The organism is Aquimarina rubra (genome assembly GCF_042684305.1).
Taxonomy (GTDB): domain Bacteria; phylum Bacteroidota; class Bacteroidia; order Flavobacteriales; family Flavobacteriaceae; genus Aquimarina; species Aquimarina rubra.
The window spans coordinates 446,598-561,940 of the sequence record NZ_JBHULE010000019.1 but is presented as its reverse complement, the minus strand read 5'-3'; the positions used below and the strand labels follow the sequence as shown (position 1 = coordinate 561,940).

Below are 115,343 nucleotides of genomic sequence, written 5' to 3'. Positions count from 1 at the left end.
TATCCCTCTTCAGGATAGTAAGTATTTCAGGTTTTACAAAGATAAAAGGTGTAAATTTTTGGATGTATTGATGTGTATGTTTTGTATGTATTTCTAACTTTTTTTTGGATGTAATTTTCTTTTTCTATACCAAAATATAACAAGAAATGATAGCATCAATCCTACGAATCCAATTACCCAATATAAAGTATAATTTGTACTAAACTGAACCGGGGCAACATCACCCAATAGATAAAATCCACCCCAATAAAACGGATGTGTGCGGTTCATGTTTGCGTTATGTAAGTATTGTAATTTAGCCTGTTGCAAGGCTTCGGCTTTATTCATGCCATCTTTTATGTTGGTATAAAAGTTCTTCATTAACTCTGGGGTGGTCTGATCCGATACTTCCCAACTGCTCAATAGTAAACTTTTGGTGCCTGCGTATTGAAACGCAGTTCCTAAACTCATAATGCCTTCTCCTTTGGCAATTTTACCGGTTCCTGTATTACAGGCACTAAGTACTGTCAATTCTGCGGGAATATCTAATGCAAACAATTCGTGACTATACAACATATTATCCTCTATCGAATCATTGTTTTTGGTAAAAAGTAGTTTAGAATTCTCAGGCCTTTCGTTATCTACTTCACCGTGTAATGCCAGATGCAGAATATTATACTGACTGGCATTCTTTTTAAAATTAGTTTCTACAGCTTCAGACCCATAAAAGTAATTTCCATCTATAATATTGGCAATGGCTTTGATTTCTTTTCGGGTTCCCGGTAAATCATTTTCGTACTCAGTAAGCGCAGATAGACTTATAGCTTTCGAATTTTGAAAATCTGAATTCCCTGAAAATGAAAATGCTAAACATTCCTTTTGCATTTGCGAAAAATCGAAAAGACTCTTCTTTCTATTTGAAAATAGCAGATTTGCTGAACTGGCATACGAAATTGCATACTCTTTCAACATATAGGATAATTCCTTGGGGTTGTTTGATATATCTTCTTGGCTTAGTAATAAATCAAAATTGAGATACCATAAGGTACCATCAGGCACAATAATTAATTCTTTGCCAACTAATTCTTCTTTTATGGGTGCAATAAGATCGCGGTAAAGATGATTTGCTATTGTTTTATAGTCTTGAGTATGCTTGTCTTTGATGGATTGTCTGAATTGTGTAATTTTTGCTGTTAACGTTGGAAGATGGAGTTCTTTTATCGCAATTTCTTGTTTGGTAATAGTAATAGCATAGGTGATATCATCTGAGATGAAAAACTCTAATAAAGAGGAGTCATCTTTAAGCATTTTTTGAATTTTGTCAACTAAAATAATAGCCTTCTCATATTTTAGCTGATGATATTTAGGGTAATTCTTTTTCAATACTTTTGCTATGGAGTCTTCTATACTTTTTAGCCGTGATAGCTTGCTTTCGTATGCTGTGATTTTTGAATGATTTATAGTTGCATTTGACCTTTCTTCGATGATTCTGGATTGATAGAAAGAACGATTAATTTTTTGAATTCTTTCTAATTCTAATAATTCAACGGTAGGTCCTGCAAAGTCTTTTGTTTTGGATTCGTTGATTAAATCTTTAAGCATGTTGGCCTTGCTTTTTTCGATGTAATAAATCACTTTTTCCAATGTTGGTTTTGTGACTACTTTTCTATAGTGTAATAATTGGGTCTTTATTGCATCAGCATAAATTTCTCTTGCTTTTTCAGCAAACATCAGCTTTTCCTGATAATCGTGATAAGATTTTCTAATGTATTCAATTAGTATATCCGCTTGCTCATATATTTTTAAACTATTACTTAAATCTTCATCATTTTTAAATTTGATATAACTAGCCTGTAATGTTTTAGCTTTTCCGTGAAGAACCTTTAAAAGTAATTTGGAGTCATAATATTGACTTGGGTCAAAGTCGTTTATAGTATTGCTGGGATATTGAGCTTTTTTGTTTGCCATTACGGCTTTGTCAAAATAGGAAATTGCTCTTACAAATTCTTTCTTTTCATTGTAAACTGTTGCAATGCTATAGTAGAAGTCTGAAGTTAGCAAATGGGACTTGCCACGAGTAGTTTGAAATATATTCAGGCCTTTTTCGTAGTATTGTAAAGCATCGTCATATTTCTTTTTTTTAGTATAAATATTTGCTATTCGTAAGTTTAGATTCACAATTTTTGGATGATCCTCATCTAAAACTTCCATATATCCTGAGAGCGCTTTCTCGTAATACTTTAATGAAGTATCATATTCTTTTTTGTCATGATATAAATCTGCAATGTCAAAATTAAGATTTGCCACTTTTAAATTGTTTTCTCCATAAGCATTGAGATATATCTTTAAGCTTTTTTCGTAGTAGGATAACGCTTTTTCATACTCCTTTTGATCGGTATATAAATCTCCAATGTTTTTATAACTTTTGCCATTTTCAAGGTAGTATTTGCCAAATAATGTTGTTCCTATTCTTATACTTTTATTGTAGTACTCGATTGCCTTATTGTTTTCTCCACTTTTGGTAAAAACATTTCCCATGTTGTCGTATATAAACGCAATCATGTCCTTTTTTTTGCAATATTGGAATATAATCAAAGATTTCTCATAATTGTCGAGGGCCAAATCATATCGTAGTAAGTTTTGATAAGTCAATCCGATATTTAGGAAACCGTAACCTGCATAAAAATGATATAATCCATATCTTTTTGTGGCTAACTTTAAAAATGTTTTAAAATAATCAAGAGCGATTTCATGTTCTCCTAAGTTGTTATAGATAAGCCCTATTCGATCGTAATAAATTATAATTTTTTCGTGATGTTGACCCAGTATTTTGGACTCTATATCTAATGCTTTTTTAAAGTAAACTACAGAACTTTCGAGTTTGTTTTCTGATAACAAGGACTCAGCCTTTTTTAGATATTGGGAAGCTATAACAGTATCCTGAATTTTTTGTGCAGAGATGCTACAAAATGGAAGGATGAGGATAAAGAAACAAAAAATCTTAATATCAAAAAGATATTCAAGTGGCTTCATAAGTTGTCATAGGATTTCACCTGTTGTTTGTTTTAGCTTTTTTCACTATCTATATCAAAACACATAGTAATATGTATTTCTTTATAGCAAAGAACGTAAAAATGTTACTTTTACAGTGTAAAATAAAATTCATAATAAAGGTAACAGATTACTATGTTACGACATTAATCTATGAGTAACAATGAAGAAAGAAGAATTTTAGAAGGGATTGCAGCTGGAAATACTCAGGTTATTAAAGCTTTCTATAAAAAAAACTATAACTATATAAAGGGTTTTGTCCTTCAAAATTCTGGTGATGATACAGATGCAGAAGATGTTTTTCAGGATGCTTTGATAGTGATTTATGAGAAATTGAAATCGGGTTCTCTCGATATGAATAAGAATGTTTCGATACGAACATATCTTTATGCAGTATGCAAAAATTTATGGAGAAGTCGATTACGAAAGAAGAAAAGATTGATCGTAGATAGTGAAATAATAGAGGCAGATGAGGGATTTGAAATGTCTATTGCCGAAGAAATAGAGAATAAAGAGCGTGAACATTTGTATCGCAAATATTTCCTTACGTTAAGTAATACCTGTAAGGATTTATTAAATCTCGTTTTTAAAGGGAATAGTATGAAGGATATTGCCGCTATTACTGGGTATTCTGAAGGGTATACGCGTAAAAAGAAATTTGAGTGCAAAAAAGCATTACTGGAAAGAATAGAAAAGGATCCCATATATAAAGAACTAAAAATGATCTCTGAAAAAGAAAAATAAGTATGGAAAGAACTCAGGAATTGTTTGAAAAAATAGAAAGGTATCTGGTTAAGACATTATCAGGAGATGAACTCATAGCATTTGAAAATGAAATGATCTCAGATCCTGAACTTGCTCTTGAGGTTGATAAACACCGCAAGTTGCATCAGGTATTAAATAATACTGATACCCTTCATTTTAAAGAAAAATTACAAAAAATTACTGAAGAGGTAAAACAGGAAGAATCTATTGATCAATCAACCTCCTATTTTTCGTATTTGAAAGTTGCTGCTTTCATTGTTATTCTTCTTGGAGTTGGGACCTTGCTGTGGAACAATTTTAGTGGATCAACGGATTATTCAGATTTATATAGTTCCTATTATGAACCATATCCGGCAGAAGATATCACAAGAGGCGATCATACAAATGAACTTCATCTAATAAAGAAAAACTATGCTGAAGGTAATTATGAAAAGGTGATTTCTGGACTAAATAAAACTACTTCTAGTTCTTTACCCGATCAGCTTAGATTATATCTTGGGAATAGTTATCTTAATCTTGGTAAGGAACAAGAGGCATTAAAACAGTTTGAAACCATAACAGATACCAGTAATTATTTCGAAGATGCAAGTTGGTATAAAGCACTTACATATCTTAAGTTAGGAGAAATTAAAAAATCTTGGGAACTCCTTAAAGTAATCATTCAATACGATGGAATCTACAAAGAAAAAGCAATTCAATTGATAGATAAGTTTAAGGAATTGTAACCAGCTCAGTTGGGTAAAGCGATTTCTGTAGTATTCATAGCGCTATATAATTCATATTTTTATCTTTGCCGCATCTAATTGAATTATACTAAAATGGCTATAAATTTTATAGAAGAACTACGCTGGAGAGGAATGCTACATGATGCTATGCCTGGTACAGAAGAATACCTGATGGAACAAATGAGAGCAGCATATGTAGGTTTTGATCCTACGGCAGATTCATTACATATAGGAAATCTTGTACCGATTATGTTACTGGCGCATTATCAGCGAGCAGGACATAAACCTTTTGCCTTAGTTGGAGGTGCTACCGGAATGATCGGAGACCCATCTGGTAAACCTTCTGAACGTAACCTTCTTGATGAAAAAACATTAAGACATAACCAGGAAGCGATAAAATCTCAATTAGCACAGTTTTTGGATTTTGAAAGCGAAGCTGCAAATGCAGCAGTTTTAGTGAATAATTATGATTGGATGAAAGATTTTTCATTCCTTGATTTTATAAGAGACGTAGGTAAACATATTACCGTAAACTATATGATGGCGAAGGATTCTGTAAAGAATAGAATTTCATCGGAGTCTTCTGATGGAATGTCTTTTACAGAATTTACGTATCAATTGGTACAAGGATATGATTTCTTACACCTGTATCGAGAGCATAACTGCACACTGCAGATGGGAGGTAGTGATCAATGGGGTAATATTACCACAGGAACTGAATTGATCAGACGAATCGGAGGAGGAAAAGGATATGCATTAACCTGCCCATTAATCACAAAATCTGATGGATCTAAATTTGGTAAATCTGAAGGAGGAAATGTTTGGCTGGATGCTAAAAGAACTTCTCCCTATAAATTCTACCAATATTGGTTAAATACAAGCGATGAAGATGCAGAGAAGTATATTAAGATTTTTACATTTCTAACTAAAGAAGAAATAGAAGGTTTGGTTGCTGCACACACTGAAGCTCCTCATCAGAGAATTCTTCAGAAAAAATTGGCCGATGAAATTACCATTATGGTGCACTCTGAGGAAGATCTGGAGAATGCAATTAAAGCATCAAATATATTATTTGGAAAATCTACTTCTGAAGATTTAAAAGCATTAGATGAAGCAACATTTTTAGATGTTTTTGAGGGTGTGCCTCAAGCAGAAATTTCTAAAGACCTTATTAATGATGGTTTAGATATTATTGGAGCATTAGCAGAGCATACAGGTTTCTTAAAGTCAAATGGAGAGGCACGTAGAGCACTAAAGGAGAATTCTATATCTGTAAATAAAGAAAAAGTAAAAGAAGGATACGCTATTAGTGCAGATGATTTGATTAATGGTCAGTTTGTTTTATTACAAAGAGGAAAGAAAAACTATTTTGTAATCAGAGCGGTTTAGAATAAGAATAGTTGTACTATACTTTTTAAAATTTAATTAAATAAAAAACAAAGCCTGCAAGAATCTCTTCTTAGCAGGCTTTGTCAACTAACCAATCAATTATTGAAAAAAACTTAACGTTCTATATGTTTATCGATGTACTCGATTATTTTTTTGTTTTTATTTTTTGCCAATTCACATCGGCTTTATTTTTTAATGCTGTAGCTCCTTCTTCATTCCATTTAGTCAGCGTATTGATTCCCCAAGAGTTATAGAATAAATATAACTTACCGTCTCTTATTTCAAATGTTTCAGGATCAATATCAACTTTTTCTGCTTTAGCTCCAATCGCATAAGCACAGTAACCACCATATTGAGGTACAAACTTTTCTGGATTGCTTTTAAACTTTTCCAGATTTGCCTGACTTGCAAATTTGTATTTTGCATTGTCGTGAGTTGCAGTAAATTTACTTTCTCCTTTAATAGCTTTATTATTAAAGTATTCAGTTACGTCATATCCTTCAGCTACAAATCCTTTTTTTAAATTATAATCAATTTGCTGTGCGCTTAAGGAAAATGACACTCCTAAAAACAGTATGACAAAGAATCTTTTCATTTTAAGTTGTTGTTTTGTTGTTACATCCATTCAGTCGTGAGAAAAAACAGAACATTACAATTTTAACATAATAATATGTTTTCAAAACACAATTACATTTTTAAATACGGTGTTTAAAACGGAAAGTTGCAAAAAATTTAATTTATAGTAACATCAGATTACATCCTCTAATATCACTATGGTCAAACCTACCAAGTATCTCAAAACTACCATCGGTATAGATTTTTCCTAAATCTTGGGTGGCAATAAATGAGCAGGAATTTATATTAGCCAGATCTATAATATTAATACCGCCTGTTTTACCTGTGCTCATAGATGTCAGAGCATCTTCGGGGTCACGAGTGCTGACTTTCATCCAGGGAGGGGAATGAAAAACACCATCACCTTTAGAGTAAGCTTGGGACAATAATTCTGTCATCCCATACTCACTATGAATTTTAGAGACACCAAAACCTTTTTTCAGAACTTGATGTAATTCCTCGCGGATCATTTCTTTTCTTCGGCCTTTCATTCCGCCGGTTTCCATAACAACTAAATTATCATTTGGCTGTATATGATGATTTTCAACAAGATCTAATAATGCAAAAGAAACACCTATAAGAAGTATCTTTTTACCTTGTAAGGAAAGCTGTTTTAGCGTGCTAACCAGTTTTTCGGTTTCGTCTAGGTAAAATCCACTTTCGGCTTGTTGACTTTCTTTAATGAGTGCATCTGCCATATACACTAAAGAGGAGCCTTCACGCTCCAGATAGGACGGTAAAAGCGCTAAAATGGTATACTCTTTTATATCTCCATAAAAAAGCTCAAACCCTTTTCGGAAACTAGTTTCATAAATACTCAAATTAGTTACATAATGTTTACTGGTAGTACTGCCGGTTGTTCCACTACTGGTAAAAATTTGTTGAACATTAAAAGCTGAACTAACTATTTTTTCTTGTTTAAAAAATTCAATGGGTAAAAACGGAATGTCATCAGTGGTTTTTACTGAACTTTTGGTAATTCCCAAAAGATTACAAAACCGTTGGTAAATTCTACAATTAATGTATTGGTGTTGAAAAACTCTTAATGCAGCTTTTTCAAAATCCTGATCATTTTGAATTGTAAAAATAGTCTCAGCCAGCATACGAGTCGAAAAGGGATTTTGTTTGAAACAAAGGTATAAAAAAACACTCTGCGATAAGAGAGTGTTTGTTATATAATAAATACCGAGATAGTTTTATATGACCAACATAACCATTATTAGATTGTTGGTTAAAGAAAAACCCTGGTTGTTATTTCCTAATTAATTTTTTTGTAAAAGCTTCTTCTCCTATTTTGATTCTAAGAACATAGACTCCAGGAGGTAAAGCAGAAATATTAAGTTGTTCTTGGGTAGTAAGTACCTTAAAAAGTACTGTTTTCCCTAAAACATTAAATACTCTGCAAGTCATAGACTTACCTGATTTAGATGTAATATTAAGGATGTCACCAGAAACAGGATTTGGAAAAACCTGAACTTCTTCTTTTTGATCAATAGTATTAAAGGACGATTGCGCCTGCACTCCAGTAGAAAAGGAGAGGACAAAAACACCGATAAGTATGAGTAATAAGTAGATTTTTTTCATAAATACTTTATTTTGGGACTATAAAAGTACAATATTTTATTAAAAATTGAGTTAGGAACTCTTTTTTTTAATGTTAAATCTGAACAAATTATCAATTTGATACAAAAGCTATGGGTTTACCGTATTAAAAACAGGTTTAATTATTTATTTTGTGTTTTCCCTAAAAAATTCGATATTTGTCTCATTATGAAGTTATAAGAATTATGCACATCTCTTTGGAAATATCGGCTTCGGTATTGTTTAGCTAAGAAAACCTTTCTTAGTTCTGTCCAATTTATTCCTTTTTTTTAATCATAATTCTTTCACTTATGACATCTAATAAGCTTACACTTTCTAAACTATTTTCTTACTTTAAGATAGCTATTACAGGTAAGGAGCAACAATTTACATCTGGTAGCATCCGCAAAGCAGTATTCATGCTTGCAGTTCCTATGATCCTAGAAATGATGATGGAATCTATTTTTGCATTAGTAGATGCATATTGGGTTTCCAGTCTCGGTCCAAATGCCATAGCTACCGTAGGATTGACAGAATCAGTCATTACTTTGATATATGCCATCGCGATTGGTCTCAGTATGGGAGTTACCGCAATAGTAGCACGCAGAGTTGGAGAAAAGGATATGGTAGGAGCTTCTCATGCGGCAGTGCAGTCTATATTATTAGGAATTTCGGTTTCCATAATTATAAGTGTGATCGGAATACTGTTTCCAAAGGAAATTTTAACTCTTATGGGAGCAGAACCTGATTTAATAGCAGAGGGATATGGATATACACAAGTGCTTTTGGGAGGAAACATAACAATTATGTTGCTTTTTTTAATCAATGCCGTTTTTAGAGGTGCAGGAGATGCTTCTGTTGCTATGAAAGTATTAATCGTTTCTAACCTTTTGAATATCATTTTAGACCCACTTTTTATTTTTGGTTTTGGACCTATTCCGGGTTTTGGAGTCCAAGGTGCTGCTATTGCAACTACTATAGGAAGAGGGAGCGCTGTGGTATTCCAAATGGCGATTCTTTTCTTTGGATGGAGTAAAATTAAGGTAACCTTTAAAGATATCGTTTTACGTTCTAAGGTGATGATTAACTTAATCAAAGTATCTCTTGGAGGCATAGGTCAGTTTATTATCGGAACCTCTAGTTGGGTGTTTTTAATGCGAATTATGGCAGAATTTGGTAGTGAAGTATTAGCTGGATATACAATAGCTATTCGAGTACTAATGTTTACGCTTATGCCATCCTGGGGAATGAGTAATGCAGCTGCAACACTTGTTGGTCAAAATCTGGGAGCTGGCGAACCGAATCGTGCAGAACAATCTGTATGGAAAACCGGAAAATACAATGCGTATTTTATGCTTTTTGTATCTGTATTTTACCTGGTGTTTGCAGAGGTAATAATCAAAATCTTTAGCTCAGAGCCAGAAGTTGTTAAATATGGGGCATTAAGTCTTCGTGTAATTGCTGCTGGATATGTATTCTATGCATATGGCATGGTGATTATTCAGTCTTTTAACGGAGCGGGAGATACTAAAACTCCTACCATTATCAACTTTTTCTGTTTTTGGGTGTTTCAGTTACCGTTTGCATATCTGGCGGCAATTGTTTTTGATTGGGGTGCTATGGGAGTATTTTTAGCAATTACTTTTGCCGAAGTTTTAATTGCAGTTATAGCCATTATGTGGTTTAGAAAAGGGAATTGGAAGTCTGTGAAAGTTTGATCATATAAAAAAGCACCTTGATGGTGAACAAGGTGCTTTTCTGTTTATTGTTGGCTGAATTTTTAAGACGTATTAGTTACGTGTCCAACCAGAATTCCAAGAGTTGTAATCTGCACCAGTTCCATTACCTACACCAGAGATTACATCACTTTCTTCAAAAGTAGCTCCAGTATCATTTTTAAGGTTTAGTGTGATATCATCAAAAGTAATATCAGTAATAGAAGTTTCATCATTTAAAACACCGTTTCCAGTTTCGGTATCATCAAGGTCAAAACCTTCTGCAAAACCTTCCAAAAGAACATTGGTAAATATAGCTCTTGTTCCTGCACGTAATCGGATCGCTTCATTCTCATTAGAAGAACCAAGTCCATTGATAGTAAGGTTTGTAACTGTAGGTGCGGACCAAAATACAGGATTAGAGTTGTTTCCTATATCGGTGTTAAAACCATCACCTTCTATTCCTTTATCGTGAGATTGTCTGTGCTCGATGTATACATTTGTTAATGTTCCTGTAAATCCTTCAGTCCAGTCTACAGAGTCATCCTGAGCACCAACAACAGATATAAATGAAGCGTTCACAGTTCCTCCAAAAAACTCTACTCCATCATCTGCTCCTTCAAAAGCCTGAATAAACTCGATAGTAGTTCCATTTCCTACTGCATAAAATGAAAATCCATTGTTTTCTGAAGCTGCGTCTGCCGCTCCTCCAGAATATTCGATACGAACATATCTAAGGATACCAGAGTTATCATCTGCTATACTACCACCATAGGGTAATCCTCCGATTTCAGAAGTAGAAGTTGCATCACCTCCAACTACAGAGTTTATTGGTGCTCTACCTAATATGATTAGACCTCCCCAGTCTCCAGGATTTGGAGTTGAAGTAGCAGATGTAAATACAATAGGATTAGAAGAAGTTCCTTCAGCATTGATAGTTCCTCCTTGTAATACAGCAATATATACATCAGATCCAGTAGCAGCTCTTACTACTACACCTGGCTCTACAGTAAGGGTGATACCGTCGGGTACTATAAGCGCGCTATTAAGAGAATATTCTGTTCCTAATTCTAGTGTAAGGTCTTCTGTTAAAGTTCCACCTATCACTTCGCCAGTAGGATCTATAGGAGAACCGTTACCGTCGATATTAATAGTAATGTCTGCTGTGTCATCACTTGCACAGGATGCAAAAAGCAATGCAAAGACAAGGGTTTTTAAAAGAAATATATTTGCTTTCATGGGTTTTTATTTTGATTAATTTTGTTTTTTAAAATGAGTTAAAATGTATATTTAAATTGTAATCCAATATTTACTCCTCTCTTATAACTCGAAAGAGCAAACTCGTCTATTGGATTGATTTCATTATTTGTATTTCTAGTGAATGGAATGCCAAAAGTGGTAAGCACGTCTTCTGATATCGTAGCATTTTCACGTACTCTTTCGATCGTTGGATTCAATAAGTTTTTAACACTAAGGTTGATTTCAAAATTCTCTCGTACTTTATTCTTCCAAACGAAGTCTAGAGTTGGCACTCCTTTTTCTACGATATTTCCTAATTGTCCTGCTCCCAATGCGTCGATTCGATCGGAAAAATAGGAGAATACAAGGTTTGCTACTGGTTTATAATCTCCAAAAGTTGGTGTATAGCTTACATCGGCATTGATCAAAAATGGTGATGCACCTTGTAGTTGGTCAGAATCTCTGTTAAAATTGGTATTGAAGGTTCCTGAAACAGTTTTTAAATCCTGTTTTGTAGAGGTATAAGTAATGTTTACACCTGCAGAAAGAAGACTTTCTTCTTCAGTATTTAACAACAATGCTTTTCGAGCTTCTAATTCAATACCAAAAACCTCTGCTTTGTCTCCTGTTCTAAAGAAACGCTGCGTTCCTGTTGCGTCGTTGGCAGATACCAAGTTTACAGGATCGTTAATCTGTTTTGCAAAAGCGGCAATAGAAAATATCTGACCTTTTTCAAAGAACCATTCGTATTTTAAATCCAAATTGATAATAGAAGAGAATGCCGGGTCATTTAATAAGTCTGGATTACCTCCTATACGATCAGTTACATTTTCATATACAAATGGAGCTACTTCTTTAAACTCTGGGTTAGAAACAGTTCTACTTACAGAAAAACGTAAGTTTTGATCTTCGTTTAATGCGTATTTTATATTTAAACTAGGTAGTAAAAAAGTTTCTGTTGCCTCATTGCGCCCAGGGTTGTTGAACGCAAGGTTGATCACATTATATTCAATACTTTGATTGAAAGATTCTACACGTAGTCCGGGAACAAATGTCCACTTCTCTCCATATTTATAGATTGCATTCGCATATAAGGCGTGAATATCTAGGTTGCCGGTATAAGTATTTTCTGGAAGTCCTGGAAGGTTTGTATTTCCTAATCCATTTGAAGGATCTAGTGGGTTTATAACTACTGTATTATAAGTAACACCTAAATTATCAATATTAAAAATGGAATTGAAATCATTAACATTAGTAACTTCTGTTCTTGGTTCAATAATACTTAATCCAAAACGTTGGTTATCAAAATCACGTTGCTTTATACGTCCATTATACCCGAAATTAAAGGATAGATTTTCTTTATGCTCGTAGGATACATTTATACGCCCATTCCATTCTTGATCTTCAATATTTTGGAAGTAACGTTGATTATCAAAATCTACATTACGAAAAAGAACTGGGTTCGTACTTGGGTCGTTGTCTAAGGCTAGATCAAACTGTTCTAAAGCAATTCGTTTTCTGTCTGGTTGACGAGCAAGAACACTGTTAAAGCCAATCCCGTAATCTACTTTTATCTTCTCATTAATGTTACTAACTCCAGATAATTGATTCACATAAATCATATCCTGTTCGAATTGTACATTTTGCGTAAAAAAACCAAAATCATCAATGTCTGCAATAGTGTTTCTGTTAAATCCATTTCCATCAATTCCAAAACGGCCTATTTCATCTTTCGCATCATTAATAAACAAGGAGGTAAACTTTATTCTATGATCTCCATTGATACGATATACAATATTGGTCATTGCAGTAGTGGTGCGGTTGTATTCAAAAATTTCAGTATCTCTAAATATTTGATTTTCTGCTGCTGTAACATTTGCTGCTTCGCCTCTTAGATATTCATAACTACTTCCAAAAGAAGCCGTTCCAAAGATGCTTAGTTTTGATTCTTCACCAATGTCCCAAGATTTTCCTGCTGTAATCGATCCTGAAAGTCCAACGGGTCCCTCTGATGAGATAGGGTCAATACCGTGAGATAAAACAACAGCAAATGGATCGTTTCTATATCTATTATAAAATCCAAAGAATCCAGTCCCCTCACTTTTTAAGAACTTTTGTCCAATAGAGGCACTATTTATAGTATTTCCTAGATCTACATCTATATATGCTTTTCCAACGTGTTCTTTTGCTTTAATGTCTACATTACCTGCTGCAAAATCACCGTAAAAATTAGCAGCATATGTTTTGCTTACACCAATATTCTCAATAACATCAGAAGAGAATAGACCAAGATCTATATTTTTCTTATCTACGTTATTTGCTGGTAGGGATAAACCGTTGAACGTGGTGTTTAAGTATCTATCTCCAAGACCTCTAACATACACATTACCTCCACCTTCTTGTTTTGAGATCCCAGAAATTTTAGTAACAGCAGCGGCGGCATTACTCACACCTTTGTTGGAAAGCTCCTGAGCTCCAATACTTTGTTTCTGAACTACAGCACCTTTTTGATCTAAAAGTAGTGCTTGCACACTTTCTTTTTTTCTACTAGTTGTTTTAATAACAACTTCATCTAAGGCCGCTGCACTAGCACCAATTGATGCATTAACTGTGGTGGTTTCATTGGCTTTTACAATAACCTCTTTATCTAAGGTTTCATAACCAACAAAACTAAATTCTACTGTATAGGTTCCCGGCTCTAGGTTTTCAATACTATATAATCCATCAAAATCAGTAGTTGTCCCTTTGCTAGTCCCTTTAATTAAGACGTTAGCAAAAGGTAAAGGTTGATTATTTGCTTCTTTGTCAAGCAAAGTACCAGCTATGGAGCCAGTTTCCTGCGCACTCACTATTCCAATAACAAATAGTGCACAGAGAATTACAATTTTTCTCATAACGTATTCTAAATTCGGTGCAAATAACGATAGCTATTGTTACTTGTGCGTTACTGAAAAATTAAATAAGAGTGATTATAATGTTATGTAATTGTTATCCGACACTGTCAAAATAAGAGGTTTACACGAAAAATCTACTTAATAAATTTTATATAAAGTATTGTAGAACAAGTGCTTTAATAGATTTTTTTGATAGTTACCTAATTGTTAAGGAAGAGAGTAAGACAGAGGTAAGTTTTAGATAGAAGGATTTAGTAATGCATGAACAAACATTAGTTTTTTTTAGTTTATTACTTTTTTAAAGCAAAAAAAGCGCTCAGAAATTTCTGAACGCTTCATATTAAATTATTTTGGCAAATTTAATTATCGTTATAATTAACAACCACGTCACTTTTGTTAGACCACGTTGTTACAGATGCAATCGTATTGTCAGAATAGTTTACTTCAGATAGTTTTTCATTTTCCCAAAAAAACCACTTACCTGTTTTCACACCATTCTGGTATTGTCCCATGGCGATTTTTTTACCGGTCATATCATATGACTTCCATTCTCCGTGAAGTTTTCCTTCCTTATTGTAAAATCCTTGTTGACGAATCTCACCATTTTCATAAAAGTAAGTTCCTTTGATTATATCTCCCTGTTTTTCAAAAGTAGGTTTAACATCCTGAGCCATCATTACTCCTGAAAAAAGAATCGCTAATGTTAACAGTAAATTTTTCATAATATATCTTTTATTGGGGGTTCTTAATGTTTGCATTACAAATGTAACATTAATTTTACTTTTAAGCAACATTTACGTAACATTAAATTAACATTGAGTATATAAAATACTGAAAATCAAATTTTTGTAATGTTATGATTTATTTTTTATGCTACCATTAGATACTCTTGATATAAAATTTCAGCTAATATTACTAGAATTTTCAGCCGAATTGATATTGGCAGAATGCTCTAAGTACAAATACCAAAAATGCTACTCAGCAAAGGCGTCTGATCAATAACTTTGAGAAAATGCTGTGGTTTCGAGGCTGTAAAGAAATTTTAAGGTTTCCTTAGCATCAGTTGATTTTCAAAAATTGTAAAATCGTAGCTAACTACTAGGCTTTTATAATTTCGAGAATACCTAAAGTTCAATTCGGGTGGGAAAGGATAAAAAAGATAACATTTCAATAACATACGACTAGATTTTTAATAACATTTTTGTGGTTTATAAGATTGTGAGAAAAATATGAACGACATTTATATTTTGATGATCGTGGCTTTAGCGATTTTGGCTATAGCAGATCTAGTTGTTGGGGTGAGTAATGATGCTGTTAATTTTTTAAATTCAGCGATTGGTTCTAAAGCGATTTCGTTTAGAACTATAATGATCGTCGCAAGTATAGGAATAGCTGCAGGAGCTATTTTTTCAAGTGGTTTGATGGAGGTGGCTCGTAAAGGTATTTTTGTTCCCGGAGAGTTTTATTTTGATGAGATCATGATCATTTTTATGGCGGTTATGATCACAGATATATTACTGCTGGATTTTTTCAATACTTTAGGTATGCCTACTTCTACCACGGTATCCATCGTATTTGAACTATTAGGTGCAGCAGTATGTGTTGCGCTAATTAAAATTGCTGCAGATGCTGATCTTTCTTTTGCAGATTTAGGTAATTATATAAATACAAAAAAAGCTGGCGAAATAATAGCCGGAATATTATTATCTGTAGTTGTTGCATTTTCTATAGGAGCAATGGTTCAATATGTATCCAGATTATTACTGTCTTTTAATTTTGAAAAAAAAGCAAAATGGGTAGGTGCGCTTTTTGGAGGAATCGCCTTAACCGCAATATTATATTTTATTTTTATAAAGGGAATCAAAGGAACAAACTATGCTAAAGAGATAGTAGATGTATTAACTAATGATACTGGGCTTGGTTTTTTGGAATGGGCCAATTTACATTTCGAAAGTTCTTATGAAACAATTAAAGAATTGGCAGCTGCTAAGAAAGATCTGTTTAAGATTGATGCAGAAGCAGGTACTATTTCTACTACTTTAAGAGGTTTTCTGGAAACTAATGTTTTAGCAATTGTTATAGCTGGTTTTGGATTCTTATCCCTGCTTTCTTACGGATTTATGACAATCCTAAAAACTAATATTTATAAGCTTATTATAATTGTAGGAACTTTTGCTTTGGCTTTGGCTTTTGCAGGAAACGATTTGGTAAATTTTATTGGTGTTCCTATCGCTGCATATAAATCGTATCTGGATTGGAGTGCATCGGGAATCCCTGCTAATGAGTTTTTGATGTCTTCACTTAGTGGTAAAGCTGAGACACCTACGCTTATATTACTATTTGCAGGTCTTATTATGGTATTAACGCTTTGGTTTTCTTCAAAAGCCAGAAACGTAGTTAAAACTTCTATTGATTTATCTCGCCAGGGAGATGGAGATGAAAAGTTTCGCCCAAATTTTTTGTCCAGAGGTGTGGTAAGAGGAACAGTTTTTATTTCTGAAGTTTTATCTTCCGTTACTCCAGCACCTTTTAGGAAGTTTTCTGAAAAACAGTTTGAAGAAATTCCTAAGTCTGCTACTACTAGAAAAGAAGATCTTCCGGCATTTGATATGGTACGGGCTGCAGTTAATTTAATGGTTGCTGGTGTATTAATTTCCATTGCAACATCTATGAAGCTACCTTTGTCTACTACCTATGTAACTTTTATGGTTGCAATGGGTACTTCATTAGCCGATAGAGCATGGGGAACAGAGAGTGCTGTTTATCGTGTAGCGGGTGTGTTAAATGTGATTGGAGGGTGGTTTTTTACGGCAATCAGTGCATTCTTGGCAGCAGCATTGATAGCATTCCTGATTAATTTTAATCAACCTATTATGACCGGTGTGTTGCTGCTCGTAGCCATAATCCTGTTGGCTAGAAATACAATTAGATATCGCAATAAGACCAAAGCGCATAAGGCAGAAGATAGTCTTAAGAAATCTGAAAGCAGTTCCATACAAGGAGTGATCGAGGAAAGTGCAGATAATATCAAGTCTTTTGTAAACCGAGGGAATAAAATTTATGGAAATACCATTGATAGTTTGGCAAAATATGATCTGGCTTCGCTGAAAAAGAGCAGAAAAGGAATTGCTAAATTAGAAACAGAAGTAGAAGAGTTAAGAGATAGTATTTTCTATTTTATTAAAAACCTTGATGAATCAAGTGTAGGAGCCAGTAGTTTTTACATTTCCATCTTAGGACATCTGGAGGATATCACTCAGTCTCTGGAGTATATTTCTAAAAATAGTCATAAGCACGTTAATAATAACCATAAGAAATTACGATTCAATCAAATCAAAGATCTTAAAGAGATTGAAGACCAATTGCAGGAATTTTTCGCTAGTATTAAAGATATTTTTGACAAAAGAGAGTTCGGAAGTCTTAATGGTATCATAGAAGAAAAGCAGGAATTGTTTACTTTAGTAAATGATAAAATTAATAAGCAAGTAGAGCGAACAAGAACAGAAGAAAGTAGTCCTAAAAATACAACACTTTATTTTGGACTATTAACGGAGACGAAAGATCTCATAACAGCTACTATGAATTTGTTAACTACGTATAGAGATCATCAGGATTAACTATTGCGATCATTTTATAACGTTAACTTAATGTTATGTCTATGAAATCTTTATGTTAGTTTATAGTTTCTAAGTTGAATGTTTATCAATACTTCATTTTAACCTAGTATATTTACGAATAGCGATGTAATTAAAACGAAATGAATAAAAAAGATATTACAATTTTACTAGTAGACGATGAGCCGGATATTTTGGAAATTGTTGGTTACAACCTAACAGCAGAAGGTTACAATGTCTTAACAGCAGAAAATGGAGTGGAGGCTGTTAAAACTGCCAAAAAGAAAAAACCAAATTTGATCATTTTGGATGTAATGATGCCTGAGATGGACGGTATCGAAGCATGCGAACAAATCCGTAAAATACCAGATTTACAAAATACAATTATCACCTTTTTAACTGCTCGTGGAGAAGATTACTCACAAGTAGCAGGATTTGATGCTGGTGCTGATGATTATATCACTAAGCCGATTCGCCCTAAAGTACTGGTTAGTAAAGTAAAAGCATTGCTTCGTAGATTAAAAGAAGATGATTCTTCTAACAATGTAGTAAAGATAGGAGACCTTATTATTAATAGGGATGAGTATAAAATTGTAAAGGATAAAAAAGAAATTATATTACCAAGGAAAGAATTTGAATTATTATCTTTATTAGCCTCAAAACCCGGAAAAGTATTCAAAAGAGAGGATATTCTGGATAAAGTATGGGGTAATGAGGTCATAGTAGGGGGTCGCACCATTGATGTACATATCCGAAAATTGAGAGAAAAATTAGGAGATAGTAGTTTTAAAACAATAAAAGGGGTTGGCTATAAGTTTGTTATATAATGGCAGAAAATTTTAAGAGATCGTATAGGTTTGCTTACCTATCATCTTCATATATAACTTTAGTATTAACGCTCTTAGTGAGCGTTTTTTTATATATCCAAGATCAATTCAATTTCTGGTTTACAGGAATTTTTATTGTGTTGTGCTATGCAGTATGTTTTATCATTATTCAGTATCGAGTTCAAAAATTTATTTACCGTAGAGTAAGAAAAATCTATGATGATATCGAAATGCTGGATGTTGAGACCTTAGGCGAAAGTCCGGTCACAACAGATATGAAAACGCTGATCAAAGAAGTCGAAAAATTTGCTCAGAAACGAAAAACTGAAATAGAAACTTTAAAAATTAGAGAAGATTATCGTAAAGAGTTTATGGGTAATGTTTCTCATGAGCTAAAGACACCATTATTTACGGTACAAGGATATATACTAACCCTGTTGGATGGCGCTATGAATGATCCTGCAATTCTAGAGAAATATCTTAATCGTGCCAATAAGGGAGTAGAACGCCTAATATATATAGTGAAGGATCTGGATATGATTACCAAACTAGAAGTGGGTGATCTAAACCTTAATTATACTAATTTTGATATTATAGAGCTTGTTCAAAGCGTTTTCGATTTATTCGAAATGAAAGCGTCTAAAAAGAATATTGCTTTGACTTTTGATATGAATTACCAGGAGCCTATTATGGTGCACGCTGATAAGGAGAGAATTCAGCAGGTATTATCCAATCTTGTAGTGAACTCTATAAAGTATGGAAAAGAAGATGGTACAACAGAAGTTAGTATAGAGAATTTAATCCGAAATAAGGTTATAGTCAGAGTTACGGATAATGGCGAAGGAATAGCAGAAGCACATATTCCCAGGTTATTTGAGCGCTTTTATAGAGTAGATAAAAGTGGATCTCGTAAAGAAGGAGGTTCAGGGCTTGGATTAGCTATTGTGAAGCATATCATTGAAGCACATCACGAACGCATCTATGTAGAAAGCGATTATCGAATTGGCAGTGAATTTTCATTTACTCTGGAAAAAGTGAAAAAGTTCCCCGTAGTCGATATCGGTACTAAAACCGCTTAATCCTTTGTAAGCATTTAGATCGTATAGTTTTTTCAGTGTAAATTCTTGTTGTTTACAACTCGGAACCAACTTATTGATCTTAAGGCGCTCTGCCAGATATTCTTGTTCGAATTGTCCGGGAGTTGGTATAAAAAATGCTTTTTTCTTCAGTTTGGCCAGATCCATCACGGTAGTATACCCTGACCTAGAGATGATCATATGACTACTATTAATGGTGTTTTGTAGAGCTATACCGGTCAAATAATTATATACGGTTATATTATTTTTACTATAGGTTTTTTGCTTTTCCTCAATGACACCTCTTACAAACGCTATTTTTTTATCACTGCGTTCAAACTCTTGAAAAAGCTTTTTTTCTAACATCGTACGTTGTGGTTCCGGTCCGGATAGCAATACTAAGATATCATACTTTTTTGGTAAATTTTGATAATTAAATCGACTAATAGGACCCAAATAGGTTACAGGAATGTTGCTACGCTTAGGATGACCCAGCTCACCACTTAGATTAGGATCATCAGCCATATCAGGAACCCAGCAGACATCAAATTTTTTAATGTATTTGTTACGAAATTTAGTGTTAATTGACGTGGTTCTTCCGCTTAGAAACGTAAGCTGATGTGTAATAAATACAGAAGGAACATTTTTGTGTCTCACTCCCATTCTATTATCGGATATAATTCCGTGGAAGTCATTAGATTCGACAATACGCTTTATTGCTTTTTTTTCGGCAGTAATTGCATGAGCTATTTTAGAGCTATTTAGTAACATTTTTAGTTTAAAATTACTTCCTTTTTTAGCATATTCTACATTATATGCAGGTAGTATCTCTGTTTTCAAATCAGGAAATTCCTTTTTTAATAGGGCCAGTGCAGCTCCATCTGATGCGATCACAGGTTCAAAATCTTCGTCAATCAAGGCATTTATGATTGGAATACACCGAGTCGCGTGACCCAAACCCCAATTAAGCGGTGCTACAAGTACTTTTTTACTCAAAATTTGTCATTTATGTATGTTAATTACTCAAGAAGCATATTGTCTTATTTTAAAATTAATAGTATTCTTCTAAGTATATATTTCCTTAATTTTACCAAAAAATTATATTAAGGTTAGATAATATTGATCCCTATAGTTATTCAGAAAGTTGCTGTTGAGTTAATTGATATATGTAACAGAAATTTGATTTTAGAGTCAAACAAGTATAGAAGCATAAAAACCCGTGGGAAGTAAGAATAAATTAAAACGTTTTAACGAGAATAAAACCTTTGAGAATGTAGTGGAGCCTACAAGAGAAGAGGTACTAAACAATTCATTAGGTTTCAAAGGAAAATGGAGAGAAAAATTCTTCAAAAATCAAAACCCAATTGTGTTAGAATTAGGATGCGGTAAGGGCGAATATACAGTAGGATTAGCAGAAAAGTATCCTGATAAGAATTTTATAGGGATAGATATCAAGGGAGCTCGTTTCTGGCGTGGTGCTAAGACTGCTATAGAGAAAGAAATGAACAATGTAGGTTTTATTCGAACTCAGATAGAATTAGTAGATCATATATTTGATACTAACGAAATTGATGAGATATGGATTACATTTCCGGATCCACAGATCAAATACAAGCGAACAAAGCATAGAATGACCAACCATGAGTTCTTACAACGGTATAAAAAAATTCTGAAACCTGATGGAGTTATGCACCTGAAAACAGATAGTGAGTTCATGCATGGGTATACACTAGGATTGTTGCACGGAGAAGGTCATGAAGTATTATACGCTAATCATAATGTATACCATCAGGAAGGTTCACCAGAGGTAGTGACATCAATTCAAACTTTCTATGAGAAACAATATCTGGAAAAAAATAAACCCATAACTTACATTCAGTTTAAAATTACCTAATTGCGTCATCGATTTGGAAACTACTAAACTTCTTCTTGTTACCTTTTTTGCAGCCTTGGTCGGAGTAATACCTCCTGGCTTAATTAATATGACCGTAGCAAAAACGTGTCTTGAAAGAGGAAAGAAAAATGGTGTTTTAGTCGCAATAGGAGCTTCTATAGTTGTTTGTATCCAGGCATTATTTGCTATTTTACTAGCTAAGTATATCTTTTTTAACCCTTATGTAAAAAATATGCTCCTAAGAACCGGAGCTGTGATATTTTTTCTAATGGCGATTTACTTTTTTGTAAAAGCAAAACAGAGGAGAACCAAAATAAAGGTGTATAAACATGCAGGATCTCGTAGTTTGTTTAAAGGAGTGATGATGTCCACCATCAATGTGTTGCCGATACCTTATTTTTGTACGATAGCCGCTGCTATGAGCGTAAGTGGTAAAATAGAATATGATGCATTAAGAATTGTTTTGTTTGGAGTTGCTGCAGGAACCGGGACTTTTGTAACCTTATATTTTTATGTTTTATCCTTTCTTAAGATCGAAAAAAAGACGGCATCAATTACCAAATATTCTAACTATTTTATGGGGATATTGATGTTGATTTTAGTAATGCTGACTTTAGCTAGAATAATTTATACTTGGGATGAAGGATAAGAATACAAATGAAAATTTCTTTGATCGCGTGTATGAAGTAGCACGGCTAATTCCGTACGGTAGAATTACTTCGTATGGAGCAATTGCAAAATATCTAGGGGCAGCAAAGAGCGCTCGAATGGTTGGTTGGGCTATGAATGCTTCCGGTAAGCAAGAAGATGTACCTGCTCACCGTGTGGTAAATAGGAAAGGAATCCTAACCGGAAAACACCATTTTGATGGAACAAATTTAATGCAGCAATTACTAGAAAATGAAGGGGTTAAAGTAGTTGATAATCAAATCCAGCATTTCGAGAAACTGTTCTGGGATCCGATGAAGGAATTATGATTTTATGATATTTCCTAGCTTTTGCAAAATTTGTAAAATTATCACATTAGCAATACCGATACCACTATAAATCATTTCAATTTATTGGTTTTATAATCTTAACTATTCAACCTATCTTTGCATTTAGAATCATTCTAGATTGATTGGTTTTTAGAAAAAGAAATAATACGCATGAAGTTAGAAAAATCAGATATATTAAAAGCGTTAGAGACGATCACCGTTGCCGGCGAAGGTAAAAATATGGTAGAGAGTGGTGCTGTGAAAAATATAATCACATTTGGAGATGAAGTGATTGTTGATTTAGAGTTGCCTACGCCTGCATTACACATCAAAAAAAGAGCAGAAGTTGATGTCATGAAAGCTATTCACGAGAAAGTATATGAAAAGGCTAAAATAAAAGTGAATATCAAAGTAGAAGCTCCTGCCGCTAAACAACCGGCAAATAATGTAATTAAAGGAAAACCAATTCCCGGAATTAAAAACATTATTGCTGTTGCTTCTGGTAAAGGTGGAGTCGGCAAATCTACTGTAACTTCTAATTTAGCAGTAACTTTGGCTAAAATGGGCTTTAGTGTTGGATTATTAGATGCAGATATCTATGGCCCTTCTGCACCAATCATGTTTGATGTAGAAAGAGAGAGACCATTATCCGTTAAAGTAGGAGATAAATCAAAAATGAAACCTATAGAGAATTACGGAGTGAAGATATTATCTATTGGATTTTTTACCCAACCGAACCAGGCAGTAGTTTGGAGAGGACCTATGGCTGCCAAAGCACTGAATCAGATGATTTTTGATGCTGCTTGGGGAGAATTGGATTTTTTACTTTTGGATTTACCACCGGGTACAGGAGATATTCACTTATCGATTATGCAGTCTTTACCAATCACGGGAGCTGTGGTAGTGAGTACACCTCAAAATGTGGCATTGGCCGATGCAAGAAAAGGAGTTGCGATGTTTCAGCAGGACAGTATCAGTGTTCCGGTGTTGGGAATTGTAGAAAATATGGCATATTTTACTCCAGAAGAGCTTCCTAACAATAAATATTATATCTTTGGAAAAGAGGGCGCTAAACACCTTGCAGAAGATATTGATGTGCCATTTTTAGGAGAAATACCTTTGGTACAGAGTATTCGTGAAGCGGGAGATGTAGGTAGACCGGCAGCGTTGCAAACTGCTACTCCTATAGAAAAAGCCTTTGAAGAATTAACCAGGAATGTGGTACAGGAAGTAGTGAATAGAAATGAAAGTTTACCACCTACCGAAGCGATTAAAATAACAACAATGGCAGGATGTTCTGCTGTAAAAAAATAGAAAATGACTTCTGAAGAATTAAGAGTTAATGTAGAAAAAGCACTAGATGAAATTCGCCCTTTTTTAGAAAGTGACGGAGGTAATATTTCTTTAGTGGGTATTGAAGATGATAAAAGAGTTAAGGTTCAGCTTGAAGGAGCTTGTGTAGGTTGCAGTGTAAACCAAATGACACTAAAATCAGGAGTAGAGATGACCATTAAAAAATATGCACCTCAAATTGAAGAGGTAGTAAATATCGAATAGCATTATTGCTGTTTGTATTATAATCATATGCTCAAGAAGATTGTTTTTCTTGAGCATATGTTTTTTTAGATCTAATTTAAGAATAGATTCATATGAAAAAGTTTATTTGTACACCGATTTTTGGCTTTGCATTAATTTTTTTATTTACTGATTGTAAATCAAAAACGGAAGAAAGAGTTGATATTACAAATAAGCTATTGGAGAACAATAAACATTTAGAAGTTAAAAAAACAAATAAAAACACTACGTATACAGGTCTTATAACAAACTCTAATTATGGAACAAGTCATCATTATAGTTATAAACTTACAGTAAATAACGGAGATGTAAATTGGAACGGAGGTACAGCAGAACCAAAACATCTTCTTTTTTGTAAGGACTCAATTTACATTCATTATCTCAAAGAAAAATACATTCCGATAAATGCTAAAGATTCCATAGAAAATAAAGTTGAAAAAGGGGGTTATTATGAGGTTCAGGATGTATTTGAAGTCTATGTAGATAAACGTTATTTTTTTAAATTCTTTGGAGATGACTATTGGTTAGAGATCTCGTCAGAAAGATATAATCTTCAAAAAGAATCCTGTACTGAATATAGCATCCCAAATGACAATGAGTTATCAATATCTAATACTATAATAGATTAATAACTATTTGGTTTTTTTAGACCAAATAAAGGATGTAACACTGGAATCTTTAAGATAATACAGTGATATATAATCCAACTTCCTCCAAACGTACCTATCACCAATATCATAAATTTTGGCAAGAATCCCCATTCAAGATTCATAATGTAATATCCGATGGTTATAGTGATCGTTTGATGTAAAATATAAAACGGATAGACTGCTCTATTACAATAAGCAAGCAGATTACTTTTTGTATTTAAAAATTTAGCTCCATATCCTAAAATAACCAAAATCCAAGACCATAAATTGGCAACCTTAACCAATGCTTCAGTGCAATGAATGAGAAGACTATCTTTACCTTGTATCCATATGAAAAGCTGAATAGAGAAAGCAATAATTCCGATCAGCAGTGCTTTAGACTTTATACGATTCAGGCTTTTCCAAAAGGCTTCTCCGGAAGAGATCAGTATAAAACCAAAAAGGAAGAATGCCAAAGAGTTAATAAAATTGAACCAATCATTAATTAAGTCGTGTGTAATATCAAAGAAGGGTTCAATCGCGACCTCAAAAAGATATAGTGGTATTATAAATAAATACAATCCATAAGGCTTTTGAATTTGTCGTCGCATCCAATTTGTAAATCCCGGAGCATTTCTTTTAATTTTTATAAATAAAGGAGAAAGAATTATAGAAAATACTAACAGATATGGTAAAAACCAGAGGTGATGCCAACTGATATTTCCTTCGGGATATACTCCGATAAATGCTTCTGTAGTGAAATACTCAACATAAGATCCACTGAATTGATTATTAGCCAATCTTTCAAAATAAATCTGTGGAGGCACAATCAATAACATCCCAAATAATAATGGGATTAATAACCTTTTAATTCTTTCCCAATTAAATTGCCGGATATTTCTATACGACAATGCATAAAAGGTTCCCATACCCGAAATAACAAATAAAATTGGTAAGCGCCATTGATTTAGAAATAACATAGGCCAGCGGATCCAATCATAGGTTATATTGTTTTTAATATGCCATCCCCATGGAACAAAAAACATTCCTACGTGATAAAAAATGAGTAAACCAAATACGATAACTCGTAACCAATCTAGATCGTAACGACGAATTTTTTTATTCATAACTTTTGAAAATGTTGTTTTGTCAAAAGTGAAATAATTACCTTTTAATTAGATAGAAAATGAACCGAATTACGTCCGGAATTGTAATTTTGGACATTTTTGAGATACTACCTGTTCGATTTTTGAAGTGTAACAAATGCTTTTGGGGACATTGTCACGTGTTTTTTAAAGGCGCTGTAAAATGCTGATTTCGATTTAAATCCTACAGAGTTTCCAATTGCTTCAATAGTTAGATGTTTATAATTGGGATCTGTTAAACGATTCTTGGATGCTTCAATTCTATATTGATTGATAAAATCATTAAAATTAAGACCGGTGGATGTATTAATTACTTGAGAGATATAATTGGAGTTTGAGTTTAGCTCTTCGGACAAACTTTTTAAGGAAGTAGAATTCTGTAGGTAAAATTTGTTCTTCTCTACAAATGCTTTGATAGTATCCATTGAAATTTCCTGATTTTTAAACCTAGAAGTTTCATACTTATCTGCAATCCAAGAGTTTTCAAAAAAGCGAGATTCTGATAATAATACGATACTGGTAATACTCACAATCATAGTATTAAGAATGAATATATAATGATCTCCACCATCATCCTCAAAATTTAAATACACAGTAAATATCAGCACGAAAAATATAAAAAGTCCGAGAGAAATGTTTTTAGAGAAATCAAACTTGTTAATACGTGTGTTCTCTGCGCTTGCTACTTTCTTTTTTGATCTGTTTTTTATAATGAGTCGAATGGATAATATACTGTATAAAACGAAACTTGCTAAAACCAACCATCTAAACTCATCTTTAATCCATAGATAGCCATAATCAGTATCATCAGGAACATTCACTTTTTCTATGTCATCGTAATATGCTCCTAAATATGCATTGATTTTGATAGAGATAGGCTGAAGATAATACTGTATTTGTGAGATAAAGTATAATACTGAAGGTACCAAATGAATCCAGTGTTTTTTTAGTATTAATGGTTTTCGTGTTAACAGGGTATAAACAAAAAAGTATATGGATGGTGCCAGTAATAGTACTAAAGGTTCTGTACTATCATTAAGATGTGGTATATATTTTATTAAACCTGTATAGCATAAAAAGACATCAGTGGCGATAATAGATTGTATCAATAATGACCATCCATAGATTCTAAAGGAATTACTTTTATTCGTAGCACGAAGTAATATTACTAAACTTAGCAATAATCCTATAGCAATACCTAGGCTAATAAAATAGGATACAAAATTATGTCGTATTGGAATCTGATCGAGTATATGTTGAATATCCTCCATTATTATAACAAGTTATTCCGCAATAAAATCGGTTAGTTTTTGAGGTCCTTCCAGAGGTACTCTTATAATTTTAAGGGTTCCATCTTCTGTAGTAGCGATTTGCCATTTGATGAGGGTAATGCTTCCGTTTTCTATTTCGATTCCGGTGATGGATCTTGGATGCACACAACTTCCGTCGTTAAACAGTGCTAATTCACCAGCCTCAGGAAAGCGAGGACGATGAGTGTGACCGATAATGGTAAATTGATTTTTATGATTGGCAATCCATTTTTTAATTCTTCTTTCTACTTTGATGGTTTCTTTGTAGTTCTTAGCAGGACTCGTAGGATCCGCTATGCCTACTACCTGAAGCGGTTTCCATAAAACACGAACTAAAAATCTATTAATTCTCCATCCTACATAATTCATAAAATCAGCTTGATGCCCGTGCAGTAAAAAAATCTCTTGATTAGAAATTTTGTGCTTTAATATAATGGCTTCTTCAAATTTTATATCTGGAAAAAGAGGCGTGTCTTCATTTGTTTTTCGATCAAAATAGGTGCTTAAATGCTTTTTTATATATTTAGGATCTCGATACACCATATCGTGATTACCCCAAATCATCTCTAGTCTGTTTTGGAAGTAAAATTTCTGAAGTAATTCATAAACATTTTTATGAGCTCTTAGAATGGTTTCAAAGTTTAGATTTTCCCAGAGTTCATCACCATCTCCTAATTCGCAATACGTAAAATCCTCATTATAATAATGTTTTAGTGCATGAAAGTAGATGTTTCGATTGTTGGCAAAATCATCAGCAAAACTATTATCACCTCTATGACAATCACTAAATAAGATAAACTTGGAGCTGTCATCAAAAGAAATGACTTTTGCATTCTTATAAGCGCGATCCAGTCGTGATTGGGATGACATATAAAGTACTTTTTGCATAAATATACAATGAACTTATCTTGAATAGTGCTTTGACCTGCAAAATTTACATTTTGCGCTCTAATTTTAGTGATTTTTTTAACCGTAGCTAAGGCTATGCTGAAAAATATCAATTTCATTATAGCACAAAAGCTTTTGCTAACGCCGCAACTGGCTCCTTCCTGTCGGTCGGCCCTGGCTGAAAATCACTATTCAAGATGAGTTCAATACTATATGTTTTTTTGTAGAATACTATCTAATAATTAGTACTAGTGACTAAAAACTTGTTTTTTCCGTAAATGAAAATTACTTAAAATCATTAAAAAAGTAACTATATATAACCACCAGGTTTGACTATAGTTTAGATAATAGGCGATCAGTAAAATAGATAGTCCTGAAGTGTATAAAAGAATATTAATCCAGGACTTATTTTTATAATGTTTCCACATCAAAATAATACTACCTAACAAAAATGTAGCAAGAATAACATATTTCCATTTGGAGTTATATTCCAGTTGCCCGAATCCTATAAAACTAAAAAACGAGGCATAAGCTGCCCAGCAGAAAGCACATTTTGGGAATAAAAAAAACACAACAGCAGATAGTATATTTAGAACGCTCATTTTCTTTGTGTGAGTACCAACTTGTTTTTTTGAACTTTTGTTAGCACAAGAACAAGAGTTTTTGCTTGAAGTATACATTTGCTGCTGTGTTTTATAATTAAACTTGATTGTGGGCAAAAAAGGGGTATTAAAATGATATGTTGTTTAAATCAATCAAAGCGAAGTGAATACGATGCTTTGTAAAAACCTCGCTTGATTGTGATCCTAAATCAGTTAGTTCGATGGTTTTTTAGGTTTTCCTTCTTCCCATTGGGCTTTGCCTAGTAACCAACTAAAATCTCCACTTAATTGATCTCCTGATACTGCTTTCCCATTTTTATATTCATAAATTCCGGCACTAGAGTGACATCCCATACAACTTTCTGTACCAAAAATGGTGATATCGCTCACCGGATTTGCTTCCATAAGATTAGCCGCTGATTGATTTCCTATTTGGAAAAAAGTTTCCATCGTGATATTGGTCAGTAATGCCAAGTTAGGATTTCCACCAGGTTTATTAACTACGGATTCTGGTAATTTATATCCGGCCTCAGTATGATTTCCTGGAGGTGCATCTTGATTTAATGGATATTGAGTATCGATTAATTGATAGTATTGCCAAACACTTTTTTGTTGTTTAAAATATGTCTGCATTTTTTCATTTACTCTTTGTACTCGCACAGGGATGTCAACCATACGTTTAGCCTGAGTTTTCATAACATCACTCTTAGCATAGTACATTTCAGTATTACTACTTGAAATAGTCCAAAAATCTCCGTGTGCTCCTTTATTATGAGTATAGGTTGTACCACCATTGGTTACGTCTATATTTACAGGACAGATCTCACAGCTTGGATCTGTTAGTGAAGGAGGAATTACTGTTGTTTTCCCATCTTTTTCAATAACATTTTGATCAAGATTGTCAATATGTTCAAATGTAGACCAAACCCATTGCTTTCCAGTTGGTGTTTTTTGACTGATATGAAAACCAATCATTCCTAAATCTGTAGGGATTGAATCTAATTTACTGGTAGTTTGATTGATCAAATACCCTTCTTCTCTATAATATCTTTCTTTATGATCTTTATCCGTAAGAACTTTCCATGCAAACTTAATTTCTATAGCACCAAGCTTATTGTTTTTATAATCTCCTTTTGGAAAATTGGCGATACCACTTTCAGAAAATTTTGTTTGTCCATTTTTGTTATACAACTTATTAGTAACGATATAATCAAACTCCTCTTTATTCATTAATACTTCGTATACCACTACATTTCCGTTTTGATCAAATAGTTTTCCTGCAAATGCCTGATCTACTTCATCAGCGATGTCAAAGTTTTTAGGATGCGTAGGTGTTGCTGAAGAAAGTACTAATCTGGCATCTTTAGTTAATTTATCTTCTTGTAAACCTAAGCCGGAAGCTGTTCTCGGGCTTCCCCAGGGAGCAGGAGTTTTTCCATCTTTGCGATATACCTGAAAAGCCTCTTTCCAACCTAACCAAGTTGGCTCTCCTTTGTCAGTGAATTTTGGGGTAGGAGCACCCTTATCATCTCTTGGCCACATAATTGCAACAAACGCTTGCCAGCTATATTCATTAAACTTTTCATTAAGCTTAAATATATTTTTTTTGTCTTTTAATTTTTTTTGAATCACTGGATCTACGTCTACAGGAATGTCTGGTGAGAGTTTCACTGGTGCGGGTATTTTTTTGTAGTCATCAGTATTAACATTGACTTCTGCAGTATCATTATTTCCCTCAATCGTTACCTTATCATCACAAGAAAACAGTATAAATGAAATACATAAAATCAATGCGATCTGTTTCAAGTTTGAGTATAAAAGTTGTAATGCGTGTTTCATGGTGTAGAAAATTTTAAGGTTAATTAGTTATCGATTTATTAGTGTGTCTTCTCTTCCAAAAAAGAGATGTAGTGTATCTATCTTCTTGAATATAATATTCTTGCCTTTTCTTTAGATATCCCTGATAATCTTGAGTGATAATTCGTTGATATTTTTGTAATCCGGTTGGATTTCCCTTTAGAGCATCTAAAGTGGCATATGCCGCAAATTGACTCATGGTCAAAGATTTAAAAATACCCATAGAAGAAATAGGATCATAGCTGGAAGCTGCATCACCAACAGCGAGCCAGGAATCTCCAGTTGGAGTACTGAGGTATTGTGTGTGAGCCGCTATTGTCTTAGGCTGTGATATATGTCTGGTATCTTTAACTCTGTTGTGGGTATGTTTTGTCCTGTGTAAGAATTTGTCAAAAACTTCTTTTTTACGAAGCTGCATCTTATTGGCAATATCAGCATCCGTCATATAGCCAACTACGATAGTTTTATTAGGTAATGTAGCACTATACCACCATCCATATGGATCAGTTTCTACACAGGTGCCGTTACCTATTCCAGAATGATCCTTATACCTACCTTTTGTATCATAAATACAATAAATCCCAACCATTTGGTCCTCTTTAATTTTATTGGATTTCTGAAGACTGGAGAATGCAGCCTTTTTACCGGTGGCATCTATAACAAAATTGGATTTTATAGCTATAACATCTTGTTTATCATTGGCTTGTAAAGACCAATACTTAGGTTTCTTTTTTGATGAAATAATACTGCTTTCAAAATAGAAGAAAACACCGCGTTCTTGTGCTTCTTTAATCATGAATTGATCAAAAGCAATTCGATCCAGATGCCAACCATATCCATAAGGAGAATAGATATATTCATTATGGTATAACTCCGATGATCCCCAAGCAGCAGAGGTTCCATATGCAGTTATAAAATTACACGCTAGAAAAGAATTCCAAATCTCCAATTTTTGTAATTGTTGAGAAGCATGAGGAGGTAATGTCTCTCCTATTCGATATGCAGAGGTGTCGTTTGATTTAAAAGGAGGTTTGCGTTCCACAATAGCGATACGAAGGTCAGGAGCTTCATTTTTTAAAGCAATTGCGGTAGCACAGCCGGCAACACCTGCACCTATTATTAAGACATCATATGTAAGACAATTGCTGTTCATTAACTTGGGTCTTGTTTTACGGCGATCCATTGCGCAACTACACCTGCAGGAGCAGTTGATTTTCCATTTGGTCCTGTCGGATGAGGAATAGACCTTACTATTGATCCAACAATGGCTGGACGTTGATCCATGCCATTCATCCAGTTTGGCACATAATATCCCAGGTAGTTATAGATCCATTCGGCACCTCCTACAATTCCTTTTCCTTGAAATTGTAAAGTAAATGGATTACCATATCCAATGGAACCATTTAGTTTTAGTTCCCATCCTGGACCGTATATCAAACCATCCAGAGTTTGCATAGGAGCTTCGTTTATTTTTATATTTCCTCTTCCAAATTCTAATGAATCAAAATCTGCATCTAAGTCAGGATTGCTTAGAAAACTTCTATAAGTCCATATTCCTGTAAGAACTTCAGGAAGTGAGTTCGTTGATATACTCATGATATTTTAATTTTTGTTATTTTCTTTAGTAGATTCTCCAAAACTTTGTCCCAATACACGGTCTCCCGGTTTTACAGGATCCCCTAATGCGTCATTGTTACGTTCTACTTGATAAAACTGTCTTGTAATTCCAGTACCATCGGCAATTAAAAATCCAAGATCTTTCCATGCTTGTACCATTTGCAGATCACCAGCTTTGTTATTAGGTATTCCTGATGCCCAGTATACCTGAGATCCTCCTTTGGATTCAGGAACTACGATAGGTCTGTGAGCAGGCCACCAGGGAATATTATATGCTATTTGTTGTTCTACTGGATCACCGGTTGATTCTGGATAAATGTTATTCCATTTTTCATAAGTGATATTAATATTCTGAAACGTACATTCGTGGAAATCTGCTTGCCAGGGAATACCAATGTATTTTGTTAAATCACCTGGTTCAAGTCCTGCTGAAAGATTGGGAGCAGTACTACCATCTGTATTGGCAATCGGTTGAGGAATACTTAGCCCTCCAGCTATATAAGTTGCGTGTTTGATTCTATAAGGTTCGCTATAAATAGCCGGGTTATTAACAATCCAGGAGAGTTCGCCTCCTGGACAGAAAGCACCGCCTAATACATTACTCAATACGCCTCTGTCAATTCCGATACCAGTTGTAGGAGGATTTGCCCAAGGGTTTGTACACTTTTTATTGCTTTCTCCCCATTCTGCGCACTCATTCACAAATTTCCCATTCGCCCATTGTTTTAAAAAGAACAACTGGGTTTCTGTCATAGAAAGAAACTTCTGTGGAGCCGTATTGCTAAGCGGATTGTTGCCACAGAGCATAGGCATTAAACGTGGTTTATTAGAAGTGGAATTGTAGTTCCCCTCTACTTCATATTCGTTAAGCTGGTTGGTTTGTCTCATAATGCCGAATACAAATTGCCTCAATCTGTAATATGGATCTTTTCCATTCTCCGGAGGGATAGAGAGTGTTTCATAATTTAAATTTCCACCAGTACCGCGATTATGAGGATCACCTCCACCAAAGAAGTCAAAAACAAAGGTGTATTTAAAGTCATCAGGCCTGCGTAATTGGGGCCACAATTCTTTATAAAATTTTGGATAATAATCAGGATTGTATCGTGCTTCATTTCTCCAGATATCAAATTCTTCCTGAGTTTTGGGGCTGTTGTTTTCTTTTGTGAAAGGAGGTACTCCAAACACTTGAGGATCATATGCCATTTTACGAACAAAAAGGTCATACATCTTTTCATCCATAGTGATCATATCTTCCATTTCAGGAACGTATCTTGGATATCCCACAACAACCCATGCCGGAATTTGTACATCCATGGTTCCTGTAGTTTTGGTTTTTATTTCTTTATCGCCGTCATAGGTGATATCTGTAAATGTATATTCGATTTTAGCGGTCACAGGTCCATCAGAGATATCATCAAACCAACCATCATTATTTACGAAACTTTCGATAACTGGAGTGTTTGTAGATCCAGAATTACCATTTCCTCCTAATACAATCAGTCGGATATTTTTTTCCTGTTCATTAACCATTAGACTTCCTAATGTTTCAATAGAATTCGGTTGTATATCTGAAGGCGGAAAGGTTTGGGGATACGATACTTTTTTATACTTACTCGCATCCATTTTCTTACTTTCTGAACCAAATTTGGCAAAAGCACCTTTGTTGTTTTTAAGGTTTACCGTAAGTGGCCCAGGATCAATAATGAGTTGCCTTCTTAAATCGGGTTGAGTGACTTCAGGATTACGAAGCGGATGACTAGGAGCATACCCATGTTCTCCATCGGTTTCCTGAAACTCATACCAAGAGGCTTTCTTATTGGCTAAATGTACGGTCCAATCAATATCAGTGACTTTTCCCTGAACCATTCTTGGCGCTGTAACTGCAGTTTGATATACAAAATTATAAGTGCCTCCAACTTTGATTTCTTCTCCTTCAGTATCTTCTTCATCTTTGTAAGCAAATACTCTAAATCGAGCAGCTTGTTTCTTGATTTTAGATAAATCACTACTGTCTTTAAAAGAGCTTACTCTGATTGGATTTCCTTTTGAATCTTTTTGTTCTCTTCCCATTTCATCACAAGCTATAGGCAATGTTCCAGGTTGCTCTGGAGTAAGGTAGAAATCATCATCAGTGTTACCGAGTCTTGCAATTCCGATACTTGGGTGAATTTTAAAAGTAGTATATGTATTGTCCATTATGTGTTGCTTTAATTTAGTCCATGAAGTTTAAGGATACACCATCGATGTATACAGCATTGTCTATCTGTTTTCCATCAATACCCAGAATCACTAGTTGTATGGTAATGTCTTTTGCACCATTATTTAAGATGCGTTGTACTGCATCTGTGGCGTTAATTTTATAATTTCTGGGTTCGTGGTGATGTAATTGTCTAAAATCAAATTGTCTTGTTTTGTCCAAAGGCAAATTACAATGCCCTGGACCTCCATAACAACTTCCGTGAAACGTGGAGATTTCCTCCACAAAATGATCATTTCCTTTTGTTGGCGTATCCATAGTAGCATCAGGAGCGTTTAAAAATACTCTGATATGCGCATTTTGTAGATTTCCTCGTTGAACTCTATGAATTTTAATTTCTGCTTTGCGGTGAGTATCTAATGTATTTGTTGAAACTTTGGTAGGCGCACTATTAAATTTTACCAATCCTACTTTACTAGATACATCATAGAACACAGAATCTCTCATATATGTATATCCTAACTTTTGAATACTCATAGTATCCTGAACGGTCATAGACCAAGGAGCTAAAACAGCATTCATTTCCTGAGGAGTTCCGGTATGTAACTCCTGCCATCGTGCCCATATTCGGTCTACATTAGAATGATGTGCCCAAAACAAAGGATCGAAGGCTGTAATTCTGTTGTCAGTCATCCATCCATATACCGGGTTTTCCTTGCTTTGTGGATCAACAGTAAGCTTTAGTTTTTGATATATTTTTTTCCACTCATCACTACTATCGGGATAACATGGGTTAGTACCACCAGAGAAGTTATGCATACCATTATGTACTTTTTCTAAAGATCCATAATGATGGTCATAAGAAGGTCCTCCTCCAAAATCCCCGAAATTATCCATGGAAAGGAGCAAGTTTATATCATCTTTGGTTGGATATTGTGATAAAGGACCCATTGATCCAGGCCATCGATTAGGAAACCATAAAGGATTAGTTTCTTTTAGAACATCATAGATAGCTCGGATTTTATCTGACCACACGGCTACATTATTAACATTGATAATTTCATAAGGAATTCCGGCGGCTTTTAGAAAACGCAAACCTGAATTATAAACGGTTCCTTTTTTTACAATTTTTTCTAAGGCCGAAATTTCTTTCTTGGTTAATATGGATTTACCTTCAGCAGTTTTTTGGTCTTTGAGTTTGTCTAATCCTTTTTGAGTTAGATAACATCCATAAGCTTCTGGAAGGACACCCAAATCATATTCCTTGTTATTAAAGGTGTTCTTATTTTGATCAGCATAATCGGACCAAGACCAATAAGGCAAGGCAATATTCTGATCATAATCCTGTAGCTTTTGCTCAAAAAAGTATAAATATAGTCTATGCCAAGTAGTAAATTGCTCCCATCCGTGCTGACATGAGTCAGTATGTATTCTTGCCCAATAGTCAAAGCTTCTTTCATCCTGCCAATAATCTGTATATTGAAACATACAGTTTAGTGCTTCTCTAAAGGTATTCAATTCTTCAGGTGTAAGAGAGCTTACTTCTTTTCTAATCGTAAGACCTTTATTATCCCTGTGATCCTGATTGGTTTTATTGGTAGATACCTGATGAAGTAATTCTCCATTGGCCAGTGCCAGATGATTATTACTGGTAGAAGCTTGTAGCACTTTCGATGCGTTTTTTTGCTCTTCTTCTATGGTTAACGGACAATCAGCATCAATCCAGTTGGCAATAGTTTGTATTTGGTCTGCAGAAGCTGTGGCAGATGCATCCCACAATAGTTTTGGGAAAATGCTACCATCAAAAGGATACTGGCCTTTTAATCCTATAATAATTGCAGATTGGTCACTTCGTTTTTGAGTTGGACTACTTCCACCTCCACCACCAGAACCTCCTGATGGCCAGCAATCTCCTATAGAAGTTGTAGTAGGTGGTTGCTGTACGGCAGAGACCGCTCCCTGTGATGCCGCAGTGTCAGAAGAACTTTCCTGAGATCCGCAACACCCTTCGCTATTTTTAGTGGATTGCTTAGCAGTTACGGGTATCGAAGCTGAATCTTTGGATCCACAACAATCATCAGACCCTTTATCAGCATCAGAGTGATCCTTGGGAGCAATTAATCGTTGTCCATATAAAGAACCAGTCATAAAAGTTTCCGGATCTAACCAAAAAGCATGCAATCCCTGATAGCTGGGAACTGTTTTTCCTTGTAGTGTATTGAGAATCTCTTTTACCTGTTCGTATTGAGAGATTTTTTTCTTTTTACCAGACATAATCTTGAGTTATATTTTTACTTAAGCTGTGCTTCTCAAAGCTACGCATACGAGGGAATTTTTGGTATAGGTGAAAACACCTGTTTTCTTGTGATGTATTGTATTTATTGTTTCAATCAGTTTTTTAAAAAACAATCTTGATTCGTTTATGAATCAAAAAAACAGGGGTTTATACGCTTTTTTTCTTTGAAATTAAAATAGAACTTTGGGGAAATCCCCGGCTTAGAATTCACAACTTTTAAATACTAAACAACATGTCTATTTTAACGTTTAAAGAAATTTCAGATCAGGAGGATGTGGATATTGCAATTATTGGAGCAGGTATTTCTGGTCTGTATTGTGCATATCGATTGATCAATGATCCTGCATATTCAGGAAAAAAAATTGCGATATATGAACGTCTTAATCGAACAGGAGGGCGGTTACAATCCGATTTAATTCCTATTCGCGGAAATCATAAAGTTTCTGATGAAAATGGAATCCGTAATTTTTACGACCAAGTTCAAATTGATTTAGTAAAGGAAGAGCAAGGCGGTATGCGTTTCAATTATAATATGGAAGAATTAATGACCCTTAATGGCGCATTAAATATATGTGATGAGATTGTTCCTTTTCCAATGTCAAGTACAGATGACACTAATAGATTTTGTATTAGAGGACATAGTTTTTCATTGGCAGAAGCTAATGCCGGAGGGAATATAATCTGGAGTCAATTATATGATTTAAACCCAGAAGAGATAGGGTTAAGTCCTGTACAGATTGTAACGAATGCTTACAATAGAATTCTGGAAGCAAATGATATTATTTTGGATGAGGATCAGACGCCAGAATATTGGCAGAAATTCAGATTACATTTTAAATGGAAAGAAATTCCTATGAATGAATGGCAATTATGGGGGTTATTACGAGATATGGGATATTCTGAAGAATGTATAGAAATGCTAACCAATACTATTGGATTTGCAGGGCCTTTTAAGTCATTGCCAAACGCAGGTGATGCTTGGCAGATTCTGGCTGACTTTCCAAAAGATCCAACATATTATACTTTTAAGTATGGATTTAGCACGCTTCCTGATGCTATCAAAAAAGAATTGGAAGGAAAGGTAAATATTTATCTCAGTACCAATATAGATAGCATCCAGGGAGAAGAGAATGATTTTATCATACATCTTACCGAAGCTCCCGAAGGGCAAAATTCCAAACCAAATATTCCGTGTGGTGAACACAAAAAGATAAAAGCAAAACAAATAATATCTGCGATTGCAGCTACCGGATTTAAATCACTTTATACTAAATCTCCAGCCCTTTATACAACGAATAAGAAACAGGATGGAATGAGATTGTGGGAAAGTATTAATGGGGTTTTAGGGATGAATCTGATGAAGATTAATTTCTATTTCAGAGAAGCTTGGTGGTATACCGAATCTACAGGAAGACCAAAAATAGAATTCGGACCTAATTTTACAGATTTACCTATAAATTCTATATATCCATTCTATTCTGTAGAAGATTTGGAGGTGGATCATAAAAAGGGAACTGTTTCTATAATTAGTGGTGAAGAACCAGCAGCATTAACGTTATACTGTGATTTTAACAATACTAATTTTTGGAAAGGATTACAAAATGTGGGTCCAAAATTCACTTCGCCGTTGCAGGAAAAATATAATGAGATGAAATCACAAACCGTTTTTCCAGCTTCGCAAGCTGTAGTGGCTGAAGCGAGAAAACAAATGGGGTTATTATTTGGGGTTACCAATATACCGGATCCAATTTTTACAAGCTATCGTTTATGGAACGGAGAAGATGATTTTGAACACGCATATCATCAATGGCAACTGAATGTCAATGATAAAGAAACCATCGAATATCTCTCTAATCCATTACCTGGATTCTATATGTGTAACGAAGCTATTTCTGATATGCAAGGATGGGTAAACGGATCATTAAGATCTTCTGATTTAGCATTAAGTAAAATATCTAAAGGAAAGATTAAGCCGATGGATAATGCTCCGTGTAAAAGTTCTGTTGAAAAAAAGGATAAAACCCAACAAAAAACTGCTTTACGGGTTTCCAGAGGGCATTGGGGATGATTACAATACAATCAACTAAAAATAATATCAAATTTAAAACGTACTATTATGTCAGAAAAAGATACAACTTACATAGGAAAAACTTCGGGTATAACGCCACCTGTTTTTCCTGATTCTCTTATAAATGAACCGGTTCAGACCAATCCAGCTGCTAATGTTGATGGTTTGGGGCCACTTAGTCATTTGATTGGAACCTGGACAAATCAAAATCTGGGAACAACAAATGGTGGAGGAACAGCTTCTCCCTATTCTTACAATATTATGCCATTGCCAACTGGATCAGAGGCGAGTGGATATATTTTGAAAAATTTTAAATACTACGAAGAAATTACATTTTCTCCTATAAATGGTACTGCTCCAAACAGAGGAGGTGATTATATTCAGAATGCGAATGTACTTTTTTATGAACAACGTATTTACTTTGCAGATGGTCCGGCAAAAGATAGATTAGTTCACGCAGAAAATGGTTCCTGGTTATTTTTGATAACAGGTCCACAATCAGAAGAACCTTATGCCAGCACTCCAGTTGTACCACATAATGGTCCGATACCTGATCAGTCAGTTGCGACCAATGTAGCAAAACAAATTTCTGTACCTCATGGAAACTCGATTTTAGCACAAGGTGGAATTATGGGATACCCTAATTCCTATCTTCAGAATGGTCCGGCTCCCATCGGTACGTATTCAGGAACTATCATTCCTTCCGGAATAGATACTACCCAGTATACAACAAAAAGTGTAGGCAATCCTTTTCCTGCTTTAAACAATAACCCTAATCAACCATTACAGGATGGAGTCGCAGCAAACTCTTGTGCACAATATATTCAGTGGGGAGTTGATACTGAAAACCCGGCAGCAAAAGGTTCAGTAACCAATATTCCATTCGAAAAACAAAAGGCGAATGTGGTAGATTATAGCGCTAACTATTGGTTACAGGCATTTACACAAGGAGGAGAGTTTACACAATTATCCTATAATCAAACCATTTTGATGAACATTCCTATAAATGGTAAAATCGTTAAGTTTCCGCATATAACGTGCAATACATTGACTAAAAAATAAGGTGTATCAAATAATACTATCGAAGGGACTGAATCTACTAGATAAGTTATGAGTTACGCTGTTTTTGAACTTAGAAAAGTACATGTCTGATTGTTGTCAGAGCGAGTTTCAGAAATATAATAATCAGAATAAATAAAAGAAAACCGCATTGTGCGGTTTTTTTATGCACTGTTGATAAGGATAAAATTGTTAGAGATATGTTATGATCTTTAGTATACTTAAGAAAATACCTAATACATAAATAATACTTATACATTGCATTATGAATATAAATAAAAATATATAAAAAAATGTTCTCACTTTTATACTCAGTTTGAACAAAATTTTACGTAAAACCTTGTATAACCTAAAGATGAAACGAAGATGGTCTTGGTACTATCCTGGTTTAAAATAAAGCGTAATATTTTTAATCTAATGTCATTTGAAAATGCAAATAGTGAATAAAATTCTTCTTACAGATTTACTGATTACAACATTGTTCTTATCCCACTCACAAAATTATTTATGAAGGAAGTAATGATATCTAGTCTTATCATTTTATGTACGTGTATGCTAAATAGTTTGGATAATCAGGAAAATCAGAAGCCAAAAAACTTAACTTAAAAAAATCAAATAAACAATAATTAATTAAAAACTAAAATTATGACACTTACAGATCAAAAAGTTAAATTAATGGAGGGGACATTTACTCCATCAGAAGCATCAGACATTCTTAACATTTTTATCGATAAGAAAATCAACTTTCATAAATTACAACGACTAAGCATTATTGAGCAAAATTGTGATGATGACACACCACACTTGTATAGTAGAATGGATGAGCTGATCAAAGCAAAAGAGTCCATCAGAGAAACCATAATGGAGGCCAGAAGAGAAGGTTTAGAACTTCAAATAGAAAGTGACATACATATTACTTTAGTAAAAAAATAATCTGACAAAAGAAGTCTGAAATCATACGAAATAAAAATAGACGGTATTGTCTTTATTATGGATTTACATTTATTAATTGATAATTTAACTAATCCTGCATTATTATTTTTCTTTCTTGGTATTCTAGTAGTGAGATTAAAAAGTGATTTAGAAATCTCAGGAACTCTTCAAAATTCATATCCCTTTATTCATTACTGTCTATTGGTTTTAAAGGAGGAGAAGAGCTTTCTTATAGTGAATTAATACTAGAAATTATATGGTCTCTTATCTTTGGTGTGGCACTGACAGTGACTTTTCTATTTAATATTACTATAGGATTACCGTTGTATTTATGTTTAGTACAAATATTTGATTAGGAAATATTTTATAGATAAACAGGTTCAAAAAAGTATCTTTTTGAACCTGTCTTTTTATAGATATCGAAGTAGAAAATCGCGGGAACAGTAACTATTTTTTATTGAGATATCTTCTCAAAATTCCCCCTTTAATTCTGTTAACGTCGTATTCTACAATAAATGCATCAGGATCAATAGTGTCAATAATTCGATTTATTTTTCTAATTTCAAATCTGTTTATTATGGTTTGAATTACTTCAAAATCTTCAGTTGAACCATTGCTTCCGTGACCATTTACACCTTGAAAAACGGTCATTCCAGCACCTAGTTTTTCTGTAATAGCACTTTTCATTGCTTTAGATTTTTTGGATACAATCATAACACCAATAAAATCCTCAAAACCTTCAATAGTAAGATCTGTAATTTTTGCAGTCACTAAAAATGTCAAAATAGAATACATAGCCGTTTCTTTGGACACAATGATGGCGGTTATAGCGAATAGTATAAAATTAAATAATAAAATAACCTTACCAATACTGATCCCAAATGCATTATTAATATAAATACCTAATATTTCGGACCCATCCAAAACAGCACCATTTTTTATAGTAATTCCTATTCCTAACCCAAGGAAAAGACCCCCGAATATCGAAGTAAGTAGTTTGTCATTTGTTACCACATCAAAGGTTTCAATCTGTATGGAGATTGCAAGACCTATAATTGCAATAATAGATTTTATGACCATTGTTTTTGAAATTGAAAAATATGCAAGTGCTAAAAAAGGAAGGCTTAGTAATACTAAAACAATGGAAGTATTGATATGCAAGGTAGAATTAAGAAGAATGGCAATTCCGGTAACTCCTCCATCTAAGAAGCCATTAGGTAATAAAAATGCTTTTAATCCAACACTAGCTAATAGTACTCCAACAGAAATTTGGAAATATTCGGATAATCTAGAAATAAATGCTTTAGTCATTTTCGTGTTTTTATAGGATAGAATAAGTCCATCTCGTTTTACACAAAAATCAGCATAATTTATTATATATTTTTATTTATATTAATGATAATAATTATAAGGAATTGTTATGCATAAGCTATAGTGTCGTTCTGTCAAAAAAAACTTTGTTATTGATCAAAAAAATGAAATTTATCTTTAATTATTTCGTCTTTTTTATCCTCTACATATTTTAAAAAGGCTTCTGCAACAAGCGAAAACTTTTTGTTTTTTAACCAGATGAGATTCCAGATAGATTTTATAGGAAAACCTTGTACAGGAATAATCTGCAAACGCCCGGCCTCTAAATCATTTCGAATTCCAATAAGTGGCATAATGGAATATCCTAAACCTGCAATAACTGCCTGCTTTACTGCTTCATTAGAAGTAAGCTCCATTTTCTTTCTGACTGGGATATCGTTTTTTTCTATATATTTTTCCATAGTGTGCCGAGTTCCTGATCCGGGTTCTCTGTAGATCAAAGGAAGTTCAGAAAAAATCGATTTGTTATACTTCTTCTTAGTAAATTTTTCTGAAGTATTACCTACCAGATATAATTGGTTCTCCATCAATTTTGTTTTTTCAATTTGCATATTGTTAGGTAATACAGAAACTAGAGAAAAATCAACTGTATTTTCTTCTAAACTGTTTATTACTTGTTGCTTGTTTGTTACGTCAAGAACCAAGTCTACTCCTTCGTGCTGTTTCATAAAATCAGATAAGAAGTAAGGAATAATATATTTTCCTGTAGAAACGACAGAAATCTTTAGGACACCAGATAATTGGCCTTGATAAGCCATGGTTTTATAACTGATCTGATTTACTTCATCCACAATTTTCTGCGCAGCTATTGCAATTTCTTTCCCAAAATCAGTGACGTATAGTTTTCTACCGATAACTTCGGTTAAGGGAATAGGAAATTGATCCTGAAAGTTCTTGAGTTGTATGGATACCGCAGGTTGTGTTAAATGTAACTCTTCAGAGGCTTTAGTGATGCTTTCTTTTTCTGCTATTTTGAGAAATATCTGTAGTTGATGTAAAGTATAATTCATAAATTATTTTAATGTTTATGATTACAAATATAAATAAAAATATATGAAGAATAATTCATAATTTTATCTTGTTGCTAGTAAAAAAAGTGGTGTAAAGATTTTAAATATAAAAAGTTACAAGCGATTTCAATGTGCTACTTGATTTCAAAAATAGCAAGGACCAAAATTGAATGTTTCACTTAAATGTATTCTTATGGAGTTATTGAAAAAGGCAAAAAAATTTCTAAAGAAAAGTATGAGTAATATGAGTACAAGTGATCGTGTTTCTGCATCTAGAGAAGCGAAATCATTAGTGTTAAGTATTAATGAAATATATAAGAAAAGTAAAGATCCTGATCTGATGAATATTATGAAAATGATTACAGAGAAAAAACGTAAAATAGACAAAAGACTCCGTGGACGTTTAGTTATTTAATGGATGGTCTTAAAGAACATTAAAAGTAAATATTGATTAATATCTAAATTAAAGGAGTATGAAAACAGTTTTCGAATATAAGAGTATAGAAGGTGGCAAATATTTAGAGTCATTTACGGCAAAAAAATTGCTAAAACTTGCAAAAAAGTATGCATTTATTATAAGAGCTGACATCTTCTTTAATAAGGAACACAATGATTTCAAAAAGGGTAATATTTGCGGGATTCGGTTGAGTCTTCCGGGACCAAGAATTTATGCCTCTTCTGATGAGAATAGTTTTGAAAATGCAATAAATAATACCATAGGAGACCTTAAAGACCAATTAGAGAAAAGAAAAGTAAAATTATACAAGAGTTTGAGTTAGCCGAGTCGGAAAACTATTGAAGCCCATTATAGTTTTCTGCTTATGATGTTTTCAGAGTTGATTGTTTTGAGAAGTAGCTGTTTTTGCCGAACAGCTACTTTTTTTGTTTAGAGAATATATTTCAATATCTGTAATGGAGTATTTTGAATCTGAAAAACTGAGTTATCACCACTTACAATTAAAAGCAATAATTTGAGTATCATCTGTCACTTCCATAAGAAACTTGCGTTTTCCATTCGTTGGATTTATTACATATAATTTATCTCCCGTATCAAACGCTCCAGATGTTCTTACACCAGGGGGATAGGTAATTCGTTCTCCAGAATATTTACCTCGCACTTTTTCGATAATCATATTGTGATTACAGGAGTTTTGTATCGTCCTACTAATAATTTCTAGTTGGTTTCTTTCGTCTAGAAATTTTTCCAGATCAGCTTTTGTTGCTTTTAATTTAAATGTTCCTTCAGCTATTTTAACTTTACCTTCATCTTGGATGGTTTGATTAAATAAATAGGCTTCTACGCTGACATTATAAGTTCCCGGTTCCATATGCCAGACAATGAATTTTTTTCCTAAATAATGATAAAAACCACTGGTATAGTTTACATCGATTGGCTTTTTGGTGATACACTCCCCGCTAAAGAATGTTGACTTTTCGTCATAATCTCTCTGGGCAGGAGAGATTTCTATCCAAGAATGTACCAATCTGTCGGACACATATAGACTAAACAGAATTCGATTGTCTGATTTGGCAAACCATCGATCATCCCCGGTAGATTCTTGTTGATCCAGAGCTAAATTATGAATTGCTTTGGATAAAAAAAGGTAGTAGTTGAAACCATTGTTTATGGTAAATTCAGTTTTAAGACTTGAAAAAGATGCTCCATACGTATATTCTCCAAACTTAATAGTGCCAATATTGTTTTTATGAAACGAATTTGGAGTGCCATTATCTTCTATACGGTTGTACAGCTCTGGATTCATTTTTTTTCTTAAACCGGTTATACTCTGCCTACCTTTTTTAAGTAAACCGTTTAAGCCATTATTTAAGTCGTCACCAGAGCTGATAGCAACATCTGTTTTACCTTTTGTATCTAGTAAGTTTTTAAAGTTTTTAAGCAATTTTTTTCGCTCTGGCAAATCAGAGGTAGCAGAATCGTTCTTTTCAAGCGTGACTATTAAGGATTCACCTCTGTCAATGAACATCTGGTAGTTGTTTGTAAAATTAGAATCTTCCCAAGCACCCAAAGAAGATAGTTGTTCTAATTGTTGTAGACACTGATCAACTTGTATTAAATAAGGATTCTGAGAATGTGATAAATTTGGAATAGTAAACATACATATAATCACTAAAAGTTTTAATGTTTTCATACTAATGGTTTATGATAAAGGATAGTTAAGTTTCATTGTTTGAACTACCCAAAATTGGTAAAGGTTAAATCGTAGTGTTAAAAAAACAACCATTCAATTACGAGGTACAGTAGTGGATAAAAACAAACAAGAAACATCTGAAGGCGGTATTTTTGAAAAAAACTTTGCATTACTGTTTAATAAGTTTGGTTTTATAAGTTCCTTGGTCGGTCGTTACATTAATGAAGTATACTCCGGTTGATAACTGCTCAATGTTAAGCTCTTTTCGAGGTTTTTTATACTTTAATACTTCTTGTCCCGCATTATTGTAAATACTAATATTGTTGATAGGTTTATCTGTTGTTATATTAAATTTTTTATATGTTGGATTTGGGTATATTAAAATATTTTCTCTATCTAGATCCTGACCATTTGATAATGTCGGTGCCCAAACTTTTGTTTCAACATCTAAGTAAGTATTGGTCCAGCCAACTATGGTGTTAGTAAGTGTAATGGTTTGAGAATTACCTGTAGCATAAGTATGAGAGGCCATTGGGTTGTTAATTACGTTGCTACCATCTCCAAAATCAAAAGCATAAGATAAATTGGATTGATTTGACAGTTCATTTTGATTGTACATTCTATTCTCTATGAATAGATCAATTGTTCCATTAGATTCGACAGTAACCATATTATTACCTGAGTTTGTAGGTGGAGAAATAGAGAAATCTGTATCAGTATCATAAGATATGTAGGGTTCAATTAGCCAATCTGCATCAAATACTTGCCCTCCTACTAAAACATCATAACTGCGAGTCCAATTTCCAAATAAGTCAATACTTGCCAACCACTCTTGTTGTCCGTCTAACGCTACTCCGATATAATCGTTACTAACCAAATTAATATTATTAGGGCTTAGATTTTTGATCACAATTACATAAGGTTGAGTAACTGTTACTGGCGGATTAAACATCACCATTTTTTTTATCTCATTAAGAGAACCGGTACCAAAAGTAGTATCTACAGAGATTGTAGCTTGTGCTATAGGGACGTTAGTTGGTAAAGAGTCGTTATTTGTTAGCTGTACTTCTACTTCAATGGTTGTTGACACCCCAGCACTCCCATCATACCAAGCATAAAAGGTTACTCCATTAATAGTTAATGGGTTGGGGACATCAAAATATTGACTGGCTGCTTGAGCAGAATTAGAATTATTTATATCAAGTGCTCGTAAACCCGTGGTTTTTGTATCTATGTATTTGATAGTATCAGTTATAAAGATATTTTTTTTACCGTGTATAGCTTTTAAAATCTTACTGGGTTTTGAAAAATTTTTGAGTCGGTTTTTAAAATTGGGATGTAACTTATTAATAGTATTGGCATCGCTCTCTATGATTTCTTGTTGTGCCGATATACTATTATAAAAAATAAAGTATACCAGAAAACATAGAATTACTTTAAAATAAGATCTTGTTGAATCGTTAGTAGGTCGTTTTGATATCATATCAGATAGGTTTTAGTTTCAAGTAAAAATAAGCTCTAGAATGGATCGTAGTACTACCAGTTTTGGGTAGGAAATAACAAAAGGAGTTAAAAAGTAACTCCTTTTGTTGTTAATCGGCTAACCCCAAGAATAGCAATTTCTGTGCTATCTGGATTATTTTACTATCAACTTAAATCCAATGAATTTTAGTTAATTTTTCTTAAGGTAATTTGAAGTATTAATACTGTAAAATGTATACTCAATATGTATTAGAGGCAACAGCTTGAGTCCAATTTTTAGAATTAATTATTTATTAAAAATTATCTTTTTAATATCCTGTAGTATTGTCCATAAGGGTAGAAAATGAAAAGAGAGCATGACAAATACACCATACTCTCTGATCACCTTTAATCATCAAGTATTTAAAACATTTTTGACTAATTTTTTAATAGTTTGTAAGTATAGCTTGAACCATCTGTTGTTAGGTTTAGTAGATACAAACCTGAAGGTAATTCGCTAATATTGTAGGACTCTTTGTATTCTTCGAATGATTTAATTATTCTTCCATTCAAATCAAAGATTTCTACTTTCAAAGTATCAGCAGTATTGTTTTTGATTACAAAATAGTTATTTGCTGGGTTAGGATATAAATCTATATTTTGTGATACGTTTTCGTCAACTGATAGGGTGGCACAGTTTTCAGAATATATGGCAGATCCATCTTTTAACCAAGAGCTATAAGCGCCGGATTCTGAATTAGCATCGGTTTCATTGTCTACCTCAATACATCCTAGATTGATATTGCCCAAGGCATTAAAGTCGACTAAAATAGTATTGTTTCCATTTTTAACATTGAGACTAGTTAATTGATTATTTTGAACCAAAACACGATCTAAGAGTGTGTTAGAGGTTAAGTCCAATGTTTGTAATCCACTATTGATAATACCAATATCGGTTAAATTGACGGCAGTACTTACATCTATAGATGTAAATGCTCCACCAGCAGTAACGAATAATTGTCTTAACGCAGAAGCATTCGTAACATCTATTGCCGTTAGGCTTGAGACGTTAGAAATATCCATAGTCAAATTAGAAGATGAACAGTTACTTATGTCAATAGAAATTAAGTTAGAATCGCCTTGAATATTTACATTTTCCAAAGTTTCAAAATCACTTAAGTTTAAGTTAGATAGATTGCCTAAAGCATATGTTACCCTGGTTAAGTGTGTATTAAAAGTAGGAGAAACGATTATATTGTTAATATTCTGATCTATAAAAACGGTCAAATCTGTTAGGTTGGAATTTTCTGTTAGATCCAAACTGGCCTCTGAATTGTTAGTAGTTGTGAAATTCTGCAAAGATTTAAAAGCTTCTAGTCCGGTAAAATCTGAAACTGGGGCAGAACTTCCATCGATTGACAAAGTGGTTATACCATTAATGTTTCCGGTATTTACATTGTCATCTAATGTTGTGTCGTATCCTAAATCAATTAAAGCCTGTTCAAAATTGTCATCAGGCACAAAGGTTTGGAAACTTGGATCTATATAAGCCCATAATTCCCGTCCTGTATTTGAAGGATCATTAATCGTTAAAATCATTTCATTCTCATACACCAATTCAGGAACTGGAGATGAACCTAAAGCGCCTACTACCAGATCTTGTATTAATACAGTTCCATTTGTATCATCATAGGCCCAGAGTTCCGGACCACTGGTACCATCATCTGCACTAAAATAAAGTTTTCCATTATATGCTAGGAAATTTTCGGGATTACTAGATCCTGAAGCGTTAATATCACTAACGATACCTGTTCCGGATTGAAACCCATTAGTTGAGTATAGCTCTCTTCCTGAGGTGCCATTAGTTGCAGAAAAATATAACATTCCGTTGAAAACTGTTAAGTCTAGAGGTTCAGAATCTCCTGTAGGATTAATGTTTCCAAGAGATGAGATGCTTTCGGAAGGGTTCATTTTTACTAACTCTATTCCCACGGAGGGCACATTTGCGGAAAATACTAGGTTATCGTTAAATACAATTAAATTGTCTGGCTCACTTCCTGCTAATCCAGCATTTAAATCCTGCACTATTTTTGTGCCTGCATTCGTGCCATCGGTCACCCACAATTCTCTTCCAGATACACCGTCATCTGCTGTAAAATACACTTTACCATTAAAACCAATAAAATCTCTCGTTCCACTAGGGGCTGCTCCTGCTGCAATATCTTTTAAGAGTTGTGTCCCTGATGTAGTGCCGTCTGTTACCCAAAGTTCATTACCATTAACATTGTCATTAGCAGTAAAATATACAGTGTTTCCATACACAAAAAAGTTTTGTGGACTACTACTGGCGTTCCCGGAGGCGATATCTTTTAAAATTTGTGTGCCGGATGTTGTTCCATCGGTTACCCAAAGCTCACGACCATTAACACCGTCGTTTGCAGAGAAAATTAAGGTGTTATTAATTGGAGTAAATTCAAAAGGGTTTGATCCTCCTGATGAGCGCATATCTAGGACTAATTCTGCAGTACTATCTGTATTGCTTATTTTGTATAATTCTGGGCCATTTACCAAATCCTGAGCAGAAAATAATAATTCATTTCCAAGAATTTCCCAATCTATTGGTATCACCCCGTTTGTAGCAGCATTACCATTTAGCAAGGTATTTCCGGATTGGTCTTTCAAACTAAATGTTCCCAGGGTGGTACCATCACTTTCAAAGCATTGATCATCAGTACCCGAATTTACAACATCAGTTGTAAAATAAAATTTTCCATTAAACTCGATAAAGTTATAAGGATTTGAACTATTTGTTCCTACAATAATATCTTTTATTAATCTAAATTGAGAAAAGCTTAAGAGAGGGCATAGTAGGATTAAAAGGAGTAGTCTTTTTTTCATGATATTTTGGTTTATACGGTTTACTCAAAATTAGGGTTACTTTGAAACTGCTGTACTACCTGAAATGGGTAGGGCTTAGAGTAATAGGTTTACTGTTCTTGATTTATTTTTTGATAAGCCTCACAGTAGCTCTAATCATTCCGTCTTCTACGTTTAAAAAGTATACCCCATTGGTGAAATCAGAAAGATCCAGGTTCAGACTCAATTTGATTGTTTCGTCAAAAATCAACTGACATCCAAACATGTCAAATAGTGTATAAATAGCATTTTTAAACTCATTTGGTAATTTAATATTGAAGCTATTATTGGAAGGATTTTTATACTGAATGATAATTGTAATCTCTTACCTAGCGCAAAATAGGTTTGCGATATTTTGAACCAACAAATAATAAAGAAGAGGCTATTTATAAAGCAGCCTCTTCTTTCCCCTATTCATATTAATATCCTCTTGGAAGTTGTTGGATTTCCCTGCGAATATCGCCCTTTTCTTGGTCAGATTCTCTGGCTACTTCTACCAGTGGTTGTCCGTCATCATATGTCTTAGATGATGTTGTTGAAGTATTCATAGTTAAAAGTGCATAGATCACTAAAATAATTTGTTCCATTTTTTTCTGTATTAAAAGTTGTAGAGCCAAATTACCTGTTTATTTAATTGAGTGTACTACCTGTGTTGGGTGGTTAAATGAGATTTCTTTTGGATGCTTCGTTAATGGCATCTTCTTTACAATGCACTTGTAGCTTATCGTAGATATTTTTGATATGATATTTTATCGTATTAGGGCTAATATCCAGAACTAAAGCAATGGATTTATAACTACTTCCTTTTGCTAATCTTGTGAGTACTTCGGTTTCTCGACCAGTCAAAATTGTTTCGGGAGCTTTCTGAAAGGATTGTACAACCATTTTTGCGATATTAATACTCATTGGAGCTCCACCATTAATTGCCTCTTCTAATGCGGATAAAAGTTTTTCTGATGTAGCGCTTTTGGTCAAGTATCCTGTTGCTCCTGCACATAAAGCGTCAAAAACCATTTCTGAGTTTTCAAAAACAGTTACCATAATAATTAGGGTTTTAGGGCTAATTTTCTTGATTTCTTTGGTGCATTGAATTCCGTTCATTTTTGGAAGCTCTATATCCATGAGCACAATATCTGGAAGATCTTCTTTAAAAAGTTCCAACGCGTCTTCTGCGTTTAAAAAAGTGCCAGCTACTTTAAATGAATTTGATGCATCAATGACTTGACGAAAAACATCGTTTAGGAGTTCATTGTCTTCAATGATATATACTTTAGGCACTTGTTTTTCCATGAGATGATAAATTTGATAATTCGGCGTGAAAGCTAATAGTAGTGCCTTGGTTACCTGTTATGATTTCTATGTTAGCTTTAATTTTATGTGCCCTGGATTCTATATTAGCTAATCCGTTTTTACGTTCAATTTCTTTTTGATTAAATCCTGAACCGTTGTCTGATAGAGACAAAAATAGATTTTCATCATCTTGTTTTATAGTTAATGTAGCCATACTAGCTTTTGAATGTTTTACTACATTAGTCATAGCTTCTTTAAAAATCATAATTATTTGACGAGTCCAATAATAAGGTAGTTTTATATTTTCCTCGATATGTTTTTCGACAAAAAAATCGATATTAAAAGACTCAAAAAACTCTTCGCCAAAATCAGACAAATAAGTAAATAGTTCCTCTATATAATCACTGTTAGCTTTTAAAGAAAACATAAAATCCCTGGTGCCCTTATAGAGAACGTCAGAGTCCATTTTAATACTTTTTAAAGCTTTGATGATATTTTCTTTATCACGATTATCACTGGTGCTGATCATTAAATCTGACAGCGTCGCAATCCGTGCTAATTTATTACCTAAGTCATCGTGAAAATCTTTGGCGATATTATCTCTTACTACTTCTAGCTCTTTTTCGAACTTCTCTCTAATTTGGATAGACTCTTGTAAGGCTTGGTTTTTTGATTTAAACTTTTTTAATTGATATAGTATTAATAGTATAATTATAAGACCAAAAATTAATGAGGTTATTAATATGATATTGTTTTTTTTGGCAATGGTTAGGTCTTTATGAGCAGTTTCCTGTTTAAGTTGTAAGTTTTCTTTTTCTTTTTTTTCGGTTTCGTATTTTTTTTCGAGTTCTAATACGATCTTATTTTTATCAATTGTATAAATACTATCCCTAAATGTATTAGATTTTTTTAAAGCATCTAAAGCTAGTTTATCTCTATCAAGTTTTTCATAAATAGAACTTAACAACCCATAGTTTTCTGCTGCATTTATAGACATTCCACTCTCTAAAACCATGGTAAGTGATTCCTCAGCTTTTTGTAATGCTTCATTATACATTTTAAGTTTAAAGAGTGCTTTTGCAGAATAAAAAATAGAATTTTCTAATGCCGGTCTGGAAACAAATTCTTTATAGACTTTTTGGACTGTGTCTGTGTGAGCAATGGTTTTATGATAGTCTCCCATATTCAAATAATTTATGGAAGAATTATGATGAAATTGGCCTAAATGTCTGTTTGAGTTTAATTCTCTGGCAATTTGATACGATTTTTTTAAATAATACATCGAGCTATCATGTTTCTTTAAATACAAATATGTTGAGCCAATGTTTTGTAGTAAGGATAAGTTCCATGTTTTATTTACTGAAACAGGACAATATGTTAGTGCTTTCTTTTTTAATACTAGGGACTCTCTATATTCACCTGAAGAGTTTAAAATAAGGCTTATATTGTTATAAATCTTTGAAGTTTCTAAGGAATCATTACTATTCTCGTATTGCCTGCTTGCTTCTAACCAATATTTCATGGCGTTTTCATAATCACTGATTCTATAAAAATAATTACCCTTTAATTTATTGACATATCCAAGTATAGAATCTTCTTTAGAATTTCTAGATACAGCATCTATTTTAAAAACTGTTTTTTTTGCGTTTTCAAGTTTTTGTGTTTGTATTTGGACTCTTAAAGTATCCGATAATACTTTTAGTTGATCATAAATATTTTGGGAATACATATTTACCGAAAGCAATAAAAGTGACGTTCCAACTAGGTTTTTAAGTTTTTTTTTCTTGTTAAACAACATAGAATGTAGTAATTACAGTAAAAGTAAATAAATTTTAGGATGTACATAACTTGAGTCTTTTGTATTATAAAATTTATGTAATTTTTATTATATTTTTAAAAAAGAGCAGATATAAACTTTTTGGCTCATTTTAAAAGTTAGTTATGTAAATTTTGGTGTGTGCATTAACCATTAGTCATTGTAGTCTTTGTCTTCCCTTGGTAAATAAATATATTGTGAGTGCCAGATGTAGCAAATAATATAATAAATGCCCGGTAAGTTGTCCTTTTTCATTTGTTGAGAGCGCTGTGCTATTAAGTAGTTGAGAAAAAGCATTAGTGATTTCACCAATTTGAGTTAACAAACCCAAAAGCATTAATAGAGCGATAACGATAAAAATATATCCAATTGTTTTCCTTTTCATGTTAAAAGTTTTTAGGATGTTAAAAATCGACAATTGAGAAGAAGATTGTACTACCTCAAAAGGGTAGGTGGATTGTTAATTTAGCCTTCATCCGTTTGAAGTATTTTATGAAAGAATTATACACACTAAAAAACTTCCAATCTCTGAGAAGCTTCTTGTCGGTACTGTTGGGGAGACTCGAACTGTGATACCTCGCGGTACTTGATTTTATTCCTGTTCTTCTATAAATGAGTAGCCAAGTGTTCAAAAGCTTTACTAATCAATGTCGGAAATGTTACAGTTAAAGTATTTTTCCCCTATTTAATGTCGGAAATATCCACAGATTTGGCGGACTTGTTCTACATCATCAGTAGCATCCTAAATTACCTTTGATACCACAAAAGTTGAAGAATCTAAAGTGTGTATTATGGTCGATGTTGTATTAAGTGTTTTAAAAGATAAACTCAATGAATATTTCAAAAATGTAGTAGGAACTACAGAGTCGAATATTATAGAATTTATTAGCACGACTAGTAATGATCCGGTCTCTTTTACGAATGATAAAATAACTCCATTTCTAATCAATATTTCAGAGGATAGGAAATTTAGAAATCCAGATCAATATTCAGGTGTCATACGAAACGGAATTCGTACGCAGACCAATCCGGAAATTCGAATAGAGCTTTTGATTCTTTTCGTATCCAAATTCAGTAAATATGATCAGGCACTTAAGTTTTTATCCCACGTGATCAGGTTTTTCCAGGTCAATAGGATTTTCAACCCACTTAATTCGCCACAATTGTCTGATGAGAATATAGAGAAATTAGTGGTAGAACTAATTTCAATTCCATTAGAAGAACAGAATCAAGTATGGCATTCATTGAATACCTCTTATTTACCCTCAGTACTGTATAGAGTTCGTCTGTTATCATTTATTGATGATCAGAGTATGGAGTTTGTTGGACAACAAATATCTGATATGAAGCTGGAAATAAATGAAAAATAACTGATACTCACCATTTATCAACAAGTGGGAAAGGAATACTAGAAGAGATAGCGAAAAGTAAGTTAAATATTGAATTCAAACGAAGTATAACATGGAATATCAAGAATTTTTTGAGATAGAAGTCATACATCCATATTTTTCAGGAATATCTGCAGATTTGGTCCTTGCTGCAGATATTGAAACCGGAAAGCGTTTCATAAAGTTGGGATATGTTCTTAAAAAGACAGTAAATGGAATAAAAGTTTTAGCTCCTTTTACTCGGGAAAATAATAGTTTTAGAGATTTGGGCGAAGAGGATAACTTCACGTTTTACGTATATCCTACTTCTGAATATACACAGGAAATCACAGATTTTTCTGAGGTGGAAAAAGGCAATATGATTTTTTTTACTAATGAGGGACAACAACAAAATAATTCAGAATTAATAGCAAGTCAAGTAGCACAAGAAGGTTTTCTTTGTGGTTATCCCGCTTTAGCAAGAATCGTTATCACCGCTGCTGAAATCGACCTAGCTTCTTTGGATCAATCCATTACGTTTAGAGCCATATTTGGCGCAAAATCCATAAAATGGAAGTATTATTTTGTTTCTGATACTGAAGATTCAGGGTTAAGCTTAGAGTCTAGAAATGATCAAGTTAGTTTCAATGAAATTGTTGTTGATGAAAACACGACAGATCAGATCATAAATTCTATTCAATTAAACTTCCCAAATACGCAAGTAAAGGTTTTTGAGTCTAAAGACTTAGTTCCCTATAGCAGAAAACCGATTAAAAATATAAAGTTATTGCAAAATGGAGATGTATTGATCAACCATTTACCCAATCCTCAAAAGGAAAAGAACGGTATTCAAATAATTCGAATTAAATAAAAAAAGGCATTTCAAAAAGACTCACATCGGTTTTTGAGAGTGCCAAGTATAAACATTTTAAAATTAAATAATATGTCAAGTTTTTTAACACCTGATGTGTACACAGAAGAAGTACCCGTTTTACCACAATCTATTGCTGGTGTATCTACAGCCGTACCTGCTTTTATCGGTTTTACCGAAAAAGCAGTAAAAGATGGTAAAAGCGTGTCTGATATGGCTGTACGAATTTCTACTTTCTTAGAATTTAAAGAAATCTTTGGAGGAGCTCAAAAGACCGCTTTTGAGGTTCTGATTGATGATGATGAGCAAATACAAAAAGTAACTGCCACACCACCAAAAAATACGTTATACTATGCTTTAGATCTTTATTTTAAAAATGGGGGTGGTGATTGTTACCTTATTTCAGTGGGTTCTTTTGAAGATAATTACACTAAGGATGCTTTTGAGAAAGGATTACAGATTTTAAGTAAAGAAGACGAGCCAACATTGATTATGTTGAGCGAGGCAGCTAAGCTATCTGAGAATGACTATCACGATATTTGTCAGCAGGCTTTGGCGCAATGTGCAAATCTAAAAGATAGGTTTTGCATTATGGATATCAAAAGAAATGATGAAGGTGCAAATGGATTTAGAAATAGTATCGGAACCAACAATCTAAAGTACGGAGCTGCCTATATGCCTTATCTGCATACTACGCTCAATTTTATCTACGATGATGAAGACGTACAAATAAGTAATGCGTTTTCTACATCGGATTCTGCATTGTTTGAGGTAGTTCACGATGGTATCAGAATTACTTATACGGGTGGTGTTTCAGACACCCCAAAATTTAGAATCAATGGAGGTAGTGGAGATACTGTGGAATTTTCTGTTTCTACAAGCAAATTATTAACTATTTCTAATGTTCCTACAGAAGGAATATCAGCTTCCGATTTACTGACAGCTTGGAATGCATTTGACGGAAAAGCTGATTTTGATATTGAAATCCTTGAAGCCAATAGCTCGGTGACCCAAACTTCTGGTACCGGAGGAAACGAATTAGCAAAACAAATCGGAGAAGGATCTTTTACTTTGGAGAGTCGAGAAGGTACTGCTTTATATAGTAAAGTAAAAACTGAGTTGGCCAAAGAAACGATCATTTTACCACCTAGTGCAGCTGTTGCAGGGGTTTATGCAACTACAGATCGTGAAAGAGGTGTATGGAAAGCACCTGCAAACGTGAGTATCAATTCGGTAATCGGACCGATTCAAAAAATAAGCTCCGCAGATCAGGAACGTCTCAATGTTGATACTACAGCTGGTAAGTCTATCAATGCTATTAGAAGTTTTGTAGGTAAAGGAACAATGGTTTGGGGTGCAAGAACTTTAGCAGGAAATGATAATGAATGGAGATACGTTTCGGTTCGTAGATTATTTAATATGATCGAAGAATCAACTAAAAAAGCTTCTCATTTTGCTGTATTCGAATCCAATGATGCTACCACTTGGTTAAAGGTAAAAGCCATGATCGAAAGTTTCTTGTATGGTATCTGGCAACAAGGAGGACTAGTAGGATCTACAGAAGAACAGGCTTATTTTGTAAATGTAGGATTAGGAAAAACTATGACACAGCAAGATATCCTTGAAGGTAGAATGATTGTAGAAATAGGAATCGCCGCAGCAAGACCAGCAGAATTTATAATCCTAAAATTCTCGCATAAACTACAAGAAGTATAATTCAGCACCAATTTTAAAAAAGTAATGGTGTTGGATAATCACCTATCCAACACCATTACTAAAGATTATTCAATTAATAAATTAATACAAAAGTAAAATGGCTTTAACTAAAGAACAAATAAAAACAGATTACCCGTTGGTAACCTATAATTATAGAGTTGATATTGACGGGGCATCCTTTAGCTTTTCTAAAGTAACCGGTCTTGACCTTTCTTTTGAAACCATAACATATAAGGAAAGTTTTGCTGCAGGAGGCAAAGTAGGACCAAATATTATGTACATGCCGGGTCAAATCCAACCAGTAAACATCACACTGGAAAAAGGTTTTGTGAAAGGAAAAAGTATTCCGGTTTTCTACAATTGGATCAATGATATAGAGCTTAATCAAATCGATAAGAAAGATATCATAGTTCATTTATTAGATGAAACAGGAAGTACGGTAGTAAGTTGGAAAGTGATTGATGCTTTTCCTACCAAGCTAACAGCTCCTTCTTTTGATGCGAGCACAAGTGAAGTCGCGCTGGAATCGATGGAACTTATGGCGTTTCGAGTAACTATGGAAGAAGCATAATATTTAGATCCAATATGTAATCCAAGGCTTTTCGAGCCGGCAAATATGCTTTTTTAAAAACTTTAATTCATGGCAACAAGTAAGAATACAATTTTACAGGAGTATCCACTACCCGTTTATAACTATCAGGTAATCATTGATGATACTGCAGAAGGAATGTCTTTTTCAGAAATCTCAGGTCTCGAGATGGACTATGAACACGTTTTATATCGACACGGCTTTAGTTGGGTGATGGGGGATCACCTGATCCGTGCACAACGTAAACCTATCAATGTAAGTTTAAAACGGGGAGTTGCCAAGAATAGAAAACATTTATACGATTGGTTGCGCAAGGAAGATAAAAGGAACATCAATATTTCACTTTGTGATGAGAACGGTACTCCCATTGTAACTTGGGAAGTATATCGGGCATTACCTATAAAATTGAATGCACCTTCTTTTAATGCAAGCACCAATGATGTCGCCATCGAAAGCCTGGATTTAATTGCACACGATATCAAATTAACACATCACGATCAATAGAACTATGGAAGCCTTAGAAAATTTTAAAAGTATTATAGATCCAAATCCGGCATTATCACATCGATTCGGCGTTTTTTTCTTTGCAGGTGGAGTATTTCCTAATCCAATCGATTTTCGATTTCAAAAAGTAAGTGGGTTAAGTGCAGAAATTCAAACGGATACCGTAAATGAAGGAGGACAAAATCTATTTGCGCACCGCTTACCGGGTAAAGTAAATTACAATAATTTGGTTCTCGAAAGAGGGTATAGTACAAGCTTTGTTCCGTCTCCGTTAACACAAGAATTTAATATTGCTTTTTCTGCTTTTAAGTTTGCTCCTTCCAATGTGATCGTAACGCTGTTTCACGATTTTGAAGGAACTTCAGCACCCTTGGGGGCGTGGCACTTTTTTAAGGCCTATCCTGTAAAATGGTCCGTTTCTGACCTGGATGGAGAATCCAATACCGTTCTCATAGATCGTATGGAATTAGCGTATACCAGATTTCAATCTATAAGATTATAAGCACTATGCCAGTAGAGATAAAAGAACTTGTGATTAGGGCGGTGGTCGAACAGCATCAAAATACATCTTCAGAACATCATACCCATAATGACCGTGTGGTACAAGAATGTGTATCGCAAGTATTAAAGATATTAAAAAAGAAAAATCGTAGATAATTATGGCTTTTGATTCTTTTACCATATTAGAAAAGTTAACTATACAAAGTTTTAGTGATGCAGAACGGAAAAAACCGATCACGCTAAAAAAGAAGGATTCGATTTTTGAAGCGATGTTTAATCCGGAATCTTATTCGTTATCATACCATAACAGGTATAGTAGAAAGCAAGGAATAAACACCACTGGTAGTCAATCCAAATACGGGTTTTCTAAACCGGAGAAATTGAGCTTTAAACTTATCTTGGACGGTAATAAAGTGGACACTCATTTTGGAATACGTAATATTTTTAGCCGAAATGATGTATCAAAAAAAGTTCAGAAGTTTTTAGAACTGACAACAGAGATGAATGGGAGTATCCACGAACCTCCTTATTTAAAATTGAGTTGGGGTGATTTACTGTTTAGTTGTAGGTTACAATCTGTAAATATTAACTATATACAGTTTTCAGGAAGCGGGATTCCTTTGCGAGCTGAGTTAGATACCGAGTTTTTTGGCGATCTGGAGACCGTTAAAAGGCTTAAAAAAGAAAATAAAAGCTCACCAGATCTTACGCACTACAGAGTTGTTGGAACTCACGATCAATTACCATTGATGTGCCAGGCGATTTACGGATCAGCCGAGTATTATCCTTGGGTGGCCAAAGTCAATAATCTTAATGATTTTAGAAATCTTACTCCGGGACAACGAATTTATTTTCCACCTATAGAAAAGTAGTAATATGTCAGTAGTAACAGCAATTATAAAAAGAGGAACTAAGGAGATGAGTGGCACATATGAGTTGCTTTCTATTGATATCACTCATGAATTTAATAAGATTCCTACTGCAGAGCTAACCTTTATAGATGGAGACATTGCTAATAAGAAGTTTCAGATTTTGAATGATAAATTCTTTGAACTGGGCAATGAAATAGAAATATCATTAAAGTATGAAGAAAATACGAAAGAACAAGCTAAAGTTTTTAGCGGAATAGTGATCAACAAAACTTTCGAATTGCTGGGGGCAGAACCAACTCTGAAGATTGAGCTTAGCGATGTCGCTATAAAGATGCACAGTGATAGAAAAAATAAAATATTTACTAACACTGCTGATCATAAGATTTTTAAAGGGTTATTGCAACAAAATGGTTTAAAAGCAGGAACTATAGATACGACATCGGTTACACATGCTCAGATGGTACAGTATTATGTAACGGATTGGGATTTTATGGTAGCAAGGGCTGAAGCCAATGCACAACTGGTGCGGGTATTAGATGGAGAAGTTTCTATTTTTCAACCAAAGTTGGAGACACCTAAAAAAGACCTGGAGCTTGGACTAAATGATATTTACGATTTTGAGTTACAAATTAATGCGGATCAGCAGCAGCACTCGGTAGAGGCTATAGCCTGGGATATTAACCAAAAAAAGGTAACAGGTTCTACAAATAGAAGAGATGCCAAACTCTCAGGAAAAAAACGGGATATTAAAAAAATTGCTACGTCTGTAGGTAAGCAAAATACTACTTTAATGAATGTAGTACCCACTACATCCAAAGAACTTGAAGTGTGGTCTGATGCACAGATTGTTAAATCCAGACTTTCTCTGATAAAAGGATGTATTACTGTCCCTGGGCGAGGTAACATAAAAGTAGGAGATACCATACAAATAAAGGATTTTAGCGAAACATTTTCGGGAGCAAACATAGTGTCGGCGATTCGTCAGGAAGTAACTGCAGATGGTTGGGATACCCATATTCAAATAGGAATGGACGCTTGTTGGTTCACAGGTTCTACAAAAGTAATGGATACACCGGCAGCAGGATTATTACCGGGAGTCAATGGACTGCAAATAGGTATTGTTCAACCTACAGAAAAAGATCCGGATAATTTACATCGTATCAAAGTTAGTATTCCGGCTTTTGGAGCCGAAAAAACAATTTGGGCACGTCTGTCTACTTTGGACGCAGGAAAAAACAGAGGTACTTTTTTTATACCACAAGTAGGCGATGAAGTGATTGTTGGTTTTTTAAATGATGATCCCAGACACGCAATTGTTATGGGATCTGTATATAGTCCGGTTAATAAACCAAATCTCCCGTTGGACGTGCATCCGAAATCCAAAGGCATTTTTACGCAATCCAATTATCAATTGTTTTTAGACGAAGAAAATCAGTGTATTACGATTGCAACATCTGATAAAAACCAAATCACCATTGATGAAAAACAACAACGTATTGCATTTTCTGATCAACACGGTAATCAGGTGGAGTTAAGCAAAAAAGGAATTGATATCATTAGTGCAAAAGATCTTCAGATTAAAACGGAAGGCGATTTAAAAATCAATGCCAGTGGTACGGTTGAGATTAAAGGGAGTGAAGTAGATATCATTTAATAAAAAATAAAAAGCATTGAAAGTAATGATAGATGATAATAAATTTTTGGGAAGTGGCTGGTCTTTTCCGCCTCAATTTTACCAAGGAGGTGATCGGGTAGCTATGGTTTCCGGAGAAAAAGATATAGAACAAAGTTTACATATTCTTTTAACCACTTCATTGAACGAAAGAGTCATGCAATCAGATTATGGTTGTGCGCTAAAGGATTATGTATTCGAAAGTATCAATCAAAAACTGATCACGGATATTCAAAATACCATTACCGATGCTATTCTTACGCACGAACCCAGAATTAGTGTTGATACAGTAACCTTAGATAATACAGATCCTGAAAAGGGTATGATACGAATCCAGGTAAGCTATACGATACGTATGACAAATAACAGATTTAATCTTGTTTTTCCATTCTATATCAATGAAGCATTTAATTAATCACTAAACATAAAATCATATGGCGGCCAATACAATCATATTAGATGGGGACACTGTAGTATTTGATCCCGCTTTCGGAAATGCTATAGTTACTGTAAAGCCTGGTAAGATTAAAGCATCTGGAAAATCTACAGTACAAGGTAAAAAGATAGCTGTAAAAGGTGATGAGTTACAAGTAGAAGTATCCGGGTGTAGTTATATTACTCCTAATTTGCCTCAGGCAGGAACAGGAACACTATCCATACAACCACTTACTAAAGACCATTTAACCAGTAAAACTACAAGTGGAGGGATCCCGATTATCCGTAAAGGGAATGGAAGTTTTAAAGCAAAATTTGTGTTTGATCCGGGAACACCAGCAAAACTAATCCCTCCAAGTGGACCTACCGTATTGGATACAAAACCTTTTTACGAAGGAACCGGAAGAATAATACCGAATAAGGATAAAGTAAAAGCAACATAACAAATTGAGTTGTAAAGAGACATGAGAAATACAATACATAAACATCAGTTTCTTTTTAGAGACGGCGCCAGCAAGCAGAATGATACTGCCGATCGATTGGATGCATCCTATGTACAGATTGAAAATCGGAGTATAGAAGAACTAATTCAGGAAGCACAGCTTTTGGCCAAAGAATTGATTTTTGTTGATAAAAACAACCAGGCAACGACTACCTGGGAATCTTTTTTGATCGAAGATCCAAGCACTTACTATAAAGAGTCAGAAATTGAAAGAGCTTCTTTACGCAAAAAGTGGGCAAGTCAATTAGTAGCTTATGTAGAGAATCCTGATCATTTTCTGAAAGATCAAAATGCGCGAGAAAAAGCTAGTGCACCACATACAGTGCTTTTTTTAACTTTTTTAGAACTGTTGCATCACATCAAAGATCAGATCAATGGGTTGACACAGAAGCATCTTGATTTTTACTATCGCGATCGACTGGGATTATCACCCAAAGAAGCCGTACAGGATATGGTGACTATTCTAATTGATTTGGCAGAAGAAAATACACAGTTAGAATTGAAAAAAGGAACTGTTTTTCTGGCAGGAGAAGACGAAGAAGGAAATGAGCTGCATTATACTACCACAGAAGATACGATCATTAATCGGGCGCAGATTGAACAAATAAAAAATGTATTTGTAGATAAACAAACCTTTACGATTAAAAAAAGTCATCTACTTAATATAGAAACTCCTGATAAAGGAGTCGTTGCTATGATGCAAATGGCTCTTGGAACTCCAAATCCAGGCGATGCATTACCCGATTTTCCGGAGGAGTTTGATACAATCTCTCAGATTTTTGAATCGCTGGATCAAAATGAAGTAGCAAAGCGCTATGTTACCGAAGAATTGTTTTTAAGTATTGAAGAGTTCCAGCTCATTTTTCAGAAACAAGAAAAAGAACGAAGTGGTGTAGCTACAGAATGGGAGCCTGTGTATGCATTATTAGAGGAAGCATTTCGTCGCAAAAAAAGATTTATCAGAAGACGGCATTTAGAAGATTTACACAAACAACAAGGATTTCAATTATTACTGAGAGAAGTATATGGAGATCCCCTTCCAACGGATTCTTTACCGAATTATAGAGGATCAGAAGCTACATTTGAACGTGTTTTTCAAGATTTAAAAAATGAGGATCTTTCCACACAAAGAGAGGCGTCAGAATTTATTCAGGAAATACTAAAACTGAAAGTGCCGGATTTTGCTTTTATGGTAGATACTTTGTCAAAAGATATTACAGATAATGCCTGGCAAGAAGTATACACACTTTTAGAAAATTCCGAAAGACAAGTACGTCGAATTATAATTAACCCTCCTACACAGGAAAAAATACTTGATATATACGCTGCAAAAGATGCAACCAAAAATTCTTTTAGCCAATACAATGATAAAGCTGAAAGCAAAAGGTTTAAAACTTTTGGGAACGCAGGCAATGGTACTATTGATACTTTAGAGTCTGCTAATCTTGGTCTTGCCATAACATCACCTTTACTATTGCTTAAAGAGGGACAAAGAACCATTACCCTATTTCAGCAATTGGACATTGATCAGGAAGGCTTTACAAAACTCAAAAAGTTATTTGATAAGGGAGTGATGCGAGTCTATTTGAGTAGTGAAGATCATTGGTTTGCCCCGAAAAATGTAACAGTAGAATTAGGGGATTTCCTAAAGTCACCCTCAGGAATATCGTTGTCATCCGTAAGTATTGAAGAAGATGTTTTAACGATCAATGATGAGACCGGAGATCTTTTTGAAATCCTTCGGAAAGAAAAGATCGTTGTGGATGTTGATGGTACGATTTATCAAATTCTATCCGAGATTGTGGATAAATCTATGGCACTGCGAAAGATTGGTACTCTGGAGGAAGCCTCGGCATCAGTGACGTTGTACGAATCTTCACAGGTTTTTGTAAATGCGATTAAAACCAACATTGAACTCTTACCAGAAGAGCAAATGGTTACAGGAATCGAAACGGAAGATGACTCGCAATTTATTGAGGCTGGTACTCCTTCATTGGTGATGGTAGTAAATCCGGAAGTTGTGAAACAGTTCAATGAGCAAGGTACAGTGTCGGTCTTTGATTGCTTAGTGGATCTTGTGATCCAAAAGATAGGACTCACTGTAGAAGTTACAGGATTACAAAATATTATAATCCAAAATGATCAATCTACCTTAAATCCTAAAAAACCTTTTGAGCCTTTTAAAACTGAACCAGAGATTAGCGATGGATTATATTTTACGAATGAAGAAATTGCTCAAAAAGCGATTACCAACCTTAGTATCCATCCAGAATGGCTCAATCAACCTAATGATTTTGCTTTGCATTATGAAAATTATTGGAAGGTAGCTCAAAACACCCTTACTCCGGAAGAGAATGACATAAAAATCAAAAGTAATCTGGATTTTACAACGGATGTTTACCTATACCACAATTTTAATGAATTACCTGTAAAAGAGGCAGTGCCTTTATTTCCTGAAGAAACTCAAATACAAATAAATAACATTCCGGCTTTATTGCAACAAACCAGACCGGGTTACGAATATCAAAATATGGTTCTTGAGGATATCGACCAGCGTGAGGTAACCGACTGGCAACGGTATTTTAAACTGGAGTTAAATGGAGTTGATTTTCAGCACGGTCTTTACAGTGATCTCATAATAAAACAAGCCATCACAACCATTGATGAGATTAAACAATTGCAATTGCCTAAACCTTATCAGCCTAAGCTTAAAAGCCTAAAAATAAGCTATCGAGCTGAAACCGATATGATATTAGAAGATGGGTCTTATAGCGATAATCAAAAAGTATTTCATATTCATCCTTTTGGTTATCACGAGCAGCAAGTAGACCAACCCATAAGCTTTTTACCAGAATACAAGGATAATGGTTCTTTACTGCTGGGAATTTCGAATTGCCGTCCGCCACAAATCATAACCATACTGTTTCAATTGGCAGAAGGAACTTCGAACGCAGATATCAATAAACCTGAAGTATTATGGAGTTATCTAAAGGATAACCAATGGGTTCCGGTAGATCCTACCACGATTATCTCTGATACCACAAACGGTTTGTTAAACAGTGGCATCGTTCGCATAAGAGTTCCGGAGGATGCTACCACGGGAGGAACGCTTCTTTCGAATCAGTTGCACTGGTTTAAAATAGATGTGGCAAATGATATCGAAGGTATTGCCGATACTATTGCTATTAAGACACAAGCAATACAAGTTAGGCTTGCCAGCGAACAAGTGGCAGCCTCACATTTCGCGACTCCTTTAAGAGAAGAAAGTATTACAGAAACACAGGAGTTTATCCCTCAAATAAAATCAGTATCCCAACCTTTTACCTCTTCACAAGGGAAACCAAGGGAAGATATTTTAAGCTTTAATCAACGAATCAGTCAGCGACTTCGACATAAAAACCGTGCCCTAACTATGTGGGATTATGAACACTTGGTATTGGATGCGTTTCCAGAAGTGTATAAGGTAAAATGTTTACCGGCAGTTCATGAATTAGGAAAAGTGACTGTTACCGTAGTTCCGGATATTAGACGGAGTGTGCCTTTTCATCCTTTTGGCCCTAAAGTGGCTTCAAATACTCTGGATAAAATACAGAAATTCCTTCAAGATCGAGCTCCCAATACGGCTGAGATATCAGTTGGTAACCCAGTTTATCTACAGGTGCTTACTCGCTGTACCATCAAATTCAATACTGGTTTGGATGTTATTTTTTATAGAGAAAAAGTAATCGAAGAGATCAAAAGATTTTTATCTCCGTGGGCATTTGATGACACACAGGATATTCACCTGGGAGGTGCACTGGATGCAGGTGTGTTAGTCAATTTCATTGCAGAAAGACCTTATGTTGATTTTGTGGCGAATCTTAAGCTTTTTCAAAGTATTGATGGTGAAAATTTCACCGATGTTACCTCTTTGTCACACAAAAAGAATGCGGTGATCCCTGATCAACCCAATATGATTATGGTATCTGCCGCTAATCATATTATCGATATCGCCGATGAGAATAATTATGATGAAGATGCCGAAAAAGGAATCAATTATATGATCGTAGAAACAGATTTTGAAGTAGCAAAAGATTTTTAATCTGTCTGGTGAAGTTTAATTCGCTATTGCTGATTTAGAAGACAGTTACCTAAACAAAGATAGATTGCCATACAATGGCAGAACCAAATAAAAAGAAGAAAAATGGATATCAATAAAAGAAACAGAACAGAATTAAAAGAATTTTTCAACGAAGGGGATATACCTACAGAAAAACAATTTGCTGAATTAATCGATGCCAATATCAACCAAATGGAGGATGGGATTGCAAAAGTGCCCGGTAATCCTTTGGCTATTATGGCCGAAGGCGAAAATGCAGGTACACAAGAGGTATTACAATTTTATACAGATTTTAAGCAAGATAACCCTAATTGGTCTGTAAATATGCATCCCAGGGTGAATCCCGACAATCCGGAAACAGCTACCCCGGGATTGAACATTAAGGATGCGGCAGGTAACAGCAGAATGTTTATTCAATCCAACAAAGGGAATGTCGGGTTTGGAACTCTAGAACCCGATTCTAAATTGACGATTAAGGGAGATAATGATACTTCGTTGGTTTCGGTAATCGATACCACACAACAAAGATCCAAAATTTTTGAAGTACGCCAGCAGGAAGGAAACGGTTTGATATCGGTACGTAATGGTAAAGCAGATGAATCCGTACATATAGAAGTAAACAAAATTACTTTTGAAGATGCAAAAGATGCAGCAAACATTAAATCCGCTAAAATCGCCTCTGAAGAAGACACCTTTAGAATTTACGGAAAATCCTCGAATCCAGCTGGAACGAACAGAGCAGTAGAAATTGTAGCTGATCAAATGAATATTACCGGTAATGTTTTAATGAACAATTTGTCTTCTAATCCAACACTACAGGAGGGCGGAGAAGCGAGTGATCGTACGATTGCTTCTCAGCGTGCGGTAAAAACCTATGTAGATACGCGTTTGCCAAAAGGATTGATTTCTATGTGGTCCGGTAACGAAATTCCTTCGGGTTGGGCATTATGTGATGGCACCAATGGTGCTCCGGATTTGAGAGGAAGGTTTGTAGTAGGATTAGATAAAGACAAAGCGGATTATAATACGATTGGAAATAAAGGCGGGGACGAAAAGGTAGCTTTAACTAAAGCACAGCTACCAGCACACAAGCATTCGGGAACAACCAATGAATCAGGGAATCATCGTCACACTTTTGTAGGTGCAGCCAAAAGAGGAGATGGAGGTGGTACCGGGAGTTCTAATGATTATTACAAGGCTTTTAACAGAATCACAGCATTTGGGGGAGTACATACCCATTCTTTTGCGACCAATGAAACCGGAGGCAATCAACCCCACGAAAACAGACCACCTTATTTCGTGCTTGCTTATATCATGAAAGTGTAATCCGTAAGATAAGATTTAGATGAGACAGGCCTGCCTGTTTACAGACAGGGATAGCAGTAGAAAGCCCAGAACCCGATAACTATCGGGTGAGGACTTGAAACGAATAGCCCGACCCTTTTTTGGAAGGGTAACGCCCAAAAAACTAAATAAGATCACAAAAAATTAAACAAATAAGAGTAGAGATGTCAATACCAGTTACCATACCTAAAGAAGTGCCCAAAGATTCTGCATTGAGCTATGATTTTTTGAGAAGCGAGGGGATCAAAACCATCCAAAGACTAGCAGGAGATAGTTGGACCGATCATAACACACATGATCCGGGAATTACAATTATGGAGCAATTGTGCTACGCCATTACAGATTTGGCCTATCGCCTGGATTATGATATTAAAGATATACTAGGAAATAATGTTGCCGCTTATAATGAGTTATACAGTCCTGCTACCATTCTTACCAATAACCCCGTAACCTGGTCGGATCTGCGAAAGGTAGTAATTGACATCAAAGGGGTTAAAAATGCCTGGATAGAAAAAATTATTGCGGAAAGTGAAGGTCAGGTGGCTCCAAAAGGACTGTACCAGGTGATTGTCGAAAAGGATGATTTGGTAACTGCAGAACGTGACTTGAAACAGACAATCAAAGAGCGTTTGTCTGCAAATAGACAACTGTGTGAAGATTTTGAAGAAATTCGGGTATTTGACAAACAAAGAATTCAGCTAACTGGTACTATAGAAATTTCTGATCAAACAGATGATATTCACGCAGTAGTGGCAGATATTTTATATCAGATACAAACCAATCTTTCGCCTGCAATTCGTTTTTACACTTTACAAGAACTACTAAATCACGGAAAGCGAATTGATGAAATTTTCGACGGACCTGTTCTGGAACACGGTTTTATTAATAACGAAGAACTAGAAAGACACGACAGGAAACTAGAAATTCATGCTTCGGATTTGATTAAAGAAATGATGGACGTAAGGGGTGTTGTTACCGTTCAGGAGTTATTGGTGCAATCAGGAATTAACGATGGAAAAAACTGGGTGTATTATCTTGATCCGACAAAGACACCGACGCTTAATGTACAGGACACTTTACAAAGTCTTCAGTTCACAATACAAGGGCTAAAAGTCGCTTTGAACACCAATCAGGTAACCCATTTGTACCATCAGAAACTCTTAGCGTCTGTAACCAAAAAGGAGCTAAGTCTGACAGAAAAAGACATCTTGCTATCGGTAGGAAAGGATAGGAAGATTGGCTCTTATTATAGCTTGCAAAACTTATTTCCTATCAATTATGGAATAGGGACTTCGGGGTTACCTAATTCTGCTACGGTGCAAAGAAAAGCGCAGTCCAGGCAACTTATTGCTTATCTCACACTTTTTGATCAGTTGTTAGCGAATCATTTTGCACAACTTGGCGATGTTCATAAACTGTTGGGGCTTGATAGTAGCATGGACACTACCTATGTAACACAATCTTTAGCAGGAGTTGTACCAGGCCTGGAAGAAGTTTTGGTTAGCAAAGAAGGCTATCAAAATTATCTGAATGCTACTGAAGAACAAGTAGCGCAAGGGATACAACGAAAAAATAAGTTCCTGAATCATTTACTGGCACGTTTTGGAGAAACTTTTAAAACCTACACACTGGGAGATCAAAAAGAAGGAAATGAAGCTGTGGTAGATCGACAAAAACTGATCGAGGATAAAGTAAGGTTTTTACAAGCTTATCCTGTTGTAAGTGCTGATCGAAGCAAAGGATTTGATTATCGCAAACCATATACCAAAGATGATAACTTTTCTGGTTTGGAAAAAAGGATCGCGCTAAAGCTGGGTGTAGAAAAAGACGAACAATTCTATATGGTAGAACATTTGTTATTGCGTCCGTATGCTAACGATGCAACAACCTTCGAGAATTACTATGAGATTGGTGAGATCGTTGCTTTTGAAGCTTCTGACGTATCAACAACTACCATTTGCATTGTTGACACACATAATTTGACCGAGGGAGAACAGATCCGAATTACACAGAACGAAACGTATAACGGAACGTACACAGTACAAAAAGTAAGCGCAACAAGTTTTGAAATTGACATCCCTTTTGAAGTGGCAGGAACGAATGGTACAGCGAATTGGCAGCGAATTCAACCCAACCTAAGACACCATCTTTTTTCAAATCCCATAGTTTCATTGGAAACATCGCCAAACGCGGGACATACCTTTTGTAATGTATCACATACTTTAAAAATTGGAGATTTGATTACCATTGGGGGAGCACAGGGGTATGATGGCACTCATCGGGTTACAAATATCACGGATCAGGGTTTTGAAATCGAAGTGCCTTTTGATCAAAATTTCACTACTGCCCGATATCATAAAAATGAGGTAAAAGATCGGTATTCATTGCAACTAAGTTTTGTTTTCCCCGAAGAGGTCGGAAGATATCAAGATCCGGTATTTCAAAATTTCGTGGAGAATATGGTTAGAGAAGAAACCCCCGTGCATTTTACTACACATATCTATTGGGCAACTCAACAGGAAATAACATCTTTTAAAAAAGCACACGAAGATTTTATGGCTAGCATTCAACAACGGTAATCTTAGTTTTTATGAAACCTCAATCACATATCATCAATAAGCAGCTCATCGAAGTAGTTATATCCGACGAGTCAACTTCTTTGGAGTCTCAACAAAGGATCAGTCAATTGAACGTTGATGAGTTGTTGCCTATACTCAATCGTAGGTTGGATGTGTGTTTCGGGGATGCTGAAACACATTATCAGATCGACAAATTAACGATAGATTTAGGGTCGGTATCGTGGGATACATTACCTCAGATTTTTGATGCAGCATTACAAGAGAAACTTATAGAGATACAGAGTAGCAGTCAGGTCAATTTGACCAAAACCGTAGTTGGAGAAGCATCTCATGTTAAAGAGGAAAAAACACCACTTCGGATACTTGCGTATTATCTGGAAACCGGAAGATTACCTTGGTGGCTGGGTACGCAAAAGAAATCATACTTGCAGGAACAGTGGCAGCTGTTGATGCAAAACCCAACGAACGATTTTAAAACACTACTCTCGCAATTACACCATAATCATATCCATCTGGAACGCTATCTTCAAACATTCTCAGAAGTACAAGTTTTACAGGCTGCAACCTGGATTACGGAAGTATCAGAAGAAGAAATCAGATCTATCATTAAAAAAATAGAGGGGCATTTGTTTAACGAAGATGGAAAACAAATTCCCACTAGTTGGAAACCGATCTTTCTGAAAACACTATACAGCCCAAAGCGATCTGCGAACACAAGTGCAAGGGATTATTACGTTCAGGAGACCCTCAATATATTGGGTGTTGACAATAATGACACCACTAAGGGTGATATATCTTCGTATAAATGGCTACGGCAGATTCGATCGGTATTACGTCAATATCATCAGATAGCTCCGCATCATCATATGCTGAAACAGATTACCCGACAATTGGATGTGTTGCTAAAAACCCCTGCCATCTATACCATTCCGAAACATTTGATTTATAAAACAGTAGCATTACTAGAAGGCTTAAAAGAAGAAATACGGACTTCTAAACTTTATCGTAATAAAAAGAGTCAAGCATTTTTGGAGAGGTTACAAGAAGAAACAAGTATGTCCCCAACTCATTTTGACAAAAAAAATACCAGATCAGAAGTCTGGACGCCATTAATATCACACATTACAACTTTAGAAAAAATAGTGAAACAAGCAATACCAGAGACATCGGTAAATGTTGTAAAACTACAATCGCAGTTAGAGGATGCTGACTTTATTACCATAGACAATGCCGGTCTGATTTTGTTCTGGCCATTTTTACCACGATTTTTTGAGAATCTGCGGTTGTTGGAAAACAAGGTTTTTTTGGATGAGTCAGCTCAGCATAAAGCAATTTGCGCTTTACAATATCTCTGTAACCCTGAGGAATCCGAATTTTTTGAAGGACAATTATCATTGCCCAAAGTTTTATGTGGATTTCCATTAGATCAACCGGTGCCCCCCGTTTTGTTAACTGACGAGGAAAAAGAAACAGCACACGGATTAATGCGAGCAGTATTGCTGCAAGTCCCCTATTGGAAGAATTTATCATTAGAAGGTTTTAGAAGTTCTTATGTATGTAGGCAAGCTTCTTTTCGCACACGTGATGATCATTGGGTTATACAGGTAGAAAAAGAAACCTATGATATCACTTTAGAAAAACTTCCGTGGAGTATTCAGGCGGTAAAATTACCCTGGATGGAGCGCGCATTAATGGTAGAGTGGTTGTAAGTTGAAAATAGAAATTAGAAATGTGAAATAAGAAAACGAGGGCTGAGGTTCTCGAAGTCCGATTTACTAGAAAGAACTTTAGTACAATATAAAAAAATAGAAATATGGAAAAACCAATATGTATAGAAACAAAAAACCATAATGGCACTATCATAAATACAACTAGTAGTAATGCTAGAGTTTTACAAGCCGAACTAGCTTGGCTGAGTTTGGTATTACAAACCCGTTTGGAACTACATTTTCAGCAAGAAACACCTTATAATTCTATAGAAGAATTAACACCTCCAGAGATAGTAGGAAAAGAAGGAAGCTATGCCAATTTCATCCAAGAACACAAACTCAACTTTGCAGAACGGTTGTTATTAATTTTGGCGTTGGTGCCACATATCAAACCCGAAGCGATGGATATTTTATTAACCAAAAATAAAGATTACGATAGGCGCTACAGCGAATTTGGCGGATTATTGCTCGAAGGTCATTTAGGATTGATCCCTACCGCAGAAACTGCTATGTTTTTGTTGGCAGGAGACGACCTTGAAAAACGGTTACAGTACCACGCATTAGTTACCCAAAATTTTATTTCGGTACGACAAGGAATGATCGGGATTTCGCAAACGAAAGGGAATAGTCCTTTATTGAGTAGCATTTGGATGATTGCGAATGAATACGTAGCATCCATTATAACGGGCACACCCTATCAAGCAGTATATAGCCCTGATTTTCCTGCGCAACGGTTGTATACCAAGCTATCGTGGCAAGATCTCATCGTCTCTAGATCTACAGCCCGTAGCTTGCAGGAAATCAGGGATTGGGTGACACACGGACAAACCGTTTTAGAAGCTTTAGAATTGGGCAAACGATTAAAACCCGGTTATAAAAGCTTGTTTTATGGACTGCCAGGAACCGGTAAAAGTATGGCAGCAGCATTATTGGGGAAAAGCACCGGTAAGCAGGTGTATAAAATAGACCTAAGTATGACGGTCTCTAAATACATTGGCGAAACCGAAAAAAACCTAGCCAAAGTATTCGATCAGGCTCAACAACATGATTGGATTTTGTTTTTTGATGAAGCTGATTCTTTATTTGGGCAGCGTACCCAGGTAAGCAGCGCTAATGATCGCTACGGAAACCAAGAGATAGGATATCTACTACAAAGAATCGAAGATTTCCCGGGAGTAGTCATTTTAGCATCTAATCTAAAAGATAATATAGATGAAGCCTTTACCCGAAGATTTCAATCGATGATCGAATTTAAAATGCCTGGAGCAGAAGAACGCTATCAGTTGTGGCAACAATCTTTTGCAGAAAAATTACCATTGGATGCCAAAGCAGACTTATGGAACATTGCAGAATCCTATGAGATCTCCGGTGGATTGATGATGAATGTGATCCGTAAATGTACCTTACAAGCCATAACGAATGGAGAAGCAACCATCACGCAACAAAGTTTAGAGATGGCAATACGACAAGAGTTACAGAAGGAAGGAGTTATTTTAAGTTGATAAAATAAACATCCATCCCCAACCCTTCCTTCAAAGGAAGGGAACTAAAAAGGGTTACACTAGCCCCTCTTTGAAGAGGGATTGGGGAGATGTTTTTGAAATTAGTCGTGATCTAACTTGGAAGATGCTAATAAATAATATTTAACAGAGGAAACTATGAAAACACAAACAGATAAAATCCAGGAGTCAAAGGACTCGATTACCCCGAGAGTTGCTAGTGAGTCTAGTAACGGAGGTACGGCTCAATTAAAGGACAACCGTACCTCTTTTTTGGATCAAAGAAAATTAAGATCAGGAATGGATAGTACTGATAACAGTAAAAATTCTATCCAAAGAAAGACTCTTCCTGAGCGTCCCGACCTGAGCGGAGTCGAAGGGAGTCGAAGGGCAAATAACACAGGCTTACCAGACAACCTGAAATCTGGCATCGAAAACCTATCCGGTTACAGCATGGACGATGTAAAAGTACATTACAATTCCAGTAAACCAGCCCAGCTACAAGCACACGCCTATGCACAGGGAACAGACATTCACCTAGCACCCGGACAAGAAAAGCATCTGCCACACGAGGCCTGGCATGTAGTACAGCAAAAACAAGGACGAGTAAAACCCACAATGCAGTTTAAAGGGAAAGTGAATATTAATGATGATGCAGGGTTGGAAAAAGAAGCGGATGTGATGGGTGACCAAGCGAAAAACCTTAATTACCAGTTAAATGAATCAAGTATGTCAAGCGAGAACAAAGCTGACAAAGAAATAAAAGGGGTAAACCATTCTATAGCAAATACATCTCATGGATCAATAGTACAACGGGTGCTTGCTCAACCAGATATTAATCCAAATTTTCGGAATGAATTCTTTAATATGCTGACGAACTCCTTGGACCTGCAAAATCCCCAACATTTACAAATAACAATGGATGCATTGTTGTTAGATACAAATGACCTTGATCGAATGTATAGAGCAGCATTGAGGTATATTGACCAGACTGTAATCGGTAGTTCAATTTTAGATAAAATCCGACTATGGACCAATAGAGTTACTATAAAAATAGGATATAACTTAGCAACTGAAGCACTGATCCCTGATGCAGCCGCTCGTGCAATTAGTACCGATGTTGAAATACCTTGGAACCCGCTTATGACATTTGCCGTTTGGAATGAAGATTACATTCTTCAAGGTGCACCTCCCACATTGGGAGCTACAGTAGGTACGATGTCTCCGGCGGCAGTGCTCTTACACGAATTTGGACATGTATGTCAGCATATAGATGATACACAAGGTTTCGATAACATTACAAGTGGAGCAAACACCAATATAAGTTTGTATGCCACATCTAATTTTGAATTTCAAGGAGGGCAGAACTTTAGAAACTTGTTGGAGCATCATAATGTGGCGAACCACGAACACCCTTTTGCAGCTGAAAAAAACGAACCAGTTCGGAATATGTATGATAATGTGTTTATCGCTGGAGATATAACCCCTCCAAGAGCAGCCTCGCCAATTCCTCAAGTCCTTATGCCTTTGGTAAACCAGGCTGTAGCAAACAGGTGGCAATATATTGCAAATAATGGATGGGTAAATGGAGTAACCCAGCATACAAACAATCAACAAGCGAATAGGCAAGACCGAAACTTAGACAAGAATCTTTACTTAGATGGGAGAAACGGACTTACGGGTACCACAAATAACCTAAATTTAATGTACAAGTCGATCGGCTATTTTTTGGATAATATTGATCAGGAAATAGCGACTCAAACGCGGTTACAGAATTGGGACAATATTGATTTAACCAGAATAAGTAATATAGTCAACAATTATATTAATCCTATCATTAACCAGTTTCGGGCAGCGAGAAAAAGAGGGATAACCGATAGGATTTTATGGCAAATTACTTTATTAATAATTAATTATGTAGATCCAGGCCCTGTTGGAATTTTAACAAGGTTAAGAAATACAGTTAATAACTGGTAAGACCTTGTAAGTTTACTCTTGTTGCCACTAGTCTACAAATGGCGTCGTCAATAAGAAGCTGAAAAAGTTCAAAATTAGTACTAAATGTATTATCCAAAATGAAAGAATCAATAGAAAACACTCGAGAACCACAACGAGAAACAGTACAACGTGTAGAACAAGAGCTTAGTACTGGAGGAGAATCTAACATAAAAGATAATCGCCCTTCTAGTTCAATACAACGTAAACTACGATTAGGAATTGATGGTTTTATTAATGGCAAAAATCCTATCAAACGGAAAAACAATACAGGTTTGCCAGATAATTTAAAATCGGGCATCGAAAACCTATCTGGGTATAGTATGGATGATGTAAAAGTACATTACAATTCCAATAAACCTGCACAACTACAGGCACATGCCTACGCACAGGGTACTGATATTCATCTCGCACCGGGACAAGAAAGACACCTACCCCACGAAGCCTGGCATGTGGTACAACAAAAACAAGGACGTGTAAAGCCGACGATGCAGTTTAAAGGGAAGGTAAGCATTAATGATGATGCCGTTTTGGAGAAAGAGGCAGACGTTATGGGTGAATTAGTATTACAAAAAAAACAGATTCCTGCAGATACAAAGGGTATACGAACAGTAGGTAAGTCTGAATTTTTAAAAGGATCACAAAGATCAAGTAGTGTTACACAACGACTCTCTTGGGAAGATTGGGCATCTTCAATCGGAAATGACACAAAACGTCGACGCCTAAAAGAATGGGATCATTATGCGAAATATTTAAAACACGCATTGGGTGGCAAGGTAGCAACAGCTGAAAAAAAAGCAAAGGTTAGAAAAAATAGAGCTTTACAAGAAAATAAACCAGCTAGAATGTCAAGACAAGATTGGGATTATATTCAAAATTTTGAAATAATATCTCGAGAAGAATTCAATCAAAAATGTAATGAAATAGCAACTGCAATAGCTGATTTTAGTATCAATGGAGATCCGTATATATGTGTTGTTTCTAGTAATACTAAAAAAAGTAACTTTTGGTTAACTGCAAAGATACTGAAGATGGTAAAATCAAAAGGAGGACATAAACCGGATAGAATTGTAAGGTCGGACAATATAGAGTCGGTAAGGGCTATAGCTATGGAAGATACTGCCATTTTAGCTAATGCTAATAGACAAAAAAACCTGGGAAATATCCAAAATAACACAAAAATTGTATTTATTGATGATGCTATGTATTCAGGGACGCAGAGCACCAATTTTATACGTAATTTTTGGACTTATAAAAATGATATAAGGCTTGGTTTTGTAGCGGCTTCAGATGATGCTAAAAACCTTTTGAACATCCCAAATAATCAATATCTGGCAACTCCAATTTCTATTAGAAAACAAGAAAAATCATCTTCTAATAATCGTGTAATGAATCCAATACAGGCTATACAGTCATTAAATGCTCCAATATCAGAAAATGGTTTTAATACTGAGCAACGTTTTATGACCGGGATGTATTATAAAATGCCTGATGGGGATTCTGTTAAAAATTCCTTACTATTGACGGGAGATGGGAAAACCAATGTACCACCTTTTGTTGGATATGTAAACGATACAGAACAAGAGCATTACAAAAGAAGGGAACTGAATCAAGCTGAAAAGGTGGAAATGTTACAGAATATCGAAGTTATTTAAAATATTGATGGTGTTGTAAAGACATCACAAAACGAAAACACCTCTTGCTCTCCAAAGCTTTTCTGCTACAGGTAGATTTGCAAAAATAGGGGCGGTATTTTGCTGATGGGTTTAAAAGGTTTTAGTATAATATTTATAGAGTAGCCAAAGTCAACAAACCCATCTAACGAAAGAATATACCCCTTTCTAAAGAGCTTCAAAGTATTAAAATAGTGTCTCGAACTGTTACTTTACTAGTCCGAAGCATTATTTTAAAGGTTATTACCCCAAAGAAGAACACTTTTTTGGATCGATTTGATTCTTTTTTGGATTAGTTTTAGGGTTTCAGGGCTTCCTCTTAGGGCATCAATGCCTTAGCGAACTGCTACTAAGTATTATTTTAATCCTTCGAAGTAGTTCATCATCTCTTCGAAGCAGTTTATAAAGGGCTAACAAGTGGTTTCATAATCTATATTTTTATTTCTTCATGACTTCAGACTTTACTAGGATGCCATGAATAGGTACTATAGCAAAAAATGTCGTAAAATTCCCTCTATTTGCCGTTTTTGTGATAGCTATTCGGTCTATGGCTGTACTACTTTTGGAGTAACATAAATTAGTACATCATGGAAGATAAAAAATCAATGTATTCGCTTAGAAAAACAATAGGAATTCTCGGGTTAGCATTACCGATACTGTTGTTAGTGTCACATCAGCAATTACTGTCTAGTATGAGTCATTATTATTACACGGCAGGAGGCGTGTTTTTTATTTTGATACTGTCGGCTTTTGGCTTGATCTTACTAAACTATAGAGGATATCCAAAACAAGAAGGAGAGTCGTTTAGCGATCGTTTGATCACTACAGTAGCAGGAATATGCATTTTGGTTACCGTACTGATTCCTACCAAATCAGAAAACCCTTTAGGAACCTTATTTTTTACTGACTATCCGTATTTATTTGGTCACGAATCTAACGGATTCCTGGGAGCTATTCACTTACTAAGTGCAGCTTCATTTTTCTTTCTGTTGGGATATATGAGTTTTTACAAATTTGTTTTAAATCACGATGCATCAGCCTCCAGGAATAGATTATTTCGTAGGAGTGGTATAATCGTTTGGGCTTCTGTAGGTGCGCTTATTATAATTTTTGCGATCGAGAAAATACTAAAAATAAACATGGATGAGGTGTTTCCTGCCTATACCTTTTGGTTAGAGTGGGTAGCGGTATATGCCTTTGCAGTTGCCTGGTTGGTAAAAGGAAGAATTCATAAAGATATACAAGAGGTTATGAAAAAATTTACAGATCGAAGTGTATAATTTTAGACCTGTCAGGTCTAGACAATAAGTTTCTCGTTCTTTTATGTAAGAGTGGAGGTTGAGTGAAGATGTTTTACAAAAAATGATAAAAAATAAAAGAAATTGAATGTCGCAATTTTCCCTGTATTTACCGTTTTTGTGATAGTGATGGCAAATAGCTCTCAGTACTTTTGAGTATCGTAATCTTTCAAACAAATAGTAAAATGAAAGCAACTAGTATAGCCAAGCATGAGAAGAGTTTTTTTAATACCGGAAGAGATACCGCCGGTAAGGAATTTATCTTAACTCCGGGTACCGTTCCTATCCAAGGGAGTGGTCTTGAGATGCCGTATGTAAAATGTCGTACAAAGAATGGTGACACTTCTTTTTATGTTAAAGAAAAGCATCCCAAAAATCAAATTGTATTGCATTATACAGCCGGATATTTAAAAGGGGATGTAGCAGCATTATCCAGACCCAATCACCGCGTATCCGTACCGTTTATCATTGCCAGAAATGGGACGATACTAAACATGTGGTCTTCGGCTTATTGGGCATATCACTTAGGTTCCAGAGCTGTTGGTGGCAACACCAGTGGTGGCAGGAGAACTATCGCGATAGAAATGTCTAATATTGGATTTCTTAAAAGAATAGGTGACAATCTGGTGACAGTATATAATGATAAAGATGTGTATTGTCATATCAGTGAGCCACAGTTTTATACAAAATTAGACACACCGTTTAGAGGAGAACATTACTTTGCTACACACACAGCAAAGCAGTATAAAAGTTTGGCGTTGTTACTTCGATATTTAACTGCGGAATATGATATCCCTTCAACATTTTTACCAGAAGATAAAAGATATGGAATCGTTGCCGAAGATGAGTTGGTAAACTTTAGGGGAATTACTTCACATGTAAATTACCGATCTTCTGGCAAATGGGATATTGGTCCTGCATTTGATTGGGATCAGATTATTAGAGCTTGATAGTACCCCGATCACCGTCGGAAAATTACCGCCATTTGCCGTTTTTGTAATAGCAAGAATGGAGTGATTCCCCGTAATTTTGAATCAAAATAATCCCTATAATAATTCATTAAAACTCCCTAAAAATGAAACAAATAAAAATAATACTGTCGTTGATTACGGTCCTGTTTTATAGCTGTGCCAGCTACGGGCCTAAAAACAAAGACCTTTCATTGGTGTTGGCTAATACCCAAATAAGCCTTATCAATTTACAGGAAAAAATTAATACTTCCAAGGAACCAAAGCTTAAAGAAGCATATGATCAGTTAGCTCTTATAAGTAAAGAACTATTTCCGGTATTGGAAAAATGCAACGACAAATATGCGTTGAGCCCTGAATATGTAGCTACGCTAAGAGAAACAGAGAGAACATTAAGATATCTGGTAAAAGAGTATGAAACGATATCTGATAAAGAATATATCATCAATGCGATGTATCAGGATTATGATGCCAAATTACAGACTATTAAGAATACTGCTAAAAATGACGCAACTACAAAAATTAAAGTAATCGTAAATTCAAATGAAGAAGAAGGATTTTTTGTTTTCGGAAAATTGTCCTACGAGCAGGGACAGGATATTAAAAGATTTCGGTTTAACCAACCTACTCAGAATGCTGTTCAGGATTTTGTGCCTGGGTATTATCTATTTTGGCTAGAAAAAGACGGCCGAATTGGAGCCCCAGAACTACATCTTATTCTGAGTAGTAGCGGAGAAGAAGAGAAAACATTGGTATTACAAACCCCAAAATAATATATAATGTTAGTAGCAAAACTAAAAGAAGTCTGGAAAGAAATTACACTATTAAGTACTTGGATTGCTTCAGTAGCGGGTGCTTTTATCATCCCATTACCATCTTGGCATGCATCAGATGATAATACCACTTTCTTAATGAAATTCGGCGTATTCATTGCCACTGCAGTGGCTGGTTTTCTGATCTTATATTCATTAAAAAATAAAATAATTTCAGTGTGGATGCGGCTATCGGTCTATTTTATCGTGATTTTAATAGGAACCTATGCGGCATATCACTTTTCGCGAGAAGCCAATACATTACCCTATCTGGAAAAAGATATTGTCATCGGAGATGAATTTATTGATACCAACCCGTTTGAAGCGTTCGAAGCTACTCACGGATTTTTACCTGCGCGAAATGAACAAATGATGATCTTATTAGGAGATCCGGAAAAAGCCTGGACCAAAGAAAGCATTATGAACAACAGAGTACAATTGATGGTATTACTATTTTTATGCTACCTGTTTTCTGCAGGATTTATCATTTCCTTTTGTAATCTGATGATTTTATATAAAGAAAAGTATACCATAAAAGTGGAGGAAAAAAATTACGAGATACCATGAAAACCATAAATATCAGTACCATACTTCAGATAGTAGCAGTAATCTTTCTGATCATTATTGGCTATATGACTTTTAATAGCAGCGAGAACTGGAAAGTGGTGACTTCAGAATTAGAGAAAGCCAACCAGGAGCTTCGAGTATCTAAAGATACGCTGGCAGTCACTAAAGGTCTTTTAGAGAATTCGAGAATAGAATTTAAAAAAATGAAAGCACAGAAAGACTTATTGATACATCAAAGGGATTCATTGCTGTTTGCTTTCAAAAGAAAAAATGCAAAAGATTGGGATGAGTTACAAAACATTAAAGATTCCATACAGGTAAATAATAACCAATTAGCGAAAGATAGGGTATTGTTAGAAGGCCTTTTTGGAGGAAATCAATAGATAAAGCTTACGCAATAAACAGTTATATTATGAATAAAATAATCACACTAGTCTTCATTTTGTTAATGCCTAAACTTTTTGGTCAGGAGGTAGATTCGATTCAGGTAATCAAAATTCCTCTATCCTATGCCGATCATACCGGAGAACCATTTATGGTAAAAAAGGATAGTCTGTATATGTTTCAGACTGCTGATGTTTTTTTAGTAAATAAAAAATCATTTTTAGCTATTAAAAATGTATACCAAAGTACAATAGACCAGGATCGGATGACCAAGGAGTTGGTAGAGAAGTATACACAAACATTACGCAGAAATATGGATTTAGAGCGTAGACTAAGCTTCAATTTTACCAAAAGTGACAGCTTGGATCTGTTGGTGTATCAAAAAACACAAACGACATTAAACCATACACAAAAAGCACTAGATTATACGATCAATAGTTTAGACAAAGCAACCAATAGTCTGGAACTTGTAGAGAAGGCAACTAAAAGACAAAGAAGAAAGACTGTTTTCGAAAAAATACTAATTGGGGTGGCTGGCGTAGGCGCTGGAGTATTATTGGGTATTTCATTATAAATTGGAAGATAGAAAGACGATACGTAAATACGTTTTTATTAAATTATAAAGGGAATTATTAACAACTTTTCAAAACCTGTAGATTCTTACAGGTTTTAACAATATGTACAGGTATGATTAAAAAAATGATAAGTAGTTTTGTTTGCATTCTAAACAATTTATTCCTGTAACCCTGATAATAATGAGTTTTTTTGAGGTTTCGTTATATTCATATAAATACTATTTAGTTGGTAAAAAGTTAAGTATCTCCATCGCTATAGGAGTCTTGTCTTGTATGAATATTTCATTTGCCACTCAGAAAACCCAAAAGATTGATAGCTTAAGAAACAAGGTTCAAAATTATACTTTGGAAGACACTATAAAAGTGAATCTTCTTAACGATATCGGCTATGAATATTGGATAGTAGATGCTAATGAATCTATAAATTTTGGCTCACAAGCACTACAGTTATCAGAAAAACTGTCCTTTCCAAAAGGAATAGCAAGAGCTAATCGTGTTGTAGGAGTGGCCTATTGGGCTCAGGGTAACCTCACACAAGCTTTACTGTTTTTAAACAACTCTTTTAAAGCTTATCAGCATATACAGGATAAAAAAGGGATGGCTAATACTACACTCAATATAGGAATGGTGTATTCGGATCTCAAAGAATATAAGAAAGCTCAACAATATTATGAAGAGGCAATTAATGAATTTACAGCATTAGGTTTGAAGGGTAGAATAGCGACTACCTTTACCAAAATAGGAACGATGTTGGTAGAGCAGCGTAAATATGAAGAAGCTTTAAAATATTTAACCGATGCATTAAAAATGCATACAGATGCTAATTTTACCTATGGTATTGCAGAAGCTCATAATAAACTGGGAATTCTATATTTATATAAAGATGAAATAGAACAAGCCTATTATCATATTAAACGATCCAAAGAATTAGGTAGCAAAGTAAGTGATATCGATGGGTTAACGAATAATCTGATTATTCATGGCAAAATTCTAAGACTATCCGGTAAATTGGATGAGGCTGTAAAAGAGATTAGTAAGGGACTAAAACTAGCAAAAGGAAATAACCTAAAGAAATATGAACTGTTTGCTTATGAAGAATTAAAAGAACTAAAAAAACAGCAATCCAAACCCGAAGAAGCGTATTATTTTTATGATAAATATATAGTGCTTAGAGATTCTCTTTTCAATTTAGAAAAATCTAAACAAATCGCTTATATAGAATTCGCAAATGAACTTGAAAAAAAGGATAAAGAACTGGTGTTATTTAAAGCACAAGAGGAAAAAGATGATATTATTCAGCTTATTTTGGTGCTTAGTGTGATTATCATATCCATTAGTGGTTGTTTTATTTATATCATCTCTAGACAACAAGCTAAAAAAAGTAGTCAGTTAGCGATAAAAACAAATGAGCTGTTAGAATCAGCTCATGCCTTAACCCAAAAAGAGCTTGAAAATTCAGAATTAAAACAGAAGGAATTAAAACAGCAACTGGAATTTAAAAATAAAGAACTAAGTTCTTATACGCTTAATTTCATTAAGAAAAATGAAATAGTTCAAAATATTCAACAAACTATACAACAAATCAAAAAATCTCCTTCTATAGAAAAAGCAAAATTGATTGCTGATTTAAATAAAATAGTTCGAAAAAATCTAAGTATCGATAAAGACTGGGAGGATTTTCAACGGTTTTTTGAAGATGCACATCAAGGTTTTTATACCAAACTGAAATCGAAATATCCGGATCTAAGTACGAACGATCTAAAAATTTGCTCCCTTATCCGATTGAATCTTAATGTAAAAGAAATGGCCGGTATTTTAGGGATTTCTCCCGATAGTGCCAGAACAGCCAGATATCGCCTTCGGAAAAAGTTAAAACTAGCACCCGAACAGGAAATTTTCTCCTATTTGGTTCAGTTAGAACAAGAAAATACGTAGATATGGGTAATTTTAGAAAGATCAAGAATTAACATATTTAAATTATTGATTATCAATAATTTAAAAATATTGTGTCTACATGTTGTACACCCTTTTTTAACAGTTTTAATAGCCTCGTATACACTTTGTAAGCCCAATTTTTGTGTACTAAGCATTGTCATTTTTTAGTTTTACGGAAGTAAGATTTATTAACCTTCTTAAAACCTTAGAAATGAAAAAACCAAAGACAGCATATGCAAAGAGTGGAGATGTAAATATAGCCTATCAGGTATTCGGTTCCGGCCCGGTAGATTTGGTATACATTCCAGGATGGGTTTCTAATATAGATCTAATGTGGTCTTGTCCAGAATTGGTTAATTTTTTTGAAGAATTAGGAAAATTTGCCAGAGTGATTCTTTTTGATAAACGAGGAACAGGGTTATCGGATAGAGTGGTGGAATTTGCAACACTTGAGGAGCGTATGGAAGATATCACAGCGGTAATGGATGCTGCAGGATCAGAAAAAGCGATTCTATTTGGACATTCTGAAGGTGGTAGCGTTTCTGCATTATTTAGTGCAACCTATCCGGATCGGGTCATTTCGTTAATTGCTTTTGGGATTTTTGCGAAACGAAGATACTCAGAAGAGTATCCATGGGCACCCACAGATCAAGAGCGTCAGCAGATTTATGATCTGATAGAGAATGACTGGGGCAGCGGAGCTATGAAGTTGGAGTCTTTAGCGCCGTCCAAAGCAAAAGATAAAGTGTTTATGGACTGGTTGGCGAATTATTTTAGGTCTGGAGCAAGTCCCAGAGCAGCCATGGTGTTGACCAAAATGAACACCCAAGTGGATATTATCGACATTCTAGGATCGATAAAAGTGCCGACATTATTATTGCAAAGAGTTGGTGATATTGATGTTAAAATCGAAGAAGGAAGGTTTATTGCAGATCGTATTCCTGATTCGAAATTAATAGAGTTAGAAGGTAATGATCATTTATTCTGGGCTGGGGATACTCAAAAAGTGTTGGCGGAAATAAAGTCGTTTGTTGACTCCATAAAAATTGCTTCTCAACCTGTTTATGAAAGAAAGCTGTATACTTTTATGGTAGGTCATTTAAAAGCAGCTGAAGCCTATCAATACTCTGTTCAGAATTTAGTTAAGAAGTTAGCAAATAAGTATAAAGGTAATTTAGTTATTGATACTAAAAAGTCGTTTACAATTACTTTTGAAGGTCCGAGTAAGGCAATGTACTGCAGTACAGAACTTGTAGAGGCTGTTCAAAGCTTTAATGCTCAGGTTTCGATCGGAATCGATATCAAAGAGTGTTCTGTGGTAGATTGTATTTGTGAGGAAACAGAAGATTTTGAGAAGCTGATAGCCAGCCAATCAAATCCAAATCAAATTATACTTACACAAACAGTAAAAAACCTATTAATCGGTGTCGATATTGATTTTACGCCAAACAAATCAGTATATAAAACAGAATTAGGAACTTCTATGCTTTTGTATACTGCTGCTAAAAAAGCAACATCAGAAATAATAACAATTACTAAAGATATACCCCAAATAAAAAATCCTATTGAAGATTCCTTTTTACAAATGGTGATTCAAAACATAAACAATCATTTAAGTAATGATTATTATGGAGTAACTATACTTTGTAGAGAGATAGGGGTAAGTGAGCGACAACTACAGCGGAAACTGAAAGCAATTACCAACAAATCTCCGAATCAATTGATTTCATCGATTCGCTTACATAAAGCCAAAGAACTACTCATGAGCAAAGAGAGTACCGTGGCAGAAATTGCTTTTCAAACAGGGTTTTCCAGTCCTTCCTATTTTTCAAAATGTTTCAAGAAAGAATTCGCAGTAAGCCCTTCAGATTTAGTATATGAATAAGGATTTTTGTAATTAGTTACGAGCTAACAAAGTTTGGGAAACAAAAAAGCTTCTCAATTAAGAGAAGCTTTTTTGTTCGGTGCGGGCGGGGAGACTCGAACTCCCACACCTCGCGGCACTAGATCCTAAGTCTAGCGTGTCTACCAATTCCACCACGCCCGCATTAAAACCTTTACAAAACTTAGGACTATTTGCAAAAGCGAGTGCAAATATACATAATCTGTGTAAAACTCAAAGAACTTAGATTATTTTTTTACAAAAAAAATGAATTACTCCCGAAGCCATTTTTTCATATGAGGAAAACTAGACTCTTCTGTATCTAAATAGGTGAGTCCCATCCATTGTAATAAGGGTAGCCCTATATAAACCTGATTACGATATTGATTAAGAATCCAATCACTTTCTCCTTTATATCCATCCGGATGAAAAACTATTTCAGCGGCTAAACCCATTTCCAAAATGGCGGCATAGGACCATAGCATAGCGGCTAATTCTTCTCCCTCTTTCGTTGTATTATTTTCAGTCACATTGTTATTCAGATGTATTCTTTCTTCGGGTATTGAAACGGCAATATGTCCGGCTTCGTGAAGAATGTCTCCTGGATGTGTAAGCTTATTCGCATCAACTAATATTGTACCCTTTTCAATTTTTATGCCAGGCAAAAAAGTCTCAGTAGGTATTTCAGAAAACTGAATAGGAATTGGCAAAGACTCAAGAAATTGAAAAATTTTCTTTACAATATCTTCTTTTTTTACACCTTCTCTCATTATGATCTTGATCTTAATGAGAGAAGTATTTCTTTAGAAGCTTGCGTATTCATACGTTCTAATTCCTCAATCATCCTTAACGTAGTATTTTGATCATATTCCACAGGTTGTTTTTCGAATTCAAAATCATAACCGATTGTTGAAAATAATTGGTCAGACCATTCATTGCGGATACAATCCATAATCAAATGAATGCGATCTTCAGCTCCATTATTTTCCACTTTATGTGGTAAATTAAAATTTCCATACCAACATTCTCCCTCCTTCATTGAGACTTCTTCATGATTGATATAGAAATGGACATCTACGTTTGTCATAATAGGAATATGTATCCTAAAGGTCCCATCTTCATACCCCAAATTATGATCGGTATGTTCTTTTATTTTGCTATTTGGCGAAAGGTTTAGTAAACGAATGGATTCCTTTTCACATCGAAAAGAATCAATAATTTCTTTGAAGTATGGGCAAGCATCTAATAAAGGAGTATTCTGAAACTTTTCTGAACCCGAAGCATGTGCGTAGATCTGATTAGGATCACCATTAAGTGATCTAAGCGCAATAGATTTCCATTCACCTATATAATTTGATGTATTGTAATGAGGGCTGAATGTATGCGATGTACATACTTCTAAATCTTCCAAAAGAAGCTTTTCAGAGAATACAAAAGGAAGTTTAAGAAATGCATTTTTCATAAGATGTTAAGCTTGGTTCTAAAGGGATTAAATTACTGCATTTTTACTACTTTTAGACAAAATTAACTCAATCCAAATGCAAAATACTAAATCTTACGTTCAGGAACATAAAGATCGTTTTATTAACGAACTTGTTGAACTACTCAAAATACCATCTATTAGTGCAGACTCAGCATATGAAAAAGATGTCATCAAAACAGCTGATGAAGTCAAAAAAAGTCTGGAGAATGCGGGTTGTGACATTGTAGAAATATGTGAAACTCCCGGATATCCCATTGTGTATGGAGAAAAAATCATAAATCCTGATCTACCTACGGTTTTAGTGTATGGTCATTATGATGTACAACCACCAGATCCAATTGACCTTTGGGATAGTCCTCCTTTTGAACCTGTTATCAAAAAAACAGAACTACATCCTGAAGGTGCAATTTTTGCTAGAGGTTCCTGTGATGATAAAGGTCAAATGTATATGCATGTCAAGGCGATGGAATTCATGACCAAAACAGATCAGCTTCCTTGTAATGTGAAATTTATGATCGAAGGAGAAGAAGAAGTAGGAAGCAATAGTCTAAGTTGGTTTGTAGAAAGAAATCAAGAGAAATTATCCAATGATGTGATCCTAATTAGCGATACGGGGATGATCGCTAAGGATGTTCCGTCTATCACTACAGGATTAAGAGGATTAAGCTATGTAGAAGTTGAGGTTACCGGTCCAAATAGAGATTTGCATAGTGGGTTGTATGGAGGAGCCGTGGCTAATCCAATTAATATCCTGACTAAAATGATAGCCTCATTGCACGATGAGAATAACCATATTACGATTCCTGGTTTTTATGATAAAGTAGAAGAGCTTTCTAAAGAAGAGCGTGCTGAAATGGCAAAAGCACCATTTTCTCTAGAAGCGTATAAAAAGTCATTAGATATTAAAGCGGTATACGGAGAAGAAGGGTATACAACTAATGAACGTAATTCTATTCGTCCTACACTGGATGTGAATGGCATTTGGGGCGGATATACCGGAGAAGGAGCTAAAACTGTGATTGCGAGTAAGGCGTATGCTAAAATTTCGATGCGTTTAGTGCCTAATCAGGATTGGAAAGAAATCACTGAGCTGTTCAAAAATCATTTCGAAAGTATTGCACCTGCAGCAGTAACGGTAAAAGTTACACCGCACCACGGTGGACAAGGATATGTAACACCGATAGATAATATAGGATACAAAGCTGCGAGTATGGCTTATCAGGATACTTTTGGTAAGACTCCGATTCCACAACGAAGTGGAGGAAGTATCCCTATAGTTTCTTTGTTTGAAAAAGAACTGAAAAGTAAAACCATTCTCATGGGATTTGGACTAGATAGCGATGCGATTCATTCACCTAATGAGCATTTTGGTGTTTGGAACTATTTAAAAGGTATTGAAACGATTCCGTTATTTTATAAGTATTTCACGGAGCTGAATAAGAAAAATTAGGGCGTTACCCTGATTCTGATCAGGGTCGGGCTTTCACTACTCGCTCTTTTAATGATTTATTAAAATCAATAAAAGGAGCTCAAACAAGCCATTCAATCCCTAACGTAAATAGTAAAATACCTGTTAGGTTTTTAATACCTCACAGGTATTTTTTTATCAAAGTATTTGGAAATATAATTTTTTATTCTACATTTGTAGAGTTAATTCTAATAATGTAGAGTAATGCAATTATCCAAAGCCGAAGAACAATTAATGAAATACCTCTGGAAACTAGAGAAAGCCTTTATGAAAGATTTACTAGATACTTTTCCGGAGCCCAAGCCTGCAACCACTACAGTGGCTACTTTACTTAAGAGAATGACCGACAAAGGATTCATCGATTATACGTTGTACGGAAAATCCAGAGAGTATTATCCTTTAGTAAAAAAGACCGATTATTTCTCTAAACATGTAAACGGTTTGATAAAGAATTTTTTTAATGATTCTGCATCGCAGTTTGCATCTTTTTTTACTTCAGAAACGAACTTATCAACTTCAGAATTAGAAGAACTTAAAAAGATTGTAGATCAGGAACTTTTAAAGAAACAAAAATGATAGCATATATAATTAAATCATCACTTTGTTTACTGCTCTTATGGGCATTCTACAAGTTGTTTTTAGAAAAAGAAAATATTCATTTTGTAAAAAGGTTTTATCTTCTTTTTAGCCTGGTATTCGCATTCAGTATCCCGCTAATTACGCTTACATATGAGATTGAGGTTATTGCCGAACCAGAAGTGGTATCAGAAATAACCGCTCCTTTACTTATAGAACCTGAAATGATAATTACAGAAGATTCTATTAATTATCTGCCCATTACTTTATGGAGTATTTATGGCATTGGAATGCTGATTTTTGGTTTCCGATTTATGCGAAATATCACGGATATTTCTAACAAGATCAGAACCAATGAAAGACTAAAAGAACCATCACATATCAATGTATTGTTAAGTAGTTCAACAATTCCACATACATTTCTGAGTTACATTTTTGTCCCTAAAAAGGAATTTCAGAATAAAAATATCCCCGAAGAAGTATTGCTTCATGAAAAAACACATGTAGTACAAAAACATACATTAGATATACTGTTTGTAGAGGTTTTGCAAGTAATCTTTTGGTTTAATCCTTTATTTATTTTTATAAAAAGATCTATAAAACTAAACCACGAGTTTCTTGCGGACCAGAGCGTATTGAAGCAACGATTTTCAATACAAAATTACTTTGAGTTACTCCTTAATTACCCCAGCAGCTCTAATCAAGCTGTATTATCGAGTCCTATTAATTATTCATTAACAAAAAAACGATTACAGATGATGACAAAAGAGTTTTCTAAAAAAAGAGCGATGTTAAAGCTAGTCACTTTAGCACCTGTTTTATCACTATGCGTATTATTTTTTAATAACGAAATAGTGGCTAAAGAAGTAGAGCGACCAATGGAAGAAGTTATGTTTCCTGATGTTGAAGAATTGAATACGCTCGAAAAATCTTCAATTATTGTTTTAAAAGATAAAGAAGAGAGCAGTTCCCTAAATCAAAAACAAAATAGTGTTCAGGAAGGAGTGACTGAGGAAATGGTAAAAGAATATAATGTCTGGGCAAAAGATGTACACACTAAAATCAAAGGAAATAAACCGATTACCATTAGCGAGAGCGAGATTTATCGTATGATAAATATTTACAGGAACATGACTACTGAGCAGCGTAAAGGATCAGAGAAGTTCCCTGATATTCCACCGCCACCTCCTGCACCAGAGGCACCAAAAGTAAAGAAAGGAGAAAAAAGTGATATTCCACCGCCTCCACCGCCACCAGAAGCACCAAAAGTAAAGAAGGGAGAAAAAAGTGATATTCCACCGCCTCCACCGCCACCAGAGGCACCAAAAGTAAAGAAAGGAGAAAAAAGTAATATTCCACCGCCTCCACCACCTTCTAAAGCTCCTAAGGTGAAAAAAGGAGAGAAGAGTAATATTCCACCACCACCAGCACCCACAGAAAAAAATGTAATTGAGGGGCAATCTAAAAAGACCGTAAAGATTAAGACCGATGATGGTTATGCAGAAATTCTTTTATCAGAAAAAGAGGATTTGACAGAAGAAGAAAAGACAGAGCTAAAAGGACGAGTTCAAAATGAACTAGCAAGAGAACGTGCAGAAATTGAAAGAGAAAGAGCCAGTCTCCAAAGAGAAGAAGCGATGCTTTTGGCTGAAGAAGCCAGAATGAAGCAGGAAATTGCTGCAGGTAATGCAATGCTTATTGCTGAAGAACGTAGAAAAGTAGCTGAAAAGGCAAGAGTTATGGCTCTAGAAGCATCTCAGGAAGCGAGATTAAGAGCTAAAAAAGAAATGAAAAAAGCTGAAATGCAAGCTCACAAGGCCGAAAAAGAAATGCGTAAATCCGAAATGGAGGCAAGAAAAAGTGCAAGAGAAGCAGAAATGAAAGCCAGAAAAGCAGAACGAGAGGCAATGAGATTGGCCAGGGATCATACTCCTGAAAAGTTAATAGAAAGCATGGCTAAAAAAGATGCTGATTTTTATTACAATGGGAAACAAATTTCTGCTAAAGAAGCACTTAAACTAGTAGAGGACTCTAATAACAACCTTTCGATAGATGCATCAACAAAAAATGGTAAATCAAAAGTGAAACTTAAAGACTGATCGTAAGCTTTTGTTATTATAAAATGCATAAATTACCTAAAACCTCACCTCGGTGGGGTTTTTTGCGCAACATTTAGTTAGAAATCAGCGTTATAGGTCTATTGTCGATCAAAAAACACCCTTAGATTATGTTAAAACGATTTTTTATTATGTGCTCCGGCGCAGACGCCGATATACTGGCAGATAGTTCTAATGGAGAACAAAATAAGTATGCCGGTATTGGTGCAACCGTATTTTTTACAGCACTTATGGCATTTTTGGCAGCCAGCTATGCACTTTATACTGTATTTGATAATTATTTTACTGCTATATTCTTTGGATTAGTATGGGGTTTGTTGATCTTTAATCTGGATCGATTTATAGTTTCCACCATTAAGAAAAAGGATAACGTTTTAGATGAATTGTTACAAGCTTCTCCCAGGATTATTTTAGCGGTGATTATAGCCGTTGTTATTTCAAAGCCGTTAGAATTAAAGATTTTTGAAAAAGAAATTGATCAAGTGCTACTGGAACAAAAAAATGATTTAACATTAGCAAATCAAGAGCAAATAGCGACCCAATATACTCCAATTGTAGAAGGAATTGATACTAAAATAGCTGGGCTAAAACAAGAGGTGAGTGCTAAGGAAACAGAAGTAAATGAGCTGTATGAGACTTACATTGCAGAGGCAGAAGGTCGAAAAGGTACCGAGCTTGTGGGTAAGGGTCCTGTTTATAAAGAGAAAAGAGAAAAGCACGATGCAATGCTGGCTGAATTGGTGGAGCTGAAGAAAACAAATGCTGAAAAAATCACAGGTTTAGAGGTACAAAAAACTGAACTGGCATCAGCCTATGATAAACAAGTAGAAGCTTCTCAACCAATCATTGATAATTTTGACGGATTAATGGCGCGAGTAAACGCCCTTAATGAATTACCGTGGTTGCCTTCATTTTTTATCTTTTTATTGTTTTTAGCTATTGAAACTTCCCCGATTTTCGCAAAGCTACTTTCGCCAAAAGGAGAATACGATTTTAAAATCGAAGATGTAGAGGGTGAAGTAAAAACATGGACGGCACAGAAAGCTGATCAACGCAAAATACTGTTAGCAACAGATCATACCGTGAATGATCGAGTATATGGCGATATCGCAGAAGAAGATGAATTATATCAATACAAAAAGAAAATCGCAAGAGAGTTAATGCAAAAACAACAGGATACTTTTTATAAGAGACAAACTGGGATTTTGTAATGTACAATAAAAAGATCCGACAGGTTTCCAAAACCTATCAGGTCTATACTAAATAGAGGTTTTTTAAAATTTCCGATCTGGATGATAAACGCTTAAATCCAATGATGGTTTTTTATGTGAAATCAGTTCCGAAACTAATTTACCGGTAGCTGGTCCCATACTCCAACCCATCATTGCATGTCCAGTGGCGATGGTTAGATTTTTACATTTACCAGATTTACCTATGTACGCCATACCATCTGGGGAGACAGGTCTTAAACCACAAGCAGCATTAATCTTTTCGTCATCAGTAAGAACAATATCTGGATAGTATGTATGAGCAGCATTGGCAATAGCTTCGACTCTTACTCTGTTAATATCATGATTGATTCCGGCGATTTCCATGGTTCCTGCAAAACGAGTAAATCCTTGCATGGGAGTAACTGCCACTTTAGCTTCTGCTAGAATAGTAGGCATTGTAATTCCTAAATCTCTTTTTACGTTTATTCGATATCCTTTTCCTGCTTCAAGCAATAATTTAATTCCAAGTTTCTTACTCAATAATTTGGACCAAGAACCAGCAGCTAAAATAAATTCATCTGCGTTATAAGTATTAGAAGAACTAGTTACCGAAACTATTTTATTATTACTTACATCAATATCAGTAATCTTTTCATTTTTCCGAAAGGTAACACCAGAAACTTCCAGATAAGCTTTCATTTCTTCCATAAATAGATGTGGAGTAGTGTGTCCATCACATTCATACAATACAGCACCTTTAGCATGTAGTTGTATGTTAGGTTCTAGTTGTTTTAATTCTGAAAAAGAAAGATTTTTAACCGGTAAACCTTCTTGTTGCGCAATTTCTCCTACATGAATTTCCTCTGCTAACATTTTGTCTGTTTGACAAAGAATTAACAATCCTTTTCGTTCTAAATGAAAGTTAAAATCTTCCTGTTCCTTAATATCAGAATATAGATCTCTACTTAACAGGTTTATATCTTTAATGGCAGAAATACTGCGAGCTACATTTTCTGAAGAACAGGATTTGTTGAAGGCCCAAGACCATTGTAAAAAATGAGAATTTAAACGAGGTTTTATAAATAAGGGACTACTTTGATTGAACATCCATTTTAATCCTTTTTTCATAACTCCGGGAGCTGCCAAAGGAATAATATGACTTGGAGTCAGATATCCGGCATTGACATAAGAAGCACCATAATCCATAGAGGATTGATCTATTACCGTTACCTTATGACCTTCTTTATGCAAGTAGTATGCAGAACAAAGTCCTATGATTCCTCCACCGATGATAACACAATTTTTCAATGTTTTAATGTATAAATGATAAAATGAATTAATTAAAGATCGTATTTTTTCTGGCTTTAGAAACTACTTTTAGAATTTCCTCTGCTTCGTTTAAAAGTGGGTCAATTATTTTTTTCAGAAGCTAATCCTGAATCTTTTAAAACTTCTAACCAAAATACAGTTTCATCTGCTTCTTCGGTTGTGATAGAGATTTTAGCATAGAATTCTTTTTTAGATCTAGCAATACAAGAAGCCCTATAATTAGCAGCAGTTGATGTTGCACTTTTTATAATTTGATAACCAATGACTTTTGTAGCTTCTGATTTTTTTAGATTATTATACATTAGAATAATATCTACGGATAATTTTTTGGTTCGTTTTTTAAATTTTTCAATGAACTGTTGTTTTTCCATTTTTATTAAATCATTTTCACATTAATTCATTAGTTCCTTAATTATCTAAATCACCTGAAATCCATGTGCATAGGGATCATCTTGATCATCAATAATGATGGTGTTGTATCCATATATTTTTGCCCATCCTTGTATACTAGGAATAATAGCTTTTTGATTAACAAGCTCAGTCTCTTCTTCAATTCTTCCAATAAATTTAGAACCAATAAAACTTTCATGTATGAATTCTTCTCCTTTTTTTAATTTTCCTTTAGCGTATAATTGTGCCATTCTCGCTGAGGTTCCTGTACCACAAGGAGAACGATCTATAGCTTTGTCTCCATAAAAAACCGCATTTCTTCCGGATGAACTAGGATCGATTGGATCTCCTGTCCAGAGGATATGACTAACATCTCTAATAGTATCGTTTTCAGGATGAATAAAATAATCGGGATACTTTTCATTAATTCGATCTCGAATAACTTGAGAATATTGGATCAATTTAGAAGCAGTGAAATCCTGTATTCCGCTAAAGTTTTTCTGAGAATCTATAATTGCATAATAATTGCCACCATAAGCCACATCAAAAGTGATTTCACCTATTTCCGGACAGTCAATGGTGAGGTTTTCTTTAGCTAAATAAGACTTCACGTTTTTTAGTTTTACCCAATCTACTTTCTTTCCGGATTGTTGATATTCGATTTCAACTAATCCTGCAGGAGCTTCCATTCGTATTTTTCCGGGAACTTTAGGTTCGATTAACCCTTCCTCAATTACAATAGTAATGGTCCCGATAGTTCCGTGGCCACACATAGGCAAACAACCGGATGTTTCTATAAAAAGAATAGCAAAATCATTTACTGGATCGTGTGGTTCAAATAAAAAGCTACCGCTCATCATATCATGACCACGAGGTTCAAACATCAGTCCCGTTCTTATCCAATCGTACTCCTTTAAGAAATGCTGTCGTTTTTCACTCATAGAATTACCTTTGAGATCCGGATGTCCTGTGGTAACTACCCTCACCGGATTTCCGCAGGTATGAGCATCGATGCATTTATAGGTTGTTCTGGACATAATTAGATGGTGTCGTGAGTTTGTTTACCGTTTACTAAACGAGATATTCCTAAGGGGTTTTCATTTTTAAGTTCATCGGGTAATAAGTCATTTGGCCAACTTTGATAACTGAATGGTCTTACCCAGCGTTTTATAGAATGAATCCCAACTGCTGTAAACCTACTATCTGTTGATGCCGGATATGGACCTCCATGAAGCATTGCAGGACAGACTTCTACACCGGTAGGAACACCGTTAAAAATAATTCTTCCCACACGGTTTTGGAGCGCTTCAATTACAGAGATATATGTAGTAGCTTCTTCTTTTTCGGCTAGTATTGTTCCTGTTAGCTGACCTTCCAGATTGTTGATAATAGTTTCTAATTCACGTGCGTCTGCGCATTGCACTACCATAGAAAAAGGACCAAATACTTCCTGATGTAAAGTAGTGTTTTCTAAAAAAGTTTTTCCTTCTACCGTGGTTACTGTTTGTCTTGCATGATTAGTCGCTACATCATTTTGATAATCCGCGGTAACGGTCAATCCGCTTTGCTGTAATGCATTGGATTTATTTTTTTCATAATTACCAATGATAGTAGGATGTAACATACAAGATGGTTCAATTTTTATAATCTCATCAGAAAGGATATTGATAAAATTATCAAGTGAATCACCTTTTATTCCTAAAATGAGTCCTGGGTTTGTACAAAATTGACCAGTTCCGAGTGTGATGGATTGGGCATATGTCTTAGCGAGCGCTTCACCTTTGGATGCTGTTGCCTTTGGAAGCAGAATTACAGGATTAACACTTCCCATTTCTGCAAAGACAGGAATAGGTTCTGGTCGCTGAGAAGCTAAATCAAAAAGAGCTCTACCTCCTTGTATACTTCCGGTAAACCCGACTGCTTTTACTTTGGGATGTCTTACCAATTGAACACCAACTTCTATTCCTGAACTGTTTAGGTTAGAAAACACGCCGTTTGGCATTCCGGTTTTTTTGGCGGCTTTGATAATAGCAGATGCAACTAATTCTCCGGTGCCGGCGTGCATGGGATGTGATTTTACAATCACAGGACACCCAGCGGCTAGTGCAGCAGCGGTATCTCCACCAGCTGTAGAATAGGCTAAAGGAAAATTACTAGCTCCAAAAACAACAATGGGACCTAACGGAACCATCATTTTTCGAATATCTTGTTTCGGGATTGGTTTTCTATCTAGATCAGCTGTGTCGATAGTAGCTTCTACCCAAGAACCGACGGCAACTAATTCTGCAAACATTCTTAATTGTCCAATGGTTCTACCTCGTTCTCCTTTTGCTCTGCCTTCTGGTAAGCCAGTCTCAGACATATAAGTTTCTATAAGGGTTTGATCCAATGCCAAAATTTCATCAGCAATAGTATTCAGAAACTCAGCTTTTTTACTGCCAGAGACTTTCTTGAAGGATTCGAAAGCCTCTGAAGCCAGAGATACGGTTTTTTCTATTTCTTCAGAAGAGGCTTCATAAAAAGTATTTTTATTTTCAATATTTAGCTTAGGATTAAAGGTTGTATATTTTTTGGTTCCTTCGGCTGAAAGTTCATTTCCTATATAGTTTTTACCAGTGATCATGAATGAGGAATTAATGAGTTATTGTATGAAAATTGAATCCACACTGCGGATTTTAATTCTTTATGAGTTGCTCTAATAGTCAACTAATGATTTGTAATCTGGTAAAGAAGGTCTTGTTTTTAGTCCATTTTCTATAATTTCCAATACCTTTTTACGCTCTTCTCCTATTAAAGGGAGTCTGGGAGCACGCACATTTTCAGTGCCTATTCCTGTGGCTACTTCTGCCAGTTTAATATTTTGTACTAATTTAGGGTTTATATCTAATTCCAACAATGGTAAAAACCAACGATAGATAGCTATTGCTTCTTTGATTCTTCCTGCTTTTTGTAATTCGTAAATCGCAACTGTTTCTTCCGGAAAAGCACAGACCAATCCTGCAACCCATCCGTCTGCACCCATCAATAAACTTTCTAACGCCAAGGTGTCAACTCCGCAGAGTATCTTTAAACGATCTCCAAATCGGTTTTTTATACGCGTTACATTAGAAATATCTCTGGTAGATTCCTTTACTGCCTGAATGTTATCCAGTTTAATTAGCTCTTCAAACATATCCAAAGTCACTTCAATTTTATAGTCCACAGGATTATTGTAGATCATAATAGGTAAATCAGTGTTTTTTGCGACTTCTTTAAAATATGTAACTGTTTCTCTATCTCCGGCTTTGTAACGCATAGGAGGGAGCATCATTAATCCGTGAGCACCATCTTCTTCGGCTTTATGAGCTGCTTCAATAGCCCCTTTGGTACTTTGCTCAGCAATATTAATAATAACCGGTACTCTATTTTTTACTAGGTCTGCAGTAGTTGTAACCAGTATACTCTTTTCTTCATTACTTAAAGTACTGGCTTCTCCCAAAGTACCTCCCAAAATAATACCGTCTACTCCAGCATTTATCTGAGCATTAATATTTGTAGTAAACATTTCCAGATCCAAGGTGTCCTCATCTGTAAATTTCGTGGTAACGGCTGGCATAACGCCTTTCCAATCTATTGTCATTCGTTTTAATTTTGATTCAAATATATTGTCAATTTAAATGTGAGGGTATCTATAAATTATCCTATAGTAATACTATATTACCTCTTGTTGTATTAATTAAGCTAATTATGATTAATATTGAAGTATATATAGCTATAAATGAAAGCCTTGCCCTTTAAAATACCAAAGTCTTCAACAGATACCCTAATCGTCCAAGAAGATAAGGAAATTGTCTTATATGATAAATTTCATCAGCATGAAGAAATACAGATATCCATTATTATATCTGGAGAAGGTAGTTTAATTGTTGGTGATACCATTACTGATTATAAGCCAGACGATATTTTGGTTTTTGGAAGTAATGTGCCTCATGTTTTACAAAGTGCAGCTTCTGATGAAGAATCTTATATGATTTCTCTCTTTTTTACCAAAGAATCATTTGGCAACATGTTTTTTGAACTTCCGGAGTTTGAAGATTTTTCAAACTTTTTCAAAAGCTCTGCATATGGAATGAAGGTACTTTCAAAAAAACAAAAATTGAAAAGGCAATTTCTTAAAATTATCAATAAAGAAGAAAGACTAGATCGGTTTACTGTTTTTCTCAAGATATTAAAACTACTAAAAACAGCTAAAATAGAAACAATATCTTCATTTATCTCCAAAAGAGCATATACGGATAATGAGGGGAAACGCATGGCGATAGTGTTTCAGGCGGTGATGAATGAGTTTAACCGCGATTTTTCTTTAAAAGAAGTTGCAGACTTGGCTAATATGACACCCAATGCTTTTTGCCGATATTTTAAACAACGAACAAACAAAACATTTTTCCAGTTTTTAATTGAAGTTAGGATTGAAAATGTTTGTAGGTTATTATCCAAGGAAACCGAAATTACGATATCAGAAGCTTCCTATAATAGTGGCTTTAAAAATTTATCCAATTTTAATAGAAAATTTAAAGAAATAAAAGGGATCACTCCCTCTAACTACAAAAAGAGACTACACGATTCCCATTTTGTTTAATAGGAAGGAGGCATTCATATTTTGACAAACACCATCTTTAAATTTATAATCAAAATATAGTTCATCATCCACAATCTGTGCGTCAAAGAATCTATTTTTTACTTGATCTAATTCTGAAGCAATTTCGCATAAACTCAAATCATGAGTAGCGATAATTCCGGTTGCATTTGCTTTGACCAATTTTTCAACAAATTTGCGTGATCCTGCAGCCTTATCTTTACTGTTTGTACCTTTTAATATCTCATCCAGAATGATAAAATATTCATCGTTTTCCAATGCATCTACAATTCTTTTTAGTTGGGTTAATTCTGAAAAGAAGTACGAAGCATCATCACTTAGGGAATCTGAGGTTCTCATACTGGTAATCAATTTAATAGGTCGATACGCGCAAGATTTTGCACAAATTGGGAGACCTATATTGGACATCACAATTTGTAATGCTACGGTTCTTAGAAACGTACTTTTACCAGCCATATTAGCACCGGTGATAATAAAAAACTCTTCGTTGGCAATAGAGATATCGTTATCTACTCTTTTCTTTGCGTTAAGCATAGGATGTCCTAAATCCTGAGCATTAAGAATTGTACCTTTTGCGGTTAATTCGGGATAGATATAATCAGGATTGTTAAAAGCAAAATTTCCTAATGAGTTATAAGAGTCAAAAAAAGCAATAACTTCAAACCATTGATCTACTTTATCGTGATGAGTAGCGATCCATTTTTCAATACGATAACACTGAATGATATCCCAAAGAAATAGACCATTAGCTAAAACCCCAAACATCATATTGTTTCGTTGATCCAAAGCATTGAGGATTCCTGCAAACTGTTTCAGTATTACCGATGCCTTTTCTTTTTCATTGATTACATCTTGTTGTTTTTCTTGAAGTAAAGTAGATTCGAAATTACTTTTCTCAATCTGATCTACCAATTTGTAATATTGTTCGAACGTATCCTTTACTTTATTAGATTTACTATATAAGGTGTTGATTTTTTTAAGTTGAGATCCGGTAATTCCTAAACCGATAAAGAACCATAGTAAAAAGACTTGGAACGTAATAACTTCCATAAATAATAACACAATCATCAGTACTGAAATTCCAGATACTATTGCAGGAAGTATGCGCATTATTTTAGGAACAAAGGGAGTGTAATTCTGTAGCCATTGTCGGATAGTAGATACTGAAATAGATACATCAACCAGAGAGGCAACTGCACTGAATTCCTGACGCCATTCAGATAATTTAGATAAATTTTTTATAGCTTCTTGTTTTCGCTGTATATGTTCAATATCATTACTTATTAATAAAGTGGCTAGTTTGTTTTTTCCGGCTGCAGTTGTCGTTCGATTGGTATATTGAAAGAAAGATCGGTCTCCAAATAAATCGATATCGTGACTATATGGATGTGAAGGATCGATATACTTTTTTCCTGTGGATAGTTTGCTGTAATCACCTTCAAAAACATCAAGCTCTAACTGGTTAAGATTGATCAGTTTCTGAAGCTTATTTTTTATATAAGATAGATCTGTGTGACGATTTATGATAATAATAAACCCGGTTATACCTATTACAATACTTCCTATAATGATTTGAGTATTTGGATACCCTAAATAGATGCCCACTACGATACTTAAAAACAGAAATAGTCGGATTGTACTGGATAGGGCAAGTTGTTTTTTTACCTTTTTTAAAGATAAATTATGAGCGTCAATTTGTGATCTATAAAATTGTTGTGGGTTGTTCATATTATATATTCGAAAAGAGAATGCAAAAATATATCTTTATGTCATCTGGAGCGGAGTCGGGGGATAGTTGTTTGGAGTTGTCAAAAACTTTCGCCCTTACTAAATATGACCATATTTTTTCTTCTATTCTTTTATTCTGATTTATAAATTGTCTAATTCTTGTTTTGCTTTTTTTGTTAAACCACTTGCTACTAAATCATAGGAGTGATCGATCAATTCATATAACATATCAGTAGCTAAACTGCCCGAAAAGTTAACAGTATTCCAATGTTTTTTACTCATGTGATATCCAGGCTCGATTTCTGGATGGAATTCTCTAAGCTCAATAGATTTGTCAGGATCACATTTTAGATTTACACTAAAGGGAAGTCTATTCAGTCCGGTTAATACGAACATCTTTCCCATCACTTTAAAAACTAAGGTAGTTTCATCAAATGGAAATTCTTCGGTTACTCCTTTTTTTGATAAACAATACTCTCTAAACGCTTCTATGTTCATGTATGATATTATTACCTATTGATTTTACCCTTACCCATAATCATATTTGGATCAGGTAACGCATCAAATCCAAATTGTTTATATAATCCATGAGCATCAGCTGTGGCTAGCATCCAGCGGTGAACTTTTTGTAACTCGGGATGTTGTAAAATTGTTTTCATCAATTTTTTTGAGTACCCTTTTCCTCTGTAATTCTCCGCAATAAAAACATCCATTATATAACCAAATACGGTATAATCCGTAAGGACTCTGGCAAAACCAATCTGTTGCTCATCTAAATAAACGCCAAAACTAAGGCAATGTTCTATACTTGTTCTTACTTCTTCTTTTGTTCTTCCTTTTGCCCAGTATGAGTTGGTCAAAAATTGATGAATAAAGTCGATATCTAACTTTGAATTTTCTGTAGAAATAATAATGCTCATCGGTCTTAATTTATAAGCTTTTGGTCAGGATCATTGTCTAATTCCAGTGAAGAATAATCTAAAGTCCAACCAATAGATTCTGCAACAGTTTCCATCAGAGAAATCACTGTAAGTAATTCTTTGCCGGCTGATTCTATCAACCCACTTTCCGGTATTTTATCAATAATGAATTGTTTAGCTTCTTGATTAATATCGGTGAGATCATTAGAAGTCATTGGATTAAGCCAACCTTCTTTTTTATCATAGTACTTAAAGTCGGTTTCTATGGTTAGTAGTTTTGGCTTTGGAAATTGAGTTAACACTATTCTTTTGTTTTTAGTGTCACTATCTAACTTTATTTTGGAAAGATCAAAACCTACATGTGCTTTAGCGTCTATGAGAATTAGGGCTTTTTTCTTCCCCCTTATTGTTTTGAAGAATTTTTCTTTTACACTTTCATAATGATAGATTTCTGCAAAATCACCTTCTACCGTAACCAGCTTACAAACACTTCTAATTTTTTCCATTAGAATAGTGGATTGTGTTTGTATACCAGCTCTTTTTTTTGCGGCATTAAATCTGGCAAAAATGAAATATGCCAAAACAGAACCTATCAATAATCCAACAAATAACAACTCCATATTAATTCTTTTTACCTATCTCACCAAGGTGTGTAAATTTAAAACCTTTTTCATATTTCAAACCATAACCCAAAATTCTATCAAAGGCAGCATGCGAAAATAGGATAATTCCGCATAGTTGTATATGCTCATTTGATAAATATATCCCAACACAGTACAAGAAAATAGCTAAACCTTTATGATGAAAAATGTTGTAGGTAAGCGCACCAATTTTCTTATTCACAAGATATCCTAACATTCCTATATCCGGCACCAAAAATAACGCCAGGAATAACCACCAGGGAAAAGACAATAGGCTGAATAGATAAATTCCTAGGACCAGCATAGCAAGTTCTTCTAGTTGCAAGGTAGTCTTCATTATGATTTTAGTATTTTGTATAATATTGGTTTGCTTGGCGAAGCATCATTCTCGAATGGAGCAATCTGAAGATTTAAGATGTAATTACCATCTGGCATTTCATTTTTTACAAAAATCATTTCGGTGATAGTTGCTTCAATTCGTGGAGCTTCTGGATAGTTCCAAAAAGCTTTATGAGCTACTAGTTTACCATCGTCTTTTTCTTTATCCACTGATGGCAAATCAATCAATAGGTGATCAATTCCTATTTCGCGAATATATAGTGCAGCCTCTTTAGATATGTACGGCCAATTGGTATGAGAATATTGTTTATTACGTTTTTTTTCGGTATTAGGAAGCGTTCGGATAATGATAGCTTGTGGATTAGATTGTAAAGCTGTCTTTATTAGATTTTTGGTAATCACAAAATCATCTCCTTGTTTTTCCGGGTTTATGGTTACAAGTTCAGCGGTAAAAAAGAATTGTTTTAATGTTTTATTAATGCTGTAGAACTCTTTGGTAATATGCCCGACACATTCGGTATGTGTTCCGTGTCCGTGTGGATTAAAGTAGATATTATTAAAGTTTGTAGAAGCACCTTCAGAAACTTTTCCTATCCAATCTCCATCCGTAACGGGTTCAATTTTTGGAGCCGGAATATACCAGGCATTCACATTTTCATCGGTTGCTCTTAGTGGGATTGATATATCAAGAGGCTGAGATAGATCAACTTTATATGTAACGTTTTTATAATGTATACTAGTAATCATTAAATTCTTAATCTACAGTTTTGACTACAAGAAACAGATAATCTCCATCTGTATTTTCATAGTTTTTTATAACATTTTTTATTTTACCTGAATCTATATCTTTTTCTAAAGCATTTAGACCATTTTCTACTTCTGAAGCATTAGAAAGGGATGAGAAAGATGATATTCCATGCCTTACTTCAGCTCTAAAATATAGTTTTGGATTGTGTTTTCCTGAATATAGAAAAAGATCTTCTATATCGGGTTTAATAAAGTACTTTTCTGTCTTCTCTATAACCAACCCATTTTTATGTAAGCTCTTTTTGACAGCATCTAACGAAGGCATTTGATTCATTGAATCTTCTAACATTTTTGGAAAGTAATGGCATAACCAATATCCTTTCATTTGTTTTGGAGTAGCGGTGAAAATCACAATATTCCCTGCTGGTTTTAAAACTTTACGAAGTGATTCAAAACCTTGATCCAGACTATCCCAATGATGAAGCGTCAAACTTGCTACTATTCCATCGATACTATTTTCTGAAAGCTCTAAAGTTTCAGCCTTTCCAATTTTCCAAAGTACATTATTGCTTGGGATTTTAGCTTTTTCTAGCATCTCTGAAGAAGGATCAATACCTATAAAACGATATCCTTTTTTGTCAAATTGTTTTGTGTAATTGCCTGTACCGCATCCAATATCTAAATATGTTCTGTCGGTTGAAGGATTAAGAAGTGTATGTAATCTATTAAAAAGATAAGGATCTGCTTTACGAGTGGTATTATAATTGGTTCCTATGACATCATATTTTTCTTGCATGATCCTGATTTTGGTTTAGGAAATAGCTTACCCTAAATTTAACAAGAAAAGATCACTTGCGATACCATCACTTAAAAACTTTCCTTTTTTGGTAACTACTACTATATCTCCATCAAGAAATAAAAGATGCTCATCAAGGTGTTTCTGAGCTTGTTTTAATAAGTATTCTTTATAAGTAAGTCCAAAATCATCTTCTATTTTTTGTAAAGAAACTCCCCAAATAGTTCTTAATCCGGTCATTACATACTCATTGTATTTATCTGTAGTTGTTAGCGTTTCAATCTCTCTTGGGAGTTTATTTTCCTGAAGTGCTTTGATGTACTTTATATTGTTATTAATGTTCCAGCTGCGTTCTTTTCCGTTATAGGAATGTGCAGAAGGACCAATACCTAAATAATGTTTGCCTTGCCAATAGGCCGTGTTATTTTTGCTAAAATATCCGGGTTTTCCAAAATTAGAAAACTCGTAATATTCGAATCCGGCATGTTCCATGGTTTCTACAAGAATGTCGAAATGTTCCTGAGCCAGTTCATCCTCTACCGGTGAGATAATTCCTTTTTCGATGAAAGACGATAATGCAGTATTTGGTTCTACTGTTAATGCATAGCTGGAGATATGCGGAATCCCAGTATCTAATGCTATTTTTAGATTTTCCTGCCATCGTTTTGAAGACATTCCGGGAATTCCATAAATCAGATCTATTGATATATTATCAAACTCGCGAGTCGCGAGAGACAAACAATCCAAAGCTTCCTGGGCGTTGTGAGCGCGATTCATTAGTTTTAGATCTTCTTCGAAGAAAGATTGAATACCAATACTTAGTCGATTTACTTTTGTGACAGCTATTGATTTTATATATGCTGTGGTAAGATCATCGGGGTTCGCTTCTACCGTGATTTCTACATCATCAGCAACAAGGTAGTTTTCATAAATAGTGTCGATAATAAACTTTAGTGCGGATGTGGATAAGATACTTGGAGTTCCACCACCAAAATATATTGTATTGATTACCTCGTAGTCATCAATTTCAGATCTTCGTAATTTGATTTCGTTACATAATGCAAAAACCATTTGATCCCTATTCTTTGTCGAAGTAGAAAAGTGAAAGTCACAGTAGTGACAGGCCTGCTTGCAAAATGGGATATGTATGTAGATGCCTGACAAATTAGTGCTTAATTAGTTGAGAAAAATCTGGGTTAAACTTTCTTTTTATAACAAACCTACGTTTATAAGCTAAAAATATAGAATAGCCTATAAAGGTAAATATCAGAACAACTAAAAACCAGATGATTTTGACTTTTTTTGATGTAAAACGAGTAGTATAAATTTCTTTAAAAAAGAAGTAGGAAAAAATCAGTCTTAAAAACCAAATAATTGTCCACACTTCTAACTGAATCATTTCTTCACTCTTTTTTCATTCTGTTTTACAAAAGCTGCCCAACCAGTATAACTTTTACCAACAATGTCTGCTCTGCCCATATTGTAGAAATGGCAAACGGCAGCTGCTAACCCATCGGTAGAGTCCAGATTTTTAGGAAGAGTTTTTAATTGTAAAAGACTTTGTAGCATTTTTGCTACCTGTTCTTTACTAGCATTACCATTGCCGGTAATCGCCATTTTTATTTTTTTTGGAGAATACTCTGTAATAGGTACTTCTCTACTTAATCCAGCTGCCATAGCTACTCCCTGAGCACGACCAAGTTTTAACATCGATTGTACGTTTTTACCAAAAAAAGGTGCTTCAATAGCTATTTCGTCCGGATGATAGGTGTCAATGAGTTCCACGGTTCGTTCGAAAATCAGCTTTAGTTTTAGGTAGTGGTCATCATATTTACCAAGCTGAAGTTCATTAAGTTGTAAAAAAGACATTTTTTTCTTCACTACTTTGATTAACCCAAACCCCATAATGGTAGTTCCGGGATCAATACCCAATATTATTTTCTCATTTTCCAACAAATCGTGAATTTCTACAAAACTAAGGAATTAAGAATAAGAAAGAGTTCTTAATTAATACGAATTACCAGCGGTAGTTTATATCTGGTATTCACAGGAGTACTTCTGGTATGAGCAGGTTCTATGTCTGGAAGTTGTTCTATACTTTCTTCCAAAATATCTTTAAAGTCGGGAATTTGAGAGGTAATAATATCCGGAACTAAAAAATCTTCCAGAATAATGTCTCCTTCTTTAGTAATGAGTAAAGGAACCCAAACAGTGTCATTGATAGCTTCTTGTACGGTGATTGTGTGATCTGAAAGATAATCACCAATATGTTTATTGATAGTTTCCTGAAAACAGCGCTTCTGTTCTTCTTCAGAGGCTTGTTTGCAGGCTTCAAACAAAGGAGGTTCATCAACTTGATTTTTGTCAATTTCCTTCCACTTTTCTTGTAAAACCTCTTCTTGATTCTCTTTTTTAACAATTAGATTATCACAAGAAAATAACGTAAAAACTAAAACGAATATATAATAACTTCTTTTGATCATCGATAATTCTATTGGCTATAAAAACATGAATGTGTTTGCCAGCGTATAAAATTAAAGTTTTTTATTCAGAAGGTTAGGATAAATGTGATTAGAAAACAATACTTTGAGAGCTTCAGAGCTAATTTCTTTCAATAGTTTTTTTGTTGGCTTCTATTTCTTCTTCTAATTGTGTAATTCTTTTTTTGACAATAAAATTGAAATACTTCCCTTTATCTGTGTCATCACCAAATTTTTTCATAAATAAATTATAGTAGTCTAATTTGGTCTGAGGATCTTTATAATAAGCATCTGCAAAAGCAGCGAGTTGATATTGTGCTCTGGCATAATTAGGATTTTCTTTTAGCGCCAGTTTTGCTTGTGCCATCGCTTTTTCCCATTCTTCCTGATGTCTGTATACCATCGCAATATTTAGAAGGTCTTCATCTATAGGTACATCTTTTAATGTCAAAGCGGCTTTATAACTATCCAAAGCTTCATCGTATTTTTTGATCGATTCATAAGCCTGAGCCATACGGGTATATCGTATAGGTACTTTATCATTATATTTTAAGGCTTTCTGATATTGGGCAATTGCTAGATCATAATCATAGTTTTTGTGATAACATAATGCTAATGATGCGTGTATAAATTCATTAGTATAGTTCAGTGAAAGTAGTTTTTCGAAATAAGGAATAGCTTCAGTATAGTACTTTCTCAAAAGATAATTTTGTGCCAATACATTCAACAATTCCGGATTTTCTGGATAAGATGACAATCCTTTGTTGGCGATGTCAGATACTAAGTTGTATTTTCTTTTTCTAAGATAATGCATAGAAACTTCAAAACAACTTTTCTGATGTGTGCTATCCAGCCTAAAAGCTGTTTCAAAATACTGTATTGCTGTAGAATCTTTCAACTTCTTCTTTACGGACCCTAATCGGTATTGGAAATTGGGATTATTATTATGTGTAGCCACTAAATTAGAATAAACACTATCTGCTTTTTTAAATTTATTAGTAGTTACTAATAATTTGGCATATTCTAGTTTTGATGAGGCTACAGTCGAATCTTGGTTAATGGCTTTTTCGTAATAATGTAAAGCATCCAGATACGTGCCCTTAGCCTTGTGGGCTTTGGCAATTTGCAGCAGTATGTATTGATCCTTTTTGGTTATTTTTTGATAGGTTTTAATAGCTTCGGCATAGTTTCCAAGCGTATACAAACTATCGGCAATCTTTATACTGGAAGTTTGGCCTTCGACCTTTACAAAAATCAAGGAGATAATTATTAAAAAAACTAAAGTCAGTTGGTTACGAAACGTCATTATCGTCTTTATTGATTTCCTTGAGTATCGTTTCCAAATCTTCAATATTCATATCGTTTTTCTTTACAAAAAAAGACACCATATTTCTAAATGAGCCATTAAAATAATTATTCATTAGTTTGTTTAAAGACTGATTACTGTATTCTTCTTTTTTTACTAATGGAAAATACACGTATCCTTTACCCTCTTTACGATGTGAAACAAATTCTTTGTTTTCCAGAATCCTAATGATTGTTGAAATGGTGTTATATGCAGGTTTGGGTTCCGGCATTTTATCTATAATAGCAGCTACGTTTCCTTCATTTAGCTCCCATAAGAGTTGCATGACTTCTTCTTCTGCTTTGGTGAGTTGCTTCATCTGTTTTACTATATTGGTTTACGCTTAGTTTATTATTGAATTTTCAGGATATACATATCACCTTCATACTTGCCATTAAAATCAGAAAAAAGCATTGCTTTAGCTTCTTCGTAGCTATCATATCTTTCTAGGTATACATACAGATATGAATCTTTGGGATTTCTAAAGTGTTTAGGATTTAGTCCTTTCTCTTTTAATCGTGCCATACCTTTATCGAAATAACTTTTACGTTTAAAAATATTGGTTACCAAATAGTATCCATTTTTTATCCTATGATCTTCGGTAGTGGATAGTGTTTCTGTTAGAACAGCTTCCTTTTTGATGGAATCTTTTGATATAGGTTCTTTTAGCTGTACCGTATTGGAAGGGTCTCCAACATGAAAAACAATAGGTAGTGAGTATAAGACGTTCACTTTTTCACCCTGAGATTCTCCCGGAATCATCTTGGGTAAAGAACCGATGACTCTATTAGCTTCTTCTTCTAATTCGATAGCGGGTCCACGAGATTGAACTTCTACGATATTTCCGGAGGTGTCAATTTTAAATCTCACATAAACTCGATTCAACCCTGTAAGACCAATTGATTTGGCAATTTCTGTGTTAAAGTTTTTATTTATAAATTTCTTAATCTCATCGGATACACATTTTTTAATTAAGTCTTGATCTTTAAGGTCCTTGCAATTTTGGGTTTTAGGAACTTTGTCTACTTCAGAAAAAGGAATGTTTTGTTCTCTTAAGATTAATATATGTCTAACATCAACTCCATCTGCCTTAATTTTCTCAACGGTAAGAATATGCCATCCAAACGGAGTTCTAAAAGGTTCAGAAATTTCTCCTTCTTTTAGGCTAAAAGCGACATCCTTAAATTTTTGATGAAAAGGGTCGTCTGGTTTTATTGAATATAGTCCTCCATTTCCTTTGGATCCTGGATCTTCAGAATATAAAACAGCTCTGCTGGCAAAGCTTTTTCCGTTTTGGATAATATCGTTTTTGATTTCCAGAAGTTGGTCTACAATTTTTTGATCTACCTTTGATAAAGAATCTCTATTGATGGTTTGGATAGCCTTTGGTGTGATTACTATATTAGGTTTTTCCTCTACAGTTTCAGAAACTTCTTTTTCAGTAGTCTTTTCTTCTGATACATTGTTACTAATAGGTTCTTCTTTTACTGGAATCTCATTGTCTATTTGATTAGAAGATAATGGATTCGTAAGTTCCTGAATTTCATCGGTGATTTTTTCACTAGAAATATTGGCAAGTTCTATAGCTTTCTGAGAAAATGCTGTAAAGGTTACCATTACAGCGAGTAAAGGTACAATAGCCAAATATTTTAGTTTGGCCTTTGCTTTTGATTTCGTTTTTTGAAGCATGATGATTCTTTTTTTAAGTAATTTATGATTGAAGAAATTATTAGCAAATTTCACATTTGTGGTTTGGAAATTGGTGTTCAGTAATTGTTCATAATATTCGCGTTTACCTAAGTGTTTAATTGCAGATGCATCAGAAATATATTCATGCAGCGCAATTATTCTGGAGTGGTATATATAGATCATAGGGTTAAACCAGAAAAGGATTTTAATGAATTCAAACCATATAAGATCTAATGTGTGTTTTTGTTTTAGGTGTACAATCTCATGAATTAAGATTTTTTCTTTTTCCGCGTCAGACAATTGATTTCCTATATAAATGGTATTCCAAAACGTAAAAGCATCTTTGCTGTCAGGTAATATTCTTACAGGATAGTTCTTTATATTTCCTTTACTAGAGTTTTTCTTTAAAGAACGGATAATCAAAGTTTTTTTGATAAACATACATACCGTAATCCAAACACCAACTGTGTAAATCACTAACCACCAGTTAATATCTAAGCTTTGTGCTGTAGCTGAATTTGCCACTTCGATAACATTGTTGTTTACAATACTTTCGCCAATGAAAACAGTGGGTAAATCAATGATATAATTATCCGGAATCGTTTCTTGTATCCCTTTTACCTTTATAAATGGTAAGGTTAATGAAAGTAGAGAAGTGACTAAAAGATATACTCTGTTTACAGTAAAAAAAGTATCCTTTTTATGAAACAAATCATATGCTAACAAAAATATTAGCTGAAATAACACGGTTTGAATAATGTATTGAAGCATATCTTTTAATTTTAATTTTTCTAGTTTGCTCTGTTAATGGTTATGTTCTTCTAGCATATCTAAAGTGATAGAGTAGGAGGGTACATTCCGTCCTTGCGATGTTGTAATTACATTAAAATCTAAAACATCTTCTCCTTTTTCTACCATTAATTCTTTTTTGAAGGAAAGCTCACAAGTTCCATTTTTTGAGTTTTCCTGATACCCTTCTCCATAGACAATTTTCAAATGGTAAATACCATTAGGAATATTTCGAGCAAAATATTCGGTGTTTTTAGGTAAATATACTGTTCTCACCACTTCAGAAGTCTCAGTAGTAACTATGTCAACAATCAGTTCAGCATTTTCTCCGCTGGTAAATTTTAGATAGTTATCAATGTTGTAGTCATATTTGTTGTCTCCCTGGTTTGCACAAAAGGGCTCAGCATCTTTTTTAAAGATTTCGTTGGCTTTTGGCGATGTTGTTTCTGCAGTTTGATTATCCGTGTAGTCCGATGTGTTTCTATTACGTTCGCTTTCTGGTAACAAATCCATTGCTAAACTATAAGAAGGAACATTTTTGCCTTTATCATTGATAATAACATTATAGTCTAGAATATCTTCTCCCGTTTCCGAAATTAATTCTTTTTTAAAGTAACCTGTGCAAGAACCGTCGGTTTCTTTTTCGGTATATCCTTCTCCATAAATTACATCCACGCGATAAATTCCTTCGGGGATATTTCTTACAAAATAAGTCTGGGATTTAGGTAATAATACAGTTCTAACTACCTCATTATTTTCTAAAGATACTAATTTGGCGATGATATCGGATTCCTTGCCATTCTTAAGTTTTAAATAATTGTCTAATGTGAAATCATGTGAAGAACCTTGAATAAGACATTTAGGTTGTTTGATTGTAATAGAATTATCTTCTTTGGATAGGCTTTCATCTTCAAGCCCGGTAGAAGTTTGATTTGATTGGGTTTGATCTGTGTCTTTACAGGAAGTATAGGTAAGTATTCCCGTGATAACCGGGATTAATAACAGGTATTTAAATTTGGCAATAGATTTCGATTGGGACTTTTGTAACATAAGTATTCGTTTTTTGATTAATGATTGATTAAAAAATTGATTGATGAACGTTATTTTTTCGGTCTGAAACGCAGCATTCAGTAATTGTTCTATATAATTTCTTTGATTGACTTTGCTAATGGTAATCGAGTCAGCGATATATTCATGAAGTAACGTGATTCTTGCCTGATAGATATATATTAAAGGATTCCACCATAACAATATCTTCAATATTTCTATACCTATTTGATCTATCGTATGCTTTTGGTGTACGTGAACCAGCTCGTGCGAAATAATATTTTTCTTTTCTTCTTCTGATAAGGAATCTCCTAAAAAAATAGTATTCCAAAAAGAAAATGCGTGCGAACTGTTAGGAAGTATCACAATTCTTTTGTCAAAGGCTCTGGTGATGTTAGAAACATTTTTTAGAATATGAAGTTTATGAAACTTGAGGATAAGATGCACAAGACTAAGTACTATTCCGGTTAAATAAATTACAATCCACCAATTAATAGGTTTAGAAGTGTTTTTTGCGGCAACTTCAGTTTGATTAAAAAGTATGTTTTCTGTAGAAGCGACAATCGTCCGTTCTATGTTGGATACATAGCTCAATGTAGAACTTGAACTTAAAAAATCAATCTCTATAAATGGTAATATCAAAGATAGAAACGGTACCACCAGTAGATATAGTCGATTCCAATTAAAAAAGGTGTCCTTTTTATGGAATATGTCATAGATCAACAGGAACAATAGCTGAAATATTAAGATCTGAAGCAGGTAATGAAACATGTTTTTTCTTTTACAAATAATAATTTAGAGCATTATGTCAATCTTGAGTCTGTGCATCATTAATTTATTTTGATAAACTAAGGCAAAGACTCAGATTGACGACCCCAATATTGTGATTTAGACAACTAAACCTATTCAACTAAAATATTAGTTGAATGACAAATATAGTTTTTTTTTTAATTTAACTAAATTTTTAGTTGAAAATATTTTAAAAAGGATTAGGAAGAAGATCTTTTACATAGTTTCCGTAACAAAAAACGATAATCTTAGTCTAATAGTTAATTATGGATATAGCATTAGTAATTATTGGTTTTATTTTGTGTCTGGTTGGAATTATAGGTAGTTTTCTGCCGGTATTACCGGGGCCTTTAACATCATGGATTGGTTTATTAATACTTCATTTCACGAATGTTATTCCGCAAAACTGGACTTTTCTTGGAATCACATTAGGTATTGCAGTGTTAGTTTGGGTATTGGATTATATTGTTCCTGCATGGGGTACGAAACGCTTTGGAGGCACAAAATATGGGATGATAGGTAGTTCTATTGGACTTATTATTGGTTTGTTATTTTTAGGCCCTTTCGGTATTATCATTGGTCCTTTTGCAGGGGCTTTTGTTGGAGAATTGATAAAGGATAGTAATGATTCTTCTAAAGCATTAAAAGCAGCTTTTGGATCTTTTCTTGGCTTTCTTGCCGGGACTTTTGTAAAATTTGTGGTTTCTATTGCCTTTATTATTTTGTATGTAAACAAGGTTTGGGAGTATTGGGGAGAACTGTTTTAATAAAAGATTCTTAGTGAATTAAATGTTTTAAAGTTTTTCTGATATATATAACAAACAAAAAAGAGCGTCTCCACGCTCTTTTTCTTCACACAAATCATCTTAATTTAGGGGCTTATTCTAAAATTAAAACTCACTTTTATAAAAACTTTCATCTTGGGGGGTAATGAAAGCACTAACTCATTTTCACTTTGTAAAGATAGTGCAAAATTCGTAACCACCAAACTTTTTGTGTATTTTATCGTAAAAAAATTACATTTTAACATAATTATAGTATTTAAAAAATAAATAAGTAAGAAAAAGACTACTAATTATCAAAATGAATTCAATCAGGAAATAGAAAGTTAGTTTATTGGAGTTTAAAATGTGGAAGATGTTGATGTTGGAGTAGCGAATTGGTTTCAGGAAATTATGTACTTCAACATTACAATTGATTTGGATCCTCTAGAAACTAAAAAAAGCCTCTCCGTTTTCAGGAAAAGCTTCTCATTGGTTTACTACTAAACCACCCACGCAACAGGCGTGGGACAACACAACTTTGTTCATTGCAAAAAAAAGCTTCAATGTTAGTTGAAGCTTTTGCAATTTTGCGGTCTGGACGGGACTCGAACCCGCGACCCCCTGCGTGACAGGCAGGTATTCTAACCAACTGAACTACCAGACCATTGCCTTATTGCGGATGCAAATATACACCTCATTTTAATACTCACAAATGTTTTTTTAGTTTTTTTTTGAATTAAATTTCAATATTTATACAAATTTCTGCCTTTCAACTAAATACGTAGTGAGGATTTTATCAAAATCTTTTGTGATATCAGCTTCTACATACTTTATTTTATATTGAGAACATTTTAATTTAAGATCATAAAAATAAGAAGCAACAGCTTTCTTGTAGTTTTCTTTTATATTATCTGCATATAAATTTACGTGTTCACCGGTTTCTACATCTATAAATCGAGTAGGACGATTGCTAAAGTCAAAATTTAACTCCTTCGTACTGTCAAAAGTATGGAACAATACCACTTCATGTTTATTGTACTTAAGGTGTCTTAGTGCCTCAAATAATTTTTCCGGACTTGAGGTAGCTTGTAACATGTCTGTAAACAAAAAGATCAAGGATCTACGATGAATTTTTTCTGCTATCTGATGTAAAAAGGTATAAGTATCTGTATTTTTTGTGTTAGGAGTAGAAGTTACTATTTGGCTTAACTTACTTAAAAGCATTTGATGATGTCGCTCACTCCCTTTTTCCTGAGTGTAGTAATCATAGGTGTCACTATAAATGCTAAGACCAATAGCGTCTCTCTGTTTTTTTAGGATATTCATTAAACAAGCAGTGGCAAGAACAGAAAAGCTAATCTTATTTAATGATCCCAGATGATGTTCTTTTACCTCGGGATAATGCATAGATGACGAATTATCAATGATAATATGACATCTTAAGTTGGTTTCTTCCTCATATCTCTTAGTAAATAATTTATCTGTTTTGGCATACAATTTCCAATCTATATGTTTGGTGCTCTCTCCATTATTATACACTTTGTGTTCTGCAAATTCTGCAGAAAATCCGTGAAAAGGACTTTTATGCATTCCAGAAATAAAGCCTTCTACTACTTGTTTTGCTAAAAGTTCCAGGTTTGTAAAACCACCTGTTTTATTAATTTCATTTTGGATTTTCATCATCCTTCTGGATTGTGTAAAAGATTACAGATTAATTGTAGCAAACAATATACGGATTAGTAAAATATATTTTATAAAAAAAGGGTTGACAATCCGTCAACCCTTTTTCTTTTGTTATGTTATTTCTTAGATTAACGAATCTAATGCTTCTGCATATACATTTTTAGGAGAAACGCCTACTTGACGACCAACTACTTCTCCGTTTTGGAAAACTAATACTGTTGGAATATTTCTCACTCCATATTTAGCAGCAAATTCTTGATTTGCATCTACATCAACTTTACCTACAACGGCTTTTCCATCATATTCTTCACTAATTTGCTCGATGATTGGTCCTACCATTCTACAAGGGCCACACCATGCTGCCCAAAAATCAACCAATACAGGTTTATCGCTTTTAAGTACTACTTCATCAAAAGTAGCATCTGTTATCTCTAATGCCATAGTTATTTATTGTTTAAAATTCTTATTCGCTTTTAATTTCACAAAATTAGTCAATAATTCTCCCAAAGCTTACAATCATAATATTTGTTTTGACTATAAGGTTATCGAGTTTATTGATACCAAATATAATTTAAATCAAACAGACAAAGAATTATTCTTTCAATCTTTAGTTAATTTTTAATCCTAAGGTCTAGGTTATGAAAAGAACCAAAAAGTCAATTCAACATCAGAAAAAAATTAACATTATATTTACAGTTGTAAAAAATAAAATGAAACAAACTGAATTGCCATATTGTAATCTTGTTTTTAAAGAATGTCACGCAATTTTGGAGATGAAGCCTAACTCTGCCATTACTATGGAAACGGCGGCTGAGATTACGGATCATCTTGAAACGTTCTATAAAGGAAGAAATTTTATATTCATTACGCATAGAAAATTCCCTCACGATATTGATCTGAATGTCTATAAAGGAAGAATATTGAAAAACATGATTGGCTTTGCCATTGTTTCTAAAAACCCGGAAGAAATAAAAAGAGCCCTCCAAGAGCAGCCTCTTTGGAATGAAGCTTTTACTTTTTTTAAGGACCTGAGTGAAGCTGAAGATTGGGCCAGAAGTTTTTTTGATTAAGTTTTTAATTCACCTTTTGATTATAGATTCCTATTAAATGAGTTCTTACATCCACAGAAACTTCACCATTTTCGGGGATTTGTATTTTCATTGTCTTACTTTTCACTAAAGGCATATGGCATTGAATACAATTGTTACTCATTTTTCTGATCTCGTCTTTATCACCAGAACAATTTATAGGTTTTTCCATAGTTGAATGACAACTCATACATTTTTGATTAAACGTAGTAAAATTTCCTCTCTCTTTTTTGTGAGGATCGTGACAAGTCGTACAGTCAAGAGTGATACTTTTTGTAAAACATTTGCTTGCTTTCAATAAACCGTATTGATTACCATGTACATCTAGTTCTTCTAGACTTGATTCGTCATAATCAGGAAATGAAAACTTTTTTAGTGTATCTCCTGTCATAAAAGAAAAAGCACG

At 34.5% G+C, this 115,343-nt stretch carries 102 protein-coding genes, 2 tRNA genes and 1 pseudogene (1 of these 105 only partly in view); 52 read left to right on the top strand and 53 right to left on the bottom strand.

The window, feature by feature from the left end; all coding sequences use genetic code 11:
* Nucleotides 1-93 precede the first annotated feature (93 nt).
* A complete protein-coding gene (locus ACFSR1_RS11120) occupies nucleotides 94-3,012 on the bottom strand; it encodes a CHAT domain-containing protein (protein ID WP_378292459.1) in 2,919 nt (972 codons plus the stop codon).
* 171 nt (nucleotides 3,013-3,183) lie between these two features.
* Between ACFSR1_RS11120 and ACFSR1_RS11115 the strand changes: the two genes are divergently transcribed.
* The 3 genes from ACFSR1_RS11115 (at nucleotide 3,184) to tyrS (ending at nucleotide 5,909) form a co-directional block, all read left to right on the top strand.
* Nucleotides 3,184-3,774, top strand: a complete 591-nt coding sequence (locus tag ACFSR1_RS11115; protein WP_378292457.1) for an RNA polymerase sigma factor — start codon at nucleotides 3,184-3,186, stop codon at nucleotides 3,772-3,774.
* Between the two features lie 2 nt (nucleotides 3,775-3,776).
* On the top strand, nucleotides 3,777-4,520 hold the full coding sequence (locus ACFSR1_RS11110) for a tetratricopeptide repeat protein (protein WP_378292455.1): 744 nt from the start codon (nucleotides 3,777-3,779) through the stop codon (nucleotides 4,518-4,520).
* 93 nt (nucleotides 4,521-4,613) lie between these two features.
* The gene (gene tyrS, locus ACFSR1_RS11105; RefSeq protein ID WP_378292454.1) at nucleotides 4,614-5,909 is read left to right on the top strand and encodes a tyrosine--tRNA ligase; all 1,296 of its coding nucleotides are present in this window, start codon (nucleotides 4,614-4,616) and stop codon (nucleotides 5,907-5,909) included.
* Nucleotides 5,910-6,054: 145 nt separating this feature from the next.
* Here tyrS and ACFSR1_RS11100 read toward each other — a convergent pair whose 3' ends face one another.
* The 3 genes from ACFSR1_RS11100 to ACFSR1_RS11090 all read right to left on the bottom strand — a co-directional run bounded on the left by ACFSR1_RS11100 (nucleotide 6,055) and on the right by ACFSR1_RS11090 (nucleotide 8,108).
* On the bottom strand, nucleotides 6,055-6,504 hold the full coding sequence (locus ACFSR1_RS11100; protein ID WP_378292452.1) for a YHS domain-containing (seleno)protein: 450 nt from the start codon (nucleotides 6,502-6,504) through the stop codon (nucleotides 6,055-6,057).
* Between the two features lie 142 nt (nucleotides 6,505-6,646).
* Complete coding sequence (locus ACFSR1_RS11095; RefSeq protein ID WP_378292450.1) at nucleotides 6,647-7,627, bottom strand: LuxE/PaaK family acyltransferase; 981 nt, start codon at nucleotides 7,625-7,627, stop codon at nucleotides 6,647-6,649.
* 148 nt (nucleotides 7,628-7,775) lie between these two features.
* Complete coding sequence (locus ACFSR1_RS11090) at nucleotides 7,776-8,108, bottom strand: T9SS type A sorting domain-containing protein (RefSeq protein WP_378292448.1); 333 nt, start codon at nucleotides 8,106-8,108, stop codon at nucleotides 7,776-7,778.
* Between the two features lie 308 nt (nucleotides 8,109-8,416).
* On the opposite strand from ACFSR1_RS11090, the gene ACFSR1_RS11085 reads away from it, so the two are divergent.
* Nucleotides 8,417-9,823 (top strand): MATE family efflux transporter, encoded by a 1,407-nt coding sequence (locus ACFSR1_RS11085; protein WP_378292446.1) that lies wholly within the window; start codon nucleotides 8,417-8,419, stop codon nucleotides 9,821-9,823.
* A 72-nt stretch (nucleotides 9,824-9,895) separates the two neighbouring features.
* Here the strand turns inward: ACFSR1_RS11085 and ACFSR1_RS11080 are convergent, their stop codons facing one another.
* From ACFSR1_RS11080 to ACFSR1_RS11070, 3 genes are all read right to left on the bottom strand, one after another.
* Nucleotides 9,896-11,059, bottom strand: coding sequence for a multidrug transporter (locus ACFSR1_RS11080; protein ID WP_378292445.1), 1,164 nt, complete (start codon nucleotides 11,057-11,059; stop codon nucleotides 9,896-9,898).
* 38 nt (nucleotides 11,060-11,097) lie between these two features.
* The gene (locus ACFSR1_RS11075; RefSeq protein ID WP_378292443.1) at nucleotides 11,098-13,953 is read right to left on the bottom strand and encodes a TonB-dependent receptor; all 2,856 of its coding nucleotides are present in this window, start codon (nucleotides 13,951-13,953) and stop codon (nucleotides 11,098-11,100) included.
* Nucleotides 13,954-14,312: 359 nt separating this feature from the next.
* Nucleotides 14,313-14,675, bottom strand: coding sequence for a toxin-antitoxin system YwqK family antitoxin (locus ACFSR1_RS11070; protein ID WP_378292441.1), 363 nt, complete (start codon nucleotides 14,673-14,675; stop codon nucleotides 14,313-14,315).
* 507 nt (nucleotides 14,676-15,182) lie between these two features.
* Between ACFSR1_RS11070 and ACFSR1_RS11065 the strand changes: the two genes are divergently transcribed.
* From ACFSR1_RS11065 to ACFSR1_RS11055, 3 genes are all read left to right on the top strand, one after another.
* Entirely contained in the window at nucleotides 15,183-17,570 is a 2,388-nt protein-coding gene (locus ACFSR1_RS11065; RefSeq protein ID WP_378292439.1) for an inorganic phosphate transporter, read from the top strand.
* A gap of 140 nt (nucleotides 17,571-17,710) precedes the next feature.
* Nucleotides 17,711-18,394 (top strand): response regulator transcription factor, encoded by a 684-nt coding sequence (locus tag ACFSR1_RS11060; RefSeq protein ID WP_378292437.1) that lies wholly within the window; start codon nucleotides 17,711-17,713, stop codon nucleotides 18,392-18,394.
* The gene (locus ACFSR1_RS11055; protein WP_378292436.1) at nucleotides 18,394-19,473 is read left to right on the top strand and encodes a sensor histidine kinase; all 1,080 of its coding nucleotides are present in this window, start codon (nucleotides 18,394-18,396) and stop codon (nucleotides 19,471-19,473) included. Before ACFSR1_RS11060 ends, ACFSR1_RS11055 begins: the two co-directional genes overlap by 1 nt.
* On the opposite strand, the gene ACFSR1_RS11050 is transcribed toward ACFSR1_RS11055, so the two are convergent.
* Nucleotides 19,411-20,466: a glycosyltransferase gene (locus ACFSR1_RS11050; protein WP_378292434.1), complete on the bottom strand. Its 1,056-nt coding sequence runs from the start codon at nucleotides 20,464-20,466 to the stop codon at nucleotides 19,411-19,413. The genes ACFSR1_RS11055 and ACFSR1_RS11050 overlap by 63 nt on opposite strands.
* A gap of 223 nt (nucleotides 20,467-20,689) precedes the next feature.
* Here ACFSR1_RS11050 and trmB point away from each other — a divergent pair, with 223 nt between their 5' ends.
* From trmB to ACFSR1_RS11020, 6 genes are all read left to right on the top strand, one after another.
* Entirely contained in the window at nucleotides 20,690-21,364 is a 675-nt protein-coding gene (gene trmB / locus ACFSR1_RS11045) for a tRNA (guanosine(46)-N7)-methyltransferase TrmB (RefSeq protein WP_378292432.1), read from the top strand.
* Nucleotides 21,365-21,377: 13 nt separating this feature from the next.
* Nucleotides 21,378-22,013 carry a LysE family translocator gene (locus tag ACFSR1_RS11040; protein ID WP_378292430.1) on the top strand — a complete coding sequence of 212 codons (636 nt, stop codon included), beginning with the start codon at nucleotides 21,378-21,380 and terminating at the stop codon, nucleotides 22,011-22,013.
* Nucleotides 22,003-22,341 (top strand): MGMT family protein, encoded by a 339-nt coding sequence (locus tag ACFSR1_RS11035; RefSeq protein WP_378292428.1) that lies wholly within the window; start codon nucleotides 22,003-22,005, stop codon nucleotides 22,339-22,341. The genes ACFSR1_RS11040 and ACFSR1_RS11035 overlap by 11 nt, the downstream gene beginning before the upstream one ends.
* A 171-nt stretch (nucleotides 22,342-22,512) precedes the next feature.
* Nucleotides 22,513-23,655 (top strand): Mrp/NBP35 family ATP-binding protein, encoded by a 1,143-nt coding sequence (locus ACFSR1_RS11030; protein WP_378292426.1) that lies wholly within the window; start codon nucleotides 22,513-22,515, stop codon nucleotides 23,653-23,655.
* Nucleotides 23,656-23,658: 3 nt separating this feature from the next.
* Nucleotides 23,659-23,898: a NifU family protein gene (locus tag ACFSR1_RS11025; protein WP_378179239.1), complete on the top strand. Its 240-nt coding sequence runs from the start codon at nucleotides 23,659-23,661 to the stop codon at nucleotides 23,896-23,898.
* Between the two features lie 92 nt (nucleotides 23,899-23,990).
* Nucleotides 23,991-24,545, top strand: coding sequence for a hypothetical protein (locus tag ACFSR1_RS11020; RefSeq protein ID WP_378292424.1), 555 nt, complete (start codon nucleotides 23,991-23,993; stop codon nucleotides 24,543-24,545).
* Here ACFSR1_RS11020 and ACFSR1_RS11015 read toward each other — a convergent pair.
* The 9 genes from ACFSR1_RS11015 to ACFSR1_RS10975 form a co-directional block, all read right to left on the bottom strand.
* Nucleotides 24,542-25,672 carry an acyltransferase family protein gene (locus ACFSR1_RS11015; RefSeq protein WP_378292422.1) on the bottom strand — a complete coding sequence of 377 codons (1,131 nt, stop codon included), beginning with the start codon at nucleotides 25,670-25,672 and terminating at the stop codon, nucleotides 24,542-24,544. The genes ACFSR1_RS11020 and ACFSR1_RS11015 overlap by 4 nt on opposite strands.
* Before the next feature lie 107 nt (nucleotides 25,673-25,779).
* Nucleotides 25,780-26,961, bottom strand: coding sequence for a helix-turn-helix domain-containing protein (locus ACFSR1_RS11010; RefSeq protein ID WP_378292420.1), 1,182 nt, complete (start codon nucleotides 26,959-26,961; stop codon nucleotides 25,780-25,782).
* A 12-nt stretch (nucleotides 26,962-26,973) separates the two neighbouring features.
* Nucleotides 26,974-27,870 (bottom strand): metallophosphoesterase family protein, encoded by an 897-nt coding sequence (locus ACFSR1_RS11005; protein ID WP_378292418.1) that lies wholly within the window; start codon nucleotides 27,868-27,870, stop codon nucleotides 26,974-26,976.
* A gap of 266 nt (nucleotides 27,871-28,136) precedes the next feature.
* The gene (locus tag ACFSR1_RS11000) at nucleotides 28,137-28,490 is read right to left on the bottom strand and encodes a hypothetical protein (RefSeq protein ID WP_378292416.1); all 354 of its coding nucleotides are present in this window, start codon (nucleotides 28,488-28,490) and stop codon (nucleotides 28,137-28,139) included.
* Nucleotides 28,491-28,703: 213 nt separating this feature from the next.
* Complete coding sequence (locus tag ACFSR1_RS10995; protein ID WP_378292414.1) at nucleotides 28,704-30,329, bottom strand: hypothetical protein; 1,626 nt, start codon at nucleotides 30,327-30,329, stop codon at nucleotides 28,704-28,706.
* Nucleotides 30,330-30,348: 19 nt separating this feature from the next.
* Nucleotides 30,349-31,500, bottom strand: a complete 1,152-nt coding sequence (locus tag ACFSR1_RS10990) for an NAD(P)/FAD-dependent oxidoreductase (RefSeq protein WP_378292413.1) — start codon at nucleotides 31,498-31,500, stop codon at nucleotides 30,349-30,351.
* Nucleotides 31,500-31,943, bottom strand: a complete 444-nt coding sequence (locus ACFSR1_RS10985) for a hypothetical protein (protein ID WP_378292411.1) — start codon at nucleotides 31,941-31,943, stop codon at nucleotides 31,500-31,502. The genes ACFSR1_RS10990 and ACFSR1_RS10985 overlap by 1 nt, the downstream gene beginning before the upstream one ends.
* A 6-nt stretch (nucleotides 31,944-31,949) precedes the next feature.
* Nucleotides 31,950-34,163 carry a LodA/GoxA family CTQ-dependent oxidase gene (locus tag ACFSR1_RS10980; RefSeq protein ID WP_378292409.1) on the bottom strand — a complete coding sequence of 738 codons (2,214 nt, stop codon included), beginning with the start codon at nucleotides 34,161-34,163 and terminating at the stop codon, nucleotides 31,950-31,952.
* Between the two features lie 16 nt (nucleotides 34,164-34,179).
* Nucleotides 34,180-36,438 carry a tyrosinase family protein gene (locus tag ACFSR1_RS10975; protein WP_378292407.1) on the bottom strand — a complete coding sequence of 753 codons (2,259 nt, stop codon included), beginning with the start codon at nucleotides 36,436-36,438 and terminating at the stop codon, nucleotides 34,180-34,182.
* Nucleotides 36,439-36,692: 254 nt separating this feature from the next.
* Here ACFSR1_RS10975 and ACFSR1_RS10970 point away from each other — a divergent pair, with 254 nt between their 5' ends.
* From ACFSR1_RS10970 to ACFSR1_RS10955, 4 genes and pseudogenes are all read left to right on the top strand, one after another.
* Nucleotides 36,693-38,528, top strand: a complete 1,836-nt coding sequence (locus tag ACFSR1_RS10970; RefSeq protein WP_378292405.1) for an FAD-dependent oxidoreductase — start codon at nucleotides 36,693-36,695, stop codon at nucleotides 38,526-38,528.
* A gap of 48 nt (nucleotides 38,529-38,576) precedes the next feature.
* Nucleotides 38,577-39,590 (top strand): heme-binding protein, encoded by a 1,014-nt coding sequence (locus tag ACFSR1_RS10965; protein WP_378292403.1) that lies wholly within the window; start codon nucleotides 38,577-38,579, stop codon nucleotides 39,588-39,590.
* 642 nt (nucleotides 39,591-40,232) lie between these two features.
* Nucleotides 40,233-40,520: a hypothetical protein gene (locus ACFSR1_RS10960; RefSeq protein WP_378292401.1), complete on the top strand. Its 288-nt coding sequence runs from the start codon at nucleotides 40,233-40,235 to the stop codon at nucleotides 40,518-40,520.
* 57 nt (nucleotides 40,521-40,577) lie between these two features.
* A pseudogene (locus ACFSR1_RS10955) lies at nucleotides 40,578-40,810 on the top strand (sodium-dependent bicarbonate transport family permease); the annotation flags it as partial.
* A gap of 157 nt (nucleotides 40,811-40,967) precedes the next feature.
* On the opposite strand, the gene ACFSR1_RS10950 reads toward ACFSR1_RS10955, so the two are convergent.
* Together ACFSR1_RS10950 and ACFSR1_RS10945 are read right to left on the bottom strand one after the other, a co-directional pair.
* Complete coding sequence (locus ACFSR1_RS10950) at nucleotides 40,968-41,831, bottom strand: YitT family protein (RefSeq protein ID WP_378292399.1); 864 nt, start codon at nucleotides 41,829-41,831, stop codon at nucleotides 40,968-40,970.
* Nucleotides 41,832-41,980: 149 nt separating this feature from the next.
* Nucleotides 41,981-42,901 (bottom strand): LysR family transcriptional regulator, encoded by a 921-nt coding sequence (locus ACFSR1_RS10945; RefSeq protein ID WP_378292398.1) that lies wholly within the window; start codon nucleotides 42,899-42,901, stop codon nucleotides 41,981-41,983.
* 193 nt (nucleotides 42,902-43,094) lie between these two features.
* Between ACFSR1_RS10945 and ACFSR1_RS10940 the strand changes: the two genes are divergently transcribed.
* Both ACFSR1_RS10940 and ACFSR1_RS10935 read left to right on the top strand, forming a co-directional pair.
* Entirely contained in the window at nucleotides 43,095-43,316 is a 222-nt protein-coding gene (locus ACFSR1_RS10940) for a hypothetical protein (RefSeq protein WP_378292396.1), read from the top strand.
* A 58-nt stretch (nucleotides 43,317-43,374) separates the two neighbouring features.
* Nucleotides 43,375-43,680: an HPF/RaiA family ribosome-associated protein gene (locus tag ACFSR1_RS10935; RefSeq protein WP_378292394.1), complete on the top strand. Its 306-nt coding sequence runs from the start codon at nucleotides 43,375-43,377 to the stop codon at nucleotides 43,678-43,680.
* Between the two features lie 165 nt (nucleotides 43,681-43,845).
* Here ACFSR1_RS10935 and ACFSR1_RS10930 read toward each other — a convergent pair whose 3' ends face one another.
* The 8 genes from ACFSR1_RS10930 to ACFSR1_RS10895 all read right to left on the bottom strand — a co-directional run bounded on the left by ACFSR1_RS10930 (nucleotide 43,846) and on the right by ACFSR1_RS10895 (nucleotide 52,919).
* Complete coding sequence (locus ACFSR1_RS10930) at nucleotides 43,846-45,051, bottom strand: hypothetical protein (RefSeq protein WP_378292392.1); 1,206 nt, start codon at nucleotides 45,049-45,051, stop codon at nucleotides 43,846-43,848.
* 169 nt (nucleotides 45,052-45,220) lie between these two features.
* The gene (locus ACFSR1_RS10925) at nucleotides 45,221-46,534 is read right to left on the bottom strand and encodes a T9SS type A sorting domain-containing protein (RefSeq protein WP_378292390.1); all 1,314 of its coding nucleotides are present in this window, start codon (nucleotides 46,532-46,534) and stop codon (nucleotides 45,221-45,223) included.
* 416 nt (nucleotides 46,535-46,950) lie between these two features.
* Nucleotides 46,951-49,410, bottom strand: a complete 2,460-nt coding sequence (locus ACFSR1_RS10920) for an ELWxxDGT repeat protein (RefSeq protein ID WP_378292389.1) — start codon at nucleotides 49,408-49,410, stop codon at nucleotides 46,951-46,953.
* Between the two features lie 103 nt (nucleotides 49,411-49,513).
* A complete protein-coding gene (locus tag ACFSR1_RS10915) occupies nucleotides 49,514-49,738 on the bottom strand; it encodes a T9SS type A sorting domain-containing protein (protein ID WP_378294496.1) in 225 nt (74 codons plus the stop codon).
* A 109-nt stretch (nucleotides 49,739-49,847) separates the two neighbouring features.
* Nucleotides 49,848-49,976, bottom strand: coding sequence for a hypothetical protein (locus ACFSR1_RS10910; RefSeq protein WP_378292387.1), 129 nt, complete (start codon nucleotides 49,974-49,976; stop codon nucleotides 49,848-49,850).
* 112 nt (nucleotides 49,977-50,088) lie between these two features.
* The gene (locus ACFSR1_RS10905) at nucleotides 50,089-50,718 is read right to left on the bottom strand and encodes a response regulator (RefSeq protein ID WP_378292385.1); all 630 of its coding nucleotides are present in this window, start codon (nucleotides 50,716-50,718) and stop codon (nucleotides 50,089-50,091) included.
* A complete protein-coding gene (locus tag ACFSR1_RS10900; RefSeq protein WP_378292383.1) occupies nucleotides 50,699-52,447 on the bottom strand; it encodes a tetratricopeptide repeat-containing sensor histidine kinase in 1,749 nt (582 codons plus the stop codon). The genes ACFSR1_RS10905 and ACFSR1_RS10900 overlap by 20 nt, the downstream gene beginning before the upstream one ends.
* A 244-nt stretch (nucleotides 52,448-52,691) precedes the next feature.
* Nucleotides 52,692-52,919, bottom strand: a complete 228-nt coding sequence (locus tag ACFSR1_RS10895) for a hypothetical protein (protein WP_378292381.1) — start codon at nucleotides 52,917-52,919, stop codon at nucleotides 52,692-52,694.
* A 406-nt stretch (nucleotides 52,920-53,325) separates the two neighbouring features.
* Here ACFSR1_RS10895 and ACFSR1_RS10890 point away from each other — a divergent pair, with 406 nt between their 5' ends.
* From ACFSR1_RS10890 to ACFSR1_RS10765, 26 genes are all read left to right on the top strand, one after another.
* On the top strand, nucleotides 53,326-53,904 hold the full coding sequence (locus ACFSR1_RS10890; RefSeq protein ID WP_378292379.1) for a DUF4255 domain-containing protein: 579 nt from the start codon (nucleotides 53,326-53,328) through the stop codon (nucleotides 53,902-53,904).
* A gap of 91 nt (nucleotides 53,905-53,995) precedes the next feature.
* Nucleotides 53,996-54,772 (top strand): hypothetical protein, encoded by a 777-nt coding sequence (locus ACFSR1_RS10885; protein ID WP_378292377.1) that lies wholly within the window; start codon nucleotides 53,996-53,998, stop codon nucleotides 54,770-54,772.
* A 72-nt stretch (nucleotides 54,773-54,844) separates the two neighbouring features.
* Nucleotides 54,845-56,488: a phage tail sheath family protein gene (locus tag ACFSR1_RS10880; protein ID WP_378292375.1), complete on the top strand. Its 1,644-nt coding sequence runs from the start codon at nucleotides 54,845-54,847 to the stop codon at nucleotides 56,486-56,488.
* 97 nt (nucleotides 56,489-56,585) lie between these two features.
* Nucleotides 56,586-57,059 (top strand): phage tail protein, encoded by a 474-nt coding sequence (locus tag ACFSR1_RS10875; protein WP_378292373.1) that lies wholly within the window; start codon nucleotides 56,586-56,588, stop codon nucleotides 57,057-57,059.
* Nucleotides 57,060-57,128: 69 nt separating this feature from the next.
* On the top strand, nucleotides 57,129-57,581 hold the full coding sequence (locus ACFSR1_RS10870) for a phage tail protein (protein ID WP_378292371.1): 453 nt from the start codon (nucleotides 57,129-57,131) through the stop codon (nucleotides 57,579-57,581).
* A gap of 4 nt (nucleotides 57,582-57,585) precedes the next feature.
* The gene (locus ACFSR1_RS10865) at nucleotides 57,586-58,083 is read left to right on the top strand and encodes a phage tail protein (RefSeq protein WP_378292369.1); all 498 of its coding nucleotides are present in this window, start codon (nucleotides 57,586-57,588) and stop codon (nucleotides 58,081-58,083) included.
* A gap of 5 nt (nucleotides 58,084-58,088) precedes the next feature.
* Complete coding sequence (locus ACFSR1_RS10860) at nucleotides 58,089-58,238, top strand: DUF5908 family protein (RefSeq protein WP_378292367.1); 150 nt, start codon at nucleotides 58,089-58,091, stop codon at nucleotides 58,236-58,238.
* A 2-nt stretch (nucleotides 58,239-58,240) separates the two neighbouring features.
* The gene (locus tag ACFSR1_RS10855; RefSeq protein ID WP_378292366.1) at nucleotides 58,241-58,954 is read left to right on the top strand and encodes a CIS tube protein; all 714 of its coding nucleotides are present in this window, start codon (nucleotides 58,241-58,243) and stop codon (nucleotides 58,952-58,954) included.
* A 4-nt stretch (nucleotides 58,955-58,958) separates the two neighbouring features.
* Complete coding sequence (gene vgrG, locus ACFSR1_RS10850) at nucleotides 58,959-60,608, top strand: type VI secretion system tip protein VgrG (protein WP_378292364.1); 1,650 nt, start codon at nucleotides 58,959-58,961, stop codon at nucleotides 60,606-60,608.
* A 25-nt stretch (nucleotides 60,609-60,633) separates the two neighbouring features.
* Nucleotides 60,634-61,041 carry a GPW/gp25 family protein gene (locus ACFSR1_RS10845; protein WP_378294495.1) on the top strand — a complete coding sequence of 136 codons (408 nt, stop codon included), beginning with the start codon at nucleotides 60,634-60,636 and terminating at the stop codon, nucleotides 61,039-61,041.
* Nucleotides 61,042-61,060: 19 nt separating this feature from the next.
* Entirely contained in the window at nucleotides 61,061-61,504 is a 444-nt protein-coding gene (locus ACFSR1_RS10840) for a hypothetical protein (protein ID WP_378292362.1), read from the top strand.
* 21 nt (nucleotides 61,505-61,525) lie between these two features.
* Entirely contained in the window at nucleotides 61,526-65,644 is a 4,119-nt protein-coding gene (locus ACFSR1_RS10835) for a baseplate J/gp47 family protein (RefSeq protein ID WP_378292360.1), read from the top strand.
* A gap of 102 nt (nucleotides 65,645-65,746) precedes the next feature.
* Nucleotides 65,747-66,988 (top strand): phage baseplate protein, encoded by a 1,242-nt coding sequence (locus ACFSR1_RS10830; RefSeq protein WP_378292358.1) that lies wholly within the window; start codon nucleotides 65,747-65,749, stop codon nucleotides 66,986-66,988.
* Nucleotides 66,989-67,170: 182 nt separating this feature from the next.
* Nucleotides 67,171-69,585, top strand: a complete 2,415-nt coding sequence (locus tag ACFSR1_RS10825; protein ID WP_378292356.1) for a hypothetical protein — start codon at nucleotides 67,171-67,173, stop codon at nucleotides 69,583-69,585.
* An 11-nt stretch (nucleotides 69,586-69,596) separates the two neighbouring features.
* Nucleotides 69,597-71,294: a contractile injection system tape measure protein gene (locus tag ACFSR1_RS10820; protein WP_378292354.1), complete on the top strand. Its 1,698-nt coding sequence runs from the start codon at nucleotides 69,597-69,599 to the stop codon at nucleotides 71,292-71,294.
* 104 nt (nucleotides 71,295-71,398) lie between these two features.
* Nucleotides 71,399-72,796 carry an ATP-binding protein gene (locus ACFSR1_RS10815; protein WP_378292352.1) on the top strand — a complete coding sequence of 466 codons (1,398 nt, stop codon included), beginning with the start codon at nucleotides 71,399-71,401 and terminating at the stop codon, nucleotides 72,794-72,796.
* Nucleotides 72,797-72,952: 156 nt separating this feature from the next.
* Complete coding sequence (locus ACFSR1_RS10810; protein ID WP_378292351.1) at nucleotides 72,953-74,770, top strand: eCIS core domain-containing protein; 1,818 nt, start codon at nucleotides 72,953-72,955, stop codon at nucleotides 74,768-74,770.
* 98 nt (nucleotides 74,771-74,868) lie between these two features.
* Entirely contained in the window at nucleotides 74,869-76,443 is a 1,575-nt protein-coding gene (locus ACFSR1_RS10805) for an eCIS core domain-containing protein (RefSeq protein WP_378292349.1), read from the top strand.
* Between the two features lie 605 nt (nucleotides 76,444-77,048).
* The gene (locus ACFSR1_RS10800; RefSeq protein ID WP_378292347.1) at nucleotides 77,049-77,741 is read left to right on the top strand and encodes a hypothetical protein; all 693 of its coding nucleotides are present in this window, start codon (nucleotides 77,049-77,051) and stop codon (nucleotides 77,739-77,741) included.
* A 203-nt stretch (nucleotides 77,742-77,944) separates the two neighbouring features.
* Nucleotides 77,945-78,709: an N-acetylmuramoyl-L-alanine amidase gene (locus tag ACFSR1_RS10795; RefSeq protein ID WP_378292345.1), complete on the top strand. Its 765-nt coding sequence runs from the start codon at nucleotides 77,945-77,947 to the stop codon at nucleotides 78,707-78,709.
* A gap of 125 nt (nucleotides 78,710-78,834) precedes the next feature.
* Nucleotides 78,835-79,500, top strand: a complete 666-nt coding sequence (locus tag ACFSR1_RS10790; protein ID WP_378292343.1) for a hypothetical protein — start codon at nucleotides 78,835-78,837, stop codon at nucleotides 79,498-79,500.
* Between the two features lie 6 nt (nucleotides 79,501-79,506).
* Nucleotides 79,507-80,106 (top strand): hypothetical protein, encoded by a 600-nt coding sequence (locus ACFSR1_RS10785; RefSeq protein WP_378292341.1) that lies wholly within the window; start codon nucleotides 79,507-79,509, stop codon nucleotides 80,104-80,106.
* A complete protein-coding gene (locus tag ACFSR1_RS10780) occupies nucleotides 80,103-80,489 on the top strand; it encodes a hypothetical protein (RefSeq protein WP_378292340.1) in 387 nt (128 codons plus the stop codon). The genes ACFSR1_RS10785 and ACFSR1_RS10780 overlap by 4 nt, the downstream gene beginning before the upstream one ends.
* 29 nt (nucleotides 80,490-80,518) lie before the next feature.
* Nucleotides 80,519-81,064 carry a hypothetical protein gene (locus tag ACFSR1_RS10775; protein WP_378292338.1) on the top strand — a complete coding sequence of 182 codons (546 nt, stop codon included), beginning with the start codon at nucleotides 80,519-80,521 and terminating at the stop codon, nucleotides 81,062-81,064.
* Nucleotides 81,065-81,245: 181 nt separating this feature from the next.
* Nucleotides 81,246-83,000: a tetratricopeptide repeat protein gene (locus ACFSR1_RS10770; RefSeq protein ID WP_378292336.1), complete on the top strand. Its 1,755-nt coding sequence runs from the start codon at nucleotides 81,246-81,248 to the stop codon at nucleotides 82,998-83,000.
* 211 nt (nucleotides 83,001-83,211) lie between these two features.
* On the top strand, nucleotides 83,212-84,885 hold the full coding sequence (locus ACFSR1_RS10765; RefSeq protein WP_378292335.1) for an alpha/beta fold hydrolase: 1,674 nt from the start codon (nucleotides 83,212-83,214) through the stop codon (nucleotides 84,883-84,885).
* Nucleotides 84,886-84,965: 80 nt separating this feature from the next.
* Here ACFSR1_RS10765 and ACFSR1_RS10760 read toward each other — a convergent pair.
* The 3 genes from ACFSR1_RS10760 to ACFSR1_RS10750 form a co-directional block, all read right to left on the bottom strand.
* Nucleotides 84,966-85,047 (bottom strand) — tRNA-Leu (locus ACFSR1_RS10760).
* Between the two features lie 107 nt (nucleotides 85,048-85,154).
* Entirely contained in the window at nucleotides 85,155-85,652 is a 498-nt protein-coding gene (locus tag ACFSR1_RS10755) for a hypothetical protein (protein ID WP_378292333.1), read from the bottom strand.
* Nucleotides 85,652-86,344, bottom strand: coding sequence for an aspartyl/asparaginyl beta-hydroxylase domain-containing protein (locus tag ACFSR1_RS10750; protein WP_378292331.1), 693 nt, complete (start codon nucleotides 86,342-86,344; stop codon nucleotides 85,652-85,654). Before ACFSR1_RS10750 ends, ACFSR1_RS10755 begins: the two co-directional genes overlap by 1 nt.
* A gap of 76 nt (nucleotides 86,345-86,420) precedes the next feature.
* Between ACFSR1_RS10750 and ACFSR1_RS10745 the strand changes: the two genes are divergently transcribed.
* The 4 genes from ACFSR1_RS10745 (at nucleotide 86,421) to ACFSR1_RS10730 (ending at nucleotide 91,737) form a co-directional block, all read left to right on the top strand.
* Nucleotides 86,421-87,815 (top strand): dipeptidase, encoded by a 1,395-nt coding sequence (locus tag ACFSR1_RS10745; protein ID WP_378292329.1) that lies wholly within the window; start codon nucleotides 86,421-86,423, stop codon nucleotides 87,813-87,815.
* 222 nt (nucleotides 87,816-88,037) lie between these two features.
* Nucleotides 88,038-88,409 (top strand): BlaI/MecI/CopY family transcriptional regulator, encoded by a 372-nt coding sequence (locus ACFSR1_RS10740; protein WP_378292327.1) that lies wholly within the window; start codon nucleotides 88,038-88,040, stop codon nucleotides 88,407-88,409.
* A complete protein-coding gene (locus ACFSR1_RS10735; RefSeq protein ID WP_378292325.1) occupies nucleotides 88,406-90,508 on the top strand; it encodes a M56 family metallopeptidase in 2,103 nt (700 codons plus the stop codon). Before ACFSR1_RS10740 ends, ACFSR1_RS10735 begins: the two co-directional genes overlap by 4 nt.
* 128 nt (nucleotides 90,509-90,636) lie before the next feature.
* Nucleotides 90,637-91,737 carry a DUF4407 domain-containing protein gene (locus ACFSR1_RS10730; protein ID WP_378292323.1) on the top strand — a complete coding sequence of 367 codons (1,101 nt, stop codon included), beginning with the start codon at nucleotides 90,637-90,639 and terminating at the stop codon, nucleotides 91,735-91,737.
* Between the two features lie 63 nt (nucleotides 91,738-91,800).
* Here the strand turns inward: ACFSR1_RS10730 and ACFSR1_RS10725 are convergent, their stop codons facing one another.
* The 5 genes from ACFSR1_RS10725 to ACFSR1_RS10705 form a co-directional block, all read right to left on the bottom strand.
* A complete protein-coding gene (locus ACFSR1_RS10725; RefSeq protein ID WP_378292322.1) occupies nucleotides 91,801-93,045 on the bottom strand; it encodes an NAD(P)/FAD-dependent oxidoreductase in 1,245 nt (414 codons plus the stop codon).
* Between the two features lie 101 nt (nucleotides 93,046-93,146).
* Nucleotides 93,147-93,437 (bottom strand): four helix bundle protein, encoded by a 291-nt coding sequence (locus ACFSR1_RS10720; RefSeq protein WP_378292320.1) that lies wholly within the window; start codon nucleotides 93,435-93,437, stop codon nucleotides 93,147-93,149.
* Nucleotides 93,438-93,482: 45 nt separating this feature from the next.
* Nucleotides 93,483-94,493 carry a 4-hydroxyproline epimerase gene (locus ACFSR1_RS10715; RefSeq protein ID WP_378292318.1) on the bottom strand — a complete coding sequence of 337 codons (1,011 nt, stop codon included), beginning with the start codon at nucleotides 94,491-94,493 and terminating at the stop codon, nucleotides 93,483-93,485.
* A 2-nt stretch (nucleotides 94,494-94,495) separates the two neighbouring features.
* Nucleotides 94,496-96,079: an aldehyde dehydrogenase (NADP(+)) gene (locus ACFSR1_RS10710; RefSeq protein ID WP_378292316.1), complete on the bottom strand. Its 1,584-nt coding sequence runs from the start codon at nucleotides 96,077-96,079 to the stop codon at nucleotides 94,496-94,498.
* Between the two features lie 72 nt (nucleotides 96,080-96,151).
* On the bottom strand, nucleotides 96,152-97,075 hold the full coding sequence (locus ACFSR1_RS10705; RefSeq protein WP_378292314.1) for a dihydrodipicolinate synthase family protein: 924 nt from the start codon (nucleotides 97,073-97,075) through the stop codon (nucleotides 96,152-96,154).
* Between the two features lie 138 nt (nucleotides 97,076-97,213).
* Between ACFSR1_RS10705 and ACFSR1_RS10700 the strand changes: the two genes are divergently transcribed.
* Nucleotides 97,214-98,074: an AraC family transcriptional regulator gene (locus ACFSR1_RS10700; protein WP_378292312.1), complete on the top strand. Its 861-nt coding sequence runs from the start codon at nucleotides 97,214-97,216 to the stop codon at nucleotides 98,072-98,074.
* Here the strand turns inward: ACFSR1_RS10700 and ACFSR1_RS10695 are convergent.
* From ACFSR1_RS10695 to ACFSR1_RS10630, 14 genes are all read right to left on the bottom strand, one after another.
* Entirely contained in the window at nucleotides 98,051-99,820 is a 1,770-nt protein-coding gene (locus tag ACFSR1_RS10695) for a MutS-related protein (protein WP_378292310.1), read from the bottom strand. The genes ACFSR1_RS10700 and ACFSR1_RS10695 overlap by 24 nt on opposite strands.
* A gap of 141 nt (nucleotides 99,821-99,961) precedes the next feature.
* Nucleotides 99,962-100,318, bottom strand: a complete 357-nt coding sequence (locus tag ACFSR1_RS10690; RefSeq protein ID WP_378292308.1) for an MmcQ/YjbR family DNA-binding protein — start codon at nucleotides 100,316-100,318, stop codon at nucleotides 99,962-99,964.
* Between the two features lie 11 nt (nucleotides 100,319-100,329).
* Complete coding sequence (locus ACFSR1_RS10685) at nucleotides 100,330-100,740, bottom strand: GNAT family N-acetyltransferase (protein WP_378292306.1); 411 nt, start codon at nucleotides 100,738-100,740, stop codon at nucleotides 100,330-100,332.
* A gap of 5 nt (nucleotides 100,741-100,745) precedes the next feature.
* Nucleotides 100,746-101,360 carry a DUF4230 domain-containing protein gene (locus ACFSR1_RS10680; protein ID WP_378292304.1) on the bottom strand — a complete coding sequence of 205 codons (615 nt, stop codon included), beginning with the start codon at nucleotides 101,358-101,360 and terminating at the stop codon, nucleotides 100,746-100,748.
* Nucleotide 101,361: 1 nt separating this feature from the next.
* Nucleotides 101,362-101,718, bottom strand: coding sequence for a DUF4260 domain-containing protein (locus ACFSR1_RS10675; protein WP_378292302.1), 357 nt, complete (start codon nucleotides 101,716-101,718; stop codon nucleotides 101,362-101,364).
* Nucleotides 101,718-102,467, bottom strand: a complete 750-nt coding sequence (locus tag ACFSR1_RS10670) for a cyclase family protein (RefSeq protein ID WP_378292300.1) — start codon at nucleotides 102,465-102,467, stop codon at nucleotides 101,718-101,720. The genes ACFSR1_RS10675 and ACFSR1_RS10670 overlap by 1 nt, the downstream gene beginning before the upstream one ends.
* A gap of 7 nt (nucleotides 102,468-102,474) precedes the next feature.
* On the bottom strand, nucleotides 102,475-103,263 hold the full coding sequence (locus ACFSR1_RS10665) for a class I SAM-dependent methyltransferase (protein WP_378292298.1): 789 nt from the start codon (nucleotides 103,261-103,263) through the stop codon (nucleotides 102,475-102,477).
* Between the two features lie 27 nt (nucleotides 103,264-103,290).
* On the bottom strand, nucleotides 103,291-104,427 hold the full coding sequence (gene hemW, locus ACFSR1_RS10660; RefSeq protein ID WP_378292296.1) for a radical SAM family heme chaperone HemW: 1,137 nt from the start codon (nucleotides 104,425-104,427) through the stop codon (nucleotides 103,291-103,293).
* 231 nt (nucleotides 104,428-104,658) lie between these two features.
* Nucleotides 104,659-105,216, bottom strand: coding sequence for a crossover junction endodeoxyribonuclease RuvC (gene ruvC, locus ACFSR1_RS10655; RefSeq protein WP_378292294.1), 558 nt, complete (start codon nucleotides 105,214-105,216; stop codon nucleotides 104,659-104,661).
* Nucleotides 105,217-105,266: 50 nt separating this feature from the next.
* Nucleotides 105,267-105,746: a hypothetical protein gene (locus ACFSR1_RS10650; RefSeq protein ID WP_378292292.1), complete on the bottom strand. Its 480-nt coding sequence runs from the start codon at nucleotides 105,744-105,746 to the stop codon at nucleotides 105,267-105,269.
* Nucleotides 105,747-105,864: 118 nt separating this feature from the next.
* Nucleotides 105,865-107,001: a tetratricopeptide repeat protein gene (locus ACFSR1_RS10645; RefSeq protein ID WP_378292290.1), complete on the bottom strand. Its 1,137-nt coding sequence runs from the start codon at nucleotides 106,999-107,001 to the stop codon at nucleotides 105,865-105,867.
* Between the two features lie 34 nt (nucleotides 107,002-107,035).
* The gene (locus ACFSR1_RS10640; protein WP_378292288.1) at nucleotides 107,036-107,407 is read right to left on the bottom strand and encodes a BlaI/MecI/CopY family transcriptional regulator; all 372 of its coding nucleotides are present in this window, start codon (nucleotides 107,405-107,407) and stop codon (nucleotides 107,036-107,038) included.
* 32 nt (nucleotides 107,408-107,439) lie between these two features.
* Entirely contained in the window at nucleotides 107,440-109,548 is a 2,109-nt protein-coding gene (locus ACFSR1_RS10635) for a peptidylprolyl isomerase (protein ID WP_378292286.1), read from the bottom strand.
* A 33-nt stretch (nucleotides 109,549-109,581) separates the two neighbouring features.
* Complete coding sequence (locus ACFSR1_RS10630) at nucleotides 109,582-111,384, bottom strand: M56 family metallopeptidase (RefSeq protein ID WP_378292284.1); 1,803 nt, start codon at nucleotides 111,382-111,384, stop codon at nucleotides 109,582-109,584.
* 284 nt (nucleotides 111,385-111,668) lie between these two features.
* On the opposite strand from ACFSR1_RS10630, the gene ACFSR1_RS10625 reads away from it, so the two are divergent.
* A complete protein-coding gene (locus ACFSR1_RS10625; RefSeq protein ID WP_378292282.1) occupies nucleotides 111,669-112,169 on the top strand; it encodes a DUF456 domain-containing protein in 501 nt (166 codons plus the stop codon).
* A 587-nt stretch (nucleotides 112,170-112,756) separates the two neighbouring features.
* Here the strand turns inward: ACFSR1_RS10625 and ACFSR1_RS10620 are convergent.
* The 3 genes from ACFSR1_RS10620 to trxA all read right to left on the bottom strand — a co-directional run bounded on the left by ACFSR1_RS10620 (nucleotide 112,757) and on the right by trxA (nucleotide 114,290).
* Nucleotides 112,757-112,830: transfer RNA gene (locus tag ACFSR1_RS10620), tRNA-Asp, on the bottom strand.
* Nucleotides 112,831-112,916: 86 nt separating this feature from the next.
* Complete coding sequence (locus ACFSR1_RS10615) at nucleotides 112,917-113,846, bottom strand: DUF58 domain-containing protein (protein WP_378294494.1); 930 nt, start codon at nucleotides 113,844-113,846, stop codon at nucleotides 112,917-112,919.
* Between the two features lie 126 nt (nucleotides 113,847-113,972).
* Nucleotides 113,973-114,290, bottom strand: a complete 318-nt coding sequence (trxA, locus tag ACFSR1_RS10610; protein ID WP_027394894.1) for a thioredoxin — start codon at nucleotides 114,288-114,290, stop codon at nucleotides 113,973-113,975.
* A 269-nt stretch (nucleotides 114,291-114,559) separates the two neighbouring features.
* Here trxA and ACFSR1_RS10605 point away from each other — a divergent pair, with 269 nt between their 5' ends.
* Complete coding sequence (locus tag ACFSR1_RS10605; protein ID WP_378292280.1) at nucleotides 114,560-114,919, top strand: hypothetical protein; 360 nt, start codon at nucleotides 114,560-114,562, stop codon at nucleotides 114,917-114,919.
* Nucleotides 114,920-114,923: 4 nt separating this feature from the next.
* Here the strand turns inward: ACFSR1_RS10605 and ACFSR1_RS10600 are convergent, their stop codons facing one another.
* Nucleotides 114,924-115,343 carry the 3' end of a multiheme c-type cytochrome gene (locus ACFSR1_RS10600; RefSeq protein ID WP_378292278.1) on the bottom strand. It continues 810 nt past the right edge of the window, so only the last 420 of its 1,230 coding nucleotides appear in the window; its start codon lies off the right edge, out of view; its stop codon occupies nucleotides 114,924-114,926.

Bases quoted from the DNA above. Each gene is read 5' to 3' on its own strand.
- ACFSR1_RS10770 (WP_378292336.1), top strand. From the start codon at position 81,246: ATGAGTTTTTTTGAGGTTTCGTTATATTCATATAAATACTATTTAGTT.
- ACFSR1_RS10895 (WP_378292381.1), bottom strand. From the start codon at position 52,919: ATGAAAAGGAAAACAATTGGATATATTTTTATCGTTATCGCTCTATTA.
- ACFSR1_RS10810 (WP_378292351.1), top strand. From the start codon at position 72,953: ATGAAAACACAAACAGATAAAATCCAGGAGTCAAAGGACTCGATTACC.
- ACFSR1_RS11025 (WP_378179239.1), top strand. From the start codon at position 23,659: ATGACTTCTGAAGAATTAAGAGTTAATGTAGAAAAAGCACTAGATGAA.
- ACFSR1_RS10960 (WP_378292401.1), top strand. From the start codon at position 40,233: ATGACACTTACAGATCAAAAAGTTAAATTAATGGAGGGGACATTTACT.
- ACFSR1_RS10825 (WP_378292356.1), top strand. From the start codon at position 67,171: ATGTCAATACCAGTTACCATACCTAAAGAAGTGCCCAAAGATTCTGCA.
- ACFSR1_RS10675 (WP_378292302.1), bottom strand. From the start codon at position 101,718: ATGAAGACTACCTTGCAACTAGAAGAACTTGCTATGCTGGTCCTAGGA.
- ACFSR1_RS11075 (WP_378292443.1), bottom strand. From the start codon at position 13,953: ATGAGAAAAATTGTAATTCTCTGTGCACTATTTGTTATTGGAATAGTG.
- ACFSR1_RS10690 (WP_378292308.1), bottom strand. From the start codon at position 100,318: ATGAACATAGAAGCGTTTAGAGAGTATTGTTTATCAAAAAAAGGAGTA.
- vgrG (WP_378292364.1), top strand. From the start codon at position 58,959: ATGTCAGTAGTAACAGCAATTATAAAAAGAGGAACTAAGGAGATGAGT.
- ACFSR1_RS11060 (WP_378292437.1), top strand. From the start codon at position 17,711: ATGAATAAAAAAGATATTACAATTTTACTAGTAGACGATGAGCCGGAT.
- ACFSR1_RS10980 (WP_378292409.1), bottom strand. From the start codon at position 34,163: ATGGACAATACATATACTACTTTTAAAATTCACCCAAGTATCGGAATT.
- ACFSR1_RS10740 (WP_378292327.1), top strand. From the start codon at position 88,038: ATGCAATTATCCAAAGCCGAAGAACAATTAATGAAATACCTCTGGAAA.
- ACFSR1_RS10930 (WP_378292392.1), bottom strand. From the start codon at position 45,051: ATGAAAACATTAAAACTTTTAGTGATTATATGTATGTTTACTATTCCA.
- ACFSR1_RS10995 (WP_378292414.1), bottom strand. From the start codon at position 30,329: ATGAAACACGCATTACAACTTTTATACTCAAACTTGAAACAGATCGCA.
- ACFSR1_RS10635 (WP_378292286.1), bottom strand. From the start codon at position 109,548: ATGCTTCAATACATTATTCAAACCGTGTTATTTCAGCTAATATTTTTG.
- ACFSR1_RS10900 (WP_378292383.1), bottom strand. From the start codon at position 52,447: ATGTATTCCCAAAATATTTATGATCAACTAAAAGTATTATCGGATACT.
- ACFSR1_RS11115 (WP_378292457.1), top strand. From the start codon at position 3,184: ATGAGTAACAATGAAGAAAGAAGAATTTTAGAAGGGATTGCAGCTGGA.
- ACFSR1_RS11110 (WP_378292455.1), top strand. From the start codon at position 3,777: ATGGAAAGAACTCAGGAATTGTTTGAAAAAATAGAAAGGTATCTGGTT.
- ACFSR1_RS11030 (WP_378292426.1), top strand. From the start codon at position 22,513: ATGAAGTTAGAAAAATCAGATATATTAAAAGCGTTAGAGACGATCACC.
- ACFSR1_RS11065 (WP_378292439.1), top strand. From the start codon at position 15,183: ATGAACGACATTTATATTTTGATGATCGTGGCTTTAGCGATTTTGGCT.
- ACFSR1_RS10830 (WP_378292358.1), top strand. From the start codon at position 65,747: ATGGATATCAATAAAAGAAACAGAACAGAATTAAAAGAATTTTTCAAC.
- ACFSR1_RS11020 (WP_378292424.1), top strand. From the start codon at position 23,991: ATGAAAAAGTTTATTTGTACACCGATTTTTGGCTTTGCATTAATTTTT.
- tyrS (WP_378292454.1), top strand. From the start codon at position 4,614: ATGGCTATAAATTTTATAGAAGAACTACGCTGGAGAGGAATGCTACAT.
- ACFSR1_RS11055 (WP_378292436.1), top strand. From the start codon at position 18,394: ATGGCAGAAAATTTTAAGAGATCGTATAGGTTTGCTTACCTATCATCT.
- ACFSR1_RS10790 (WP_378292343.1), top strand. From the start codon at position 78,835: ATGAAACAAATAAAAATAATACTGTCGTTGATTACGGTCCTGTTTTAT.
- ACFSR1_RS11085 (WP_378292446.1), top strand. From the start codon at position 8,417: ATGACATCTAATAAGCTTACACTTTCTAAACTATTTTCTTACTTTAAG.
- ACFSR1_RS10890 (WP_378292379.1), top strand. From the start codon at position 53,326: ATGGTCGATGTTGTATTAAGTGTTTTAAAAGATAAACTCAATGAATAT.
- ACFSR1_RS11080 (WP_378292445.1), bottom strand. From the start codon at position 11,059: ATGAAAGCAAATATATTTCTTTTAAAAACCCTTGTCTTTGCATTGCTT.
- ACFSR1_RS10670 (WP_378292300.1), bottom strand. From the start codon at position 102,467: ATGATTACTAGTATACATTATAAAAACGTTACATATAAAGTTGATCTA.
- ACFSR1_RS10820 (WP_378292354.1), top strand. From the start codon at position 69,597: ATGAAACCTCAATCACATATCATCAATAAGCAGCTCATCGAAGTAGTT.
- ACFSR1_RS10720 (WP_378292320.1), bottom strand. From the start codon at position 93,437: ATGGAAAAACAACAGTTCATTGAAAAATTTAAAAAACGAACCAAAAAA.
- ACFSR1_RS11010 (WP_378292420.1), bottom strand. From the start codon at position 26,961: ATGGAGGATATTCAACATATACTCGATCAGATTCCAATACGACATAAT.
- ACFSR1_RS10710 (WP_378292316.1), bottom strand. From the start codon at position 96,079: ATGATCACTGGTAAAAACTATATAGGAAATGAACTTTCAGCCGAAGGA.
- ACFSR1_RS11120 (WP_378292459.1), bottom strand. From the start codon at position 3,012: ATGAAGCCACTTGAATATCTTTTTGATATTAAGATTTTTTGTTTCTTT.
- ACFSR1_RS10990 (WP_378292413.1), bottom strand. From the start codon at position 31,500: ATGAACAGCAATTGTCTTACATATGATGTCTTAATAATAGGTGCAGGT.
- ACFSR1_RS10680 (WP_378292304.1), bottom strand. From the start codon at position 101,360: ATGGAGTTGTTATTTGTTGGATTATTGATAGGTTCTGTTTTGGCATAT.
- ACFSR1_RS10910 (WP_378292387.1), bottom strand. From the start codon at position 49,976: ATGAATACTTCAACAACATCATCTAAGACATATGATGACGGACAACCA.
- ACFSR1_RS10735 (WP_378292325.1), top strand. From the start codon at position 88,406: ATGATAGCATATATAATTAAATCATCACTTTGTTTACTGCTCTTATGG.
- ACFSR1_RS10945 (WP_378292398.1), bottom strand. From the start codon at position 42,901: ATGAATTATACTTTACATCAACTACAGATATTTCTCAAAATAGCAGAA.
- ACFSR1_RS11015 (WP_378292422.1), bottom strand. From the start codon at position 25,672: ATGAATAAAAAAATTCGTCGTTACGATCTAGATTGGTTACGAGTTATC.
- ACFSR1_RS10880 (WP_378292375.1), top strand. From the start codon at position 54,845: ATGTCAAGTTTTTTAACACCTGATGTGTACACAGAAGAAGTACCCGTT.
- ACFSR1_RS10840 (WP_378292362.1), top strand. From the start codon at position 61,061: ATGGCGGCCAATACAATCATATTAGATGGGGACACTGTAGTATTTGAT.
- ACFSR1_RS10615 (WP_378294494.1), bottom strand. From the start codon at position 113,846: ATGAAAATCCAAAATGAAATTAATAAAACAGGTGGTTTTACAAACCTG.
- ACFSR1_RS10965 (WP_378292403.1), top strand. From the start codon at position 38,577: ATGTCAGAAAAAGATACAACTTACATAGGAAAAACTTCGGGTATAACG.
- ACFSR1_RS10705 (WP_378292314.1), bottom strand. From the start codon at position 97,075: ATGACAATAGATTGGAAAGGCGTTATGCCAGCCGTTACCACGAAATTT.
- ACFSR1_RS10775 (WP_378292338.1), top strand. From the start codon at position 80,519: ATGAATAAAATAATCACACTAGTCTTCATTTTGTTAATGCCTAAACTT.
- ACFSR1_RS10950 (WP_378292399.1), bottom strand. From the start codon at position 41,831: ATGACTAAAGCATTTATTTCTAGATTATCCGAATATTTCCAAATTTCT.
- ACFSR1_RS10845 (WP_378294495.1), top strand. From the start codon at position 60,634: ATGATAGATGATAATAAATTTTTGGGAAGTGGCTGGTCTTTTCCGCCT.
- ACFSR1_RS10935 (WP_378292394.1), top strand. From the start codon at position 43,375: ATGAAAACAGTTTTCGAATATAAGAGTATAGAAGGTGGCAAATATTTA.
- ACFSR1_RS10695 (WP_378292310.1), bottom strand. From the start codon at position 99,820: ATGAACAACCCACAACAATTTTATAGATCACAAATTGACGCTCATAAT.
- ACFSR1_RS10685 (WP_378292306.1), bottom strand. From the start codon at position 100,740: ATGAGCATTATTATTTCTACAGAAAATTCAAAGTTAGATATCGACTTT.
- ACFSR1_RS10970 (WP_378292405.1), top strand. From the start codon at position 36,693: ATGTCTATTTTAACGTTTAAAGAAATTTCAGATCAGGAGGATGTGGAT.
- ACFSR1_RS11100 (WP_378292452.1), bottom strand. From the start codon at position 6,504: ATGAAAAGATTCTTTGTCATACTGTTTTTAGGAGTGTCATTTTCCTTA.
- ACFSR1_RS10985 (WP_378292411.1), bottom strand. From the start codon at position 31,943: ATGAGTATATCAACGAACTCACTTCCTGAAGTTCTTACAGGAATATGG.
- ACFSR1_RS10940 (WP_378292396.1), top strand. From the start codon at position 43,095: ATGGAGTTATTGAAAAAGGCAAAAAAATTTCTAAAGAAAAGTATGAGT.
- ACFSR1_RS11070 (WP_378292441.1), bottom strand. From the start codon at position 14,675: ATGAAAAATTTACTGTTAACATTAGCGATTCTTTTTTCAGGAGTAATG.
- ACFSR1_RS10765 (WP_378292335.1), top strand. From the start codon at position 83,212: ATGAAAAAACCAAAGACAGCATATGCAAAGAGTGGAGATGTAAATATA.
- ACFSR1_RS10755 (WP_378292333.1), bottom strand. From the start codon at position 85,652: ATGAGAGAAGGTGTAAAAAAAGAAGATATTGTAAAGAAAATTTTTCAA.
- ACFSR1_RS10665 (WP_378292298.1), bottom strand. From the start codon at position 103,263: ATGCAAGAAAAATATGATGTCATAGGAACCAATTATAATACCACTCGT.
- ACFSR1_RS10745 (WP_378292329.1), top strand. From the start codon at position 86,421: ATGCAAAATACTAAATCTTACGTTCAGGAACATAAAGATCGTTTTATT.
- ACFSR1_RS11035 (WP_378292428.1), top strand. From the start codon at position 22,003: ATGAAGGATAAGAATACAAATGAAAATTTCTTTGATCGCGTGTATGAA.
- trxA (WP_027394894.1), bottom strand. From the start codon at position 114,290: ATGGCATTAGAGATAACAGATGCTACTTTTGATGAAGTAGTACTTAAA.
- ACFSR1_RS10625 (WP_378292282.1), top strand. From the start codon at position 111,669: ATGGATATAGCATTAGTAATTATTGGTTTTATTTTGTGTCTGGTTGGA.
- ACFSR1_RS10885 (WP_378292377.1), top strand. From the start codon at position 53,996: ATGGAATATCAAGAATTTTTTGAGATAGAAGTCATACATCCATATTTT.
- ACFSR1_RS11005 (WP_378292418.1), bottom strand. From the start codon at position 27,870: ATGTCATCCCAATCACGACTGGATCGCGCTTATAAGAATGCAAAAGTC.
- ACFSR1_RS10730 (WP_378292323.1), top strand. From the start codon at position 90,637: ATGTTAAAACGATTTTTTATTATGTGCTCCGGCGCAGACGCCGATATA.
- ACFSR1_RS11000 (WP_378292416.1), bottom strand. From the start codon at position 28,490: ATGAGCGTTCTAAATATACTATCTGCTGTTGTGTTTTTTTTATTCCCA.
- ACFSR1_RS10870 (WP_378292371.1), top strand. From the start codon at position 57,129: ATGGCAACAAGTAAGAATACAATTTTACAGGAGTATCCACTACCCGTT.
- ACFSR1_RS10630 (WP_378292284.1), bottom strand. From the start codon at position 111,384: ATGTTTCATTACCTGCTTCAGATCTTAATATTTCAGCTATTGTTCCTG.
- ACFSR1_RS10975 (WP_378292407.1), bottom strand. From the start codon at position 36,438: ATGTCTGGTAAAAAGAAAAAAATCTCTCAATACGAACAGGTAAAAGAG.
- ACFSR1_RS10835 (WP_378292360.1), top strand. From the start codon at position 61,526: ATGAGAAATACAATACATAAACATCAGTTTCTTTTTAGAGACGGCGCC.
- ACFSR1_RS10905 (WP_378292385.1), bottom strand. From the start codon at position 50,718: ATGGAAAAACAAGTGCCTAAAGTATATATCATTGAAGACAATGAACTC.
- ACFSR1_RS10785 (WP_378292341.1), top strand. From the start codon at position 79,507: ATGTTAGTAGCAAAACTAAAAGAAGTCTGGAAAGAAATTACACTATTA.
- ACFSR1_RS10855 (WP_378292366.1), top strand. From the start codon at position 58,241: ATGGCTTTTGATTCTTTTACCATATTAGAAAAGTTAACTATACAAAGT.
- ACFSR1_RS10925 (WP_378292390.1), bottom strand. From the start codon at position 46,534: ATGATATCAAAACGACCTACTAACGATTCAACAAGATCTTATTTTAAA.
- ACFSR1_RS10805 (WP_378292349.1), top strand. From the start codon at position 74,869: ATGAAAGAATCAATAGAAAACACTCGAGAACCACAACGAGAAACAGTA.
- ACFSR1_RS10815 (WP_378292352.1), top strand. From the start codon at position 71,399: ATGGAAAAACCAATATGTATAGAAACAAAAAACCATAATGGCACTATC.
- ACFSR1_RS10875 (WP_378292373.1), top strand. From the start codon at position 56,586: ATGGCTTTAACTAAAGAACAAATAAAAACAGATTACCCGTTGGTAACC.
- ACFSR1_RS10780 (WP_378292340.1), top strand. From the start codon at position 80,103: ATGAAAACCATAAATATCAGTACCATACTTCAGATAGTAGCAGTAATC.
- ACFSR1_RS10750 (WP_378292331.1), bottom strand. From the start codon at position 86,344: ATGAAAAATGCATTTCTTAAACTTCCTTTTGTATTCTCTGAAAAGCTT.
- ACFSR1_RS10920 (WP_378292389.1), bottom strand. From the start codon at position 49,410: ATGAAAAAAAGACTACTCCTTTTAATCCTACTATGCCCTCTCTTAAGC.
- ACFSR1_RS10860 (WP_378292367.1), top strand. From the start codon at position 58,089: ATGCCAGTAGAGATAAAAGAACTTGTGATTAGGGCGGTGGTCGAACAG.
- ACFSR1_RS10800 (WP_378292347.1), top strand. From the start codon at position 77,049: ATGGAAGATAAAAAATCAATGTATTCGCTTAGAAAAACAATAGGAATT.
- ACFSR1_RS11090 (WP_378292448.1), bottom strand. From the start codon at position 8,108: ATGAAAAAAATCTACTTATTACTCATACTTATCGGTGTTTTTGTCCTC.
- ACFSR1_RS10865 (WP_378292369.1), top strand. From the start codon at position 57,586: ATGGAAGCCTTAGAAAATTTTAAAAGTATTATAGATCCAAATCCGGCA.
- ACFSR1_RS10795 (WP_378292345.1), top strand. From the start codon at position 77,945: ATGAAAGCAACTAGTATAGCCAAGCATGAGAAGAGTTTTTTTAATACC.
- ACFSR1_RS11095 (WP_378292450.1), bottom strand. From the start codon at position 7,627: ATGCTGGCTGAGACTATTTTTACAATTCAAAATGATCAGGATTTTGAA.
- ACFSR1_RS10640 (WP_378292288.1), bottom strand. From the start codon at position 107,407: ATGAAGCAACTCACCAAAGCAGAAGAAGAAGTCATGCAACTCTTATGG.
- ACFSR1_RS10605 (WP_378292280.1), top strand. From the start codon at position 114,560: ATGAAACAAACTGAATTGCCATATTGTAATCTTGTTTTTAAAGAATGT.
- ACFSR1_RS10650 (WP_378292292.1), bottom strand. From the start codon at position 105,746: ATGATCAAAAGAAGTTATTATATATTCGTTTTAGTTTTTACGTTATTT.
- ACFSR1_RS10715 (WP_378292318.1), bottom strand. From the start codon at position 94,493: ATGTCCAGAACAACCTATAAATGCATCGATGCTCATACCTGCGGAAAT.
- ACFSR1_RS10700 (WP_378292312.1), top strand. From the start codon at position 97,214: ATGAAAGCCTTGCCCTTTAAAATACCAAAGTCTTCAACAGATACCCTA.